Source organism: Chitinophaga varians, assembly GCF_014529945.1.
Classification (GTDB): Bacteria; Bacteroidota; Bacteroidia; order Chitinophagales; family Chitinophagaceae; genus Chitinophaga; species Chitinophaga varians.
This window is the reverse complement of sequence record NZ_JACVFB010000004.1, coordinates 115,344-230,686: the sequence shown is the minus strand read 5'-3', so window position 1 is coordinate 230,686 and position 115,343 is coordinate 115,344. Positions and strand designations below refer to the sequence as shown.

General features: G+C 50.2%; 96 protein-coding genes and 1 tRNA gene (2 of these 97 cut by a window edge). 42 read left to right on the top strand and 55 right to left on the bottom strand.

Annotated elements, in window-relative coordinates:
• Positions 1–268 carry the end of a beta-glucosidase BglX gene (bglX, locus tag ICL55_RS21085; RefSeq protein WP_188101026.1) on the top strand. Its footprint begins 2,003 nt before the window's first position, so the window shows 268 of its 2,271 coding nt (coding positions 2,004–2,271); the start codon falls outside the window, past its left edge; it ends in the stop codon at positions 266–268.
• A 512-nt stretch (positions 269–780) separates the two neighbouring features.
• Here bglX and ICL55_RS21080 read toward each other — a convergent pair.
• A complete protein-coding gene (locus ICL55_RS21080; protein ID WP_343067839.1) occupies positions 781–1,548 on the bottom strand; it encodes an SDR family oxidoreductase in 768 nt (255 codons plus the stop codon).
• Between the two features lie 132 nt (positions 1,549–1,680).
• On the opposite strand from ICL55_RS21080, the gene ICL55_RS21075 reads away from it, so the two are divergent.
• Positions 1,681–2,574, top strand: a complete 894-nt coding sequence (locus ICL55_RS21075) for a helix-turn-helix domain-containing protein (protein WP_188101024.1) — start codon at positions 1,681–1,683, stop codon at positions 2,572–2,574.
• On the opposite strand, the gene ICL55_RS21070 is transcribed toward ICL55_RS21075, so the two are convergent.
• The 5 genes from ICL55_RS21070 to ICL55_RS21050 form a co-directional block, all read right to left on the bottom strand.
• Entirely contained in the window at positions 2,575–3,681 is a 1,107-nt protein-coding gene (locus tag ICL55_RS21070) for a Gfo/Idh/MocA family protein (RefSeq protein ID WP_188101022.1), read from the bottom strand. It lies immediately after the preceding gene.
• Between the two features lie 102 nt (positions 3,682–3,783).
• The gene (locus ICL55_RS21065) at positions 3,784–5,199 is read right to left on the bottom strand and encodes an arylsulfatase (RefSeq protein ID WP_188101020.1); all 1,416 of its coding nucleotides are present in this window, start codon (positions 5,197–5,199) and stop codon (positions 3,784–3,786) included.
• Positions 5,200–5,221: 22 nt separating this feature from the next.
• Entirely contained in the window at positions 5,222–7,000 is a 1,779-nt protein-coding gene (locus ICL55_RS21060; protein ID WP_188101017.1) for a RagB/SusD family nutrient uptake outer membrane protein, read from the bottom strand.
• 18 nt (positions 7,001–7,018) lie between these two features.
• Positions 7,019–10,453: a TonB-dependent receptor gene (locus ICL55_RS21055; protein ID WP_188101015.1), complete on the bottom strand. Its 3,435-nt coding sequence runs from the start codon at positions 10,451–10,453 to the stop codon at positions 7,019–7,021.
• 229 nt (positions 10,454–10,682) lie between these two features.
• On the bottom strand, positions 10,683–11,795 hold the full coding sequence (locus tag ICL55_RS21050; protein WP_188101013.1) for a FecR family protein: 1,113 nt from the start codon (positions 11,793–11,795) through the stop codon (positions 10,683–10,685).
• Positions 11,796–11,947: 152 nt separating this feature from the next.
• Between ICL55_RS21050 and ICL55_RS21045 the strand changes: the two genes are divergently transcribed.
• The gene (locus ICL55_RS21045; protein WP_188101011.1) at positions 11,948–12,937 is read left to right on the top strand and encodes an AAA family ATPase; all 990 of its coding nucleotides are present in this window, start codon (positions 11,948–11,950) and stop codon (positions 12,935–12,937) included.
• Positions 12,937–13,470: a hypothetical protein gene (locus ICL55_RS21040; protein WP_188101009.1), complete on the top strand. Its 534-nt coding sequence runs from the start codon at positions 12,937–12,939 to the stop codon at positions 13,468–13,470. Before ICL55_RS21045 ends, ICL55_RS21040 begins: the two co-directional genes overlap by 1 nt.
• A gap of 36 nt (positions 13,471–13,506) precedes the next feature.
• On the opposite strand, the gene ICL55_RS21035 is transcribed toward ICL55_RS21040, so the two are convergent.
• Together ICL55_RS21035 and ICL55_RS21030 are read right to left on the bottom strand one after the other, a co-directional pair.
• Positions 13,507–14,064 (bottom strand): RNA polymerase sigma-70 factor, encoded by a 558-nt coding sequence (locus ICL55_RS21035; protein WP_188101007.1) that lies wholly within the window; start codon positions 14,062–14,064, stop codon positions 13,507–13,509.
• A gap of 92 nt (positions 14,065–14,156) precedes the next feature.
• A complete protein-coding gene (locus tag ICL55_RS21030; RefSeq protein ID WP_188101005.1) occupies positions 14,157–15,473 on the bottom strand; it encodes a sensor histidine kinase in 1,317 nt (438 codons plus the stop codon).
• 260 nt (positions 15,474–15,733) lie between these two features.
• Here ICL55_RS21030 and ICL55_RS21025 point away from each other — a divergent pair, with 260 nt between their 5' ends.
• From ICL55_RS21025 to ICL55_RS21005, 5 genes are all read left to right on the top strand, one after another.
• The gene (locus ICL55_RS21025; protein ID WP_188101003.1) at positions 15,734–16,621 is read left to right on the top strand and encodes a hypothetical protein; all 888 of its coding nucleotides are present in this window, start codon (positions 15,734–15,736) and stop codon (positions 16,619–16,621) included.
• 51 nt (positions 16,622–16,672) lie between these two features.
• A complete protein-coding gene (locus ICL55_RS21020) occupies positions 16,673–17,527 on the top strand; it encodes an NAD(P)-dependent oxidoreductase (RefSeq protein WP_188101963.1) in 855 nt (284 codons plus the stop codon).
• Positions 17,528–17,588: 61 nt separating this feature from the next.
• Positions 17,589–18,458 (top strand): aminoglycoside phosphotransferase family protein, encoded by an 870-nt coding sequence (locus ICL55_RS21015; protein WP_188101001.1) that lies wholly within the window; start codon positions 17,589–17,591, stop codon positions 18,456–18,458.
• 10 nt (positions 18,459–18,468) lie between these two features.
• Entirely contained in the window at positions 18,469–19,344 is an 876-nt protein-coding gene (locus ICL55_RS21010) for an AraC family transcriptional regulator (protein ID WP_188100999.1), read from the top strand.
• A gap of 56 nt (positions 19,345–19,400) precedes the next feature.
• The gene (locus tag ICL55_RS21005) at positions 19,401–20,090 is read left to right on the top strand and encodes an SIP domain-containing protein (RefSeq protein WP_188100997.1); all 690 of its coding nucleotides are present in this window, start codon (positions 19,401–19,403) and stop codon (positions 20,088–20,090) included.
• A gap of 2 nt (positions 20,091–20,092) precedes the next feature.
• On the opposite strand, the gene ICL55_RS21000 is transcribed toward ICL55_RS21005, so the two are convergent.
• From ICL55_RS21000 to ICL55_RS20990, 3 genes are all read right to left on the bottom strand, one after another.
• Positions 20,093–22,453 (bottom strand): ABC transporter permease, encoded by a 2,361-nt coding sequence (locus ICL55_RS21000; protein WP_188100995.1) that lies wholly within the window; start codon positions 22,451–22,453, stop codon positions 20,093–20,095.
• 141 nt (positions 22,454–22,594) lie between these two features.
• Positions 22,595–23,047: a GNAT family N-acetyltransferase gene (locus tag ICL55_RS20995; RefSeq protein ID WP_188100993.1), complete on the bottom strand. Its 453-nt coding sequence runs from the start codon at positions 23,045–23,047 to the stop codon at positions 22,595–22,597.
• Between the two features lie 48 nt (positions 23,048–23,095).
• Complete coding sequence (locus ICL55_RS20990; RefSeq protein WP_188100991.1) at positions 23,096–23,929, bottom strand: mechanosensitive ion channel family protein; 834 nt, start codon at positions 23,927–23,929, stop codon at positions 23,096–23,098.
• Positions 23,930–24,333: 404 nt separating this feature from the next.
• On the opposite strand from ICL55_RS20990, the gene ICL55_RS20985 reads away from it, so the two are divergent.
• Both ICL55_RS20985 and ICL55_RS20980 read left to right on the top strand, forming a co-directional pair.
• On the top strand, positions 24,334–24,558 hold the full coding sequence (locus ICL55_RS20985) for a hypothetical protein (RefSeq protein ID WP_188100990.1): 225 nt from the start codon (positions 24,334–24,336) through the stop codon (positions 24,556–24,558).
• Between the two features lie 37 nt (positions 24,559–24,595).
• Complete coding sequence (locus ICL55_RS20980) at positions 24,596–24,799, top strand: hypothetical protein (protein ID WP_188100989.1); 204 nt, start codon at positions 24,596–24,598, stop codon at positions 24,797–24,799.
• A gap of 68 nt (positions 24,800–24,867) precedes the next feature.
• Here ICL55_RS20980 and ICL55_RS20975 read toward each other — a convergent pair whose 3' ends face one another.
• The 3 genes from ICL55_RS20975 to ICL55_RS20965 all read right to left on the bottom strand — a co-directional run bounded on the left by ICL55_RS20975 (position 24,868) and on the right by ICL55_RS20965 (position 27,501).
• Positions 24,868–25,611: a metallophosphoesterase family protein gene (locus ICL55_RS20975; protein WP_188100988.1), complete on the bottom strand. Its 744-nt coding sequence runs from the start codon at positions 25,609–25,611 to the stop codon at positions 24,868–24,870.
• A 2-nt stretch (positions 25,612–25,613) separates the two neighbouring features.
• The gene (locus tag ICL55_RS20970; RefSeq protein ID WP_188100987.1) at positions 25,614–26,360 is read right to left on the bottom strand and encodes a nucleotidyltransferase; all 747 of its coding nucleotides are present in this window, start codon (positions 26,358–26,360) and stop codon (positions 25,614–25,616) included.
• Positions 26,361–26,517: 157 nt separating this feature from the next.
• The gene (locus ICL55_RS20965; protein WP_188100986.1) at positions 26,518–27,501 is read right to left on the bottom strand and encodes a GlxA family transcriptional regulator; all 984 of its coding nucleotides are present in this window, start codon (positions 27,499–27,501) and stop codon (positions 26,518–26,520) included.
• Between the two features lie 144 nt (positions 27,502–27,645).
• Between ICL55_RS20965 and ICL55_RS20960 the strand changes: the two genes are divergently transcribed.
• Entirely contained in the window at positions 27,646–27,819 is a 174-nt protein-coding gene (locus tag ICL55_RS20960; RefSeq protein WP_188100985.1) for a hypothetical protein, read from the top strand.
• Positions 27,820–27,834: 15 nt separating this feature from the next.
• Here ICL55_RS20960 and ICL55_RS20955 read toward each other — a convergent pair whose 3' ends face one another.
• Positions 27,835–28,611: a 3-keto-disaccharide hydrolase gene (locus tag ICL55_RS20955; protein ID WP_188100984.1), complete on the bottom strand. Its 777-nt coding sequence runs from the start codon at positions 28,609–28,611 to the stop codon at positions 27,835–27,837.
• A 28-nt stretch (positions 28,612–28,639) separates the two neighbouring features.
• The gene (locus ICL55_RS20950) at positions 28,640–28,939 is read right to left on the bottom strand and encodes a hypothetical protein (protein WP_188100983.1); all 300 of its coding nucleotides are present in this window, start codon (positions 28,937–28,939) and stop codon (positions 28,640–28,642) included.
• Between the two features lie 144 nt (positions 28,940–29,083).
• Here ICL55_RS20950 and ICL55_RS20945 point away from each other — a divergent pair, with 144 nt between their 5' ends.
• Positions 29,084–29,578, top strand: a complete 495-nt coding sequence (locus tag ICL55_RS20945; protein ID WP_188100982.1) for a DinB family protein — start codon at positions 29,084–29,086, stop codon at positions 29,576–29,578.
• On the opposite strand, the gene ICL55_RS20940 is transcribed toward ICL55_RS20945, so the two are convergent.
• Positions 29,579–30,484, bottom strand: coding sequence for a polysaccharide deacetylase family protein (locus ICL55_RS20940; RefSeq protein WP_188100979.1), 906 nt, complete (start codon positions 30,482–30,484; stop codon positions 29,579–29,581).
• 104 nt (positions 30,485–30,588) lie between these two features.
• Between ICL55_RS20940 and ICL55_RS20935 the strand changes: the two genes are divergently transcribed.
• Together ICL55_RS20935 and ICL55_RS20930 are read left to right on the top strand one after the other, a co-directional pair.
• Positions 30,589–31,134, top strand: coding sequence for a DUF2975 domain-containing protein (locus ICL55_RS20935; RefSeq protein ID WP_188100977.1), 546 nt, complete (start codon positions 30,589–30,591; stop codon positions 31,132–31,134).
• Between the two features lie 2 nt (positions 31,135–31,136).
• The gene (locus ICL55_RS20930; protein WP_188100975.1) at positions 31,137–31,352 is read left to right on the top strand and encodes a helix-turn-helix domain-containing protein; all 216 of its coding nucleotides are present in this window, start codon (positions 31,137–31,139) and stop codon (positions 31,350–31,352) included.
• A gap of 32 nt (positions 31,353–31,384) precedes the next feature.
• Here ICL55_RS20930 and ICL55_RS20925 read toward each other — a convergent pair whose 3' ends face one another.
• Genes ICL55_RS20925 through ICL55_RS20915 form a run of 3 tightly spaced genes read right to left on the bottom strand, consistent with a single transcriptional unit; the run spans position 31,385 to position 33,128 of the window.
• Positions 31,385–31,699, bottom strand: coding sequence for a DUF3817 domain-containing protein (locus tag ICL55_RS20925; protein ID WP_188100973.1), 315 nt, complete (start codon positions 31,697–31,699; stop codon positions 31,385–31,387).
• Positions 31,700–31,701: 2 nt separating this feature from the next.
• On the bottom strand, positions 31,702–32,163 hold the full coding sequence (locus ICL55_RS20920; RefSeq protein WP_188100971.1) for a hypothetical protein: 462 nt from the start codon (positions 32,161–32,163) through the stop codon (positions 31,702–31,704).
• 53 nt (positions 32,164–32,216) lie between these two features.
• A complete protein-coding gene (locus ICL55_RS20915; protein WP_188100969.1) occupies positions 32,217–33,128 on the bottom strand; it encodes a helix-turn-helix domain-containing protein in 912 nt (303 codons plus the stop codon).
• Between the two features lie 70 nt (positions 33,129–33,198).
• Here ICL55_RS20915 and ICL55_RS20910 point away from each other — a divergent pair, with 70 nt between their 5' ends.
• On the top strand, positions 33,199–33,654 hold the full coding sequence (locus tag ICL55_RS20910) for a hypothetical protein (RefSeq protein ID WP_188100967.1): 456 nt from the start codon (positions 33,199–33,201) through the stop codon (positions 33,652–33,654).
• Position 33,655: 1 nt separating this feature from the next.
• Here the strand turns inward: ICL55_RS20910 and ICL55_RS20905 are convergent, their stop codons facing one another.
• The 3 genes from ICL55_RS20905 to ICL55_RS20895 form a co-directional block, all read right to left on the bottom strand.
• Positions 33,656–34,228 (bottom strand): NADPH-dependent FMN reductase, encoded by a 573-nt coding sequence (locus ICL55_RS20905; RefSeq protein ID WP_188100965.1) that lies wholly within the window; start codon positions 34,226–34,228, stop codon positions 33,656–33,658.
• A 68-nt stretch (positions 34,229–34,296) separates the two neighbouring features.
• Complete coding sequence (locus tag ICL55_RS20900; RefSeq protein ID WP_188100963.1) at positions 34,297–34,611, bottom strand: hypothetical protein; 315 nt, start codon at positions 34,609–34,611, stop codon at positions 34,297–34,299.
• A 6-nt stretch (positions 34,612–34,617) separates the two neighbouring features.
• Positions 34,618–36,066 carry an alpha-L-fucosidase gene (locus ICL55_RS20895; RefSeq protein ID WP_188100961.1) on the bottom strand — a complete coding sequence of 483 codons (1,449 nt, stop codon included), beginning with the start codon at positions 36,064–36,066 and terminating at the stop codon, positions 34,618–34,620.
• Between the two features lie 117 nt (positions 36,067–36,183).
• Between ICL55_RS20895 and ICL55_RS20890 the strand changes: the two genes are divergently transcribed.
• Positions 36,184–36,714, top strand: coding sequence for an outer membrane beta-barrel protein (locus tag ICL55_RS20890; protein WP_188100959.1), 531 nt, complete (start codon positions 36,184–36,186; stop codon positions 36,712–36,714).
• Between the two features lie 9 nt (positions 36,715–36,723).
• Here ICL55_RS20890 and ICL55_RS20885 read toward each other — a convergent pair whose 3' ends face one another.
• Positions 36,724–38,499 carry an erythromycin esterase family protein gene (locus ICL55_RS20885; RefSeq protein WP_188100956.1) on the bottom strand — a complete coding sequence of 592 codons (1,776 nt, stop codon included), beginning with the start codon at positions 38,497–38,499 and terminating at the stop codon, positions 36,724–36,726.
• Between the two features lie 94 nt (positions 38,500–38,593).
• Complete coding sequence (locus tag ICL55_RS20880) at positions 38,594–40,372, bottom strand: erythromycin esterase family protein (RefSeq protein WP_188100954.1); 1,779 nt, start codon at positions 40,370–40,372, stop codon at positions 38,594–38,596.
• A 178-nt stretch (positions 40,373–40,550) separates the two neighbouring features.
• On the opposite strand from ICL55_RS20880, the gene ICL55_RS20875 reads away from it, so the two are divergent.
• On the top strand, positions 40,551–41,609 hold the full coding sequence (locus ICL55_RS20875) for a mechanosensitive ion channel family protein (protein WP_246496468.1): 1,059 nt from the start codon (positions 40,551–40,553) through the stop codon (positions 41,607–41,609).
• Positions 41,610–41,703: 94 nt separating this feature from the next.
• Here ICL55_RS20875 and ICL55_RS20870 read toward each other — a convergent pair whose 3' ends face one another.
• Positions 41,704–43,200 (bottom strand): aminotransferase-like domain-containing protein, encoded by a 1,497-nt coding sequence (locus ICL55_RS20870; protein ID WP_188100952.1) that lies wholly within the window; start codon positions 43,198–43,200, stop codon positions 41,704–41,706.
• 65 nt (positions 43,201–43,265) lie between these two features.
• Here ICL55_RS20870 and ICL55_RS20865 point away from each other — a divergent pair, with 65 nt between their 5' ends.
• From ICL55_RS20865 to ICL55_RS20850, 4 genes are all read left to right on the top strand, one after another.
• Complete coding sequence (locus ICL55_RS20865) at positions 43,266–43,892, top strand: pyridoxamine 5'-phosphate oxidase family protein (RefSeq protein WP_188100950.1); 627 nt, start codon at positions 43,266–43,268, stop codon at positions 43,890–43,892.
• Between the two features lie 220 nt (positions 43,893–44,112).
• Positions 44,113–45,447 carry a GntP family permease gene (locus ICL55_RS20860; protein WP_188100948.1) on the top strand — a complete coding sequence of 445 codons (1,335 nt, stop codon included), beginning with the start codon at positions 44,113–44,115 and terminating at the stop codon, positions 45,445–45,447.
• A 103-nt stretch (positions 45,448–45,550) separates the two neighbouring features.
• A complete protein-coding gene (locus ICL55_RS20855) occupies positions 45,551–48,088 on the top strand; it encodes a phosphocholine-specific phospholipase C (protein ID WP_188100946.1) in 2,538 nt (845 codons plus the stop codon).
• A gap of 47 nt (positions 48,089–48,135) precedes the next feature.
• Positions 48,136–48,933: a hypothetical protein gene (locus ICL55_RS20850; RefSeq protein ID WP_188100943.1), complete on the top strand. Its 798-nt coding sequence runs from the start codon at positions 48,136–48,138 to the stop codon at positions 48,931–48,933.
• 41 nt (positions 48,934–48,974) lie between these two features.
• On the opposite strand, the gene ICL55_RS20845 is transcribed toward ICL55_RS20850, so the two are convergent.
• The 10 genes from ICL55_RS20845 to ICL55_RS20800 form a co-directional block, all read right to left on the bottom strand.
• Positions 48,975–49,973, bottom strand: a complete 999-nt coding sequence (locus tag ICL55_RS20845) for a Gfo/Idh/MocA family protein (RefSeq protein ID WP_188100941.1) — start codon at positions 49,971–49,973, stop codon at positions 48,975–48,977.
• Between the two features lie 18 nt (positions 49,974–49,991).
• Positions 49,992–51,185, bottom strand: a complete 1,194-nt coding sequence (locus ICL55_RS20840; protein ID WP_188100939.1) for a Gfo/Idh/MocA family protein — start codon at positions 51,183–51,185, stop codon at positions 49,992–49,994.
• 17 nt (positions 51,186–51,202) lie between these two features.
• A complete protein-coding gene (locus ICL55_RS20835) occupies positions 51,203–52,402 on the bottom strand; it encodes a nucleoside permease (RefSeq protein WP_188100937.1) in 1,200 nt (399 codons plus the stop codon).
• A gap of 4 nt (positions 52,403–52,406) precedes the next feature.
• Positions 52,407–55,499 carry a PQQ-dependent sugar dehydrogenase gene (locus tag ICL55_RS20830; RefSeq protein ID WP_188100935.1) on the bottom strand — a complete coding sequence of 1,031 codons (3,093 nt, stop codon included), beginning with the start codon at positions 55,497–55,499 and terminating at the stop codon, positions 52,407–52,409.
• A 195-nt stretch (positions 55,500–55,694) separates the two neighbouring features.
• A complete protein-coding gene (locus tag ICL55_RS20825) occupies positions 55,695–57,287 on the bottom strand; it encodes a RagB/SusD family nutrient uptake outer membrane protein (RefSeq protein WP_188100932.1) in 1,593 nt (530 codons plus the stop codon).
• Positions 57,288–57,305: 18 nt separating this feature from the next.
• Positions 57,306–60,779: a TonB-dependent receptor gene (locus ICL55_RS20820; RefSeq protein WP_188100930.1), complete on the bottom strand. Its 3,474-nt coding sequence runs from the start codon at positions 60,777–60,779 to the stop codon at positions 57,306–57,308.
• 226 nt (positions 60,780–61,005) lie between these two features.
• Positions 61,006–62,028, bottom strand: a complete 1,023-nt coding sequence (locus ICL55_RS20815) for a FecR family protein (protein WP_188100928.1) — start codon at positions 62,026–62,028, stop codon at positions 61,006–61,008.
• A 660-nt stretch (positions 62,029–62,688) separates the two neighbouring features.
• Positions 62,689–62,826 (bottom strand): hypothetical protein, encoded by a 138-nt coding sequence (locus ICL55_RS20810; protein ID WP_188100926.1) that lies wholly within the window; start codon positions 62,824–62,826, stop codon positions 62,689–62,691.
• A gap of 150 nt (positions 62,827–62,976) precedes the next feature.
• Positions 62,977–63,528 carry an RNA polymerase sigma-70 factor gene (locus tag ICL55_RS20805; protein ID WP_188100925.1) on the bottom strand — a complete coding sequence of 184 codons (552 nt, stop codon included), beginning with the start codon at positions 63,526–63,528 and terminating at the stop codon, positions 62,977–62,979.
• Between the two features lie 255 nt (positions 63,529–63,783).
• On the bottom strand, positions 63,784–64,665 hold the full coding sequence (locus ICL55_RS20800) for an MBL fold metallo-hydrolase (protein WP_188100923.1): 882 nt from the start codon (positions 64,663–64,665) through the stop codon (positions 63,784–63,786).
• A 213-nt stretch (positions 64,666–64,878) separates the two neighbouring features.
• On the opposite strand from ICL55_RS20800, the gene ICL55_RS20795 reads away from it, so the two are divergent.
• A complete protein-coding gene (locus ICL55_RS20795) occupies positions 64,879–66,972 on the top strand; it encodes a heavy metal translocating P-type ATPase (RefSeq protein ID WP_188100921.1) in 2,094 nt (697 codons plus the stop codon).
• A 23-nt stretch (positions 66,973–66,995) separates the two neighbouring features.
• Here ICL55_RS20795 and ICL55_RS20790 read toward each other — a convergent pair whose 3' ends face one another.
• The gene (locus ICL55_RS20790) at positions 66,996–67,514 is read right to left on the bottom strand and encodes a DinB family protein (protein ID WP_188100919.1); all 519 of its coding nucleotides are present in this window, start codon (positions 67,512–67,514) and stop codon (positions 66,996–66,998) included.
• A gap of 144 nt (positions 67,515–67,658) precedes the next feature.
• On the opposite strand from ICL55_RS20790, the gene ICL55_RS20785 reads away from it, so the two are divergent.
• Positions 67,659–68,186, top strand: coding sequence for a DinB family protein (locus ICL55_RS20785; RefSeq protein WP_223151534.1), 528 nt, complete (start codon positions 67,659–67,661; stop codon positions 68,184–68,186).
• A gap of 126 nt (positions 68,187–68,312) precedes the next feature.
• Here ICL55_RS20785 and mgtA read toward each other — a convergent pair whose 3' ends face one another.
• Positions 68,313–71,024, bottom strand: coding sequence for a magnesium-translocating P-type ATPase (mgtA, locus tag ICL55_RS20780; protein WP_188100916.1), 2,712 nt, complete (start codon positions 71,022–71,024; stop codon positions 68,313–68,315).
• A gap of 206 nt (positions 71,025–71,230) precedes the next feature.
• On the bottom strand, positions 71,231–71,872 hold the full coding sequence (locus ICL55_RS20775; RefSeq protein WP_188100914.1) for a hypothetical protein: 642 nt from the start codon (positions 71,870–71,872) through the stop codon (positions 71,231–71,233).
• A 126-nt stretch (positions 71,873–71,998) separates the two neighbouring features.
• On the opposite strand from ICL55_RS20775, the gene ICL55_RS20770 reads away from it, so the two are divergent.
• Positions 71,999–72,376, top strand: coding sequence for a winged helix-turn-helix transcriptional regulator (locus tag ICL55_RS20770; RefSeq protein ID WP_188100912.1), 378 nt, complete (start codon positions 71,999–72,001; stop codon positions 72,374–72,376).
• Here the strand turns inward: ICL55_RS20770 and ICL55_RS20765 are convergent.
• The 3 genes from ICL55_RS20765 to ICL55_RS20755 form a co-directional block, all read right to left on the bottom strand.
• On the bottom strand, positions 72,354–74,729 hold the full coding sequence (locus ICL55_RS20765) for an ABC transporter permease (RefSeq protein WP_188100910.1): 2,376 nt from the start codon (positions 74,727–74,729) through the stop codon (positions 72,354–72,356). The two genes, ICL55_RS20770 and ICL55_RS20765, sit on opposite strands and share 23 nt — an antisense overlap.
• Positions 74,730–74,916: 187 nt before the next feature.
• Complete coding sequence (locus tag ICL55_RS20760; RefSeq protein WP_188100908.1) at positions 74,917–75,405, bottom strand: GNAT family N-acetyltransferase; 489 nt, start codon at positions 75,403–75,405, stop codon at positions 74,917–74,919.
• An 83-nt stretch (positions 75,406–75,488) separates the two neighbouring features.
• Complete coding sequence (locus ICL55_RS20755) at positions 75,489–77,903, bottom strand: ABC transporter permease (RefSeq protein ID WP_188100906.1); 2,415 nt, start codon at positions 77,901–77,903, stop codon at positions 75,489–75,491.
• A gap of 127 nt (positions 77,904–78,030) precedes the next feature.
• Between ICL55_RS20755 and ICL55_RS20750 the strand changes: the two genes are divergently transcribed.
• Both ICL55_RS20750 and ICL55_RS20745 read left to right on the top strand, forming a co-directional pair.
• A complete protein-coding gene (locus tag ICL55_RS20750) occupies positions 78,031–78,816 on the top strand; it encodes an AraC family transcriptional regulator (protein ID WP_343067837.1) in 786 nt (261 codons plus the stop codon).
• 129 nt (positions 78,817–78,945) lie between these two features.
• Complete coding sequence (locus ICL55_RS20745; protein WP_188100900.1) at positions 78,946–79,785, top strand: transcriptional repressor TCF25 family protein; 840 nt, start codon at positions 78,946–78,948, stop codon at positions 79,783–79,785.
• Between the two features lie 7 nt (positions 79,786–79,792).
• Here the strand turns inward: ICL55_RS20745 and ICL55_RS20740 are convergent, their stop codons facing one another.
• Positions 79,793–80,392 (bottom strand): DUF4974 domain-containing protein, encoded by a 600-nt coding sequence (locus tag ICL55_RS20740; protein WP_188100897.1) that lies wholly within the window; start codon positions 80,390–80,392, stop codon positions 79,793–79,795.
• Positions 80,393–81,152: 760 nt separating this feature from the next.
• On the opposite strand from ICL55_RS20740, the gene ICL55_RS20735 reads away from it, so the two are divergent.
• From ICL55_RS20735 to bioA, 6 genes are all read left to right on the top strand, one after another.
• On the top strand, positions 81,153–81,824 hold the full coding sequence (locus tag ICL55_RS20735; RefSeq protein WP_188100895.1) for a response regulator transcription factor: 672 nt from the start codon (positions 81,153–81,155) through the stop codon (positions 81,822–81,824).
• 15 nt (positions 81,825–81,839) lie between these two features.
• Complete coding sequence (locus ICL55_RS20730; RefSeq protein WP_188100891.1) at positions 81,840–83,102, top strand: sensor histidine kinase; 1,263 nt, start codon at positions 81,840–81,842, stop codon at positions 83,100–83,102.
• Positions 83,103–83,175: 73 nt separating this feature from the next.
• A complete protein-coding gene (locus tag ICL55_RS20725) occupies positions 83,176–85,158 on the top strand; it encodes a TonB-dependent receptor plug domain-containing protein (protein ID WP_188100888.1) in 1,983 nt (660 codons plus the stop codon).
• A gap of 58 nt (positions 85,159–85,216) precedes the next feature.
• Entirely contained in the window at positions 85,217–87,166 is a 1,950-nt protein-coding gene (locus ICL55_RS20720) for an LTA synthase family protein (protein ID WP_188100885.1), read from the top strand.
• A 176-nt stretch (positions 87,167–87,342) separates the two neighbouring features.
• Positions 87,343–89,841, top strand: a complete 2,499-nt coding sequence (locus tag ICL55_RS20715) for an ATP-binding protein (RefSeq protein ID WP_188100882.1) — start codon at positions 87,343–87,345, stop codon at positions 89,839–89,841.
• Between the two features lie 18 nt (positions 89,842–89,859).
• Positions 89,860–91,146, top strand: coding sequence for an adenosylmethionine--8-amino-7-oxononanoate transaminase (bioA, locus tag ICL55_RS20710; protein ID WP_188100880.1), 1,287 nt, complete (start codon positions 89,860–89,862; stop codon positions 91,144–91,146).
• Positions 91,147–91,287: 141 nt separating this feature from the next.
• On the opposite strand, the gene ICL55_RS20705 is transcribed toward bioA, so the two are convergent.
• The 5 genes from ICL55_RS20705 to sppA form a co-directional block, all read right to left on the bottom strand.
• Positions 91,288–91,782 carry a DUF2911 domain-containing protein gene (locus ICL55_RS20705; protein ID WP_188100878.1) on the bottom strand — a complete coding sequence of 165 codons (495 nt, stop codon included), beginning with the start codon at positions 91,780–91,782 and terminating at the stop codon, positions 91,288–91,290.
• Between the two features lie 161 nt (positions 91,783–91,943).
• Positions 91,944–92,474: an SRPBCC family protein gene (locus ICL55_RS20700; protein ID WP_188100875.1), complete on the bottom strand. Its 531-nt coding sequence runs from the start codon at positions 92,472–92,474 to the stop codon at positions 91,944–91,946.
• Between the two features lie 8 nt (positions 92,475–92,482).
• Positions 92,483–93,016, bottom strand: coding sequence for an SRPBCC family protein (locus ICL55_RS20695; RefSeq protein ID WP_188100873.1), 534 nt, complete (start codon positions 93,014–93,016; stop codon positions 92,483–92,485).
• A 42-nt stretch (positions 93,017–93,058) separates the two neighbouring features.
• Positions 93,059–94,165: an ABC transporter permease gene (locus tag ICL55_RS20690; protein ID WP_188100870.1), complete on the bottom strand. Its 1,107-nt coding sequence runs from the start codon at positions 94,163–94,165 to the stop codon at positions 93,059–93,061.
• Between the two features lie 298 nt (positions 94,166–94,463).
• Positions 94,464–96,215 carry a signal peptide peptidase SppA gene (gene sppA / locus ICL55_RS20685; RefSeq protein ID WP_188100869.1) on the bottom strand — a complete coding sequence of 584 codons (1,752 nt, stop codon included), beginning with the start codon at positions 96,213–96,215 and terminating at the stop codon, positions 94,464–94,466.
• An 85-nt stretch (positions 96,216–96,300) separates the two neighbouring features.
• On the opposite strand from sppA, the gene folK reads away from it, so the two are divergent.
• Positions 96,301–96,795: a 2-amino-4-hydroxy-6-hydroxymethyldihydropteridine diphosphokinase gene (gene folK / locus ICL55_RS20680; protein ID WP_188100866.1), complete on the top strand. Its 495-nt coding sequence runs from the start codon at positions 96,301–96,303 to the stop codon at positions 96,793–96,795.
• 146 nt (positions 96,796–96,941) lie between these two features.
• Positions 96,942–97,571 (top strand): deoxynucleoside kinase, encoded by a 630-nt coding sequence (locus tag ICL55_RS20675; protein ID WP_188100864.1) that lies wholly within the window; start codon positions 96,942–96,944, stop codon positions 97,569–97,571.
• A gap of 5 nt (positions 97,572–97,576) precedes the next feature.
• Here ICL55_RS20675 and ICL55_RS20670 read toward each other — a convergent pair whose 3' ends face one another.
• Positions 97,577–98,812 carry a BaiN/RdsA family NAD(P)/FAD-dependent oxidoreductase gene (locus tag ICL55_RS20670; protein ID WP_188100862.1) on the bottom strand — a complete coding sequence of 412 codons (1,236 nt, stop codon included), beginning with the start codon at positions 98,810–98,812 and terminating at the stop codon, positions 97,577–97,579.
• A 131-nt stretch (positions 98,813–98,943) separates the two neighbouring features.
• On the opposite strand from ICL55_RS20670, the gene ICL55_RS20665 reads away from it, so the two are divergent.
• Complete coding sequence (locus ICL55_RS20665) at positions 98,944–101,388, top strand: MG2 domain-containing protein (protein ID WP_188100859.1); 2,445 nt, start codon at positions 98,944–98,946, stop codon at positions 101,386–101,388.
• Positions 101,389–101,970: 582 nt separating this feature from the next.
• On the opposite strand, the gene ICL55_RS20660 is transcribed toward ICL55_RS20665, so the two are convergent.
• The 3 genes from ICL55_RS20660 to aspA form a co-directional block, all read right to left on the bottom strand.
• Complete coding sequence (locus ICL55_RS20660; protein WP_188100857.1) at positions 101,971–103,134, bottom strand: porin; 1,164 nt, start codon at positions 103,132–103,134, stop codon at positions 101,971–101,973.
• A 39-nt stretch (positions 103,135–103,173) separates the two neighbouring features.
• A complete protein-coding gene (locus ICL55_RS20655) occupies positions 103,174–104,514 on the bottom strand; it encodes an anaerobic C4-dicarboxylate transporter family protein (protein ID WP_188100855.1) in 1,341 nt (446 codons plus the stop codon).
• A 366-nt stretch (positions 104,515–104,880) separates the two neighbouring features.
• Entirely contained in the window at positions 104,881–106,287 is a 1,407-nt protein-coding gene (gene aspA / locus ICL55_RS20650; protein ID WP_188100853.1) for an aspartate ammonia-lyase, read from the bottom strand.
• A gap of 135 nt (positions 106,288–106,422) precedes the next feature.
• Here aspA and ICL55_RS20645 point away from each other — a divergent pair, with 135 nt between their 5' ends.
• A complete protein-coding gene (locus ICL55_RS20645) occupies positions 106,423–107,526 on the top strand; it encodes a lipase family protein (protein WP_188100850.1) in 1,104 nt (367 codons plus the stop codon).
• Here the strand turns inward: ICL55_RS20645 and ICL55_RS20640 are convergent.
• Positions 107,523–108,065, bottom strand: coding sequence for a hypothetical protein (locus tag ICL55_RS20640; RefSeq protein ID WP_188100848.1), 543 nt, complete (start codon positions 108,063–108,065; stop codon positions 107,523–107,525). The genes ICL55_RS20645 and ICL55_RS20640 overlap by 4 nt on opposite strands.
• Positions 108,066–108,259: 194 nt before the next feature.
• Entirely contained in the window at positions 108,260–109,732 is a 1,473-nt protein-coding gene (locus ICL55_RS20635; protein ID WP_188100846.1) for an aminotransferase-like domain-containing protein, read from the bottom strand.
• A gap of 88 nt (positions 109,733–109,820) precedes the next feature.
• Here ICL55_RS20635 and ICL55_RS20630 point away from each other — a divergent pair, with 88 nt between their 5' ends.
• Entirely contained in the window at positions 109,821–110,282 is a 462-nt protein-coding gene (locus ICL55_RS20630) for a carboxymuconolactone decarboxylase family protein (RefSeq protein WP_188100844.1), read from the top strand.
• Complete coding sequence (locus tag ICL55_RS20625) at positions 110,279–110,710, top strand: GNAT family N-acetyltransferase (protein WP_188100841.1); 432 nt, start codon at positions 110,279–110,281, stop codon at positions 110,708–110,710. Before ICL55_RS20630 ends, ICL55_RS20625 begins: the two co-directional genes overlap by 4 nt.
• Positions 110,711–110,867: 157 nt before the next feature.
• On the opposite strand, the gene ICL55_RS20620 is transcribed toward ICL55_RS20625, so the two are convergent.
• Positions 110,868–112,073 (bottom strand): hypothetical protein, encoded by a 1,206-nt coding sequence (locus ICL55_RS20620; RefSeq protein WP_188100839.1) that lies wholly within the window; start codon positions 112,071–112,073, stop codon positions 110,868–110,870.
• Between the two features lie 462 nt (positions 112,074–112,535).
• On the opposite strand from ICL55_RS20620, the gene ICL55_RS20615 reads away from it, so the two are divergent.
• The 3 genes from ICL55_RS20615 to ICL55_RS20605 all read left to right on the top strand — a co-directional run.
• A tRNA-His gene (locus ICL55_RS20615) sits at positions 112,536–112,609 on the top strand.
• A gap of 121 nt (positions 112,610–112,730) precedes the next feature.
• The gene (locus tag ICL55_RS20610) at positions 112,731–113,285 is read left to right on the top strand and encodes a DUF445 domain-containing protein (protein WP_188100837.1); all 555 of its coding nucleotides are present in this window, start codon (positions 112,731–112,733) and stop codon (positions 113,283–113,285) included.
• Positions 113,286–113,496: 211 nt separating this feature from the next.
• A protein-coding gene (locus tag ICL55_RS20605; RefSeq protein ID WP_188100835.1) for a TonB-dependent receptor crosses the window boundary here: on the top strand, positions 113,497–115,343 show its 5' portion. It continues 736 nt past the right edge of the window; 1,847 of the gene's 2,583 nt are visible here — the first part of the coding sequence; it begins with the start codon at positions 113,497–113,499; its stop codon lies beyond the right edge, outside the window.

The following is a 115,343-nucleotide window of genomic DNA, read 5'->3' as shown; positions in this document are numbered from 1 at the left end:
CGGCAAATACACCGGGGAAGAAGTAGTACAGCTCTACCTCACCGACCCCGTAGCCTCCGTTACCCGCTCGGTGCAGGACCTCATCGGTTTCCGCAAGATATCCCTGCAACCCGGCGAAAGCAAGGAAGTCAGCTTCAACATCTCTACCGAGAACCTGAAGTTCTATAACAGCGACCTGCAATACGTCTGGGAACCCGGCGAGTTCATCATCCGCATGGGTACCAATTCTGCGGAGACGAAATCGGCAACGATCACATGGGGAAAATAGTTTCCGTAGCGACAACGTGACGCGACGTTGTTGGGGGGGCGAATTGCCCAGTCCCAGGGCTGAAGCCCTGGGCTAAGATGTTGAGGTCACGAGATCAGGTTACGAGATCAGGTTACGAGATCAGGTTACGAGATCAGGTTACGAGATCAGGTCACGAGATCAGGTCACGAGATCAGGTTACGAGATCAGGTTACGAGATCAGGTCACGAGATCAGGTCACGAGATCCGGTTACGAGATCGGGTCACAAGATCGGGTCACAAGATCAGGTCACAAGATCAAGTCACAAGATCAGGTCACAAGATCAGGTCACAGGATCGGCTCACAAGATCAGGTCACAAAATCAGGTCGAGATCAAAACATCTCCCTGTGATATTATTCGCAGGAAAAGAAAAAAAATCACACAAAAAACAGAAAAAATAAAAACAGCCATGGAGTCGCCTCCATGGCTGTTTCGTTATCATTACTACTGTCCTTCATCAGGAACGTCAGCGGCAATCAAAGCCGATCAGGGTTACAGATGTATACCACCGGATACCTCTATCCGCTGACCATTGATCCAACGACCTTCTTCTGTCAACAGAAAAGCAACCACCCCGCCAATATCCTCCGGCAATCCTACACGCCCCAGTGCTGTGGCGTCTGCAATGGCTTTATTGGTTTCAGGATTATCCCTTACATGACCATGACCGAAATCTGTTTCGATAGCGCCGGGGGCTACTACGTTAGCACCTATACGACGAGGACCCAGCTCCTTGGCCAGATACCTTGTCAACGTATCAATGGCGCTCTTCATGGAACCATAAGCGGAACTGCCAGCATAGGCAAACCGCGCCAGACCGGAGGAGATATTGATAATGCGGCCGCCATCATTCAGCAACGCCAACGCCTGCTGCGTCAGAAAGAAAACACCTTTGTAGTGAATGTTCATCACCGTGTCAAATTCCTCCTCGGTCGTTTCTGCAAACGGTTTATACAGTGCAGTTCCTGCGTTGTTCACCAGAAAATCAAAATGATCTGTATGGAAAGTATCGTCCAACACACCCTTCAGCCGTTGAAAAAAATCCGGAAAACTTTTGATATTGCCAGCGTCCAGTTGAAGCGCTGCGGCTTTACCGCCTTTCTCTTCAATGGCCTTGATCACCGTATCGGCTTCGTCTTTCCGGCTATGATAAGTGATTACCACGTCGATTCCTTTTTCAGCGATACGCAGGGCCATATTTCTTCCCAGTCCACGGCTACCGCCGGTTACCAATGCTATTTTTTTATGAGATGCCATCATTGAAATTTGTTTTTGATATTACAAAGGTAGGTGCGCTATTGTTGCGACTGGTTGTGTGCATCAATCCATTCTTTGCAAAATTCAAATCAGCCCGCTTTTCGTACCTTTGGGTACTACAAATCCGACATCATCATGGATATTAGTACACTGGAAGATTTCTACCGGGAAACAGAAAAACAGCAACCCTCAGATGCCCACAGGGAGATAGGCCACTTTAATGTATTTAATACCGCCGAGGTCAGCAAACAAAGTACGATGCCCTACAACCGGCGCACCTACTACAAAATCAGCCTCATCAGCGGAAAGAACCGTGCTGAATATGCGGACAAGGTCATCCCGGTGGAGAAAAACGCGCTGCTGTTTGCCACCCCACGTATACCCTACAACTGGGTACCGCTGGATGAAGAACAGGGCGGCTGCTTCTGTATTTTTAATGATGAATTCCTCACCCGCATGAAAAGCGGCGTTATACTGGAAGAACTGCCGATCTACCGTCCGGGAGGCGTGCCGGTATTCCAGGTGTCCGATGAAGAGGCCGCCGAAATACTGGCCATCTTCAGAAAAATGCAAAAAGAACTGGCTTCTGATTATTTCTATAAATACGACCTGCTGCGCAACTATGTCATGGAACTCATCCACTACGGCCAGAAACTGCAGCCCGTCAGCATCCTGAACCCATCACACAATGCGGCGGCAAGGGTGTCGTCCCTCTTTATAGAGCTACTGGAACGGCAGTTTCCGGTGACCTCTCCGCAACACAGGGTCGGCCTGCGCACGGCGAAAGACTACGCCGGACAACTGGCGGTACACGTTAATCATCTCAATAAAGTATTAAAGGACCAGACGGGAAAAACCACGACAGAACTGATCAGCAACCGGATACTACAGGAAGCTAAAATCCTGCTGAAACAAACAGACTGGAGCATCTCCGAGATCGCTTACAGCCTCGGCTTTGAAGAACTGGCGCACTTCTCCAATTTCTTCCGCAAACAAACAGCTGTGGCGCCTAATACCTTCAGAGGATAGCTACCCCAGATGCAGGTCTACTTTACGGCCTGTTTTTACCGCCTGATAAATAGCATCAATGATCTGCAGGTCTTTCAGCGCTTCTTCGCCATTGACCGGCACCAGCGGCTGTTTGTCTTCCAGCAGGATGCCTGCCATCTCATCCATCTGCACCGTCTGGTGCGTCTTATGCGGCTGCGTGAGTTCCCCTTTGTGCGTACGTCCGCGGATAGGACCGTAGCCGGTAGAGGGTTGCAGTTCGGCAAAACCCTTCTCCCCATTTAAAAAGAAGCGATCGAGGTTATTCATATTGTAGGTCGACAAACAGGAAGCCACGGTACCATCCGGAAATCCCAGCTGAAACTGTATTGTTTCATCCACGCCCTCTTTAAATTTCACCGGATCAGTTTTTGTCTCCTGCGCGGTCACCCATACGGGGTCCGCCCCCACCATATAACGGGCGCCGTTGAGCGCGTAAATACCGATGTCCATCAGGGAACCACCTCCGGCCAGCGCTTTATTAAGCCGCCACTGCGTAGGGTCGCCTATACGAAAACCACACTGCCCCTGAAAGAACATGATTTTCCCGAACTCGCCATTGTTACGCATACGGATTACCTCCAGCGTTTTGGGTTCAAAATGCATGCGGTATCCTACCAACAGCTGCACTCCAGCCTTCTTACAGGCGGCGATCATTTCCCGGCCTTCTTTGGCATTGAGCGCCATCGGCTTTTCGCAGATCACATGTTTACCGGCAGCAGCGGCCCGTATCACATTGTTGTGGTGCAAAGCATTCGGTGTGGTGACATACACCACATCGATGTCAGGATTATTTTTGATCTGATCAAAAGTATCGTAACTGTAACAGTTCTTTTCGGGGATGCCGTATTTATTTTGCCAGTCTTTTATTTTGGCGGGAGTGCCACTGACAATACCGGTGAGCTTTGCTTTTGTACAGGACTGCATGGCTTCTGCCACACGATTGGCGTAGCCCCCCAATCCCATCAGGGCCACTCTGAGCACCTGCCCCTCGCGGCGCGGCACGGAAGCCAGGCTGGCAAGCGATGATAGCGGAATAGCCATGGTGGCGGCCGCCACCTGTTGCAGAAAATTACGGCGTGTATGCATAAACGGGAATTTTAAACGTAGTTAATACTACAAAAAAATACCCGTTTATGCAAACAGCCAGCCCATGAATGAGCTGGCTGTTTTATCTCTCTGATGATTTTTTTATTGTTTGATCAGCGGGAATACCGGACTTTCGATATGCGCTTCCTGCATATACCCTTCTATTTTTTTGACGATATCAGGGTGAGATGATGCGATATCATGCTTTTCTGTCGGGTCTTTGTCGAGATCATACAACTCCAGCTGCGCGTGGGCATCTTTCGATACACCTTTGCGGAAACCTTTCCATTTCCCCTTCCGTACAGCCTGTGTGCCATTGTCTTCATGAAACTCCCAATAGAGATAAGGATGCTGCGCCTGCTTACCTTTTCCGGTGAGGGTAGGCACCAGGGAAACACCATCGGTGTACGGTGGCTTAGGCGCTCCGACGATATCCGTGAATGTAGGCATCAGGTCCCAGAACGCGCCCATAAAAGTGTTGCGGCTACCGGACTTCACTTTGCCAGGCCATTTCACGATGAAAGGCGTACGGATACCACCTTCATACAGATCACGTTTGAAGCCACGCAGACCGGCCGTGCTGTTGAAAAACACCGGGTCAGCGCCGCCTTCGCGGTGCGCGCCGTTGTCACTGCTAAAAATAACGATGGTATTTTGTGTAAGCCCCAACTGGTCCAGTTTATCGAGGATCTGACCTACATAGGCGTCCAGACGGCTGACCATAGCGGCGTAGGTGGCATGCGGCTTTTCAACGGAAGCGTACCCCGGTACCAACGCGCCCGGGCCGTAATCGTTGCCTTTGTGCGGTTTCTCCGGAAACGCATTTTCATATTGTTTGTAGTACTGATCATCCGGCCCGGATAATTCCGCATGCGGCAGAATGGACGGTACAAACAGGAAGAATGGCTTGCTGCGGTTGTTTTCGATGAAGGCCAGCGTTTGTTGCTGTATTAACTCCGGCGCATATACTTTTTTCTGCTTCAGGTCATTACCTTCCAGATCAATGCGGGTATCGTTGCTCCACAGATGCGTGGGATAATAACGGTGCGACTGCCGCTGACAGTTATATCCGTAAAACACATCGAACCCTTTTTTATCAGGAGCGCCGGAAGTGCCTACCATACCGAGTCCCCACTTACCAAACGCGCCGGTGACGTAGCCGGCCTGTTGCAGCATCTTAGCATAACTCTGCACGGTATCTGCCAACGGTTCCTGGCCTTCAGGCTGTATTTCCTTATTGCCGCGTACGTAAGTGTGGCCGGTATGCTGCCCGGTCAACAACGAGGAACGGGACGGCGCACATACGGACGTACCGGCATAGAAGCGGGTGAACATCATCCCCTGACGGGCCAGCCGGTCGATATTGGGCGTTTTGATTTTCTGCTGGCCATATACGCCCAGATCGCCATACCCCAGATCATCTGCGAGGATAAACACGATGTTCGGACGCTGCTGCGCCTGCATGGACACGCCTGTCAGTAACAAAAATGACAGGAGCGGAAGAACAATTTTTTTCATCATCACGTTCATTTTTTACGGGTTATTTCCATCCCGGGTTCTGCACCAGACCAGGGTTCAGCACCGTTTGATTGGATGGAATCGGATAAAGATAATAATAGTCGGGGAAAGGTGCGGGCGGCACTTTCTCATAGGCGATATATCCTTCTGTAGCGCCGTCCTGAATGGGAATAGGTGCCGTGGCGGATACATCGGCGCCTTTTTTGATCCACCGGCCTAACTTCTGTTGCACGGCATAATCCATTTTCTTCCAGCGGCGCAGGTCATCAAAACGGAAAGACTCACCCATCAGTTCGATGGCTCTTTCACGGCGGATTTCCCAGAGTATAGGCGTCACCGTTGGATCACGGGTAGGATCGTCAGGGATGGCTGCCAGCTGCAATGGCGCTACGCCACCACGCGCACGCAGTTTATTGATCGTCTGCTCCACGATACTCTGATCAAACTCGGCCAGCTCATATTTGGCTTCGGCATAGTTGATCATCACCTCTCCCATCCGGAAGATGGGCGCATCGTTCACGTCCAGGTTTTGTACCATCTGGATTTTATTGCTGAATTTATAGAAACGGTAACCGGTATACGTTACGTTAAAAGGCTGTCCCTGGTTATCATCTACAAAATGCGGCTCCTGACGTACAACAAGCCCCTGCCAGTTGAGCGTAGGCAACGTCTTATTTTTTGGGCCGGAGATAGCGGCCATCACCGGGAAATACTCCTGATCTGCCGGATTAGGGGTAGGCTGCCAGTTCATGCTCGGGTGGTTTACCAGCACTTTAAACGGTGGCGGCACGGTGAAGTATAAACGTTTATCGCGGTTACGGAATTCGGTGTACGGTGATTTATCACCGGCAAAGAGCGGGCTGCTCCAACGTGTCTGTCCGTCGGTCATCAGGTACATGTCAACAGCCTTTTTCGTAAGGTCCCAGCGGCCGGCAGAGTTACGTCCCAGCGATGCGAGTGAATGATACACCTGCGTCTGATCATACTGTTTATATAACAGGATACCCGGCACCCCTGCCAATGATTCGCTGTTGAAATCCAGGTCATAGTTAGGATTCAGGAGTGGGAAGTCTTTCACCAGTTTAGCGGCAGCGTCTGCGCTGGCCCGCAGGTAAGGCAGCGGATCGCCCAGCTGATGATACTTACGCCAGGTGCCTTCCGTCAGCCCAAAGCGGGAGATCAGCGCCCGTACCACATTTACGTTGATGGTGTTGGGACCATCGCCCGCGGGTTTGATATGCGCTTCAGCCCATAATAGCTGATCAAGGATTTTCTGTGTCACCTCCGCACGCGGCGTACGTTTGCCATAGAGCAGGTCTGCATCACCGTCTGACAAAGCTTTTTCTACCCACTGCACATCACCGTATTTATTCACGAGGTTAGCATAACTGTAAGCCCTGAAAAAATATCCCACACTACGCCAGTGATCTTTATCCGAGGTGGAGATAGGCGACTGGTCCAGGTTATCCAGCATGATGTTCACTGCCCGGATCCTCGCATAAGGATCTTTATAATCATCGGATGCAGAAGGGATGGTGATACGCTGCCAGATCCAGTTGGATTCCCCGCTGGGGTTGGCATTCAGAAACAGATCTGCGTCATACTCCTTATTTACACTCGCGGGAGCATAGCCGGGAAACACTTCATAAAACTGCCATGCGTATGCTTTGATATTATCGTATTGTGTAAACGTCGTTTTTTCGGTAAGCTGGTCTTTCGGTTGCAGGTCCAGCCGGCCCTGGCAGCTGTGCAGCAACAAGACTGCGGCAGCAATGGAAACAATATGTTGAATACGGTTCATACTGATTTGTTTTGCTGGTTAGAAATTAACATTAAGACCGAAGCTGTATTTCTTCAGGAAAGGATAGATACCGCCATCGCTCACGATGCTGGCATCGGCTTCCATACCGTCCGGCAGATGATCGAAGGTGAAGAGGTTTTCACCGCTCACGAATACACGAATATTATCGATGAAGATACGTTTCAGCAGGGGCTTCGGCACGGTATATCCCAGCGTAATGTTTTTCACCCGCAGATAAGCGCCATTAGATAAATACTTAGTCTGTACAAAGCGGCTTTTATCTGCATTACCGGCGCCGTCAGGATATCCGCGCGGATAAAAACCATTCGGATTGGCAGGTGTCCAGTAGTCGAGGTTGTGTTTATACATGGTACCAAACTGGTTGAGATAAGGCCAGTACAGCTGGTTACTCAGCCACAGGTCTCTTTTACCAACACCCTGCAGAAAGAAAGAAAAATCGAAATTATTCCAGGAGGCGTTACCGAAAACGCCAAACTGGAAGCGACGTTGCGTGTTACCGATTATCTTACGGTCGCCCGGATCAGCCAATGTATTATTGCCGGTGAAGACCTGACCGTCGCCGTTGAGGTCTTCATAACGGATATCACCGGGATTTTGCGGCACGCCGCGGTATCCCGGTACGCCGGGCAACAGCGTGCCTTTTTGCAGATTAGCGTCCAGCGATCCTTTCTGGAAATCATCTACCGTATAAAAACCATGGGTCACAAAACCCCATATCTCTCCTATCTGCTGTCCGGTGTAGAAGTTGTCCAGCTGACCATTTGCATTGATGGTCAACAAGCCGGCAGGATTGTTATACCGCGTAATAAAAGCGCGGCTGTCCGACAGGTTGAAGCCGATGGAATAACTAACAGCACGTATTTTATCCTTCCAGGACATTTGCAGTTCCCAGCCTTTGGATTCCAGGTCAGCGACGTTCTGCAAAGGCGCAGGAGCGCCCAGAATAGCCGGCAGTTCAGCGCCTGGCGCCAGCATATTGAGGGTGCTGCGACGGAACCAGTCGAACGACGTATTCAGGCGGTCGCGGAACAAACTGATGTCGGTACCGAAATCCAGCGTACGCACCGTTTCCCACGTAAAGTCGGAGCTCACCAGCGCAGGCATGCCCAGCGATACATAACGGATATTCGTCGAAGGGTCTGTCCAGGAAGCGTTGTACGGCTCCATGCCCGGAATATAGGGGTAATAGTTAGGGACCCGGTTACCATTTTTATCTCTTCTAAACACCACCTGATTGCCGATTTCACCGAAGGAGCCGCGCAGTTTCCATTGCGACAACACAGGGCTGAGTGGCTTCATAAAAGCTTCTTCGCTGACATTCCATCCGGCAGATACAGAGGGGAAGAAACCAAAACGATGCCCCGGCGCAAATCGGCTGGAGCCATCGAAACGGCCGTTTATTTCAACGAGGTATTTGTTTTTATAGTCGTAGTTGATACGGCCGAAGTAACCGGAAATAGCGTATTCACCGAAGCCGTCGCCGCCTGCGATGGTGCCTGTGGAAGTAGACAGCGAAGGCACCTGCGGGCTCAGGATGTCCAGTCTGTTGATATTAAAATTCTCCTGTTTGCTGATTTCCTGGTTGGTGCCTATCAGCACCGTAGCATGGTGCTGGCCCAAAGCTCTGGTATAGCTGGCGTAGAGATTTACCGCCTGGTACACCGTCTGATCGTTGGCGCGGGTATAGCGGGTATTGTTGTTCAGGAACTGGCGATCGTAAGTAGCAGCGTTGATATATTCATTTTTGCCTCTTATCTGGCGGTCGTCCTGATTTTTTTTGTTGTACGTATATTCTCCGGTGATTTTTAAGCCATTGAGCGGATTGTATTCCAATTTACCAAACAGGCGCAGATCGTCACCAAAAGTAGTGTTCACCGGTTCTGTTCTTACCACGTTGTTCGGTGTGTTATAGGGCAATACATCTCCGTTGGGAGCGGTACCATAACCGGTAGGTATATACGAACTGTAGGTGATGGCATTGTAGAACAGGCTGTTGAAATCCGCCGGCGTAGTGCGGTTGCTGTTTTTGTAGAACAGGTTGACGCTGGCATAGAGGTTTTTAGTCAGCTCCGTACCGAGGAAAGCGTTGAAGTTATAGCGCGTGTACTTGTCTTTGTTGGTGACGAGGATACCATCTTCGCCGGTATGACCGCCAGACACGCGGAACGTTGTTTTTTCAGAACCGCCGCCGAAGGAGAAGTTATGCATCTGCTCAAAGCCGCGGGTGAACAGTTCTCCGTAGAGGTCCGTTTCGGCGAGCGGATATTTGAGTCCATTCACCGTCGTATAGCCGTCGGGGTATGTAGACGGATTTTGCTGATAATCTTCCAGCAGTTTCAGCCAGGTATTTACGTTCTGGCCCGTCCAGTAGGAATTGGTGCCAAAATCTTTCAGCGCGCGCACCAGCTCGAGGGGACTGGCTTTCTTAGGCAGTGTGGTAGGTGAACTGAAAGTAAAGTTGTTGGAATAATTGAAGCGAACGGGTTGGTTTTTCTTTCCTTTTTTAGTAGTGACCAGTATTACGCCAAAAGCGGCGCGGGCACCATAGATAGAGGCAGCTGCCGCATCTTTGAGCACGGTGATATTGTCAATGTCTTTCGGGTTCACATCATCGATGTCCATCGGCACGTTATCTACCAGTACCAGCGGCTCGCCGCCGTTGATGGAAGTATAGCCACGGATATTGATGGCAGTGGAAGTACCGGGTTGTCCGGAGCCATAGGTGATCTGTAACCCCGGGACAGCGCCCTGCAAGGCCTGTGAGGCGGAGCTGACGGGCCTGTCGCCCAGCACTTCGTCCATTTTCACGGAGCTGACAGCGCCGGTGAGATTGGCTTTTTTCTGCGAGCCGTAACCGACTACCACCACTTCGTTCATGGCAGAAAGGTCCTCCTGCAGCACGATGTTCATATTGGCGTTGGCTTTGATCTCCTGTTGGGCATACCCAATAAAACGAACAACCAGTACAGAGGAGGTACCCTGTACGTTGAGGGAAAACGCACCCTGGCCGTCGGTGATAGTGCCGTTGGTAGTGCCTTTTTCGAGGATGCTGACACCTGGCAGCGGCTCTCCTTTATCGTTGGTCACCTTTCCTTTGACCGGCATTTTTACGATCACCGGCATGGCAACGGGATAGGATGTTTTGTTGCCAATCAGGATGATTTTCCCCTCCACCCGGTATGACAGGGGTTGATGATACAGTACGGTAGCCATCACCTCATCGATAGAGGCATCTTTGACGCGTATACTGACCGGAGCGGCTTTCTCCAGTATTTCCGTGCTGAACAGCACTTCATAGCCTGTCTGTCGCCTGATTTCGGCGAACACTGTTTTCAGGGAAGCTTTTTCCAGTTGCAGGGTTACCTGCTGCGAAAATGCAGCAGCGGATACCTGAAGGAAAGCGACCGTCATCAACAGAAACGTCAGCTTCATAACATTTAAAAATTTTGTTAGGTACTGGTGACGGGGGATCCTGGTGGTGGGACAAAACACCCCCTTGTATGGATTTCTGAAATTCATACATTTGCTTGGTTAGGTGAAAGAATAGTTTACTGAATACGCGTTTGGTAACTGTTTTACCTTATCTCTGACCGGTCATGTTGGCGCATGGCCGGTCTTTTTTTTGGTTGACGAAAAATTGTTTCCTCCTTGTTTTTACTTTTTAATGTCTGACACGGATGATATTATTGTTCACGTTGAATTTTACGCCGCCGGTGAATTCCAGCATCTCCAAAGCTTTTGACAACGGCACGTTCCGTGGAATGACGCCGTTGTAATGCATATTGGGCACGCTTTTCAGATCTGCTTCCACATCATACCAGCGGCACAGCTGCTGCAATACTTCTGTGAGATACGTATCATTAAAAATAAAATACCCGTTCTTCCAGGCTACCGCGGCATTGGCATCTGCCGGTGCTTTGGACAGGGCGCCCTGGTGGTAAAGGCTGGCCTGCTCTCCGGGACGTAAGATGAGCCCGTTGCGGCCGGCGCTGACCCTTACGCGGCCTTCCAACAATGTTGTTTGTGTGCATGCATTCTCTTCATATGCATTTACATTAAAGTGCGTTCCCAGTACTTCCACCTGTTGCGATGGCGTATGTACAATGAAAGGCTGGCGGGCATTGCCGGCAATTTCAAAATAGGCCTCCCCTGTCAGTTCCACCGTCCGGGTGCTGCCGGTGAAAGTAGCCGGATAACGCAGCGAAGACGCCGCGTTGAGCCATACTTTACTGCCGTCCTGTAATACCACGCGATATTGTCCGCCGCGCGGGGTAGCAATTTCATGAAACCCGCTGCCGGCGCCGGTAGCCTCGTAGACGATCTCTCCACTGTCGCTCCGGTATACCCGTAGTCCTGCCTGCCGCGCTAGCGCTTCATCATCAGCCGTTCCCAGCGTGATCTTTTTACCATTGGCCAGTGTGAGCACGGCTTTATCCGTACCGGCAGGGATGTCTTGCTGTACGGCCGTCGCCAGCGCCGATCTGGTAGCATGCCGTTCCGGCTTCAGGTACATCACCAGCGCGATGAGACCTGTCAGCATCGCCGCTGCGGCATACCAGTAACGTACGATGCGGCGTGATTTCCGCCGACCGGTACGCTGATGAATGGCTGCCAGCATATGCTGCTCCACACCACCGGTATGGGGAGGAGGCAGGGTGCTTTCCCCTGTTTTCTCCGCCGCGTCACAATACCGGAGATAGGAGGCCATTTCCTCGTCGGTGGCAGTGCCATCGCTGATTTTCTCCAATAAACGCTGTAGTGATTCCTGTTCCATAAAGGACGTTCCTGTATAGTAGGCACCTGAATGGAGGGGATCCCCCAAAGGGGTTGGAAATTTTTTTTTGAGGCCGATGATTACAGGGTATTTCGGGCATTTTCTATGACTCAAAGCAAGTCTGCGAACAAAAAAAAGTTTACTTTTATCTTATGATGTCGAATTCAATCAATTATCTATCTATAACCAATTTTAAGTCTATTCGGAATCTTGAACTTTCAGGGTTCAAGCGAATTAATTTATTCATCGGCCGCCCCAATGTAGGAAAGTCTAATATCATTGAAGCGCTGTCATTATTTGCGACCCCGTATTTAATGGAAAACAAGTCAAAGAAATTAAATACTTTGATCCGATTGGAAAATGAACTCGAACTGTTCTATAATGGTAATGGTGAAAGTGACGCGGTGATAAATACCAATAAAGGAAGCGTCAGGATGGGCTATGATCCTAAAGTAGGCTTGAAAATCCGGGTGGATTTTTCCGATGACAATTCTCTTTTCAGAGTTGACGAGAAGTTAACCGTCAAAGGGGTAAGGAGAAATGTCAACTTTAAACCGCCAGTCAAAAGATACATTTACAAAGCTGACGTTGTCTATGAAAAAGGACATGCAAAATATCTGATCCCTCCTTTTGGCTCGAATCTGCTTTCCATCATCGAACAATATGGAGAACTTAAGGACCAGGTCACAACATTGTTCAGAGAATATGGGCTTGACATCGCTTTTGATAAAAGCAGCCAGACTATTAAAGTTATCCAATCCAAGGATAAAGATGGTATGTTTCTGATACCATATAACTCAATTGCGGATACACTACAGCGAATCATCTTTTTCAAAGCGGCCATCGCGTCAAACGATGAAAGTGTTCTACTATTCGAAGAGCCAGAGGCCCATTCATTTCCACCATATATGACGTTGCTTACTCAGGAAATGATTCATAAAACTGACAATCAATATTTCATTGCCACTCACAGTCCATTCATACTCAACGATTTATTAGAGAACGGTCGAAACGAGCTATCCGTTTTTGTTGTTCACTATGAAAATTATGAGACAAAAATCAAACAGCTATCCGATCAGGACCTACATGATGTATTCCAAAATGGTGTAGATCTATTTACTAATAGTGAAAGCTTTATTTGATGGACATAGCAGTTATTCCGGAATGTTTCGTGGATACAAATTTGATTGAAACATTGGTACCTCCTGTAAGTCGATACAATCATCAGAAAGGTTGTGGGACAGTTGCAAAAGTGATGAAAGAAAATTTCTCAAATCGTTTTGCACTTGGCATTATAGATAAGGACAAATATGAGATAGACTATTTAAAAGAGTTCTCGGTAATCTGTCAAACAGGCTCCTTAATACTCCATAGGCACCTCAATACCACCCGACATCATTATATCATTCAAATTTATCCAGCTATGGAACGTTTTATCCTGGATAGTGCTGCCGCTGTAAATATTTCCTTATCTAATTTTGGCTTACCTGAAGAGCTGCAGCAGCTAAAGAAAGTATCAAAATCAGTTAACACCAAAAAAGACGAACGGTTTAAGCAACTATTCAGAGAGCTACACCAGGCAGGTGCAGATAATATTATACGACTGGCTAATTGGATTAACTACCTGAAGGATAATATGTACCAGGCAGATGTGAATGTCCTCCAGGCAATGTAACACCTGGTAATTTTTGTCGTTCCTCTCAACCCAGGCTTACATCAACAAACTCATACTCCCCAGCCTCACACGCAATTTCTTCAGCGCTATTGTCAGTTGATTTTCCACGGTCTTCTCTGAAATCCCTAACTGACGGGCTATTTCACGGTTAGATAAATGTTCCTGGCGGCTCAACTGGAACACTTCTCTGCAACGATCGGGCAGTTCGGCGGTAAAGCTGGCGATCACGGCTTTCAGCTCTTTCAGTTCCAGCGCCTGTTCGTGGGAGCCTTCTTCACGCGCCAGCAGGATGGATGCTGCGGCAAAGGCGGCACGTACTTTTTGTCGGCGGAAATAGTTCGCTACTTTATAACGGACGGCCATGAGGAGATAGCCCCGGAGGGTGGTCAGTACCAGGTGGTCGCGGTTTTCCCAGAACCACACGAATACGTCCTGTACAATGTCCATGGCGGGAGCTTCATCCTGTAGCAGGTAATAGGCACTGTGGTAGAGGCTGTGCCAGTGTCGGCGGTAAATTTCATCAAACGCAGCTTCATTGCCCGACTTCATGAAGTCAAGCAGTTCACTGTCCTCGTATACGTAGTAAGCGGGCATTGGTTTGGTTGATGAAAATGTTTAGCCTTGAAAACAAAGCTATGAAAATATTTCATCAAACCCAGTATCATGCAAAGTTGGAGGAGTGGTATTTATGCCCACCACTCCTCTTCTATTTCTTCGGGGGTCTTTACCTCTCCTGCGGGCAATGTTAACCGGAAGGTGGTGCCTTTTCCCGGTGCGCTTTCCACGTCTATTTCGCCATTGTTCTGTCGGATAAATTCGGCGCACAGCACCAGGCCAATCCCGGAGCCGCGCTCGCCGGCGGTGCCATAGCTGGGTTTATAGCCGAAAGAGAACAGCGTTTCCTGCCGTTCGCGGTCCATGCCTACACCCTGATCGCTCACGCTCAGGCATACATTTTTATCGCCGGAGGAAGCGCTGATGGTAATCGTTCCTTCCTGGTGACTGAATTTAATGGCGTTGCTGATCAGGTTACGTAACACGATCATCAGCTGATTGGTGTCTACATATACCGGCGTATGGTCATCTACAGATAGATCCAGCTTCAATCCTTTCTGACGGATGTTCGGTTCAAATGTGCTGAGCGCATCCTTGACAAGGGGCGCCAGCAGTACATCTGACGGCTCGGTATGAAGACCTTTCATTTGTCCGGCTGTCCAGCGCAGGAGGTTATTGAGTGTTTCGCCCAGCTGCGATACTTTCAGGTGCAGCTCCACGGCTGCCGACTTCATATCAGCCTCGCTGTAGTGGTTATTGCTGAACATCCGCAGCAAACCTTCCAGGGTGGCCAGCGGACTACGGATATCGTGTGCGATGATGGAAAACAGTTTCACTTTATCACGGTTCAGCATATCCAGCGCTTTGCGCTGATCTTCCGTCTGCTCCTGGTATTCGGTATGTACGCTTTTAAAATAAATCAGGGCGATGACCACCATGCCCAGCGCTATCACCAGGTTGGCCAGTACCCTGCCGGAAGGTACCAGTGGCTTCAGGTCCCATATCACCGGGGCGTAGTATACCACCGCGATCACAGATATGATCAATACCGAAAGGAAACCTAATAACCATTTATTATCATAAATAAGATAGATGAGCACCAGTATAAGAATGAGGTAAAACTCCACGCCATTTCGGAAAAAGAACCCGGAAATGCCATACAGCAGCAAGGCGAATACAAGGACTGCGGCCCGCGCCTCCAGATAACGCCGTTTTTTATTCAGGTACAGGATCAGCACATCTGCCAGGGTATGGATAAAGTTCACCAGCGCCAGCAAAGGACGATGCTGTACCAGGTTAAGGACACAGAAATATAAGGTCAGTACAACTCCGGGAATAGCTACGATGTTCATCAACTTAGTCCTTCTCGTTTCAATGAAAGACAAGCCGGGATGTATTCCTGTGTTAACCACAGCGTTCCAGTAGTGTGCGATTTTCCTAAAGATCATGGTATGATTATATCTCAAAAGGAGTCGCAAAAATAATTCATGGCTGCCAAAGATTTAGGGGAGTTTTCCCGTTTTTATCTTCTCCTAAAAGCATAGGAATAATGAAATATATAAATTTAATTAATTCGTATTTAAAATACAGGGCATATATGAAGATGATAAATGCAACCGCGGCCGTCCAAACCTGATACCTGCAAAGCGTGAGAAACAACATTTTTTCGGCAGGAAATAATTTAAATTGCTCATGAATACGTTTTCCTATGTTACAACATTATGAGGCAGGCGATTACGTTAATACCTGTGAAACATATAGCAGGAGCGCGTTGATAGGCAATGAAAAGCCCTGGCAGGCGCCGAAGCCCGCGAACTCATCCTGTAATCACTTCTTTCGTACATTAGCATCCATAAACCTGTTTACCATGAATATCCCGGGAAAAGAATACCCGTTTTTTCACGATATGATCATCCGCTGGTTTCAGGGAACACTGACCACCCGGGAACTGATTACCCACCTGGAAGAAGAACTGGAGCCGGAACCCTATGAAGCAGGATTCACCGACCCCGTGTCGCTTTTTGAAACAGCGCTGGAAAACCACCAGTCGGACTACTTCTTCGAGTGGCAGGACTATAAACAATACGCCCGGGACACTGCGCCTACCGTATCAGGACTGGTACATCAGCTGGAAGAGCTGCTGGCCGGCAGGCAGCCGCTCAACGAATTCATGGAATGGGCCACCTGGCATAATATGGACGGCGGAGAAACTACCGGTGGCGTTTTTGAAAACACCAACATCGAATATTTCTGCCTGATATTTTTACCACTGCATTATCAACAGCTGGACACTGCTTTCTATGAGAAAGCCGGCAGTATCATTGCCCGTAGTAATGATATTACCTATGGCGCATTTGTCATCGCCCTGCATCTGCTGCTGGAAAAAGAATACAAAAGCCTGTACTATTTTCTGACGGATTATATAGAAGGACATAAAACAGACGCGGAACTAAATCAATACCTTGAAAAGAAGTTCAACCACAAGTTGCCCGCTTTCCGATATAATATCCACACGTTTCCCTACCTCAACGAACTGCATGCTGCGCGGGAGAACAAAAACAGTACTGCTGCCTTCATGCAGCTGATGACGTTGTAGATACCAAAGCATATTCTCACTCTTTCCTACCTTTGCCAAAAATTCAACATGATGGTAGCATTTTTAGGTATGGGCCTGCTGGGATCCAACTTTGTCAGGGCAATGATTGGTAAAGGGCTGCAGGTACAGGTATGGAACCGCACCGCCTCCCGTGCGCAAGCAATGGAAGCATACGGCGCCAAAGCATTTGAAAATGCGGCAGATGCCGTAAAGGGAGCAGACAGGATTTATCTTACCCTGAAAGATGATGCGTCTGTAGATGAAGTATTAGCCGCCGCCAGTGCCGGACTAAAGCCCGGCGCCATTATTATAGATCATACCACCACCTCTGCCGAAGGCGCCGCACAACGCACCCGGGCATGGAAAGAACGTGGCTTTGTTTATCAGCATGCGCCTGTGTTCATGGGTCCTGCCAATGCACTGGAAGGTACCGGTAACATCCTCGTTTCAGGCGATCAGGAACTGATTAGCCGGTTGGAACCGGAGCTGGCACCATTCACCGGCAAAGTGCTCAACTTCGGCCCTGAGCCAGGAAAAGCCGCCGCCATTAAATTGATGGGCAACCTGTTCCTGGTGACCTTCACTGCAGGCCTCTCTGATATGCTGTCGCTCTGCAAAGCGCTCAACATAAAGCAGGATGAAGTATATGCGTTGTTCAACGCCTGGAACCCTGGCGCACAGGTAGTGCCGAGGCTCAAACGCCTGACCGCCGGCACATACAACGAGCCATCCTGGGAACTGAACATGTCCCGCAAAGACACCCAGCTGTTCATCAACGCTGCCGCTGAAAACGGAACACATCTCGCAGTGATCCCGGCCATCGCGGAAGAAATGGACCGCTGGATCGCCAAAGGCCACGGCAGCGAAGACTGGACCGTCATCGCGAAAGATAATATCCCGGCATAACACCGGCTGTCCCTCCGCCAGCCGGAGGGACTTTTTTTTAACAACGATCTCCTTTCAACCGATGTCCAAACATCACCACACCGCCCCCGTGCAGGAATGGAGAACAGCAGCTGCTTTCAGGGCCGGTGATCAACAACGGAAACATTATTTGCTGCAATGGCAACTGGAACCTGACGGTAAGCCATTCAAAACCTACGCCTGCTGGCTCCAACCGGTTATCTACCAGCAACAACCTGCCATGCTGAAAATAGCCCTCGAAGCGGAAGAACAACGCGGCGGACTATTGATGGCCTACTGGAACGGTACCGGCGCTGCCCGGGTGTTTCAGCAGGACGGCCCCGCTCTGTTGCTCGAACGCATCAACAGCACGCCGGTACTGGCAGCCATGGCACACAACGGCCACGATGCCACCGCCAGCCGTATTATCTGCGAAGTGGCCGATCTGCTCCATGCTCCGCGTAATACCCCGCCACCGGCTCAACTGGTACCGCTGGAGAAATGGTTTGAAGCACTGCCCCCGGCAGCAGATCAGTACGGCGGTATCCTGGGAGATGCTAATCTGATTGCACACGATCTGCTTCGTCATCAACAGGAAACAGGCATCCTGCATGGCGATCTTCATCATGGCAACGTGCTGGACGGCGGCCCCAGAGGATGGCTCGCCATCGACCCGAAAGGATTGCTGGGCGACCGGGGCTATGATTACGCCAACATCTTCTGTAATCCTGATCAGGAAATTTCCGGTGCACCAGGACGGCTCGCGGAACAGGTAGCGGTAGTCAGCACAGCGGCCCGTATAGAACCTTCCCGGCTGCTGCGGTGGATCATCGCCTACGGCGGTCTCTCCGCCGCCTGGAGCCTCAGCGCCGGTGAAGACGCTACCATCGCCCTCCGAACGGCCGAAACAGCCTATGCGCTCCTGTCATCCTAAATAAAATACTATGCCCGGCAAACAACAAAAGAAACAACAGGTACCGCTCCATAAAGCCGATTTCGGTAACGGGATCGAGATAAAATACACCCAGATACAACCCGGTACACTCGACACCCTGGAACCACACCGCGATGACTACTTCGTCTTTTTCCTTCAGGACAGCGGCAGCATGGAGCTCATGATCGACTTTGCGCTCCATCGCCCCACCGGCAAGGGCATCGGATTCGTCGCACCCGGACAGGTACATCACTATACCGATAACGGCACCGCGCAGGGCTGGTTTCTCGCCGTAGACATTCCGTTGGTGCAGGACACCTGGCGCAACATCCTGGAAAACGCCAAAGGCCAACAGCAATGCATCCCGATGGATGATATCAGCGCTTTCGCCCAATGCCTGCAACTGGTATTGCAGTACGACCAGCAATCCAACAGCGATCCACTGCAACGGAAAGTGCTGCACTCCCTGATCGACGCCTACATCGGCATGGTGGCCTCCGCCTTCCTGCAAGCCAACAACAACAGCCAGCAGCAGACAGACCGCGCTGCTATCATCACCCGGCAGTTCAAAGAACTGGTGAAGGAACATTTTCTGACACTAAAAGGCCCCGCTGCCTATGCCGACAGAATGAACCTCTCCCTTTCCTATCTCAACGAAGTGGTGAAAGGACATACCGGTTTCCCCGTCAGCCACTGGATACAGCAGGAGTCCTTACTGGAAGCCAAACGCCTGCTTTACTACACAGACCTTACCACCAAAGAGATTGCTTTCCGCACCGGCTTTGAAGATCACACCTATTTCACCCGTGTATTCCGTAAGCTCACAGGTGAGACGCCACTGACGTTTCGGGCCAGATACCGCGATTTGTCCAATCTTTCCCTTTGATTGTCTATTTCCCCGGCACCGATTCGTTCGTTGTTTTGCATGATAAATAAATGCACATGGAAACAACTACTTTACGTCAACGCCGCATGGGGTTCCTCGAGAAAACCATTAACCGGCAAGGATCTGTGCTGGACGTTCGTCATTGGGAACCAGCCGGCTTTTGCGAAATAGACCTTCACCTGCCAGGTGTGAACATGCACAACTGGCAATCACCACCACATATCAAATGCCGCGTGGCGCCTTATCACTATCGCGACTATACGCCGGCACGCTGGAATGTGACCCTCCGCACCTGCACGCTTTTCATCGACACGCATCACGCAGGCCCCGGGGCTGAATGGGCGCAAAGCCTCATCCCTGGCGACATTCTTCACTATATCGGTGTAGACGGCACGCGCCAGAAAATAGTACAGGGCTCTCATCTCGTGATGCTCGGCGATCAAAGTGCGATTGGACATTTCAACGGGCTGCAGCAGCTGGCCGCTTCCCACAATTGGATATCAGGCATGATAGTGATACCGGAAGAAGCACACCGCCACCAGTTTGCACAAATATTCCCTGAACTGCCGCTCGATACACTACCGAATGCAGATGCACTGCTCACACAACTGGAACAGCAGGTGTTGCATCCGTCATGGCAATACTACCTCGTGGGCAACTCCCATCTGGTGGTGGCAGCCAGAAAATTATTAAAGGCAAAAGGATGTTCCGGCGACCACATACAGGCGCAGGGATTCTGGAAATAAGGTTATTCTGTTCTCAGACTCCTGACAGGATTGGCCATGGCGGCCCTTATCGACTGAAAGCTGATCGTAAACAACGCTATGAGTAATGCTATGACCCCGGAGAAAAGGAAGACGGTCCAGCTGAGCGGAATACGGTAAGCAAATTCGTTCAGCCACCGGCTCATAGCCCACCACGATACCGGTAAGGCAATCAGGTTAGCGATCAGTATCAACCGGATAAAATCCCAGGTAAGCAAACGGACAATACCGCTCACGCCGGCCCCCAATACTTTCCGGACACCAATTTCGCGGGTACGCACCTGCGCCGTGTAAGCGGTTAATCCCAGCAAACCAAGGCAGGACACAAAGATGGCGATACCGGCAAACACGTTAAACAACGAACCCGTACGGCCGTCGGCCCGATAAATATCGTCAAATGTTTCATCCATGAAATGATATTCAAACGGTATCTCCGAACTGTATTGTTCCCAAATCTTCTTTAATGCAGCAATGGCCACCGGCGCATCATGCCCTCCGGTCTTCATCAGGAATAAATCACTGCGCTCCGGCTGATAGTACAGCACCACCGGGTCTATCTTCACCCTGAGCGACGCAAAATGAAAATCTTTGATAACGCCGACAATAGTACCTTCCCGTTTCCATAGCCTGAAACGCTGACCCACCGGGTTCTTCAGCCCCATTTCCCTGACAGCCGTTTCATTCAGGATATAGTGAACAGAATCTGCCGGTGTACCGGAGAAGTTGTCGCCCGCCAACAGCTGCATTTTGAAGAAAGGAATAAAATCTTTCTCCACGCTGAGCGGATATACCATAACTGTCTCACCCTTCTTTTTGCCTTCCCACTGATTATCGCCCGACTGTACGCCCAGCATGGCGATATTGCCGGAAGCCCTCACCATGCTCCTGATCTCCGGTTCGCGTAACATCCGTTCCCGGATAGCATCATAGTGGGCATTGCCCTGCGGCATCTGGCACATCAGCACATGCTCCTTATCATAACCCGGATTTTGTGTCCGCATAAAATGCAACTGCTGCCCAATGATCAGCGTGCCCGTAATAAGCCCGATAGAAATAGCGAACTGTCCTGTCACCAATATCCGGCGGAAAGTAACATTCCGCACACCCGTTACCAACACGCCTTTGAGTGCCTTCAACGGTTCAAAGGATGACAACATCAATGCGGGATAGATGCTGGACACCGCCAGGGTGGCCAGTCCGGTAATCCCTACCAGCATCCACAGACGGCCGCTCATATAATCGATGACCAGTTCCTTGCCGGACAGGCGGTTAAACAGCGGCAACAACGAGCCTGCCAGCACCAGGGCCAGCAGCAGCGACAACAGGAAAAGGAAGGCTGTTTCAAGCACAAACTGCATGAACAGCTGACGTTTGGCTGCTCCGATGATTTTACGCACGCTCACTTCCTTAGCCCTCAGCACCGCCCTCGCGGTGGAGAGATTGACGTAGTTGATCGCAGAAATAGCCAGTATCAGCACAGCAATGATGGTGAAGATCCGCACCGTCTGCATCCCATCGTCTTCGCCATCTGCATTGTACAAATGCATACTGACCAGCGGTTGCAGCAGGTATTCGATATCGGTATCTTCCGGCTTATGCTCCAGGTGTATATTGCGCAGCTGATTGGCCAGCGCAGCGGTTTTAGCGCCAGGCTGTAAAAAAAGATACGTCTGGAAATTATACTCATCCCACTCCTGGTCAGCATATTTTCCCTTACCAGCCAGGAACAGCTCGTTCAGTAACTGCATGGGAAAGAACAGCTCCCCCTGTATGGAAGAATTTTTCGGAAAGTCCCGAATAACGCCACTGACAGTGAAACTGCTTTTGTCATTGGCCACAATCACCTTTCCGAGTGGCGATGCATCACCGAAATATTTACGCGCGGCTTTTTCCGTCATCACTACAGCATGCGGATCCGTAAAGGGCTGAGCGGGATTACCCTGAACCAGGGGAAAATCAAACAGGGTGAAGAGCGTAGTATCTGCAAAGAAAGCCTTGTTAGCGGGAAACAGCTGGTTGTTATACCGGAAAGAAGAATACACGTAATTATCAGCGATGCGCACCACGCCTTTTACTTCCGGCAGCCGGGCCTGTGCATTCAACCCAATGGGCGCATTGGTGACGGTCCATATATGGCGACTAACACCAGTGCCCACTCTGTTCTCGAGGCGATACAACTGATCTTTCCGCTGATGAAAGCGGTCGAAGCTGCGTTCATCCTGTACCCACAACAAAATCAGCAAACCAATCGCCAGTCCTATAGTCAGGCCCGCAACGTTAATCAGGGAGTAAAATTTATTTTTGATCAGGTTGCGCCACGTAGTAAGGAAGTAACTTTTAAACATGATACCGGGTTTTAGACAGACGCCTTCCGGCTGCATATCCAACGCCAATCTTATGCATCCATATCAATCAATATACTATAAATATTTTTTTATTTAAACTGTTCGATTTTGAAACACGTTTGTTCATTTCTGTGATGGATATCAGAGATCTTTTTCGAGCATGATCATGTGTTTGCATTGTATGCCGTTTTCATAGATCGGCGTTGCGTAGTGTTGCAGGAAGAAGTCTTTACGGATGGCGGTGATGTCGAAACCGCTGCGCTGGTAGAGGTACAATTGCGCCACGCTGGAATTACCGGTACCGATCACCAGTGTCCTGAAACCCAATACCCTGGCTTTTATGGCGGCATCGGCGAGTAGCTGTTTGCCCAGGCCTCTCCCTTGCCAGGATTCGTGCACGGCGATATTTTTCACTTCCGCTTTGTTATCTTCCAAAGGCGTCAGCACGTACACGCCTACACGTAAATCGCCCATCAGCGCCACGTACACATGGGAGTGTTGGATGTAGGTATCAATCATCTCTCTGGAAGGATCGGCCAGCAGCAACAGATCATAGGGAAGAGCGTCCTGCGGCGCCAGCAGTTGAATCGTCATATTTTCGGCAGTGGGCATCATGCCGGGAAGATACATAAAAAGCCGGCATCAGCGTAAGCCGGCCTTCTTCAATGCTCCCGTTACCTGTACAATCAGTTCATGCACCGCATCTTCAAAGGTCCCCTCCTGTTCATTATTCACCCAGCAACAGAGCAATGCTTTTACATTCCCACCGTCGATACTGTCGAAGCGCACCGTGCGTGGTTGGTTGGTCAGCACCGACTTATTTTGCCGTACGATGTCCAACATTATTTTTTCCGCCTCCGGCAGACGCTCGCTGACGGGCAGGGTGAAAGTGAGGGTGATACGTCGCAGCGGCGTCAGGGAATGATTGATGATCGGCTTCTGAAAAATTTCCTTGTTGGGTATCATCACATGTAATCCATCTGCCGTAATCATGGTGGTGGAGCGCAATTGAATGTTATTGACAGTGCCGGTGAAGCCGTTGGTTTCAATGGTATGCCCTACAGCAAAGGGTTTACGGAAGGTGATAAAAATACCGGAGATAAAATTGGCCGTGAGGTCCTGAAAGGCAAAGCCCAACGCCAGGCCAATGATGCCGGCACCGGCCAGCAGGGAGGTCACGGCTTTATCCAGGCGTAATACGTTCAGGGAGATAAAAAGTCCCATCAATAACAACAGCAAATAAACCGTACTGGCCACCAGTCCGGAAATAGCGGCTGTTTCCGTCATCTTCCATACCAGTCGCCAGGCCAGGCGCCGCAGCAGCCGGGCAAATAGCCAGAACAGCACCAGCACTATTATGGCCACCACCAGATTGGGTAACATTTTCATGGCTGCGATGCTCCACCTGTACAGCTTGTCGAAAATCAGGTCCTGATAACCGGTCCACTCCCCGGCTAATATCTTTGAATAATACATGACAATCTTCCATGCAAATTTCGGACACAGGTATATAGCTGCCTAATACAAGGCTGTAGCCGGTTTTCACCGTGGAACAACCTACCCAAATCATGAAAAAACCGGGATAGGAATACCCCGGTTTATCATTAACCTACAACTGTTATAAAAGATAATCTTTTGTCAAAAAGGTTTACAGTAGCCACGGCAGCGGCGGTTTAGCGCCACAAATACATAATATGCTTTATGTTTTTACAGTTCATGCTGATATGCTACCGAAGGTTGCGTCTGTTACGGCAAAAGTAAGTCAACCGGCAGTCCCGGGCATTGCACATTTCCCTGCTTTTATTGTATAAAACAAAGAAAATGATCAGTGGTCGGCGGCATGGTTTTTAGATTACATAGGTGGAGAAAACAGCTCAAGTATGAACCATTTCTCGTTAGAAGGAGAACATGTAAAGATAGACTATAGTAATCCGGCACTCCCTCCTGCCGCCAGAAATTTTATGCCTGATGTATATCGCGATGGGCCTGAATATTTCTGCGTACTGGGTGCAGGATGCGATGCTGTCATCCTCGGAGTCGGCGATAGCGCCGATGAGGCTATCAATGCATGGGAACAGGCCTACCATGAAAAGGCAGGCCGATAGCGTACCGGTTTTATTTTTCATCCGCAAATCTCTTTTTATGCCAGCAACAGAAAAAACAACCGGCTCTGACCGTAGCAATGAGCACAAAAAGGTTACAGATGAAAACACGCTGCAGCCGCATGATCCGCATAGCAAAGAGCGGATAACGCAACAAAAAAGAGCAGAAGAGGATATACCGGAACAGACACCTATCGACGATGAAGAACTGGCGGGAGACGAACCGCTGAACGAAGACCTGTAACCGATGAAGATGAAATTTTACAAGGGACCGCCCCAAAGCGGTCCCTTCGTATATACGGCAGCGTTACCTCAGCTGATCTCGTACATAAAGAACGGATGTTGATAGCCGGCATCCAGCAGTATCGGTTTGGCTACATTGAAGATCTTCACCTTACCCAGATGGCCTTCCAGCCGGCCATGGTGCGCATGCCCGTGGAAGGCCGCATTTACCTGATGGCGGGTAAGCGGTTCGGCCAGCCGCGACGAGCCCAGAAAAGGATAGATCACCTCCGGCTCCCCGGCAATTGTTTCCGATACAGGCGAATAATGCAACACCGCCACTTTCTTCATACCCGGATGTTCTTTTTCTATTTTGGCCAGCGCCCGGTCCAGGTGCAGCGCTTCATCTACTGACTCCTGTACGAAAGCTTTCATGGCATTCTCTCCGAACATTGACAGCATATGGCCGTCAAAGCCGCCGCCAAAGCCCTTCACACCGGCAAAGCCGATATCATGTACCACAATGGCTTCCCCATCGAGGATATGCACATGGGCAATGCCCTGAATAATATTACGGATAATTTTCTGGCGCCCCTTTTCGCAGTCGTGATTGCCCAATACCCCGATGACCGGGATATTGCAGACTTTCAGTTCGTCGTACAACACGGCAGCTTCCGATTCATCGCCGGTATCGGTAAGATCGCCGCACAACAGCAGGATATCCGCATTGGCAGATATCTCCCGGAAACAATCGGTCCACTTCCCTTTGTCCTCCACCGTCACGTGCAGGTCTGCCACGGCAGCAATGCGGACAGGATGTTTGGTATCGGTCATGACTATACGGTTTTAATTGTATAAGCTTTATAATCCCATATTTTAACGTCGATTTCGTACTGGGTCTGGTCTATAAAAGGGCCGCGGCAGACTTTTTCTACGGCCCGCGGCAACTCGTACTGCTGGCGGGCCCGGTCCATCAGCTCATCAAACAGCCAGCGCGGAATGATGTCCGGATAATCTGCCGGATATACGAACTGAAATATCAACAGTTGCGCCAGCAGCAGATGCCAGTGCTGATCGAGCCGGAAAAGCAGCCGTTTCCAGTCGAACGGCTTATGCCGAAGCAGGATATGGTTGATATCCGCTCCGTCGAAGCGTTCGCGGTTTTGCACATATATCTTGCACCATACCAGCTCTTCCGGCGCCATCAGCTTCACCGGCACCCCTTCAAAGGTAGTCGTCACGGTATGCTGGTACCAGCTATCATCTACCCGGCAGATGTTATTTACCGTATCAAAAATGATATCCAGAAAAAAGTCTCCCTTATACACTTTCGCGAGCCAGCGTACGTCGGTAAGTTCTACCCGATAGCCGGGCTGTGCGGAAAAATATTGCAGAATTTTAGGGTACTCTGTCCATTTGCAGAAAATGTCCAGGTCTTTGGTATCACGGTAGATACCGGTATAATAGAACATGGCAAAAGCGCCGCCGAGCATGTAATCGGCACTGCTGTTATTCAGGTGATGAAGTGCTTCCTGATAAAAAGCATGGGCTTCCCTGTTGGATTCGTCGGGACACGTTTTCATATCACTGTTTTATACAGTGACAGAATAAAAAACTATGCCTGTCCCTGATAAGGCAAAGGCAGTACAAATTCTTTCCGGATGGGCAGTAAAATACCCATCCGGGTTAAGACTGAATGAGGAAGAAAAGCAACAAAAAGGCAGACAGCCGTCCCTGAGGTTAGCTGGCGATGGCTTGTCTGTTGTATTTATTACGGTACTCCTGCGGAGAGAGGCCCGTGATTTTCTTGAAGGTAGTACGGAATGCTTTGGTGTCGGTGTATCCTACTTTATACATGACTTCACTCACGTTTTCAGAACCTCTTTCCAGGCTGTTTTTGGCGGCTTCTATTTTTACGCGCTGCATGTATTCCACGGCGGTATTGGAGGTCGCCTTTTTAAAACGTCTTTCCAGGTTTCGGCGACTGAGGGAGAACATGGTCGCCAGCTGGTCCACGGTGATTCTTTCGGAGAAATTATTTTCGATGTATTCCTGGGCTTTACGGATAGGTTCATCATCATGACCTTTCTGGCCTTCAAAGATGATGAAGGGTGATTGGTTGCTGCGTTCAAATTCAATTTCGAACATCTTGGAACAGAGGATAGCCAGTTCTTTACCGGCATATTTCTCTACCAGGTAGATGATCAGGTTGTAGAAAGAGGCTGCCCCGCCGCTGGAATAGATACCGCCTTCGTCTGTGATGATTTTCTCAGAGACGAGCTGCACGTCCGGGAACATCTTCCGGAAATGATTGGCGGCAAACCAGTGGGTGGAGCATTTTTTTCCGTCCAGCAGTCCGGTGGATGCCAGCAGAAATGCGCCCACACATAGGCTGGCCACTTCGGCGCCCTTATGGTGCTGTTTTACAATCCAGGGGAAAAACTCCTGATTCTGGCTGATCACCTGGTGCATGTCGCCATTCACAGCAGGGATAACAATCAGGTCTGTCTGACTGACTTCATCCAGTGTGAGATCAGGTGTTACAGCAAAAAGACGGTGGTAGGTTTCTGGATCCCGTGCAAGCCCCACCAGCTGCACTTTAAATAAAGGGGATCTGCCCGATGCGGCCAGAAAGTCATTGACCTTGTTAAACACTGTAAATGAGCCTTCGATGCAAGATAGGGCTACATCACCTTTGGGGACGAGGATGGATATGTGTTTCATGTACCAAATATAAAAAAAACCAATGTCGTAAACAACCTCCTTTTTTGTCGGAATGGAGGCCCTTTGATATAAAAATACGACAGTAAGTTTGTATTCAGCAAATATCACATTTATGAGAGAAATATTACGCCGGAGGGATAACGTATGCATACAGGACGAATCGCTTTCATCATGAACTACCGGATCACAAAAATAGTAGGGAAAGTATTGACTGCTTATAGACGCGGGCAGGACGACCCGTTGTTTGACTGGCTGGTGGAAGACATACAGCTCCTGTTGCGGGAGATGATTTTTGCTGCCCATCTGATACTCAAATGAGCAGCAAAAAAAGAATTATAATTCGCGGACCCAGATATTGCGGAAGCTCAGCGGCTCGCTCTTATCACCGTGGGCCTGCAGCTTAATAGGGCTGGGACCATGTGCCTGACGGTAGGCTGCGGCGCCGATATATTGCGTAGGCCCCTTTAATTCCACATTGTTTTGTACCAACACCCCGTTAAACAGGACGGTCACCCTGGCCGGACTTACCAGTTTACCATCGCTGCCAAATACAGGCGCTGTCCAGATCACATCATAGGCCTGCCATTCACCCGGCTTGTTAGTAGGGTTGGCCAGCGGCACAAATTGTTTGTAGATGCTTCCTGCCATACCGTTTGTATAGGTCTTATTGTTGTAGGAGTCCAGTACCTGCAGCTCATAACCTGCATCGCCTTTGCCGATGGAAGCCAGGAACACGCCACTGTTGCCCCTGCCCTGACCAGTACCGGTAATGTTGGCCGGCACCCGCCATTCGATATGCAACTGATAGTTGGAGAATGATTTTTTGGTTTCAATATTACCTACCTGCTTGTTAACAGTCAGGATGCCTTTGGATACATTCCATTTAGCAGGCGTATTTCTGTCGTCTGCCATTACCCATTGGTCAAGGTTAGATCCATCAAACAGGACGATCGCATCAGAAGGAGCGTCGCCGCATTTTTTGCCTGGTTTCACTTCCGGTGGCACCGGCGTGTATACCTCTGTGTCTTCCGGTTTAGCTTTCTGGTCCTGCGCCTGGGCTACAAAACATCCGCCGGCTAAGAGGGCGGTCAGTATGATTTTTCCTTTCATAAATATTTTTATTGAGTTAGGTAGATGATCACTTTTTGCCGGCAGTCAGCATTTGATGAACGAGCTGCTGCCATTCTGATTCCAGTCCTACGGCGGGACTTTTCTCTCCTGCCCTGCGGTACCAGTAGTCTGCATTCCACTGATCGCCTTCTACACGATGCAGGTATGCATGAATATGTGCAGCATCGCGGTCCGGCAGGTCCTGGACCAGTTCATGTGCATGGTCCCAGTCACCTTTGCCTGCATACCACAATGCCTGCAAATATACTGTCAGCCCATCAGGGGGCCGGGCAGCATTCATGGCAGTCATAAATGTTTGTAAATCCATGGTGAGTTTGTTTTACGTGGAATTTGTTTTCACGCACAAGATAGCTATTAAAATGCATTGTCGCAATGCACCCTGCGAAAAGTCATAGTTACACCCCTTCAGGGTGGTGAATGCAGCGTAAGTTTGTGTCAAAATTCACATGTTATGCGACAAGCACTCATCAATGAAGTAACCGCCACCGGCAACGAACTGCTGGAAACAGTGTCATCCTTTTCCGAAGCGCAAATGAATGTTAGTCCGTTTGAAGGCAGTTGGACGCCCGGACAGGTAGCTGAACATATCTATAAGGCCTCCGATTGCGGTATTGTATATGGCAACACAGCCCTCACCGATCGCCAGCCGGATGAACAGCTGCCTGCCATCCGCGATCTGTTTCTCAACTTCAACGCCAAATACCCGTCGCCGGAGATGGTGCTGCCCACACAGGAACACCATGAGAAAGAAGCATTGTTACAAGGCCTGCGGCAGCGATGGGACAACCTCCTCAGCGCGGCCCAAACCGTTCAACTGGAAGATACCTGCCTCGATTTTGTCGTATACGGCTTCGGCCCCTTCACCCGCTACGAATGGATCCAGTTTATCAACACCCACACACAACGGCATATCCATCAACTGAAAAATATCAAAGCAAAATTGTAACTACTTAAACGCCGCCAGTTCCTGATCCGGCTCCGGGCTGTTTCGCAGGTGGGATTTCCGTATAGCCGCATCCGGTATCCAGCGAAACAGCCAGGAAAAACCATATGGGCGGTGATCATACAGTGGTGTGTCATAGACCTTGTCCTGCATGGCCTGCTGTAGCGATACACACTGATAGCCACGCTGCTGCAAGGCTTTCACCAGCGTAGTGTAATAGTCCGCGTTCAACTGATTCACATGACAGAGATATACCTGTGGAATATCGCGCCCGCATACTTCGCGGGCCAGTTTCTCAAAATAATCAAACGAAAACAACGTATACCGGATATACGCTTCTCCAATCCCTTTCGCTTTGTTGGGGTCCTTTTTCTTTAATGCTTCCTGATAGGATTGTTCAAACAGATAATCACTGCTCTCCACGGTGAACGGAACAGCGGTATACCCTTTCTGTTGCAGGTATCCTATTCGCTCCGCCTGCGCCACACTATCCTTCCCCATAGCGTTGTACGGAAAACGGAAATACGGCACCGGCTTGTCTTTCGCCACCGCTTTGATGATATAATCATTGATCATCACCTCCATCTTAAAACTGTCGATAGGCAGCTCTGCACAGTTGGGATGATTCAGCGTATGGCTGCCCAATGTTACCAGCGGATGGTCCGCCCATTTTTTTAACAGCTGTTGATGATCGGGCGCAATGCAGTGCGCGCCGTTGATGAAGATGCTCACGGGCGTGCGTAACGCCGTGATTTGCTGCAGCAGTTTTTCGTTGGTGGCTTTACGTTGGGCCGCGGTGTAGTACGCCGGCAAAGCCATGACAGGTGCGTCGTCGAGGGTAATGGCCACCTGCCGTTGGGCAAAGGAGAATAATGGCAATAGTAATATAGCAGATAATAAACGTTTCATAGAAAGGAAGATAAAAAAATATTTTAGTCAAATTTCAATAAATATTTATCGAAATTCAATAAATATTTTTATATTCGTATCACGAACCTCTAAAATCCGTCACTATGAAAGTTAACACCAATCAGGTACTGAAAGTACTGTATATCCTTTCATGGATAATATTCGTGGGCATATGCGTTGAGGCCGGCGGTTACCTTACCAATGCGGTCTTCGCCATTGTCAATCCAACGATCGTCAAATATCTGTGGCATGAAGTGGACCTGTCAGCACTTTTAAAGCATAGCCCGGAACATTTTTTTACGTTGGTATTAACGATGAGTATTGTTGCCATATTAAAAGCCTATTTATTTTATCTCATCATTGCCATATTGTCTACCAAAAAACTGAACCTCTCGCAACCGTTTAGCAAGGAAGTGGGACGTTTTATTGCCAGGCTGTCCTATGTACCGTTTATGATAGGGCTGTTCTCCTGGTGCGGCGCGAAGTTCACGGCATGGCTGGTGCAGCAGGGCGTCCCCATGCCTGACGTGCAGTATTTACGTTTAGGCGGCGCCGATGTATGGCTGTTTATGAGCGTCACTCTTTTTGTGATTGCGCAGATTTTTAGGAGAGGAATTGAACTGCAAACCGAACACGAATTAACCGTATAGCCATGGCAATTATCGTAAATCTGGATGTAATGATGGCCAAACGCAAAATGTCTTTAAACGAACTATCAGAAAAAGTTGGTCTCACGCTGGCTAACCTCTCCATCCTGAAAACAGGCAAGGCGAAGGCGGTACGTTTTAGCACGCTGGATGCTATCTGCAAGGCGCTGGACTGCCAGCCGGCAGACATTCTGGAGTATCGTGATGAGGAAGAAGCATAACAGCCTGCCTTAAAAAAAACAGGCTGTTATTTTCAGGGCCGCTCTTTCATTTTAGCAAGAATATTCCGGTCTACATAAAAGGTCCCGAACGGGATCATGCAGGCCACCAATACCTTCCACGTGGTGGTACGAAAAGCCCACTTATAGGCAATGCCCACGGTGATGGTATTCACAACGAAAAACACAAAGAGCAATCCGTGTACCGGCCCGATCGCCTTTACCAGCGATGGATCATTGCCGAAATATTTCAACGGCACGGCTATACCGACAAGCAACAACAGGGAGATACCTTCCAGCAAGCCTATCAGCCGTAGCCTGCCCAATGGTGTGGTGAAAAATTTGTTCATAACTAAAACATACGGATATATGGCCGGTGGGCCAGTGGTGAAAAAGGCCAGGGTATGGCCATCATAATCAGTAACAATGCCGGCACAAACCAGATGGTCATGGTGCGAAACCGCCGCAGGTCTGTCTCCTGCCGTTTGGCCGCCGCACTACCGATGGTAAGCAGTATCACCGCCACTGTCATCAGCAGCACATGTATCCATCCGAAAAAACGGAATTCAAAAGGCAGCGTTGCTTTCACATGCGAGCGGAAATAAGCGATCAGCGGACTCTGGAAATACAGCACATAACCTATCAGCAGCTGCACATGCGCCATGGTGGCCGTCAGATGCCGCACCAGGTTATCGTGACGGGTAAAAGGCCGGCGGCCCGCCCATCCGGCTATTCCTCTGCCGATGGCATACAACAGGGAGATCAGCAACGCCCAGCGGGTTGCACTGTGCAAAAACAAAAACGAAGCATACATACTGCAAAATTGAAGCAGAATACAGTGCTTCGCTAGGACAGAAAAGTCTTGTTTCAGGATTTTTCAATCCTGTTCCGGAAAGTGGTCGGCGTAACCCCTTCATATTTTTTAAAGAGCCGGGTAAAATAAGAAGCATCTTCAATGCCTACGGTGAGCGCTATCTCGCCAACAGGCATCTCCTGTTGGGATAACAATATTTTGGCTTCCCGCACCGTGGCTTCATCGATCCAGCGGGTAGGCGATTTGCCGGTCACCTGTTTGACAATTTTATTGAGATGATTGGGAGAAATATGTAACTGTGCCGCCAGATCGGCCACCTGCCGCCATCGTGGCACACCGGTAAAGAGAAGGTCCTGGAAACGGTTGGCCAACTGAAGCGCCGCCGATCGCTCCGGCCTTTGCAAAGGTTGATACACCGTATTGATTTCGCTCAGCAGGGCTATCAGATAAGATGGAATGATATCCGGCCGTTGAATGCCTTGTTGCCGGTACTCATGATACAACCGCAACAGCAATTGCAGGATAAAACCGGCCGTTTGCCCGTCGGGCCGCACGACAGGATTTCCCCAGGCCCGCAGGCATGCAAAATCTGTCCCCAACCTACTGCTCCCAAATTTGCCCATCAACATATCATCATGAAAAACGCACAGATAACCCGTGTTGTCATCACCTTCGCTGAAAGAAAATATTTGTTCCGCCGCCACAAACACCAGCTCATTCGCATAGATCTCACAGGGTTCACTGCCTACCCTGATCACGGCCTTTCCTGTTGTCAGAAACAGGCAGGAATGCATGGTGGACCTGGTAGCGGGCACCCCTCCTTTCAGATGCCGGTACATGTCTTCCACCTTCAGGATAAAAAATTTTTCCCTGCCTCCTTTAAAAATTTCCTGCCTGTCCATTCCCGGCATATACGCCGCTGTAAAGGCTGCAGGGTCAGACAGGCTATTGATTTTTTCAGGCATGGTCCAACGGGTATTAATTTATTTACATACTTTAGTACCCAGGTAGACGTTTATATACCAGACATATTTTATGAAGAAGTATTTTATTTACCTGATGCCTGTATGCATGACCATGGCCTGTGCTGACCGAAATAACCAACAAGGGAAAACCGACACCACCACAGCTACTGTCAATACCGCACCGCCTGCCACGACAACAGAGGAGGCAAAAGCCAACGCCGACGGCATTCCCGGCGCTACGCCCCCCTGGGCAGATTCATTGATCATGGCTTATGCAAAAGAGACCAGCAATGAATTGATCAAATATGCGGTGAAAGACAGTTCATTCACCTGGATACTGGACAACACAGAGAAAACAGATTCGGCGGAGTACATGATTATCCATCTCGGCCACCATGTGGAAGAGGAAGACCATTCCAACCCCCGGTTTGTCACCGATGGATGGTTATATATCAATACCGCAACAAGAAAGCTTTACGAATATGATGTGCCGGCAGACACGCTGATCCCCTGGCACAGAAAATAATTTAACGCAGTGATGGTGGGGGAAGCAGCTCCTGCGGTTCTTCCTTCACCACTGCTATCAACGCAAGCAGTAGCCCCTTCACTTTTTCCAGCGTAGCCGCATCGGTAATAACCCCATCCTGATTCAGCTTCGTTTTCACCGCGGAAATCACCAGCTGCGCATCGGTGGCAATTTTTGATTCAATGATCAATAAGGTACCCAGCAGGGATGCATGGGCTTTCACGCCGGAGGTGCCCGCAGTGATCAGCGCTACCGGCTTTTTAGAGAACTCCATGGAAGAAACGATCCAGTCGATCGCATTTTTCAGCGTACCGGGCACGCCAATGGCATATTCGGGGCTGCAGATCAACACCGCATCAGCGGCGCGCAGGCGCTCCCGGAAAGCAGTTACTTCCGCCGGTGGCTGATCATTATCAAGATCGGGATTAAAATGCGGAATGGTGGTTAACCCATCAAACAGCTGCACATCGGCCACATCGGCCGCTAAGGCGGCCATAGCCTGTATCAGCTGATGGTTGGATGATTGCTGCCGGGTGCTGCCGGAAATAGCGAGTAACTGGATTTTCTGTGACATGCTGACGGTCCTTTTTTACCGCCTAAAAATACGAAACCCCGGCTGCAATCAACCGGGGTTTCAATTTTTTATTCCTTCTGCTTCAGATGCTGCATCGCCGCGATGATATCCAGCATGAGCGGTTCACTGGCGAATACGTCATGCATCCAGCCGTCGATAGACTCGAAGAGGTAATACTGCCCTATACGGTACAAACGGGAATAACCGTCTACATCGGCCAGCTGCCGCATCAGCGCTATTTTCCGGCCGTTTGTGGCCTGTGGCAACGCCAACGGATATAGGCGACGAACATCGTCTTCTGTCCAGCCTTCTCCCAGCATAGACAACAATGAGGGTGCGTCCAGCAGCCCGGCCTCGCGGAGGCAATCTCCTTCAAAGTTCATGAGCGCTTATTTTATCTTCACTACAAAAAGTTGGGGAGGAACATCTCCCGGGCGAAGCCCCGATAAATCAATCACATAGTCCTTTCCCTCCTGCTGCCCTTTGATTGATTTGTTGCAACCCAGAATACTACAGGAAACATTCTTAGGAGCGGTATAGTCACGGATGCGCAGTTGTTGTTCAAAACGTGGCACTATGCAATATAAGGCATCTTTCGCGGTAGTAAAAAACATTTCTATGTGCGCATGTGCGGCAGAAGGTTGCACCATCGCGGAGATATTATAACCAGACATATAGCTGGCGTCCTTCACTTCCGGCCGTTTGCCGCTGCTCCACTGACGGGTATCTTTCCAGGGTTTGGTTTCATAAATAGCTTCACCGTTTATCTGCAGCCAGGCGCCCATATCCAGCAGGCGCTGTTGCATGATCACCGGAATACGGCCATCAGCGGTAGGCCCAATATCGAGCAACAGATTCCCGCCACGGGACACGATATCCGTCAGCAATAACAACAGATCGTTGCTTTTTTTATAATCGTCTGCCGTCTCCATCCGGTTGTACCCGTACGACTGCCCGATGCCCTGGCTCTCTTCCCATACCACGCCCGGCTGCATCCCGCTGCCATACTCCGAGGTGAGATAAGTGGCGCCGTTGTTTTTGCCACGGGTATTACTGCCCCAGCGGTCATCTACGGCTACTTCATCTTTCACGGGTGATTCATTGTACAGCCACGCCAGCAGTTCCGTACTGTGCCATGCGGTATCTGACATCTCCCATTCCCCATCAGAAAAAATAACAGATGGTTTGTAACGGGTCACCAGATCTTTGAACTGTGGCATCATCACTTCTTTTACATAACGCTGCCTGTCTGATTTATATAACGGATTAAACCATTCATACAGGGAATAATAATATCCCATCCGCAAACCCGCCTTGCGCACCGCCGCTGTCAGGTCACCCAGCAAATCACGTTTAGGCGTACCTGTTACCGCATTCCAGGGACGCCCCCAGGAAGCATCGGCCTGTTTATTATCCCACAAACAATATCCTTCGTGATGTTTGGAGGTGAGCACTACATAGCGGGCGCCGGAGCGTTTGAAGACATCGGCCCACTGCGCCGGATCAAAGAGTGACGCATTAAATTGTTTTTCCAGTTGCTGATAGGGTACATCATGGCCATACTGCCGGTCGTGAAATGCCTGCACTTTAGCATGGCTACCTTCTTTGGTGCCATCGAGGTTGTACCAGTACCATTCAGAATACCCGCCGGGGCCCACCACTGCAAAGGACGGCACTGCATATACGCCCCAGTGGATAAAGATGCCGAACTTGGCTTCATTAAACCACGCAGGAATACCCCGTTTGTTAAGCGAGTTCCAGTCGGCCGTATATTTTTGCGCAAAAAGTGTGGAAAAACTGCACAGCAACAATGCCATGCCTGATAACATTTTCTTCATTAATAATGGAATTTTAGCAGTAACGTGAAATCTCTCCCTTACCGTCACTAAATATATAAACCACAGCGGCCAATTCCAAATCTGTAACATTTGCGCATTCCGGGTCGTTATAGCTGCATGAAGAAAATAATATCCCTGTTGTCCCTTTCACTACTGACGATAGCTGCCCCTGCCCAGAAAAAATTCACCGTCAGCATAGGACCATCAGCATCCATTTCCACCCTGCGCGCATTAGATGCTAAAGGTATCGGCGGATTTGTGACAGGAGCATATCATTTTCATCCTACATTCGCTGTGACAGCAACGGTAGGCTATGAACACTTCTCCACAGATTTTTACGATCCCTGGGCTCATGTGAATATCACCACTTTTAATCTCGTGCCGGTGATGGCAGGCATGCGTTATTATCCCTGGCCGTTCCTTTATGGCGGAGTGAGTACAGGCATCGCGATCAAAGGCAGCGAACATATGCGCAGCCGCCTGGCGATTGCTCCCGCAGCCGGTTATCTGCTTCCTGTAGGCAAAGGCAAAATAGATATGGGGCTACAGCTCACCGGCATCCCACAGGGCATGGGCATACCTGAACAAAATGTACTGGAAAAAGGCGGCTACAGCTACCTTTCCCTGCGTGTAGGATATAACTGGTAACCGCAACGCCTAATTGCCGTATCGTATTTCACTGGCGGTGGTGTTCTCGATATAAATAATGGCGTCATAGATATCCGACAGTACACCGCCTTCAAACTGCGTGTTACAATTGTCTGGCGTCAATGCACCGATGCTGCGTAAACGGGCGCTGTTCAACAACCACGAGGCGCGTTCATCTTGTAGGCTCTCCTTGCGGATATCAAGGATAAAATTACCAATACCGGTGGCCTGCGCATAACGCTCGAACGACCGTGATATGGGCGCACACAGGGTATTATCCCGTTGCAGTCCCTTCCCTTTCTTCACGGCCGTGTACTGTCCATTGGCGGTACCGAAACCAACAACCACCATCTTCTTTTTAAATGTTTTGTCCAGGTGGCCTCCCATAGAAGCAGCTCTTCTGCCCACGTGGCCATCATGCGCCCATAACACCAGCTTCTGATCAGGATATTGCGCTGCGATCCATGCTACATTTTCTGCCATGGATTCATCGCGGATAAGGCGACCGTAACGGAACTCCCCATACATTTTCAAATACTGTTGCAATACCACCAAATAACGGGTCTGCCAGGCCCATACGCTATCTCCCGCCAATTGCGCATATTGTTTCCGGTTGTTTTTAAGCAGATCACCGATCTCGTTCAGCCAGCCGGCCAGCCGTTCTTTGTCCTCACCGGGGATCGGATGATCGAAGGTAACACGCTTGTACCTATTGCAATACAGTACCACGGAATCCATTACCGGCTTCAGTTCAGGCGCATACTGCGTAGCAAACTGCGAAAGGTTATCACAGGCGCCCCGCGTGAACTGCATATCAAAACCCACAAACTGCACCATCTTATCCGGATGCGCGATATTATAGGTCCGCATCCATTTGGCCATCTCCAATACCTCTTTGGTGTTCCATGTCCAAAAATACATGGCGTCGAGGCCTTTCTCCGCACTGCCTTTGCCATGCAACACATAGTCATTCATGATATTGGTCTCCGGCAGATTGGCTTCTATCGCAAAGATGCGGAAACCCATTTCCGTCACCAGAAATTCCAGCAAACGATGTTTCATCCGAAACACTTCACTGGAGCCGTGGGTGCATTCGCCCAACGCTACTATCCGTGCATTACCCACCAATAGTTTCAGGCCTTGCAGGTCCTTGCTGCCATGACCGGCATCCACGGCCTTCAACGGCATAGCATGGGCTTTCAGCCAGCGCTGTCTATCAGTTTTGGCAGCAACATCTTCTTCCGGTATCAGCTGTATATCCTTTCCATCTACGGAAAGCGAAAGACTGTCCATCCACATTTTTCCTTTTCCGGTGAGCAGCCCTCCTAACATAACATTCGTGGCCGACTTTTCCAGTTTCAGTTCTATCTCGTAAGGTGTCCAGGGTGTAGTACCTTTAATACCACGATTGCTCATATTATCAAAAGCGCTCGTCCCATCCACCCGCATCCATAACCCGGCATAGCCGCCCTCTACGGCTTCTGTCCGTATATGCCCGCGCAGCTTCAGGGTTTTTCCATCAAAACCTGCCGGTATCGCATACATGACTATGCTGGGGGTTGTCTCCCCGATACTATCTTTCGTTAACAGAATGGCATATTTCCCGGCATACACCGTGGTACTATCCAGCAATGTGTGGTTGACATTTGGTCTGACGGCGAAGGTCGACCATCCCACCGGCAGCGCCGACAGCGAATCCGTTTGTTCCATATCCAGATTATAGCGCTGTTGGGCGAACAATACAACAGGGATAAATTGCAGCAGTAATAACAGGACTTTTTTCATATAGGAATAGCATATCTTGGTTGTACTAAGTTAAACGGTCATTTATCAAAAAAATTTTCACAAGCTGATTCGTTTCTGCATAGCCGGTGATCATTTATTTTCCCCGGGGCGTTAACAGGTTACTGGCAGTAGTATGTTCAAGATAAATGATCATATCGTATACTTCCGGTAACAAAACATATTCAAATTGTGCATAGTCATCGCGTGCCAGCGCACCGATATTACGTAAACGGGCTTTTTGCAACAACCAGCCGGCGCGGTCCTCTTGCAGTTGTTCCCGACGAATATCCAGTATAAAATCGCCCATGCCGCTGGCCTGTGCATAAGCTTCAAAAGAATGTAATACCGGTGTGCATAGCAGGTTATCGCGGCGAAGCCCGGCACCATTCTTAATAGCTGTATATTGACCTTCTGCGGCGCCGAAGCCAATAACCAGCATGTCTTTCCCGAAGACTTTATCAAGATAGCCACCCATCCCCTGCCGACTTCTTCCCACATGCCCACTGTGTGCCCACAATACCATCTTCCGGGCGGGATACTGTCTGGTAAGCCACACCACATTCTCCGCCATACACTTATCACGGAACTCATACCCGCCACGAAAAATCGAGAGCGATTGAAGATATTGTTGCAATACCACCAAATTGTATTCCTGCCACCTCACGATACTGTCACCTGCCTGTTGTTGATATCGTTTTCGTTCCTTATCAAAAATGCCAGCTATCTTATCCAATGGCTTTTTCATTTGTGCATTTTCGTCTTTACTAAGCGGATGAGTATATCTTGCTTTATACTTTTCAACGTACAACGCAACGGTATCTATCAGCGGTTTCAGTTCCGGCGCGTATTGTGAGGCAAATTGTAAGAGGTTGTTACAGGCTCCTTTACCGAACTGCATATCAACACCGGCAAACTGCACCATATCATGGGGATGAGCCATGTTATAAGCTCGTATCCACTGCACCATCTCCAGTACCTCCCGGGTGTTCCATATCCAGAAGTTCATCGCTTTCAGCGCCGTTTCAGGGGTACCTTTACCATACAACACATATTCATTCACCACATTGGTCTCCGGTAGGTTGGCTTCCATCGTAAAAATCCGGAAGCCCATTTCTGTCACCAGAAACTCCAGCAGCCGGTGTTTCATGCGAAACACCTCACTGGTGCCGTGCGTACATTCTCCTAATGCCACGATCCTTGCATCACCAATCAGTAATCTCAGACGTTGCAAATCTTCACTGCCATGGCCCGCATCCACCGTCTTTAAGGGCATTGCATGGACCTTTAACCAGTTGAGCGCCACATCGCTCATAACTGTGCGCGGTGCAGGAATCAATTGCACGTTTTTTCCATCCACCAACAAAGAGAGGCTGTCCATCCACATTTTCCCTTTTCCGGTTAATGAACCGCCCAGGACAAGCTGCGTGACTGTCTTATCCAGTTGCAGGGTGATTTCATAAGCTGCCCAGGGCGTGGTACCTTCGATATTACGGTGACGCATATTTTTAGAGGCATGGGCCCCGTCTGTTCTCATCCATAAACCACCCCAACCGCCTGTTATCCCCTCCGTCCGGACATACCCCCGCAGTACGATCTCCTTACCTGAAAAATCCACCGGTATCGTGTAGGCAACCCCGACTGCTGTCTTTGCCTCAGCGCTGTCTTTTGTCAGCCGTATGGAATACCGCCCGGAATAAACGGTCGTGCTGTCCGTGGAGGCATTGCAGTCATTTTCCGGTTTGCGTGTAAAGCCCTGCCAGTAAGCAGGCCAGCCGGTCAGCGAATCGATTTTTTCCATGTCAAGATTATATCGCTGTTGTGCCCATACCAGGGACGAGACAAGCAGCAACATGAATGACAGGATTTTTTTCATGTTAAAAACGATTTCACCAAAAATAACAGTTGACATCACAAAAATTCTTCAATTGTCATTCTTTTAACTCACAGGATAATTTGATTCTAACATTATTTTAATGTTTACACGCCCCTGCGGCACCGTTTTTGTGCCCTGCGCGCCTATGTGGAATGATATATTAGAAAAAACGGACCATTTGCCCAACATCATATGGGACCTGATGTTGGTGGGCATTTCAGTAATTGCAGGATGGCTGATTAAATTTCTGCTTTCCCGGTTCCTGCGCAGAACAACATCGAAAGAGGGAGATTTTTCACTGATACACAGCTCACTGCTTCATCTGGGAAAAGCTTTTAATTATTTCCTGCCACTGCTCATCCTCAATATGCTGATGCCGCTGATGCGGATACCTCCCAAAGATGAGCCCCTGTTGAGCCGTGTGGTGGAAATCGCACTCACGCTCTCCTTTGCGGCACTGGTGATTGGCGCCATCAAGGTATCAGAAGATTATGTGTATCACACTTACGATCTGAAGAAAACCAATAACCTGAAAGAGCGGAAGATCCGCACCCAGCTGCAATTTATACGTAAACTGGCCATCTCCATCGTATTGATACTGACAGCGTGTGCCATCCTGCTGAGCTTCGATAGTCTGCGCAAAGTAGGTGCAGGCCTGCTCACCGGCGTGGGTGTCAGTGGTATCATCATTGGTTTTGCCGCGCAGAAATCACTGGGCAATCTGTTAGCCGGATTTCAGATCGCCTTTACACAGCCTATCCGTATCGATGATGTGCTCGTTGTGGAAGGCGAGTGGGGACGTGTGGAAGAAATTACCCTCACCTACGTAGTACTTAATATCTGGGACCAGCGCAGGCTGATACTGCCGATCAATTATTTTATAGAGAAGCCCTTCCAGAACTGGACCCGCACCAGCTCTGAAATACTGGGAACAGCTTTCTTTTATCTCGATTACGCCACGCCGGTAGATAAAATCCGGGCCGAGTTCAATCGCCTGCTACAGGCGTCTCCCTTGTGGGACAGACGCGCCAGCGCATTACAGGTAACGAACACGACTGAACGAACCATTGAAGTCAGAACGCTGATGAGCGCTGCTACTTCCGGCAATGCTTTTGACCTGCGTTGTTATATGCGGGAAGAACTCGTGAAGTTCGTCCGTGAAAATTATCCTGAATGTCTGCCTAAAACAAGGGCTATCGTGGAGGATTCCGTTCTCGCAAAGGCGCAAAGATTATAGCATAAATTAAGAGCGCAAAGACTGGGAGATTATATTATAGATCATATTTGGCTGGGATATAAAAACATAATCTTCGCTCCTTTGCGCGCTTAATCTATTTCAAAAACCTTTGCGAGCTTTGCGTGATAACCTTTCGCAAGATACCCACCGCCTGTTCCAGCTCCGATGGCGTCATTGATGCGAAACCGAGCCGCGTATGATTCAATTTAACGCCAGGCACATCAAAGGTGTGGCCATCATAGAAATAAAGGCCTTGTTGCAGCGCTTTCTCTGCCAGTGCTTTCAGATTAATGCGGGGATCGAAGCCGGTCCATACCGCCATGCCTCCTACCGGTACCTGAAAGTCCACGTCCCTGCCCAGTTCGGAGCGCAGCAGCTCACAGAAAAAGTCTCTGCGCTCCCGGTACAAACGCAGGGATTTGCGCAGGTGCCGGTGAATCACGCCGCTGTGCAACAGCTCCGCAAACGCATTCTCCAGCATCAGATCACCCTGACGGTCTACAATACGCCGCAGCTTGGCCAGATAGTTAATGACATTTTCAGAACCTACCAGATAACCCACCCGAAATGCCGGGGAGATGGCTTTGGTAAACGATCCGCCATACAATACCATGCCGGCCTTGTCTGCGCTGGCCAATGGCGCCAGCGGCTTGCTCAGATAGTGGAAATCATAATCGTAATCATCTTCAAAAATGATGAACCCATATTTTTCGGATAGCCGTAACAGTTGTAAACGCCTGTCGGTCCGCAGTACCACGGTGGTGGGATAATGGTGGTGCGGCGTCACATACACCATGCGTACTTTTTGCTGCTGGCAGAGGCGTTCCAATGCATCGGTGTCCATACCATATTCATCTACCGGCACGGTATGCAGATGAGCGCCGGCCTGTTTAAAATTAGCTGCGGCGCCGGCCCACGACATGCTGGCGCTCACCACATGGTCCCCTTTGCTCACCAGTCCGGTGGCCACCAGAAAAAAGCCCATAATGGTCCCTCTGACGATCAGGATATTCTCTGCGGTAGTGTTGAGGCCGCGGGTTTCATTGAGGTATTCGGAGAGCTCCTGCCGCAGGCGGGAAGCGCCGGTGGTATCCCCGTATCCCAGTCGCACATAAGGATTGCCATGCAGCAGCTGTCCGCGGTAATTACGCGTCAGCTCTTCCAGTGGTGCAAGGCGGGCATCCGGGAAACCGTCATCCAGGTGCAGATGGCTGGTGGCCTTCATCACCGGGCGATTGAGATGTTCCGGTACGGTAAAAGAGAAACCGGCCGTCCGTTGCGGGTTGAAAGTGGCCTCCTGCCGATCGGTCAGCGTTTGTAATTCTGTTTTAGGGAGATGACGGGCCACGAAGGTACCGCTGCCGGTATGGCTCTCCAGCCAGCCCTGGGCCAATAGCTCGTCGTAGGCGCGTACCACCGTTTTGCGGTGCAACTGCAGTTTCTCTGCCATTTCGCGGCTGCTGGGCAGCCGCTGACCGGCATGCAAGGGGCCGGTCCGGATCAATCCCATCAACTGATTGGCCAGCTGTAGGTACACTGGCTGCTTGTCTTCCCGGTCTAACTGTAACAAGGAGAAAATTGGACTACTCATTATATCTGAATCGGATGATAACACCGAGCCAATAAAGGTACAACTTTGTGAAAAATTACAACGACATGCAACCTATTCCTCCACATCTCACCCCCAGCCGCTATCCCAAAAGGGCTACCTACGACCGGGATGCTATCAACGCCATCCTGGACGAAGCGCTCGTTTGTACCATCAGCTTTACGCTTGACAATAAACCGTTTGCCATTCCAACCGGCTTTGTACGCCATGAGGACAAAATATATATCCACGGTTCCGTGGGCAGCCATTTCATCCGCGAAATAGAGAAAGGGCTACCGGTATGTATTTCCGTCACCCTGCTGGACGCCATCGTGGTAGCCAAATCAGCGTTCAACCATTCTGTTAACTACCGTTCGGTCATCCTGTTCGGTACCCCCGAAAAAATTGAAGACCTGACACAGAAAATAGAAGCCTTCCGGTGGCTCACCGAAAAATTTGTCCCCAACAGCTGGGACTATCTGCGGCCCATCCGGGAAAATGAAGTCCGGAAAACCACCGTGCTGGCTTTCTCGCTGAATGAAGCTTCCGCCAAAGTACGCACCGGCATGACCGGCGACGATGAAGATAAAGACCTGCCGATCTGGTCCGGCATGATCCCGCTGGAAACCAGGCGACTGGCGCCGGTGACAGAGGATGTAAGCGAAGGGATAGCTGTGCCTCCACATTTGTTGTAATAGCACACCTCCTGATTCCCCTGCTAACGAAGATCAAAGCAACAAAACGAAAGAAAACAAGTCAGGACAATACGACAGATGAGTGATGATCAACAGCACTGATCTTCGCTGTCAGGGGAATCAATCGTAGCCCCGGGTTTCAGCCCGGGGTTCATTATATATTTGCGGGATGCGGATATAATAGATATCTTGTAAGATATCAGAACTATCACTGCCGCCCATGAACAATATCTCGCTATTGCAGAGTATCAGCGGGCTGCTGGCTGGTATCGCACTGATTGTGATATTAACCGCACGCTACCGCATACACGCATTTTTCGCTTTGCTGCTCGCTGGTTTACTCGCCGGCCTCATTTTCCAGCTACCGCTGACGGATATACTCACTACCATTAAAACCGGGTTCGGACAGATCATTGGTTCACTGGGACTGCTCATTATCCTGGGCACCACACTCGGACTTATCCTCGAACATACCGGCAGCACCACGGTGCTGGCTGCCTATGTGTTACGGCAAACCGGCACGGGCCGCGCGCCGCTGGCACTGAATATCATCGGCTATCTGGTAGGCATGCCTATCTTCTGCGACTCCGGGTTTATTGTGCTCAGCGGCCTGAACAAAGCGCTGGCATGGCGATCCGGCGTATCGATGGTGATCATGGCTTCTTCGCTGGCCACCGGTCTGTATGCCGTACATTGTATGATGCCGCCCCATCCTGGTATCACCGCCGCTACCGGCGTTATGCAGGCCGATGTGGGCAAGGTGATGTTATTCGGTTTACTCATTGCGCTGCCCGCATCCTTCTGCGGATATGCGTGGTCGTTATATGCCGGCCGACGCCTGCCTATCATAGCGCCCGCTGCCATGGAAACCGACGCCACGACCGGGTTACAGCCTTCCGTATGGATGTCTGTGCTGCCGATCGCCGTACCGATCCTGCTCATTGCCCTGCGCTCGTTTTTCACGCTGGAACAAAATGCTCCTTCAGTGCCACTGCAAATACTCAATCTGGCCGGCACCCCGGAGATCGCCATCACCATGGGGATCGCGCTGGCACTGCTGGGGTTACGCAAAGGTCAGGGTGACGGCTTCAGAAAAATATTACAGGAAGGCGCGGAAAAAGCAGCGGGCATCCTCGTGATCATCGGCGGTGGCGGCGCTTTTGGCGCGATCCTCGCCAAAGCCGGCATCGGTGCGCATATCGCCAACAACCCGGCTATAACGGGCACGGGCATACTATTACCCTTCCTCGTGACGGCTATCCTTAAAACCGCACAAGGCTCTTCCACCGTAGCGATCATCACGGCGGCCTCTATCATTCATCCGTTGCTTCCGGCACTGGGCTTACATACACCCGATGGCGCCCTCCTCTGTGTACTGGCCATGGGCGCCGGTTCCATGATAGTATCACATACCAACGATGCCTACTTCTGGGTCATCTCCCGCTTCTCCGGACTGGAAGTAAAAGACATGCTTCGCGTATATACCATGGCCACGCTGGTCATGGGCATAGTGGCCATGTGCTGCGTATTCCTGCTTTCGCGGGTGTTGTTATGATATTATAAAAGATGGATGAGTGGTTACCAGATAATTAAAAATGATGACTATTTTTCGCCCTGACACAAACTAAACCAGGCCACACTTTTAAACGATTCCACTCATGGACACTCGCAGGGAATTCCTGAAGAAATCTTTATTGCTTTCCGGCGCTGCCGGCTTTTCCACCATCATGCCGGCATCCATCCAACGTGCGCTCGCGATTGACCCAACGCCCGGCAGCACCTGGCTCGATGCTGAACACATCGTGATACTCATGCAGGAGAACCGCTCCTTTGACCACTGCTTCGGCACGCTGCAGGGCGTCAGAGGTTTTCGTGACCCACGTGCTATCCCGCTGCCCGACCTGAAACCGGTATGGTTCCAGACCGATGAAAAAGGAGATACCTATGCCCCTTTCCGGCTGGACATCAAAGACACAAAGATCACGTGGATGGGCTCCTTGCCGCATTCCCGCGCCAGTCAGGTAGATGCGTACAACGAAGGCAAACACGATCAATGGCTGCTGGCCAAAAAACCGGGCAACAAACAATATGCGCACATGCCGCTCACCATGGGCTATTTCACGCGGGAAGACCTCCCCTTCAACTACGCCATGGCAGACGCTTTCACCATATGCGACCAACACTTCTGTTCGGGCATGACCAGCACCACGCCCAACCGCTCCTTCTTCTGGACAGGCAAAATCAACAGCGAAGAAAACGGTCGCACCAAACAAAATATCCGCAACGACGACTTCAGCTACGGCAAACACACCTGGAAAACATTCCCGGAACTACTGTCTGAAAACAATATCTCCTGGAAATTCTATCAGAACGATCTGAGCTGCGGCGGCGGCTTCAAAGGCGAAGAACGCGCATGGCTGGCCAACTTCGGCTGTAACCTCCTCGAATTCTTTGAAGCATACCACGTGAAATTCTCTTCGCGCTACATCCAAACCCTGCTCAAACAGGTGGAAACACTGCCGGAAGAAATCAACAAACTACAGGAGGCCTCCCCTTCTTCCGATGAGGCAGCGCAGAAAATACGCACCGACATCGCGAAGAAACAGGAAGTGCTGGACAACGCCACCAAGGAACTGGCCAAATGGAACAAAGAAAGTTTTGAGCAATTGTCTGCGCCGCAAAAACAGCTGTACTACAGCGCCTTTGTGATCAACAGCGGCGATCCCAACTTCCGCAGCGTCACTACCTTCCAATACGCTGATGGCGGACAGGAACGCAAGGTCACGGTCCCCGCAGGCGATATCCTGCACCAGTTCCGCCAGGATGTGCGCGAAGGCAAACTCCCCACCGTGTCCTGGCTCAGCGGCCCGCAGAATTTCTCCGACCACCCCAGCGCTCCCTGGTACGGCGCCTGGTATGTTTCAGAGATCATGGATATCCTGACCGGCAATCCGGAAGTATGGAAGAAAACCATTTTCATCGTTACCTATGATGAAAATGACGGCTACTACGACCACGTGCCGCCTTTCTCCATCCCTGATGCGAACAAACCCGACACCGGCAAAGTGTCTGCCGGCATTGACACGGAAGTGGAACATGTGAGACTGGAAAATGAACTGGCACAGGGCATACACAAAAAACAAGCCCGTGAAGCACCTGTAGGACTGGGTTTCCGCGTGCCGCTGCTCATCGCCTCACCATGGAGCCGTGGCGGCAAAGTATGTTCCCAGGTGTTCGATCATACCTCTACACTGCAGTTCCTCGAAACCTTCGTGAACCGTAAGTACCATAAGCAGGTACATCTCGATAATATCAGTCAGTGGAGACGCACGATCTGCGGCGATCTGACCGCTGCCTTCAGCACTTTCGTGCCTAAAAAAGAAAAACTGCCTTTCCTGCAAAAGGAGAAATTCGTACAGGACATCTACAACGCGCAATTCAAAACAATACCCGCCGGTTTCCGGAAACTGACAGCCGACGCCATCCAACAGGTCACCGGCAACGCTACACCGGCCCATCTGCTGGCGCCACAGGAAAAAGGCGTGCGCCCCTCTCCTGCACTGCCTTATGAGCTGTACGCCGAAATCGACTGTCAACCTGGCTCCCGCCAGGTACAAGCCTCTTTCGCTGCAGACAATAAAGTATTCGGCGCCGCTGCCGCAGGCTCCCCCTTTACCGTCCTCGCACCGGTGACTTACAAAGACGACAAAGGCAATACGGACAAATGCCGCAACTGGTCCTTCGCCGTAAAAGCCGGCGATCAGCTCCGCTACGATTGGCCGTTGAGCGCGTTTGAGAACAACCGCTACCATCTTCAGCTGCACGGACCGAACGGCTTCTTCCGGGAAGCCACCGGCAATGCGGAAGGTCCTGCCATCAAAACTACGTGTACGTATGAACGAAATAAATCTACCCAAAAACTCACAGGCAATGTATTGCTTTCCCTGTCCAACAGCGGTAGTACGGCCCTGAACATCACCATCCGGGACAACGCCTATGGTAACAACACCATTACCCGTACAGTAGCCAAAGACCAGTCCGCACAAATCGCCCTGCCGCTGCAATCCAGCCACGGATGGTACGATTTCACGGTGCTGGCAGACGGCCATGCCTCATACGCCCGGAGATACGCCGGCCGCGTGGAAACAGGCCAGGAAAGCATCACTGATCCGTATATGGGAAAAATTTCAGGATAATTTATGGAATCCGGGCTGTTGGTGGCATCCTGCTTTAAAAAACATTCATGAAGTTTTGTTTTTCAATGCTCTCCATCCTCTTCAGTCTCTTTTCCTGCGGCCAGCAGCCCGGTTCCTCCTTACCCCCTCTCGCCCGCTACGATTCTCTCGGCACGGGCATCCTCCAACTCAGTTTCACAGAGAAAGTTCCGTTGTATGCCCATGCCGGCGACAAAAAACCTTTCGACACGCTCGTGATCAGACAAAAGAAAGATGGCAGCTATGCCTTCCTGACGAACGTACTTAAAAATCGTTTCGCCCCTTACCGTTTTTTTGAAGGAGATACCTATGAAGCAGGACGCCGGCACATCAACATGGGGCTGGTACATTTTTCGCCAGAGCTACAGTTCCGCGTAGTGGAAGCTACGAAAACATACTTCCGGGTGGTGATCAACGAAAAAGAAAAACTCACCTGCTTTATTCACTTACAGCCTGGCTACGCCCTATATAACACGATGGTGCAAAGGGACCTTCACAACAGTATTCCCTATAACGATAAACCAACAACTACCTATAACCCTCACTGGTACCTGTATGAAACCTGGGGAAATTTATTGCAACGGGCAGCTATTGTGCATGTAAAACCAGACATGCCGCTTTTTGAAGCGCCTGGCAGCAAACGGATCCCTTTCCCCAAACGGGAAGACAACTGCGATGATTGTTTTAAAGTGGGAGAAGTACGGGGAGACTGGGCACAGCTGATAGACCGGGAAGACTATAACCGTAAGAAGAAATCTTATGGCTGGGTTAAGTTTCATAACGGTCAAACGATGAACGTCAGCTATGTGGAATTCCTCTACGAGTAAAAACCCCGAAGCAGGCATGACACCCGCCCCGGGGCAGGACGCTACACATTCATCATTACAGGAGCGCCTTTTCTCTTTTTGCTGGCATCGGCAGCTTCCATGAAGGCCATCATCTCGATGGTCTCCTGCGGATCTACCGGCACGATACCGGTCTGGAAGAACGAAGTGATCTGCAGTACCAACGGTTGGTACGAACTGAAATCACCGATGGGCATAATGGCTTTTTCACCGAAAGCATGACCACCAAAGCCATACGGGCCTTTGATCACGCCGCGCAGCGTACCGATACGGCCATCGGCCCATACGCCGGTTACCTGGTCCATATCTTCAGAAGTGGTGCGGGTAACCTTACGGCAGCCGGTACCCATCAGGGCAAACAACATCTCCACACCATGGATGCCATACCAGAAAAGATCAGGGTGCGTTTTCTCCGTGGGCGATGGCGTGTACACGTCAGCCCCGGCCACTTTGCCGATCTTGCCTTGTTTCACCTGCTGGATGCTGTCAATAAAACGTAATGCGGAAGAAGAGAACACAGGCACCTTATATTTTTCGGCTGCCTTAAAAATAGCCTTGGTATCTGCCAGGGAAGCGGCGATCGGCTTATCAATAAAAACCCTTTTGCCGGCTTTAAATACGGGAAGCGCCTGCTCCAGGTGTACACGGCCATCATTGGACTCCAGCATCACCACGTCTACCTTTTCCAATAACGCCGCAATGGAATCCACGATCTCCACGCCCAGCTCTTTTACTTTGGCGAGGTTACCGGGCACCATCTCCAGGCTGGAAGCGATGTCTTTACTGCCCTGTGGATAGGCGGCCACCACTTTGAATCCGTGGTAGGCAGGATCTGCATTCGGGGCATTCAGCATTTTGCTGAACTCCACACTGTGCGAGGTGTCCAGCCCGATGATGCCCACCCTTTTTCCTGCTTCAGCAGGCGTACCGGCAAACAGGGAGCCGGCCCGGCCTACCAGACCGAGCCCAACACCCGTTATTGCCGCTGTTCTGAGAAATCTCCTGCGATCGTATGCGGTCATAATTTTTTATTTGGATGATTAACGGGTCACTTCAATGATCTTCCCGCTCTGTTTTTCTTTTAATATCAGTTTCGTACTGCCGAAATGTGTTTTCTCTTCTTTGATCAGATAATGCTTGTCATCATAATCCACCAAAGAAGCGCCTTTGTCCACCCCTTCGCGGCCACGCCATATGTCCAGTTTCACCGGCTCCCACTGCTTGCTGGCAGCGCTCCTGTAAGCCGCATCCAGCACGGCGTTTACCACATAGCCGTCATAAAAGGATTCACGCGGCGCCTTGTTTTGTTCCATGGCGTTAAACATATCGGTGAACATATGATTGTACCCCAGGTCATTCAATTCATCCCCTACGGGAAACAACCAGCCCGTGTTACTCTCTGCTTTCTCTGCCACATACTCCGCGCCTTTCCCGGTGGTGAACATGTCAAAGCCGGTACGCAGGAAGTTGTTGAGCCAGATGGTGCCTTCGGTGCCCATCACCTCATCACGCAGGTCAAGGCCGCCGCGGAAAGTCCAGCTTACCTCAAACTGGCCAATAGCGCCGTTTTCATACTTCACCAGTCCGATGGCATGGTCTTCCGCATCAATCGGTTTCACCTGCGTATCTGCCCAGCACATCACCTCTACCGGCTTAATGTCCTTACCAATAAAGCTGCGGGCGATTTCCACACAATGACAGCCCAGGTCCAGGATACAGCCGCCGCCAGCCTGTTCTTTGTCCCAGAACCATTCGCTGTGCGGACCGGGATGTGTTTCCCTGGACTTGGCCCAGAGTATGCGGCCCAACGCACCGTCCTGCACACTTTGCAGCGCCTTGGAGAATTTAGGCGTATATACCAGGTCTTCCATATAACCGTGGAAGATACCTGCTGCCTCTACGGCCTCCAGCATCCTTTTGGCTTCTTCTGCATTACGGCCCAGCGGCTTGGTACAGATCACGGCTTTCTTTGCTTTACAGCAAGCCATCACGGCTGCTTCATGCAGATTATTGGGCAATGCGACACATACCACATCTACTTCCGGATGATTGATCGCTTCTTCCATCACGGTAGTCCAGTGTGGTGTCTGATAGTCGGCAGCAAACTTCTGCGCACTCTCTTCCCGGCGGGAATAAATGCTGACGATCCTGTCTTTACTGCGCTGGCTGTGGATGGAATCGGCATAAAACCGGCCGATAAAACCGCTGCCCAGCATGGCAATTTTTCTTCCCATATACAAATGTTTTATTGTTATATTTTTTGTTGATCATCTTCCCGAAATAAAAAAACAAACAACAGCAGGAACACACCGGTAATACCCGCCGGTACCAGCCAGATAGCCTGCCAGTCGTACACCGGGCCGGCCGCACTCACATCACTAAACCGTCGCGCTACAAACCCCGACACATAAGAACCCACGAGCATGCCAATGCCATAGGTGGCGAGCGTAATCAATCCCTGCGCAGCATTCTTCACCGCCTCCCCGGCTTTCCGGTCGGTATAAATCTGTCCGGTCACGAAAAAGAAATCATAACACATGCCATGCAGCACGATACCGCCATACAGCATCCAGGAACCGGCGCCACTGTCGCCATAAGCAAACAACACATAACGCAGTATCCAGCAGGCCATGCCCAGCACCAGCATCCGTTTTACGCCCATGCGAACAAACAGCAACGGCATCAGCAACAGGAACAGAAACTCGGAAACCTGTCCCAGCGTCATTTTGCCGGCCGCATTGGTCATACCGCTGTCGTTTAGAAAAGCATTCGTAAAACTGTAATAAAACGCCAACGGAATACACACGGCAATAGCGGTGATAAAAAACAGCCAGTAGGCACGGCTTTTAAACAGTACCAGCGCGTCCAGTCCCAACACATCAGACAACTGCACTTTCTTTTTCACCGGTGGCGTATTGGGTAGAAAAAAGCTATAGATGCCCAGCAACAGCGAACTGGCGGCGGCGATATGAAAAGTGACCGCGGTAGTTTCTACCCCGGCGAATCCTATCAGCAGCCCGGCAACGATCCATCCTACGGTACCGAATACACGCACCGATGGAAATTCCCTTCCGGCATCGGTCATCTGCCGGAAGGAGATAGCATTGGCCAGCGACATGGTGGGCATATATAACAGTGTATACAGTAATATCAGCCACCAGAAACTACCGAAATCCTGTACGCCGCCGGTCAGATAAAGGATGACCGCCCCCGCCAGATGCAATACACCCAGCACTTTCTGCGCCGCAAAAAAACGGTCCGCTATCAGCCCCACAAAAAACGGGGAGATAATGGCCGCGATGGAGAGATTAGCGTAGGCTGCCCCCACCTGCACCGCATCTGCTTTCAACGCGGTGATCAGGTACGTGCCCATAGTGACATACCAGGCGCCCCAGGTAAAGTACTCCAATAGCATCAGGACGGACAGCCGCAGCCGTACGGAAAGGGACATACAATTAGTTATTATTGGAGAAATTGATCCAATCCATGTTAAAAAGATACCCGTCTTTACCATCTGTACTTTTGAACACGAAGTACAGGTCATGCTGACCGGTGACAGGTTGTATCGCTGCAGACACCGGCTTCCAACCGGCTGTTGGCCCGGCCGCTGCTGCATTACCGGCTTTCACCAGCGCTTTGCCTGCCAGCGGTCCGTCCGGCTTGTCCAGATGCACTTCCACGATACCGCCCATTCCCTGCTCCTGTACATTGAACTGCATGCTTTTCACACCGTCCATATACAGACGGTTGAACCGCATATAGCTGTTGTTGCGTGCTGCGGTATAAGCCAATCCTGCTGTGGTGATCGTGATCAGGTTTACATTGCCTTCGTCAAAATCTTCTGCCTGCACCCTGGGGTTTCTCAACAGGAGGAAATCCCTGCTGGTAATCGGCGCTATGTTGTTGGCGCCCTTGTCTGTGTAAGTAGCCATCAGCAGATAACCACCTTCGGTACCTTTCCCCACATGCGCTTTGAAAGACTGCACGCCCTGCATCGGCAACGTGCCCTGCACACTGCTGAGAGACAGGATGTAATGCACGATCTCTTTGGCATCCTCAGTAGACATGTCCGGATGGGCAGACATGGTGCGGTTACCCCAGCTACCACTGCCGCCGGCAATAATCTTGGCGGCCAGTTTGTGCACATTCGTTTCATTGTCCGGATAACGTTTCGCCACTTCCTGAAGGCTCGGGCCTATGGACGTGGTGTTTTCTGTATGGCACGACTTACAATCCAGCGACCAGAATAACTGATGTCCTTTGGCGAATTTCGTATTGCCCACACCGTTATTAGCGAGTACCAGTGCGAAATCTTTTCCCATCGGGAGATAATCAAACGTGATCTTAATCTTTCTGCTGTCGGGGCTTCCATCTTCCGGGTCAGTGATCATCACTTTGTAATCCAGCACAGCATTGTCCCAATAGAAGCTCTTATTGGCCGATGTCATGATCCTGACGTCCGGTGGTGTATTGCCCACTTTGATATCCACGGAAGAAGTGCCTTTACCACCATGATCGTCGGACACGGTCAGGTCTACCTTGTACACGCCCGGCTGTTGGAAAGTATGTTCCACCTGCTCTCCGGCGAGTTGTTTATCGCCGATCTTCCAGGTATACGTGAGCTTATCGCCTTTATCATAGTCCATGGAGCCGGCAGCGGAGAGCTTCACCGTCAGCGGCGCGCCGCCGTACAACTGGCTGCTGCGTATATTCGCCACCGGTTGACGGTTGCCTTCCGAATACGTGATCCGCACCAGTTTCGCATTGGAGTTTTTGGAGAACCAGTTGGTGCCATACTCCAGCATGTAGATGCTGCCATCGGGGGCCAACTTCATATCTGTAGGCGCTGCAAAATCGATGTTCTCCAGGAAAGGCTCCATCCGCAGGTAATTGCCGGCGGAGTCCAGCGTCACGGCCATAATCCAGTGCCGCATCCATTCGTAGATAAAGAGTTTGCCGTCGTAATAATCAGACAGTTTATATGGTGCGTTCTTAAACTGATCGCTGTAGAATACCGGTCCGGCCATGGCAGTCTCCCCGCCTTTGCCCACCATCGGAAACACGGGCGAGGCCGCATCGCCGTACCATATCAGGGCTGGTTGTGCAGGCGGCAGTTCTTTGATACCCGTATTATGTGGTGAATTATTAACAGGGCGCAACGGGTCTTTACCCGGGCGTTCCTTCATGGTAGCGTAATCCAGCAGAGGATAGGCTTCGTTGTTACCATTGAAGTACGGCCACCCGAAGAAGCCGGGCTGCCTGGCCTGATTGATTTCATCGAAGCTTAACGTGCTGCCTTCGGCAGAAGGTACTTTGGTGTCTGGCCCTACATCGCCCCAGTAGACAAATGCATTTTTCATATCTACAGAGAAGCGGTAAGGGTTGCGGCATCCCATCACATAAATTTCCGGGCGGCCTTTGGAACCATCTTTCGGGAAAAGGTTCCCTTCCGGAATAGTGTATGTTCCGTCCGGCTCGGGTTTAATACGTAATATCTTTCCACGCAAATCTCTGCTGTTGGCGGAACTGGCCTGATCATCCGACAGCTCGCGGCCCGGCCTTTCATCTACCGGCGTATAGCCATGGGTTTCTTCCGCATTGGTATTATCACCAATGGACAAGTACAACAGGTCCTTCGGCCCAAAGAAAAGATACCCCGCAGAGTGGCAACAGTAGCGGCGTTGCGTGGGCACTTCCATCAACACTTTTTCGGAAGACATGTCCAGCGTATCGCCATGCAGTTCGAGGCGCACCAGCTTATTATACCATTTTTCGCCAGCGGGCGCGTAATAAAAATATACCCAGTGATTTTTTTCATAGTGAGGGTCCAGCGCCACGCCCAGCAAGCCGTCTTCAATACCGCTGAACACATCGAAACGGCCGATGGTCCTGGTTTGCCGCTGACGGGCATCATAGAGTTTCACGGCCCCTTTGCGCTCCACGAACAGCACGTTGCCACCCGGCAGGATGGCCATCTCCATCGGTTCATCCAGGCCATGGTCCAGTACCGTATAGGTGTAACGGTTAGTGTCCGGTGGCGCGATGGTCAGCGACTTGCTATAGTCCGGCCAGGCATTGTTGCCTACCAGATAGCGGATAGCGGGTTGTATGGTTGCAGCCGTAGCTGTAGCAGGCACAATATACAGGCGGCCTTTGTCCTGTTCCAGCTGTTTACCTTCCGGCAGCGTGTTCCACTCGCGCAACCAGGGCCATCCCTGTTTAACGGCAGCGCTGTCCTTCACCGCCAGGATACCGCCACCGCCAGCTTCTGCATAACGTTTCAGGGCGGGGATATCGCGATAATTCAAACTATCTGTCAGGGAAAAAGGTACACATACCGTGCTAAAGCCTTTCAGGGAGTCATCCTGAAAATACTGCCTGTCGCCGGTCAGTACTATTTGCCAGCCTTCTTTTTGTCCTGCCTCCTGTAGTTGCTTCACCCAGGAGCTTTCTGTGTTTTTAGTGTAACATAGGATACGGGTAACAGAACGCTTGGCCCCACATGCCGTAAGCAATGTGAGCAACACAGGCAACCATAATTTTTTCATTTCTTTCAATTAAAGAGTTCACTTATTCAATGACGAATGACGAATGACAAATGACGAATTGGGGAGCTGTTTACTGTAATAGTCCATTATTTGCCCTTGTAGATATTTTCTTAACTATCCTGAAAGTCCATTACAATCCGTGATTCATAGTCCTTCCCAATTCGTCATTCGTCATTCGTAATTCGTAATTAGTAATTAGTATCCGGGGTTTTGTTTGATACCACCGCCGGTCCGGTCTATTTCCTGTTGTGGTATCGGGAAGAGGTATTTGTTGCCGGAAGCGGGCGCTCTGAAGGCGCTGCCTTTTCCGTTGGAATAAGGTTTGGTGGAATAGTCTTTCATGGTGGTCACGTAACTGTTCCAGCGTAGCAGATCGAACACGCGGCCGTATTCACAGCCCAGTTCTACGCGGCGTTCATGCCGCAGGGCTTTACGCAGATCGTCTCCGGCTGTTACCGGCGGCAGCGGCGTAGCGGAGATCACACGTTTGCGCGACACTGCTTCCACATCGGTATGGGAGGAGTTGCTGGCGCGGCTGCGGACCATATTGATATAATTGGCCGCATCCTGTTTGCTGCCACCACTTTCAATCAAAGCCTCCGCGTACATCAGCAGCACGTCGGCATAGCGTACCAGGTGCATGGTCCAGGCATCGTTGCCCCATCCTTGTCCACGGCGGTTGGCGGGCAGGAACACTTTGCGGTTATGATGGCCCGTATTGGGATAGGAAGAGAAGTCCAGCGTTTCTCCGCCGGGGAACACATCTCCCTGATCGAGGACAGTAAAGAGGATACGCGGATCGCCGGGCTCGTATTCATCCACCAGCGACTGCGTAGGACAGTCGAAGCCCCATCCGCCTACGTTACGCGGCGAGCAGTAGATAGGCAGCGTGGTACCGTAGATAAAAGCTGCCGGGTCGTCGCCGAAGATAATCGGGAATACGGCTTCCGGGCTTTTGTAGCCATCTTTCAGGAACAGCGCCTGGTATTGCGGGTCCAGCGTATAAGCATTGGCGTCGATCACTTTCTTAGCAGCATCGCGGGCTTTAGCGTAGAGCGTTTTATCGTCTTCCGCGAAGAAGAGATAAGCCCGGGCCTGCACCGCCCATGCAGCTTCTTTAGTTACCCGCCCCAGCTCTGTGGCTGCCAGCTCGCTGCGGGAAGGCAGCGCCGCGTCATTACCTGCCGCTTCCAGCTCACTGGTGATAAACTGAAACACTTCATTGGAAGCCGCCCGCACAATTTTGTTGCGGTCTTCCAGCTGCAGCGTTTTGGTGAGCAGCGGCACGCCACCGAATACACGCACCAGATCGAGGTAATAGTAGGCACGCAGGAAACGTATCTCTGCGAGGTAACGGTTCCTTGTTTTATCATCAAGGGGATTGCCTTTGTCATCCAGCAGTTTAGCTGCCGGCAAGCGCTCCAGCGCCACGTTGCAGTTACCGATGCCTTTGTAGCAGGCAGCCCACAAACCATTGAGCGTTTCGTTGGTAGCCAGCGCACGGCCCCAGCCCAGGTCCACCACAAACGGCCGGTCGTTAGCGTCGGAACCGCCTTTGTCACTTTCGTCGGTAGCCATATTGCCCAGTTCCGCGATCGCTGCCTGGTATCCCCAGAACTCATAAAATCCAAGGTAACAGTTCACAACTGTCTTGAAACCGGCGCCCGGCGAATTGTAAAAGTTTTCATCGGTTTGTTTTCCCAGCGGCGGCCTGTTCAGATAGTCCTTTGAACAGGAAACGGTCAACAAAACCATCAACAACGGTAAAGTATATACGATCTTTTTCATTACAGACAGTGTTAAGGATTAAAATTTAGCGTTCACGCCTACCATAAAAGTGCGGGCCTGCGGGAAATATCCCTGATCAATACCGATCAGGCGCGGGTCTGCGTTACCCATCTCAGGGTCCAGACCGCTGTAGTTGGTGAAGGTGAGCAGGTTCTGCGCTCCTACGTATAACCGCAACTGTGGTATACGGGCTCTTTGCAGCCATTTCTCCGGGAAGTTGTAGCCCAGCTGTATATTTTTCAACCGCAGGTAGGAACCGTCTTCCACGAAATAGTTAGACACACTGCTGTTGAGCGCGGAATTGGAAGAGATGCGGAAATACTTGTTGGTAGAGCCGGGACCATTCCAGGATTTCTCCAGGAAGCCCTGCGGCGCGTTGTACCAGCCGGTACCCGACTCCGTATCATAACGCAGGATGTTCATCACGTCATTACCTTGTGAACCCTGCCAGAACATGCCCAGGTCAAAACGTTTATAGTTCAGGTTGATATTCAGGCCATAGACGAAATCGGGCCACGGGTTGCCGATCATGGTACGGTCAGCCGCATCCAGCTTACCATCCGGACCACGCACAATATTGCCATTGGCATCTACGCCATTGATATCTTTGAAGCGGATATCGCCCGGGCGGGAACTGAGGCGCTGTGGGCTTTTATCCACTTCATCCTGTGTCTGGAAAATACCGTCTGTCAGCCAACCGAAATAGTAACCTACCGGCTTACCTACTTCTGTTTTACTGATGGTTTCGCCCAGGTGAGCGGTCGTATAGATCGGTTCTCCGCCGCCCATGCTCAGCACTTCGTTGCGGAACGTGGACACGTTGAGACGTACATTATAAGAGAAATCGCCAAAGTGATGACTGTGGCCCAGTGACACCTCCCAGCCTTTGTTGACCATACTGCCGGCATTGGTCCAGAAGTCTCCCGCAGGGTAACCCATGGTAGATGGTATCGGTACCACAACCAGCATGTTGGTCACTTTTTTATTGAAGTAATCCACTGTCAGGTCCAGCAAGCCATCCCACAGCGTCAGGTCCAGCGCGAGGTCTGTTTGTTTAGACGTCTCCCATTGCAGGCTGGGATTGGCCATGGTCTTACGTTCTGCGCCGAGGTAGCCGGTGCTGGCGTCACCAAACAAATAGCGGAAGTAGGTATTGCCGTAAGTAGACAGATACAATCCACTCGTATTCACATATTGGTTGCCGATAGCGCCGTAACTGGCCCTCAGCTTACCACTGGTCAGCCATGGCAGGTTAGCATTTTTGATGAAGTTCTCCTCAGAGAAACGCCAGGCAGCAGAAGCTGACGGGAAGGTGCCCCACCGGTAGCCTTCACCGAAGTTGGAGCTGCCATCCCGGCGTACATTAGCGGCCAGAATATAACGGTCAGCATACACGTAGTTGATGCGGCCAAAGAACGACTGCAATGCGCTGGAATAGGTATAGCCGGAAGCGCCGGGGTTCATCGTGGCCGCATCGATGATACGCATATCAGGCTCGTTGTTCACGATGTTCTGTTTGGAAGCAGCGTACGACAATCCTTTCGTCAACTCAGCGGAGATACCAGCCAGCGCGGTGATATGGTGCTTGCCAAAGGTCTTATCGAAGTTGAGCGTGTTCTCCCATACAAAATAATTGCTCCAGGAAGAGCTGTTGCTAACTGTATTATAGGTAGCATAATCAAAGGAATTGAGGAAGTAGGCCGGTGTAAATCCTTTCGAGATGCCGCGTCCCAGGTCCATTCCAAAATTGCTGCGGAAAGTGAGCGGATCGATGATCTTCACATCCAGCGCTGCGCCGCCTTTGATGGCAATGCCCTCCCATACGCTCTGCTGCATGCGCTCCACCTGTGCTACCGGATTCGGTTTGTTGGTAAAGAGGATACCGGCATATTGCGAATAGGGGTTATTGGCCTCGTAGCCGGTCATGATACGCTGATAGAAATCAGGCACGCTCTTCAGGTTGTTGCGATACACCGGTGTGATCGGATCAGCTGCCATGGCGCTGAAGATCGTACCGGAGAAAGGATTGTTCTCATCCACATTACGGCGGTTTTCATAGATCAGGCCGAAATTGGTGGTCAGTTTTACGCGGGTGCTGATATCTGCGGTCACGTTGGTACGCCAGGAAAGGCGCTCATAGTCGGAGCCTTTCACGATGCCCTGTTGTTTCATATAACCGGCGCTGGAAGCGTATACCAGGTTTTTACCGGCACCGCTCACGCCTACGTTATAACTCTGTACGGGCGCGTTCTGCTGAATGATCTCTTTCCACCAGTCGGTACCGTTAGGGCCGGAGTTATCGTTCACGAACTTCAGTACCTGCGCTACTTTCTCCGGTGTATTGATATCGGTGGGCAGCGGAGCACCGTCTGCGCTGTACGCCTGTGTTTTATATTTGATGAAATCGGCCGCGTTGAGCATATGCGGGCGTTTCCAGGCCGACTGCCAGCCGGTGTAGGTATCCAGTGTCACATGCATTTTGGTATCATTGCGGCTGCCTTTGCGGGTAGTGATGATCACCACCCCGTTGGAGCCTCTGGAACCATAGATAGCGGCGGTGGAGGCATCTTTGAGGATGTCCATGGCTTCAATATCGTTGGGGTTCAGCCAGCCAATGTCTGTCTGCGGCAGGCCATCTACGATATACAGCGGAGTGTTACTGCCACTGATAGATCCGATACCACGGATACGGACTACCGGTGCAGATCCGGGGCTGCCGCTGCTTTGAGAAACGGTTACGCCGCTCACCTTGCCTTGTAAGGCTTCCGCCGCGTTGCGCACCGGCACGTTACGCAGATCTTTACTGTTCACCGAGCTGATAGCGCCGGTCACATCTTTTTTACGTTGGGTACCGTAGCCGATCACCACTACTTCATTGAGGCCGCTGGTGGATTCTTTCAGGATGATGTTCATCAGTTGTTCACCAGCAGTCACCGGTAGTTCCTGTGAGATAAAGCCCATATAGCTGACCACCAGTATGGCGCCTGGTTCGGCTTGCAGCGAGAAGTGTCCTTCCGCATCTGTTACCGCACCCTGGCTGCCGCCTTTTACTTTTACGGATACACCTACCAGGGGAGTGCCTTTCTCATCGGCCACTTTGCCGGTAACCCTGCCTGCCCGCTGTTCTGATTTGGGGGAGATGACCACCAGGTTATTGTCGACAATACGGAAAGCCAGCGCGGAGCTATCGAGCATCCGCCGCATAATTTCCGACAGCGGCGCATCTTTCACCTGCAGGTCTATTTTACCCAGCTGCCGGATGGCCGTATAGTTATAAAAAAAACGATAGTCGCTTTCCTGCTGGATCTTCGCGAAGATCTTGTCTGCGTCAGCCTTCACAAAAGTGAGCGTGAATTTTTCCTGCGAAAAGACGGTTGCTGAAGCGTGTAAACAGGACAATAACACCACAACAAAACATAACTTCATCATGAGGAGTAGTTTGACTGTCTGGCTGAGCGCATAGGAAGCCCCTCCAAATCTGCTTTTTTTCATAGATTTGTTTTAGAAAGGTTTGTAAAGAAGGGTGTAAGTGAAGTTTCTCAGGCTGACTTACCCCTGTTCATACACATAAGCCTTTTGGGGAAGAGCAGACCTCTTCCCTTTTCTTTTATGGACGAAGCTTATCTCATCCCTCATACATGTTTTCAGGTAATGCGTGCGTTTAACCGTGTGTTCATTACAGGTGATTTTTGAGTTGATAAAATGTTGCTATGATGTTCTATCTGGACAGGTAAACCTGTTGCTGTACTATTCTGTAGTGGAATCCTGTGGTCATCTGCAACAGTCGCAGCGCCTTGTTGATATCTTCCTTTTCAAATACGCCGCTGAGTATTTCTTTCTGCAGTGTTTCGTCTTCAAAAACTATATTGACATTGAATTGTCGTTCCATTTTGCGGGCTACCTCCGCGAAGGTCTCATTCATGAACGCCAGCTTCTGGTTGCACCAGGCCGTTTCCATCACCAGCGCGGGATCTTTGCTGCTGGCCAGTTCCTGCACCCGGAAGTTGACATGTTGTATACTATCACGCGCCGACACCACTGTAGCAGCATCGAGTGATAACACCAGTTTCTCGCGGGGCAGCAGCACTACTTTTTTCTCCGGACTATTACGCATCATCACCTGAACTTTTCCCGTGATGACCGCCACCTCTGCTTTCTGGTCGTCGCCATAGGCTTTTATGTTAAAGGAAGTGCCCAATACCTGAATGGCGAGGTTGTCCGAATGAACAATAAAAGGTTTGTTATCATCTTTGGCCACATCAAAAAATACTTCGCCGGCAACCGTTACATCTCTGCTTTTGCCGGCAAAGCGGGCATCATAGCTAATCTGACTGCCAGCGTTGATCCATACCTGCGTACCATCCGGCAGCAACGCTTTGATAGTGCTGCCCATCGGCGCACTGATCTGTTGCAACGCCAGCGCCGCCGGTTGCTTTTTACGGCCCAGCCACCACATGCCTGCTCCCACAGTTGCCAGCAATACTGCCGCCGCGGCCCACCAGTAAGGACGTCTGGAAACAGTCATCGGGGCTGGTGCTTGCAGCATCTCTTCCATCTTCTCCCAGCCACCAGCCACCACAGCGACTTCCGGGACCGGCGCCGACACGGTGTCCAGCACGCTTTCCATGAAACGGTAGTCAGGGTTCTCTGCCAGCAACTGCTCCAGCTCTTCCAGCTCCTCCCTGCCTGCGGCCTTGCCGGCTTTCCGTGCCATCAGCTCCAGTATTCTTTCTGCTTTCATTGAATGGTTAGATAGTATTACCTGCGAAAAGGACACAGATAAAAAGCAGATTCCCTAAAAGAGAAAAAAAAATTTATCCCAGGGCTGAAACCCTGGCAACATGGAGTTAAATTTCTTCCGTTAAATTCATTATTAGATCCACGATTCGATTTCCCAGGGCTGAAGCCCTGTGCTACGATGTTATTCAGGCTCTTTCTAATGATAAGTTCTTTCGTTTATGCTTAATAGCGATAGCTCAGAAATACTATGATTGAGCACACATCAATAATAACAGCCGGCAACTGGATTGAAGCATCATTAGCAATGTCTTACATTTAAAATTGATATGCTAAGACTGTAGCTTACAATACTGCTCCGCCTAAATAACAACAGCTGCCATCCGAAAGAAATTGAACAATAATCTTAGCCCGGGGCTTCAGCCCTGGGAACCCGGGGGTCATTCGCAAAAATCCGGGAACGTGGGAAATGTGGAAAAAGGAGCGCTCTGGAATGCGGGAGACGTGGAGACGCAGGAAACATGGAAACATGGAGACATAGAGACGCGGCGGCGAGAATGTGAGAACGCAGGAACAGCAGCAAATAATCAACCCGAAATACTGCCCAAAAAACAGGCCGACCCAAAGGCCGGCCCATCGTTGTTCGTTGTTGTTTTTTTTCGGTTTATACGAGACCGGTGGTGGTGCACCAGAATGTATTTGGAGGAATAGTTGCTTTCTCGGCTTTCTGCTGGCCGGGATCATTCAATTTTACAATTCTGAGTTTGGAAACGTCGAGTTTCTTTTTGGTTTTCTTTTTCATAACAAATTGGTTTAACGCGAAAAACATGGCGCCTACTCTTTTCTGAAGGTTTTCAGCTTTCCCTTATCCAGACAACAATGCAGGTTTTTAGTGTGGCAGCAAAATCGAATAAGCAACAATTTACAAAACGGGTGTGAGAAAATACCGCAGTCAGACAGTTGTATGTTGCAGGAAGGGTTGAAGCGAAGCCGACAGTTTTTTGAGGGCGATCATGAGTTGCGCATCTACCGTTTTGGGAGAAATGTTGAGTATGCCGGCTACTTCTTTATAAGACAGCCCGTCTTCTTTTATCAGTTTGAAGATCATTCTGCATTTGGGTGGCAACTGGCGGATGGCTGCTGCGATGGCGTCCTGCAGCTCATGCGTGAGGAGTAGCTGCTCAGCGCCGGCACAAAAACGGACCTGTGGCGCCTGAACGTTGTCCAGGTCCGCCTCCTCGAAGATGGTGGCTGCTCTCAACTGGTTCAGCGCCGTATGTTTCACCGCCACATAAAGATATACTTTGATGTTGTCTATCTCGTGCAGCGTATGGCGCCGCTGCCACAGCTTCACAAATACGTCGTTCACAGCTTCCTCCGCTGGCTGATGTTGCTTCAGGAATGCAAAGGCAAACTGATAAAGCGGAAACATCTGCTGCTGATAAAAAGCTTTAAAGGCCAGTTGGTCATCGTGAAATTGTATGCGGTAAAGCAGCTCCTTCATATTTCATCGTGCGTAAGCACAATATAAAAATAATTTAATAAACTAGGGTAGTTTTTAAATTATTTTTTTAAATAAAAAAGGATGAGCGGTTGAGGATGACGGGCTAAAACGAATTATCTGTACACGGGTGTATTTATAGTGGCGACGGCAGGATGTTGACAAGGTATCATCGGGCGTACATCAACAGGTAGTAACCAGCGCTCAACGGCGTCCTTTCATTCCGCACGGCTCACCGTCACGCCATGAGGTATCAGCCTACCGGTTGACCGGCTGGCCTTTTAATATATCCCTGACCGTTTGTCCCGGCAATACCCGGAACACGGGGATGTTCAAAGCATAACGTTCGCATAGCTGCCGGATACTTTGATCTATCTGCTCATGTGTATACCGCGATGAAAAATGCCCCAGCACGAGCTGTTGCACCCGGGTGGCGCTGACCATCTCTATCACCTCTTCGAGGCGGCTGTGCAGGTTCTTATAGGAGGGATGCTCAATCACTTCATCACCCCCGAGGAAAGTAGCTTCATGAATCAATATCTCTGCATCCTGCCAGGTTTCCGGACTGGCCACCGGCGTGTCTCCGGAATAACTGAGGATGTTACGGCGTACCTCTATCGTGGTTTTTTCCTTTCCCTGCTCCGCGCCTATCTTTCGTATATCCTCCTGCGTTAGTCCTGCCAGTTCAGGGCGCAACTTACGCCGTGTTTGCATGATCTTATAACCCAGGCTACGGACCACGCCCGGGGCGGCACGCACATGCTCATTGCGCAACGGCACCACCAGTATATCCTCTTTGATACGGATTTCATCGTCCGGTGCTACTGGCATCCATACGGTCCCTGACACATGCGGGTCAAATCTTTTGGAAAAAGCTTCCAGCGCGGGGTACGAACCTCCGTCTCTCGGGTAACAGATAACCGGGAAACCATCCCGCGCATTCAGTTGATTGAGTTGTAATAGTCCGGCCAGATGGTCTCTGTCGGCATGGGAAAGAAATACATGACTGATTTTTCTGCTTTTCTGCAACAAAGTGGCACTTACGCCGTCTCCCGCGTCCAGCAGGATGCCCAGCTCTTCTACAAAATACCAGGTCGAAAACAGGGCCGTGGAATAGCCGGTGATCGTTAACGCTTTCATAGTCCAAAGCTACGGATATTAACGCCTCCTTTTTGCAACGACGGTGTAAAAATAGAATGGGCGGGCATTGCGGGAATTCTTAATTTTGTGACATGCGGATAAGAGCTACTATCATACCGCATACCCTGATGATATTCCAATAACAAAACATCATTGACACTGCCTGTACGTTATGACGTGCAACAGCATTTTTGTGCCCATAAAAGCGTTATCATGAAAGAAAATATGACCGCAACGCCTCCTTCTCCCAAACCGGCCCACGCCTGCAACGGCGGCCATGAACATAAGCCCGGAGAAAAACATGACCACAATCATGACCATGATCACGGTCACGCCCATACGATGATGATATTCGGTAAAAACACTGAACTATATTTCAGCCTGCTGTGTGGCGCCACACTGGCTATCGCCTGGATACTCGGACGTACGCTCGTTGCCGCGGGAACAATGCCGGAAGGCGGACTGTTGCCCATCCTGATAGCTTCTTACATTTTTGGTGGCTTCTACACCGCTAAAGAAGCGATCGAAACGATCTCCAAAGGCGGTTTTGAAATCGACTTTCTGATGCTGGTAGCTGCTGCCGGCGCTGCTATTCTGGGTAAATGGGAAGAAGGCGCCCTGCTGTTGTTCCTCTTCAGCCTCGGCCACTCGCTGGAACATTACGCCATGGAAAAAGCCCGTAAATCCATCACGGCACTGGCAGACCTGGCGCCTAAAACGGCACTGCTCAAAACCAACGGCGGCACCAAAGAAGTAGAGACCTCCGGGCTGAAAGCCGGCGACATCATCGTGGTAAGGCCCAACACCAAGATATCTGCTGATGGCATCGTGGTGGCCGGCACCAGCAGTGTAGACCAGGCGCCTATCACCGGCGAAAGTGTTCCGGTAGATAAAATGCCGGTGGAAGATCCTGCTAACGCACTGCAACAGGTTAAAGATTTAAATGCCCGCTATAAAGTATTTTCCGGTTCCATCAATGGCAACGGCTCCCTCGAAATCATGGTGAGCCAGCCTGCCAGCGACTCTACTATTTCCCGGCTGGTGAAAATGGTGAATGAAGCGCAATCCCAGAAATCACCTACGCAGCAGTTCACCGACCGCTTCCAGCGCATCTTCGTGCCGGCAGTGCTGATACTGGTGCTCCTGTTATGCTTCGCTTTCCTCGTGCTCGACGAGCCCTTCAGCGCCAGCTTCTACCGCGCTATGTCTGTACTGGTGGCCGCCAGTCCCTGTGCGCTGGCGATCTCCACCCCGAGTGCAGTACTCAGCGGTGTGGCCAGGGCTGCCCGCATGGGCGTGCTCATCAAAGGCGGCCGGCCGCTGGAAGACCTGGGCAACCTCACCGCGGTAGCTTTCGATAAAACAGGTACGCTCACGGAAGGCAAGCCACGGTTGACCAACGTCATACCCATGAACGGCAACAGCGAAACGGACCTGTTGCAGGCAGCCGTGGCCGTGGAAGCACTCAGCGATCACCCACTGGCAAAGGCAATTGTCCGCGATGGTAAAACCAAACTCGGCGACACCTCCTTCCCGGAAGCACAACAACTGGAAGCAGTACTGGGCAAAGGTATCAAAGCTACCTGGCAGGGCGCTCCCGTATACATCGGCAACCTCGCCCTCTTTGAATCACTCGATGAATACCGCCCTGCTGCGGAACTGACCACACAGGTACAGGAACTGGAACGTGGCGGTCATACGACCATGGTGGTGCGAAAAGGGACCGTTTACGCCGGTATTATTGCGGTGATGGACACTCCACGCCCCGAAGCGGCAGAAGTGCTTAAAACGCTTAAAAGCGCAGGAATAAAGCGTATGATCATGCTCACCGGCGACAATCAGCAGGTGGCGGATGCGGTAGCCCGGCAAATCGGCCTGACCGACGCCTGGGGAAATCTGCTGCCGGAACAGAAAGTGGAAGCCATCCAAAAACTGGCCCGTGATGAACATAAAGTCGCCATGGTAGGCGACGGCGTCAACGACGCACCGGCGATGGCCAACAGCACCGTCGGCATCGCGATGGGCGCGGCAGGTTCGGACGTGGCCCTCGAAACGGCAGATATCGCGCTTATGGGCGACAAACTTACCCTCCTGCCCTTCGCCATCGGCCTGAGCAGAACAGCCAGCAAAATCATCAAACAAAACCTCTGGATGAGCCTCGGCATGGTAGCCATCCTCATCCCCCTTACCATCACCGGCATCGCCTCCATCGGCCCGGCGGTAATGGCCCACGAAGGCTCTACACTGGTAGTGGTGTTCAACGGACTGCGACTTCTCGCCTACAATAAAAAAATCCCGGGAAAATAACCCGGGATTTTTTCTATCCTGCTTCACGGATAATGCTTACGCAGAAAAGTCGCCACCACCGTCAGGTGGTGATTGTCATGTTCGGCAATAAAATACAGCATGTCCGCCAGCGACAGCACCTGTCCCAACCGCGGATGCATCGCCTTTCTCTCCAGATCTGCCGGCGAAAAATGCTCTACCTGCTTGAGGAAATTATCCCGCACCTGCCGAAAATGATAAACCAGGTCATTGATCGGATATTGATTGTGATGGGCTGCCACGGTGACTTTATTTTCAGGGTCAGCCGGTGTCAGGTCACGGCCCGCCAGCAGGTCTTCCAGCCGCTTATCGTGTAGCAGCTCGATGTCTGAAAGATGACCAATATGCTCTTTCACCGACCACTTGTCATTTTCGTGGATCTCCATGATGTCCTCCGGCACCCGCACCGTCGCCTCTTCCAGCCGGGGCGCTGTACAGCGCAACCGCTCCATGAAAAAAGGAATGTAGTCGACCGTATGTCCAAACTGAAAGCGGCGATCAGACCATTTCAATAATTCCGTCATAATAAAAAGCCTCCTATAACTGTAACGCCCTGTAAACGGAATTGTTGCTCGTTTTTCCGCTCATACATTTCCACTTGCGCATACCACTCGAAGCAGCTACCTTCATCTTATTAATTCATCCCCCAAATCAATTACAACAGCGTTATGAGAAAGCTACTCTCCTTATGGATGGTACTGGTGTCCGTTCAGGTATTCGGACAAACGGCCACGCCTACCCTGAAATCTGTTTTACTGACACAACTCCGCAGCACACACAACAAGGCCGACTGGTTCGTGCCAGCCAACACTGCCGTGGCAGGCCTTACGGCCGAACAGGCCAACTGGAAAGATGGCAGCGGCAACCATTCTGTAGGGCAACTGGTACAACACCTCGTTTTCTGGAACGAACGGCAGCTCAACAAATTCCTCGGAAAAGAAGTCAAAGACTTCAATGGCGACAACAACGAAACGTTTGCCAGCGTAGACCAGGCAAGCTGGGAAACAGCCGTAAAAAAACTGGACGAGATACTCACCGGACTGGAAACATTCGTGGAAAAAGCAGACGAGAAAACACTCGCTGCCGCCGCAGGAAACATCGCCAATATCTCAGCACACAATGCCTATCATACCGGACAGATCATCTTCGTCCGCAAGGAACAGGGATCCTGGAACTCCGCAAACGGCGTGAAATAAATTACGAACTACAAATTGCGAATTACGAATTGAGGGTCCGCTTATAGAGAGGTTACTTAGTACCTTTCTCAAAAAGGAAACCCTCAATTCGTAATTCGTCATTCATCATTCGTAATTTCTATTGGGCTAGAGCCAGCTGTGAAAACGCCGGATGAACCAGTTTTTAATTAATTGGGTTAACACACAATAGCTTGCCAGGATAGCGAACAGGAAAGGAAAATACGGAACAGGCAGCGGCTGCATTTTTAACGCTGCCGCCAGCGGACTGAATGGCAACAAAATACCAATGGCCATCACCAGCGTGGTTAACGCCAGCACCGGCGCGGTGGCCCAGCTCTGGATAAACGGCACTTTACGCGTACGGATCATATGCACGATCAGCGTTTGTGATAACAGCCCCTCTATAAACCAGCCACTCTGGAAAAATGCCTGATGCTCCGGTGTATTGGCTTTGAAGAAGAAAAACAACAGCGCAAATGTCAGGTAGTCGAAAATAGAACTGATAGGCCCGATGAAAAACATAAACCGTGCGATCCCGGAAGCATCCCACTTCTTCGGTTCTTCCAGATATGCTTTGTCCATCCGGTCCCAGGGAATGGCTATCTGGGAAATATCATACAGCAGATTCTGCACCAGCAACTGAATAGGCAACATGGGCAGGAAAGGCAGAAAAGCACTCGCGCCCAACATGCTGAACATATTACCAAAATTGCTGCTGGCGGTCATCTTGATATATTTGATGATGTTACCAAACGTACGCCTGCCGTAGATAACGCCTTTCCGCAATACCATCAGGTCTTTTTCCAGCAAGATGATATCGGCACTTTCCTTGGCTATATCCGTTGCGGTATCTACAGAGATACCCACGTCCGCTTCGCGCAATGCGGCCGCATCGTTGATACCGTCGCCCATAAAACCAACGGTATGTCCCTTCTGTTGCAATACTTTCACCACACGGGTTTTCTGTAGCGGACTGAGTTTGGCAAAAATGCTGATATTGTCGATTTCCTTTGTCAACTCAGCATCGCTGATATTATCCAAATCCGGCCCCAGCAAGATATTGTTGACTGGTATCCCTACGTCCCGGCAGATCTTTTTGGTAACGATCTCATTGTCGCCGGTCAGTACTTTCAGGGTAATGCCCAGCTGCTGCAACGCTTCAATAGACGGTTGGGCTGAAGGTTTGGCCGGGTCCAGAAAACCAATGAAGCCGGTCAGTGTCATGTTGTTTTCATCCGCCACGCCGTAGGTAAGTGCACGGTTGTCGAACTCCTTAATGGCGACCAGTAATACCCGTAGCCCTTCTTCATTGAGCTTGCGGGAAATGCGAAGGATATGGTTACGCATACCTTCGTCCAGGGCCATCACGTTATCATTTTCGGAGTGCAGTTCTTTGTCTTCTCCGGGGTTAAAAGCATGTGAACAAAGGGCCAGCATCTCTTCCACAGCACCTTTACAGATGAGCAGGTGCTTACCATTACGCTGCTGCAATATCACGGACATACGGCGGCGCTGGAAATCAAATGGTATTTCATCTATCTTGGTGAAACGGTGGCCTGCCTGAATATGCTCATGTACTTCCACATGTTCCAGCACTGCCTGGTCCAGCAGGTTTCTCAGCCCTGTCTGATAGTAACTATTGAGATAGGCCCATTTGAGCACTTCTTCATCATCCTGTCCCAATACGTTCAGGTGCCTTTCCAACACTATTTTGTCGATGGTGAGTGTTCCGGTTTTATCGGTACACAGAATATCCATGGCGCCGATATTCTGGATGGCATTCAGCCTTTTCACGATCACTTTACGTTTGCTCATGCTCAACGCACCTTTGGCCAGGTTGGCGGTAACGATCATGGGCAACATTTCCGGGGTAAGTCCCACGGCAACGGCTATAGCAAAAAGCAATGCTGAGATCCAGTCGTGTTTTACCAGTCCGTTGATCACGAAGATCAGCGGCACCATCACCAGCATAAAGCGGATAAGCAACCAGCTCACACTGTTCACGCCTTTATCGAAACTGGTTTCCGCCCGTTTGCTGGTCAGGGTTTTACTGAAAGAGCCAAAGTAAGTCTGGTCACCGGTGTTGATGGCGATGGCGGTAGCTGCGCCACTCACCACGTTGGTGCCCAGATAACAAATATTCTCCAGTTCAAAAGGGACACGGCGCTCCGCGTCTGCGATGCTGAATTCCTGTTTCTCCACCGGCAGCGCTTCACCGGTAAGCATCGCCTGGCTTACAAACAGGTCTTTGGATTGCAGCACGCGACAATCTGCCGGTATCATGTCACCGGCAGACAACAGAAAAATATCTCCGGGCACAATCTGCTGAATAGGTATTTCCTGTGCCCCTTCCGGGTTACGCAGCACCATGGCAGTGGTTTTCACCATGCCTTTAAGTTTTTCTGCAGCACGATTGCTACGGAATTCCTGCCAGAAGCGGAGTACGGAGCTAAGGACTACCATCACGCCTACCACGGTGACGGTTTTATAGTCCTGCTCTCCCGGGGCCGCCAGCCATACGTCCATGATGAAGGAGATAATGGCAATCACGGCCAGCACACCGATAAATGGGTTGATGAACGCCTGTAATAATTGTTTGTACCAGGCAGGGGCTTTTTTATGGGTGATCTCGTTGAGACCAAACAACCTGCGTTTGGTCTGTACCTGGTTTTCTGTCAGACCGCCTTCCTGGCTGTCCAACAGGGTCATCGTGCCGGCCCTGTCGCTCCGCGCTACATGGCGGAGCTTTTTGGCTGCCAGTACATTAAATCCGTCTGCTGTTACCTGTTGGGTAAAGGGTATGTGCCGCCTGATGCTGCCTGCTGCTGTTCTGATCATGACTGTAGAATAATTTAATGGTCAGCCGGGGGCGGTTTCTTATCAGGAAGAAAATAGGGCACCCTGGCTTACATTACCGGTATGTCCGGGTCCTGCGTCCATAGTGATAAAAGGTTTGTTGACAGGACAAAAATACTACAGCCTGCGCTGGCAGGCTGTTAGAGGGGCTTTAGAAAAATATTAGAAATTCATTAGAGCGGCAGCAATTATTTTCTGACCAGCTTGGTCACCTGATCGAGGTTGTAGTTGACTGCTGTAGGCACACCTTCTTCCATGGTAGTTTTAGCATAGAGGATGTGTGACTTTAATACCAGCGTATCTCCTTTCCAGCTTATTTTGGCGGCCATCTCTTGTCCGGGCAGCGGGCCCTCTACGCCGGGAAAGGAAACGCTGGCAGCCTGGCTGTACAGCGAGTCATTAGCCCGCAGTTCGTATCCCGCAGTGCTTGCAGAAGCCGGCATCGTAACACCCCATGGTAGTTCCTGTGATGCCACGAGCACTCCATTAACGTAGGTGGCACTCTTCACTTTTGAATCCACGGTATAACTGAGATCTTTGGATGTCATCGTCCGCTCATCAAAAGTAACGGTGCCTTTGTTGCCGGTGCTGATATAGTCAATGTCGAGCAGCCCTTTAAAAGAACTCCCATCCTCATCCGTAAATGATGTGACCGACTGCCCCTTTAATTCCACGCCGGCAAATTTCCATGTACCTATCAACTTATTCGTTGGGTTAGTGCCTGGCGGGTTTACAGTGGGGTCCGGATCGGGACCGGCCATCTCGTCTTTGGAACAGGAGGCAAACAGGAGCATAGCAGATGCTAACAGGAATAGATAGGTACGGGTCATTGGAGTATTGTTTGAGCAAATAATACGCAAATTTAATACATATTATGAATACCCCATATTATCGGTAAAAATCTTATCAACCGGCAGATAGCTTATTTTTGTACCTGTCTCTCAATAACAACTACCATGAAACCATATATCAACCGGTACCCGGAATGTGACTATAAAGGAAGAACAAGAGCCCTGAACGATGCGATGGAGCTCCTTCAGGGCAAATGGAAAGTACTGATCATTGCAGTGCTCTGCTGCCGCGGACAGAAACGTTTCTCCGAACTGCAACAGGAAGTGGAAGGCATCAGCGCCAAAATGCTGACACGGGAACTGCAGGCACTGGAACTTAACCTGCTGGTGAGCCGCACCGTTTGCTCCACCAAACCGGTGACGGTGCGGTACGAAATCACTCCCTACGGAAAAACACTGGAGAAGATTGTTTTCCAGCTGATGGACTGGGGCCAGGAACACCGCCGCCATATTATGGCGTCTACTCAGCCTGTAAACTCCTGACCGGGTTCTGTGTGGCCGTTTTGATGGCCTGGTAACCGATCGTTACCAGCGCGATCAGCACAGCTATACCGCCGGCCAGGATAAACACCCACCAGTGAATAGCGGTACGATACGAGAACTGGTCCAGCCAACGCGCCATGATTCCCCATGACAGCGGAAACGCGATCACCGCTGATAACAACACCAGCTTCAGGAACTCCATGGACAATAACCGGGCGATGCCCGCCACGCTGGCGCCCAGCACCTTGCGGATGCCGATCTCTTTGGTCCTTCGCTCCGCCGTATACGCCGCAAGGCCAAATAATCCCAGACACGAAATAATGATGGCCAATGAAGCAAATACGCGCGACAACCGGCCTATCAGCTGCTCACTGCTGAACATGGCATTGAACTGTTCATCTACAAAACGGAAAGCAAACGGATAACCGGGATTGTCTTTCGACATCACCTGTTCAATACTCTTCACCGCCTGTTCCGGATCAGCGTTGGCAGCCACACGGATATACATCACCCGGGGACCATTGTCCCGCTTGAAGAACGCTACCGGGTCCGGCTTGCCATACATGTCTCCATATACATAGTCTTTGACGATCCCTACAATGCGATAGGGATAATAGTTCACTTCTCCTTCGTCCGGTATCAGCAGGTTTCTGCCAATATTGCCCTCAGCACCCATTATCCGGGAAAGCGATTCGGTGATCACTACGCTGAAACTGTCTACTGTGGCCCCGGGCAGGAAGTCGCGCCCCTCTTTCAGCTCCATGCCGGAAGTAGCGAAAAACGCCGGTGTCACACTCCTGTTGGAGATCAGGATGCCCTTGTCCGACGAGCCGGCCCAGCGGAAGGCGTTGGTATTATTGCCGCCTTCAATGGTCACATGGTCAGACATTGCCGCATTCTCTATCAGGCCCGTATTCAGGAGGTCCTGGCGGATGGCCGCAAAGTCATGCCCCATTCTGCCGGTAACATTCATTTCCAACAGCTTGTCTTTGTTATATCCCAGCTTCCTGCTCTTCACATGTTCTATTTGCTGATATATGATGATAGTGGAGATGATTAATACGATAGACACCGTAAACTGCACCGTTACCAGTCCTTTGCGGATAAAAGCGGCACTGCCGCCGGGCATTTTGATCCCTTTCAGCACCGCTACCGGATTAAAGGACGACAGATACAGAGAGGGATAACTGCCCGCCACCAGTCCGGTTACCGCCGCAATCGCCAGCAATGCTGCCCAATGCGAAGGATGTTGCAACCCCAACACCATCTCTTTGCCGACCATGGCGTTGAATGCCGGCAACAACAGGCTGATGATCACCACAGCCAGCAACGTGGCCACGAAAGACATCATCATGGCCTCACCGATAAACTGCACGATCAGCCTACCTTTACCGGCCCCCAGGACCTTGCGTACCCCTACTTCTTTGGAACGTTTCTCACTACGCGCGGTGGCCAGGTTCATAAAATTGATACAAGCTATAAAAATGATGATCCAGCCGATGATGGTAAACAGCCGCACATAACCGATACGTCCGCCGGCCGGCTTACCATCAACAAAGTCGCCGCGCAAACGCCAGTCATTCATCGAAAACAGAAAAGGAGTGGTAACAGCCCTGCTGAATTTTGCTTTTACATAGGCCGCCAGCTGCCGGTTGAATGCTGCCACATCTGTTCCGGGTACCATTTCCACGAAATTATTGACTGCATTGGCATCCCATGATGTCAACCATTTGTTTTGATTAAAATAAGTCTGGAAAGGAGCGAGCCATTCAAACCTCAGCGTGGAATTCTGCGGCAGATCTTTCAGGACGCCCGTCACCATGTACTCCTGCTTGTTGTCCATCTTCAGCATCTTACCCGTGACGTTGGTGGTCTGCCCGAAAAATTTGCGTGCAGTCCTTTCCGTTATAACGAGGGAATAAGGCTGTGAGAAAGCGGTACGAACATCTCCTTCCACAAAAGGAAAGGTAAACATGCTGAACAAACTGCTGTCTGCATACATCCCCGATGCGTAGTAAGCGGTGCTGCCATTGTTGAACATCGCTGACACCGGCTCCTCTGTTGTCCGGCAGATATTCGCCACTCCCGGGAATTCTGCTTTGATCGCAGGCCCCATCAAAGCGGGCGTAGACCAGAAAGTGCGTTTGTAACCATCGTACTGCCAATGTTGCAAAACGACATACAACCGGTCTTTCTTTTCATGCATACTGTTGTATTGCACTTCATCTTCCACCCATAGGAAGATAATACCGGCACAGGCAATGCCCGTCATCAACCCGAAAATATTCAGGAAGCTGTATACTTTGTTCTTCCATAAACTGCGGACAGCGGTCCGGATGTAGTTGGTAATCATGATGACAGATTTTCCAATCGGATGCCAACAATAAATGTATTAATATCCAACAATATACATATCGCACATTGTTAAAAATGTCCGCTTTTGATACAGGTTTTGTTCAATTGCGGATAGCGCATAAACAATACCGGCCAGCCTGTGGTGCGAAATGCCCAGGCTGGCCGGTATTATCTTGATATCATGATCATTGTGCGAGATAAGTAGGATCATCTCTCAAATCCATCCGCATCTCGATCAGGTGTTTTTTGAATCCGGCTTTCTCGTAGGCCCTTACAGCAGCATCATTATCAGCGTAAACGTCCAGGCGCATTTCCAGTATATCATGTAAATAGGCCCATTCTTTCAGAAAGGCGAGGATTTTTCCGTTGATGCCCTGACCACGATAGGCCGGATCTACATACAGAAAACCTACATACGCCTGCTTATCATGTTTAAGATAAGGCCTGGTAGCAGGCTCGATACGGCAGTATCCGGAAGCGACGAGCTGTGTGCCTGCTACGGCCACCGCCACCTCCACATTATCGGCTTCTATCATTTTGGCCACGTCGTAGTAGCTAATGGCGCCATCCTGCAACGTGGGATCATAGGGCCTTTCTGCCGTAATAATGCCCTGCTCAAAAGTAAGCAGCAAGGGCAGGTCTTCCTTTACCGCCTTTCTTATCGTGATTTCCATATGTACCGATTGGATTTTTGTTAACAGATAAACATTCACTTTATAGCGATAGTAAATGTCGGATTTTATCTGTTTCAACCCAACTATTCAGATCGTAAACTGTGCGCCGGATTCACCAGCGCAGCACGGATACTTTGGAAGCTCACCGTCAGGAAAGCGATCAGCAGCACCAATACAAAAGGAATGGCAAACAGCCACCAGTACAGCGTTGTCCGGAAAGCGTAACCGTTCAGCCATTGTGTAACGCTGAACCACGCTATCGGCGTTGCGATCCCGAAAGCGATCACGATCAGTATAGCGAATTCACGGTACAACAGTTGTACAATCTCCGATACGGAAGCGCCCAGTATTTTACGGATACTGATCTCCTTGGTCCGTTGCACAATAGTGAAGGAAGCCAGGCCGAACAATCCAAGGCATGCCACCAGAATGGCCAGTGTGGTAAAGATGCCGAACACTTTTCCAAAGCGCTGGTCTGCTTTGTATTGCTCGTCAAAATGTTCGTCCAGGAAAAAATATTCAAAGGGGTTGGAAGGGAAAAAAGTATTCCAGTTCCGTTGCACTGTAGCAATGGTAGTATTGACATTGTCCGGTGATATGCCTACAGAAATATATCCTTTCACGTCAGCACGCAGCCGAAGAATCAGCGGCTCATAAGCATCATGTAAAGATTGTTGATGGAAATCCTCCACCACGCCGGCAATCCTTAACGTGTCTCCCCAAAAGAAAACGAGCTTGCCGATCGCGGCGTCAGGACGATCAAAGCCCAGCCTGCGGATACCGGTCCTGTTGAATACCACGGCACCTTCTGCCCCGTCCATGCCAAAGTCGCGGTCGAAATTACGGCCGGCGATCAGCTTCAGATGATAAGCAGGCACAAAATCATAGTCCACGAAAATGGCGCGGAACTGTTTGCCTTCATTTCTGTTCTGCTCAATCAGGCGTATACCACCGGCATTGACAATCGAAGCTTCGCCTGGTACAATCGAAGATACCGTTACGCTATGGACAGCTGTTTCGCGCATCAACTGTTCCTTGAATGCCTGTTGTTGCTGCATTAGAGTGGAATCAGTGTAGATGATCGGTGGTTTTACCACCAGTGTCTGCGCAATATTAATGCCCAGCTGCTGCGAACGCATAAACTGTATCTGTTTAAAAACGGTAAGCATGCCCACCAGCAAAAACAGGGAAGCGGCAAACTGCACCACCACCAATGCTTTACGCAGCGTGCTGCCCTGGCGGGACGAAATAGCCTTGCCTTTCAGCACCACCACCGGTTTGAAACGGGAAAGCACAAACGCCGGATACATGCCCGACAGGAAAGATCCAACGATAAACAGGACACTTAATACCGTCCAGAAAAGGCGGTCATACAACAGCGAAAAAGATAACTGTTGCCCTGTCACACTATTAAAAAGCGGAATGGAAAATACGACGAGGAACAGCGCCATCACTACTGCCATCCCGTTCAGCATCACAGATTCAATCATGAACTGGGCCACCAGCTGAGATCTGCGAGAACCCACCGCTTTGCGCACGCCTACTTCTACCGCCCTGTTAATAGCCCGGGCCGTAGCGAGATTGATATAGTTGATCCAGGCAATGCCAATAATAAACAGCGCGATACCCATCAACAGATATACCGTGTTGCCCTGTCCGTTAGTCTCCGTTTCCATCATCAGATGGGAATAGAGATGAATATCCTTTAACGGCTGGAGAAAATATTTTGTCGTAAACTCTTTGGGCACATCGTCGTAATATTTAGCCACCAGCGCCGGGAACTTGGCTTCCAGCTTTTCCGGTACTGCTCCCGGGCGAAGCAGCAGGTAGGTCAGACAGCCATCCCACTGCCACCCTGATTCGGGATCATCCGGCTTCACCATATCCAGGAAGGTAGCGTAAGAGTACAGCGCTTCTGCTTTCAGGTGCGTATTGGAAGGCATGTCTTTGTATACGCCTGTTACCTTAAAAATACGGCGATGGTTTTGGCGGACTATTTTACCCACCGGATCTTCCTGCCCAAACAATTTATGGGCGATGCTCTCGGAAAGCACGACCGTATTGGGCTCTGTGAGTGCTGTTGCAGGATCCCCACTGATCAGCGGCGTGGTAAATACGGAGAAATAGGCACTGCTGGCACAATAAAGCTCTCCCACCTTTACGCTTCGCTGTTCGTTGCCCAGCATCACCGCTTCCTGTTTCACCAGTTTTACATAGGCATCTATCTCCGGAAAAGCATCCTTAAAATGATTGCCCACCGCATAGGCGCCGGCGGCCCAACTGGTAGTTAACTGTCCTTTTTCATAACGCTCCTGCCGTACGCGGTAAATACGGTCCGCTTTTTCATGCGATGTCTCATAACTCAGTTCAAACGACACGTATTGCAGGATCAACAGGGAAGCGGCGATACCAATCGCCAGCCCCATAATATTAATGGCAGAAAACACCTTGTTGCGGCTGATATTCCGCCAGGCTATTTTGATATAGTTTTTCAGCATATGAAGAAAAATTGGCACCGGTCACCTTACAATAAATCTGCCACCCGTAGATGGCCTTTCCAGACGGGACGTCGCGCCGTTGCGTCTCTCCCGGGCTGTGTCATTACCGCACACCACTTGTCCGATAATGAACGTTTCTTTTTACCTTTACCCTATGTACCGGCAATATAAACCACATCCGCTATTGGAACCATACATAGATGCCTACTGGACCGTTACTTCGGCAACAGGTTCCGCGGCCGTAGGCCGTATACTGCCCGATGGCTGTGTGGATATTATCTGCAACCTGGGCGATGCGGCGATCAGTGATGCCGGTACTGCGCAACAACAGTGGCTCGGCTCTGAAAAAGCATACCTGGTGGGCACCATGACCCGCTACTCGGATTCGTGTCAACCGGGCATGACACGCATGATCGGCATTCGCTTTAAGCCTGCTGCTTTTAACTCCTTCTTCCGGTTGCCCTTACAGGATACGGCCGATGAATGTATCGAGTTCGGACAGGAGCTGGTACCGTTGCTCCTGCAGGCGGGCGATCATTTTATTCCCGTACTGGACCAATACTTCCTGGAACGCAATACCCATGGCTCCCGCGATATGTTGCCCGTAGTAGATACTATCTACCAACATCGGGGATGCATCAAAATCGGCGACCTCGCCCGGGCTCATTTCCTCACGCCCCGGCAGCTGGAACGCCAATTCCTCAAACATACCGGCATCAGCCCTAAAGCATTTGCCAATATCGTGCGCTACCAGACCGTCCACCAGCACATCCGCAAAAATCCCGATAGCAGCCTCTTGCAGATAGCCTTCGACTATGGCTACTACGATCACTCCCACCTCACCAACGAAATCCGCAAATATACTGGTAAAGCGCCTTCCAGCATCATGGAGAAAGCCGCCTCCGGGAAATAACCCGGCAGATGAAAAGCAGGTGACAAAAAAAATCTTAAAATAATTGCCCGCGTTTAGAAGTGGTTAACAATTGCCAACTTGATAAGCTGTATTCTTGCAACATGGTTAATCGCTAAAAAAATGGATGATATGCCTGGGCAACCGTATTTCACTAAAGAAGACGACACATGGGTGTTTCATCAGCCAGCTGTACTGGTAGCCTATCACAGCGAACTGCTGCACGCGATGGACATCATGGACACGAGGCCGCTGGCCGCGGAGAGAGTATTCCGTAAAATCATCCTGGCTTGTGGCAACAGCCATATCGATGCATTGCTGTCGCTGGCAGTGGTCCTGAACAGGACCGGCCGTCACATAGAGGGGAATGCCCTCATGCACAGGGCACACCTGTTCTGTATAGAAGCGCTGCCCGCGGATTTCCGGCCGGGCACCGATCATGTTTATTGGTGCATGCTGGAAAACCGGCCTTTTCTGCGCGCGCTCCACGCGGTCATTCCGGAGTATATCAAAGAAAAGCATTACGAACGGGCGCTGGACAAAATCAACTTCCTGTTGAAGATCAACCCACAGGATGATACCCACGCAGCCGCCCTCCTGCCGGTATGTTACATGCATCTTGGCCGGTATGAAGCCTATATCAACTGGTATCAGCAGCAACCCGCCGGCAACCGTACATTAGAGAACACATTTTTTTCTTTTCTGGCCTTCTATAAGCTGGGACTGACCACGCAGGCCAAAGAACGGTTCCTCGAAGCACAACAGGCCTGGCCTCATATGGCAGCAGAGCTGCTGAAGTCCAGCCATCAGTTTCCCACAGATGAGTTCACGGAATATCAGGCGCAGATACCGCCCGGTAGCAGACAGGAAGCTTTTGTATGTTGGCTCGCTTCCAGAGAATTATGGCAAAGGGAAAAAGGATTGAAAAAATTCATCCGCTCCGTTACGGGAGCGCCCGCAGGCCTTCCCTGATGTCCGGCTATTGTGAAGAACGGATATGTAACGTAGTACCCTTGAAATAATAATCCACCGCACTGCTGTATTTCACTACGTTCATAAAGGCATCGAGCGACTGACAAGGGTCCATGCATCCGGTAAAGCGGCGACCAGACATCTCCGGCTCATCAAAAATTACCTTGATCGCAAAGCGTTTGTCAATCATTCCCCTGATATCGTTCAGCGACGCATTGTGAAAAGTATAAACCCCGTCTTTGCGTTTCACGCCGTTCAACTGCACATACAGCGGGTCATGAAACACGCCCGCAGCCGTTCTTTCATTAAAAGCCAGCTGACGGATCACCTCTTTTTCATGCCGCTTTTGCCACCAGCCACTCCAACAGAGTCCCGCCAGAATAATACTGACGCATATGCCGGGTATCTTGTAATTAACCGATTTAGCTTTATCATCCTGCAGCAGTTCATCCTCTACGGCTAACCATCCCGCGCCGGCATCCGTTACATCCTTTTTCGGATCTATCTTACCTTCTTTCATCAAACGCCGGTATTCACGGGCTACCCGCCGGGCATTGGGTACCTGGTCCATCAGGTCAAACAGCTCTTTGGTTTCTTTGTTGCTCAATGTCATGTGTTTTTGAGTATCAAAACATCAGTGGTATCCCATACGGATACCGATTTTCATCAGGTATAGTATAAAAAGCCGACAATACAGGCCAGCCGGTATACGGCTTAAGCCCCGTAAACATTATACGGTAAGTTCACAATAAGGGTTGTCATGGTAAGGGTATCTTCTTCGTCATACATTCATCCTACAATCCCGGTTACTATTCCGGGACATCAAATGCTACGCTATCGCTTATCGTTGTGATTTCATTACTTGTTCGTTCGTACTTATTTGCTGTCAGCACGTTGTCCGCTGCATGTTTCCTTCATTTTACCCTGCAGCTCAGGGCTTCTGCACTTAATTTCCGTACATCATTGAGATATCTGTGTAGATATAAACGATAAAAAATACCATCCGGATTTACACGATGATAAACATGATAATTACCTGATTTATCCGGTGCACGATTTTTCCCGGCCATAGGTCTTATTAGCATTGCATATCGATGATATCATATATCCATCCTACCATATGTCAGTTATGCAGGGCCATCTCAACTTATCAGGTGATCGGTAAAAAGTGCCATCAAATATAAACATATTACACTTTATAAATTAATTATATTCAAAATAAACACAAAACATATACCGTCCTTTTCACCCGTATATTCCGGGGCCCTTAGCCCTGGGTACAGGTTTGCTTTAGAATTAATCCCTACTTTTGCTGCACCTGCCTGCGACAGGCTACCACAGTTATTTTCCAACAGTTATTTTACAGAATGAAAGTGCTGATCATAGAAGATGAACCGTCCTTACGTAACAGTATCCGTGAATACCTGGAGCACCAGGGCTTCGTCTGCGAAGTGGCCGCAGATTTCCGGGAGGCGATCGATAAAGTGACCGACTATGAATACGACTGCATCGTGGCAGACATTGGCCTGCCTTTCGGCAGCGGCCTCGATGTAATCCGCGAACTGAAGTCGCTCAAATCCAAAGCCGGCATCATCATCATCTCCGCAAAGGACTCCCTGGAAGATAAACTCAGCGGCCTGGAGCTCGGCGCCGATGACTACCTGACAAAGCCGTTCCACCTATCGGAACTGAATGCACGCATCAATGCATTGCTGCGCCGCAAAAATTTCGACGGCAATACCAGCATCAGCTTCTTTGAAATCACGGTCATCCCCGCATCCAAAACAGTACTCGTACATGATAAGTCCATCACCCTAACCGGCAAAGAATACCAGCTGCTGGTCTATTTCATCGCCAATCAACACCGGGTAGTCACCAAATCAGCACTGGCCGGACATCTCTGGGGCGACGCCTACGACCAGGCCGGCTCGTACGATTTCATCTACACCCATATCAAAAACCTCCGCAAAAAAATGATGGAAGCCGGCGGAGAAGACTATATCAAAACCGTATACGGTACCGGATACCGTTTCGGCTAAACTGACATACGCCGCATGAAACTGCTCACTAAAACCACTTTATACTTTATCATCATCATGCTGCCCGTGTTCGGGGCCGGCGCCTTCTTCCTGTTTCATAAATTCAATAAAGAAATTAAACATGAAACAGATGAAGAGCTGGCCAACGATCAGCTGCAATGGCTACGTTATCTTGATACCGCCAGCATCGACAATCCCATCTTCCGGTTCCGGACCCAGGAGTTCCAGCTGATCCCCACCGACCAACCGGTACAACGGAAATTTAAACTCAAAGGCGTCACCCTCTATCAGGAAACAGAAGACGCGCAAGCGCCCTTCCGCGAGTTGTCGCAGGTGATCAGCATCCATGGAAAACACTATCAGATGATACTGCGTAAATCCATGATCGAAAAAGATGACCTGCTGAAAAACATTATCTATGTGATGCTGCTCGCCTTCGGCGGACTGCTCGTTTTTGTGGTCCTCTCCAACTGGTTCATCAGCCGTAACGTATGGCGTCCTTTCTATCGCACGCTGGATAAAATCAGGCATCTACAGCTCAATAAAATGGAAGCAAGGCGTTTTGCCTCCACCCCTACTCATGAATTTAATCAGCTCAACGAAGCGCTGAACCAGATGACTGACCGCATCCATCAGGACTACATCAATATGAAAGAACTGACAGAAGATGCTGCCCATGAAATGCAAACACCACTCGCCATTGCCCAGAGCAAACTGGAACTGCTGCTACAGGATGAAAACCTCTCAGAAGACCAGCTGAAAAATATCGGCCAAACCAGCGAAGAGCTGCAACGCCTCTCCCGGCTCAATCATAACCTGCTGCTGCTCGCCAAAATAGAAAACCAGCAGTACCCCGTTACGGAACAACCGGACCTGCATCTGGTCCTCATTCAATACCTCTCCCTGTTTGAAGAACTCATCCGGGAAAAAGAACTGACCGTAGCCACCAACCTGGTAGCCTCCGCCCCATGGCCCCTGCACCCGGCACTGGCAGACATCCTGGTCAGCAACCTGCTGGGTAACGCTATTAAGTACAACTACCCCACCGGTCGTATCCATATCACCCTCACGGAAAAAACATTTACCATCTCCAATACCAGCAACCTGCCGGAAATACCGGCTGCCAACGTATTCCAGCGGTTCAGGAAAAGCAACCAGGGGTATTCCAATTCCAACGGACTGGGGCTGGCCATCGTTAAAAAAATAGGAGAAACCTATCATATTCAGATCACCTATCAGTATCTCAACGGCCTGCATATTTTTACCGCCTCCTGCTAGTACAGATTTGCACCAGATTGTATTTCTTTCTTTGTGATGTAAAAAAACATCCATCACCAAAGTTTATACATTCATGCGACCGTTTATTGTAACAGGAGCCCTTTGTATCGCCATGTTGTCTGCCACTGCGCAGCAACGTGTAACCGCTCCCGTTAAAGACACCGTTCACAGAGACACTATCAGCAAAGTAGCTGATCTTAATGAAGTCATTATCTCTTCTACCCGTAATAACAGCCGCATTGCAGACCTGCCGATGAAAGTGGAAATACTGGGCCGCGAAGAAATGATAGAAGAAGGCGGTATCAAACCCGGCAACGTTACCAGTATCCTCGGCGATCTCTCTGTGATACATATCCAGAACACCTCCGCCGTCAGCGGCAACAATGCCATCCGTATGCAGGGCCTGGACGGTAAATACACCCAGCTGCTGCGCGACGGTATGCCGGTATATGAAGGCCTCAGCGGTAACTTCGGCGTACTGGCCATTCCACCGCTCGACCTGAAACAGATAGAAATCATCAAAGGCTCCGTGTCTACACTGTATGGCGGCGGCGCCATCGCCGGCATGATCAACTTCGTGGCCAAAACGCCGGGCGCCAAACCGGAACTGACAATCCTCGCCAACCGCAGCACGCTGAAAGAAACCAACGGCAACGTCTGGTATTCCCAACGGTATGGTAAAACCGGACTGACCCTCTTCGCCGGCGTTACTACCCAAAATCCGGTAGATGTAAATGACGATGGTTTCAGCGATGTGCCCCGCGTACGGCAATACCTCCTTCACCCCCGCTTCTTCTGGTACCCTAACGCCAACACCACGCTCGTGGCGGGTTATACCGGCACCATCGAAAAGAGGGAAGGCGGTGATATGCAGGTGCTCAACCATCATGCTGACAATCTGCACAGCTATACCGAGAGCAACAACAGCGAACGCCATAGCGCAGATGTGCAGTTCACCCGCAAAAATCTGGGTGGCGGTACCCTCACCGTGAAAGGCGTGGGTAGTTTCTTCCATCTGGAAAACATCGCCGGCAACTTCCCGCTGAACGGCCGGCAAACCAATACTTATCTGGAAGCGGCGTATAACAAAAAAAGCGGTCGTCATGACTGGGTAGTAGGCCTCAACAACACCGGCGAAGTATATCGTCGCGCTAATGGCGACAGCACCCTGCTGGGCAACTATACCTACAACACTATGGGCGCCTTTGTGCAGGACGGCTACCATTTCTCCGATAAAGTAATGGCCGAAGCCGGTCTCCGTGCCGATTACCACAATGTCTTCGGCTGGTACGTGCTGCCACGCCTCGCGTTCGTATACAAACCCGTGGAAGACCTCAGCCTGCGCCTCAGTGGTGGTACCGGTTACAAATCACCCGCCATCTTCTCTGCACAAACACAGACCATCGGTTATCGTAACCTGTTGCCGCTGGCTGCCGGCCTCAAATCAGAAAGAAGTGAAGGCCTCAACTTCGATGGCAACTACCACACGACGCTTGGTAAAGTAGACGTCACCCTTAACCAGGCGTTCTATTACACCCATATCAAAGATCCTATCCTGCCGGTAAGCAGTGCCACCGATCCTACCAGGGTAATGCTGGCCAATCAGCCATATGCTGTCAACAGCCTGGGTACCGATACCTATGTCAGGATGGAACTCGACCATCTGGAGCTGTACCTCGGCTACAACCACACCGTATCAAAATATACCGACGCTCCCTCCACCAGAGTAGCTTTTGCACCACAGGACAAGTTCGCCGCCACACTCGCCTATGAGATAGAAGAGCAATGGCGCTTCGGTATTGAAAACAGCTGGATAGGCAACCAGTATCTGGAAAACAACCAGAAAGCGCCCAACTACTGGTTCTGGGCAGCCATGGTGTCCCGTAAACTCGGGGAACATGTAACGCTGGTGCTCAACTGTGAAAACGTGTTCGACGCCCGTCAGGGAAAACACATGCCGCTGTTCACCGGCCCTGTCAACAACCCTCAGTTTGCGCAGTTGTGGGGCCCTATAGACGGCCGTACCATCAACCTGTCGGTTAAATTCGACCTGTAACAATTTCTGCTTTTTCTTTCGGGGAACGGCGTACCTTTGCGGCCACATTTATACAGCAATGAAATCTGCAAAAAATCGGTACGCCGTTCTTTTCGGCTTTGCCGGCCTATTCCTGGTCCTGTCGTTTTTAGTACGCACCGCGTTGTTAATCTGGGCTTTCCCGCAAGCCGGCCTTTCTTTCAGTGGCATCCTTTCTGTTTATGCAAAAGGTTTTGTATTCGATGCAGGCGTAGCCCTCTTCTTTACCATCGCTTACGCCCTGTATCTGTTGGTGCTGCCACAACGGCTTAACAACACCGTTTTCAACCGTGTTTTCACCTATACCGGTTTTTTCCTCGCTTTGATGATCGTGATCTTTTCGTTCTTCGCTGAGTTTACCTTCTGGGGTGAGTATGCCGGGCGGTTCGACTTTATTGCGGTAGATTACCTCATCTACACCTATGAAGTGATCAGCAACATTAACCAGTCATATCCGCTGCCATTGCTCATTGGCGGCGTATTGCTGGCCACAGCGCTGCTCACCTGGTGGTGCAGCCGCCGGGGCATGTTCCGCAACAGTTTCCAGTCACGCACCCCCTTCTCTAAAAGGATACTGATTTTCGCCCTGCTGCTGGGAGGGGTGCTCGCACACGCATTTCTGATCAGCAATACCTGGGCAGAAAAAAGTAAAAACCGTTATCAGCAGGAGCTCTCCAAAGCAGGCGTGTACTCTTTTATCTCCGCCTATCTCAACAATGAACTGGCTTACGATAAATACTACCTGCTGGAAGACGATGATAAAGCTTTCACTACCATCCGCCAACAGCTGCAATCTCCCGATGCGCAGTACCTGGAAAACGGTCGTAGTATCTATCGTAACATTACCGATACCCTGGCAGCGATAAAGCCCAACGTCATCATGATCACCATCGAGAGCTTCAGCGCCGATTTCATGACCCGCTTCGGTAACAAAGAACATATTACGCCGGTACTGGACAGTATCGCACAAAACGGAATACTCTTTACCAATATGTACGCCACCGGCACCCGCACAGTAAGAGGCATGGAAGCGCTCACCCTCGCGGTACCACCTACGCCAGGGCAAAGCATCGTTCGTCGCCGCAACAACGAAAACCTCTTCTCTGCCGCTTCTATCTTCCGGAAAAGCGGTTATGAAGCCACCTTCTTTTATGGCGGTGACGGATACTTTGATAACATGAACAAATTCTTCGGTAATAACGGCTACGATATCACCGACCGCCTGCGCCATCGCCTGGTAGATGATAAGCTGGCCTCCAAACGCACCAATATCCCCGATAGCGCGGTGCAGTTTGAAAATGCCTGGGGCGTTTGTGATGAAGACATCTACAAGGCAGCCATCAAAAGCGCAGATGAAAAGTATGCCGCCGGCAAACCTTTCTACGATTTTATCATGACCACCTCTAACCACCGCCCCTTTACCTATCCCGGTGGTAAAATTGATATCCCTTCAGGCACCAGCCGCGAAGGCGCTGTTAAATACACCGACTACGCTATCGGCCAGTTCCTGAAAGCCATCCAGGACAAGCCCTGGTATAAAAACACGGTTATCATTCTGGTGGCTGATCACTGCGCCAGCAGTGCCGGCAAAAACGAGATAGAGATCAGCAAGTATCATATCCCCTGTATTTTCTTCAACGTACCTGACACCGCGCCACAGGAAATACCGGTGATGTGCTCCCAGATCGATATCTATCCCACGCTGCTGAAAATGTTGCACTGGTCTTACCAAACCAACTTCTATGGTAAAAATGTGCTCGACAGCAGCTATCAGCCGCGCGCCATGGTAAGCACCTACCAGAAACTGGCTTACCTCGAAACAGGTAAAATGGTGATTCTCAGCCCGCAACAAAAAGCCCAGTGTTTCTCCTGGAGCCCGGCCAAAAATGAAGAGCAGCCGATACCAATGGACAACACACTGCTGTCGCATAGCGTCGCCCATTACCAAACCGCCTACTCGTTGTTTAAAAACAATGGCATGCGGAAATAATAAGATACTTATCTGATGTTTTTTTGTATATTTAAGGAGGGGATTGCCTGAGGCAATCCCCTCTCCTGTTCCATAACCGTTCGCCAGCCTGAGAAGCCTTTTTCATAATAAATTGCATGCAGCCTTTGCCAGGTGCATGCCATGAATGTGCCCAAACCCTCTAAACCTGATAGCGCATGCTGGTGAATCCCTTTTCTGGCAATAGTTCCAGGAGCCTGCCACTAGAAGATGGTATCGATGACCATACCGGTTTTCCCCAACAGAAAGCACTCGATATCATTGCTGCCCTGCATACCAGCTTCGCAGACAACAAACCCGCACAGGTATGTCAGGCATTGTTGCTTGAACTGATCAACCTTACCGGCAGTGAAGGCGGTTTTATGGGCGCCATGGAAAAAGATTATTTTCACGATTCCTATCTGGAAGTACAGGCCATCATCAATATTCACTGGCACAATAACGTAGAGCAATACTTCGGTGCCCGCCTGGAACGCGGACAACATTTTACCAATATGGATTCCCTCTTCGGTAAAGTGTTACAGGAAGGAGAACCGGTGCTCAGCAACCATCCGGATAAAGACGAACCTCTTCATCCTGCTATATTCCAGGCTTTCCTCGGTATTCCCATCTGCCACCATGGCGAAACTATCGGTATGATAGGATTGGTCAACAAACCCGGCGGATACCACCCGGCCATCATCTCGCTGCTGCAACCTATTGCGCTGACATACGGCGCCTTGTTGCACACCTATCGTACCCAATGTAGCCGCGAAAGCCTTGAAATGACCAACCAGCAGCTGGTCACCGAACTGCATGCCTTTACTTCTTCCCTGGATGATATTGTTTTTGAGCTCGATGAAACACTGGTGTTCACCCGTGTCTGGTGTAATCAACAGCACCTGTTGTTTTTCCCGGAAGAAGAAATATTGGGCAAATGCATGATAGACTTTGTGGGAGAACATGCCAACGCTTTTCTGCAGCTGACGGATACGCTCCTTCGGACCGGCGATCCGCAGTATTATGAATATGCCGACATCCGTCAGGACATGCCTTACTGGTACGCGGTGAAAATGCGCCTCATGCCGGCCAGCGACAGCTCTCCCCGCCGCGTGCTGATGTTTGTGCAAAACATCACCCAACGCAAAAGAAGTGAACTGGAGCTGCGGCAGGTCAATGCAGACTACGCCCGGAACATCCAGATACTCGACATCACCCAACAGATGGCGCTGATCGGTGGCTGGGAATTCAGCCTCGTCACCGGACAGGTGTTCTGGACCAAACAGGTATACACATTGCGCGAGCTGCCGGAAAACTTTACCGCTGTCTACAATGATCTGGTATTCTATCATCCGGAAGACAGGCACCTGCTGGAGGAAGCACAGATACAACTACTACGCCATCATCAGCCTTATTGTATTGACCTGCGGCATATTTCCGCCAAAGGCACCGTCAAATGGGTACGCACCACTGGTATACCTGTGTTCCATCACGAAAAGGTGAATGCCTTCCGTGGTATCATCATGGATATTGACAGGCAGAAAAAAGCAGAGATAGATCTGGAAAATGCCGCCAGAAGCAGGAGTGAATTTCTGTCCGTCATGAGCCACGAAATACGCACACCACTCAATGCCATCATCGGTATTTCCGGCGCCCTGCAGGACCAGCCCGGCGCATTGCATCCGGAGCTGTTACAAAACCTGCATTTTTCCGCCAATCATCTGCTGGGACTTGTCAACGATATCCTCGACCTCAGTAAAATAGAAGCCGGAAAAGTAGTACTGGAATATATCCCCTTCGATCTGCATGATCTGATACACGGCATTACCGGTAACTATCAGCCATTGGCCGCCGCCAAAGGGTTACAACTATATACCCGCATCGATGCCGGTGTGCCGCACCAGGTACAGGGAGATCCCGTACGGCTCGGGCAAATTTTCAATAATCTCGTCAACAACGCGGTGAAATTCACCAACGAAGGATATATCAGCGTAGAGCTGCTACCGGAAAAGTCGGACAGCCAGCATGTGACCATCTGCTTTAAAGTAACGGACACGGGTATCGGTATACAGCCTGAATTACTGGACCGTATTTTTGACACCTTTGTACAGGGAGATTCCGCCACTACCCGGGAGTACGGCGGCACGGGCCTCGGTTTGTCCATCACGCGCAAACTGGTGGAGCTGATGGGTAGTCCTATCTCCGTAGAGAGCCAGCCACAACATGGCACCACTTTCCGGTTCTCTCTTACCCTCGCACTTCCCGGTACCCATAGCGAACCCGTTTCGGTTGTTTCCATTGACCCCGCCAATCTGCTGACCGGTATGCGGATGCTTATCGTGGAAGACAACAAAATCAACCGGCAGGTGATGCAGCTGCAACTCAATAAAACCGGCGCCGCGGTAACGCTGGCGGTCAATGGGAAAGAAGCCGTGGCCAGAATGCAGGAACAGACTTTCGATGGCGTCATGCTTGACCTCCACATGCCTGAAATGAACGGCTATGAAACAATTCCGTGGATACGCCGCCTGCTGCCCAATGCCTTCATCATCGTGCTCACGGCCGATATCATGCCGGACGCCACAGAGCAACTCCGGCTGCTGGACGTGAAAGAAATGCTTCCCAAACCTTATAAGGCAGAAGACCTGTACCGGGTACTCCACAGGTATAAAAAATGAATTACCTACATTTGCCCCATGTCAACAGCTAAAGGAAACCTGTCTGCCAGAGATCTCGAAGTGATCTGGCACCCATATACCCAGATGCAGACCGCTCCTGCTCCTATCGGTATTGTTCGTGGCGAAGGCGCCTGTTTGTATGATGAAGAGGGTAACGCCTATATAGATGCCACCTCCAGCTGGTGGGTAAATATTCACGGGCATGCACATCCGCATATCGCGCAACAGCTGGCAGCGCAGGCGTTGCAGCTACAGCATTGTATCTTTGCCGGCTATACCCATCCCCCGGCGGTCAATTTAGCAGAACGGCTGCTACAGCTGTTGCCCGCCAACCAGCGCCGCGTGTTCTACTCCGACAACGGTTCTACCGCCGTGGAAGTAGCCATCAAAATGGCGCTGCAATACTGGGATAACAAAGGACAACGCAGAAATAAAATCATTGCTTTTAAAAACGCCTATCACGGCGATACCTTCGGCGCCATGAGCGTCAGTGGCCGCAGCGTGTTCACCCGTGTGTTCGATGATTTTCTTTTTGAAGTGCATTTTCTGGATGTACCGACACCGGACAATATAGACAGTATCATGGCTTCCATAGCCGCGCAGCAGCCCGAACAGATAGCAGCCTTTATCTTTGAGCCGCTGCTGCAGGGCTCCGGTGGTATGGTGATGTATGATATCGCGGGGTTTGAACAGCTGCTGCAATATTGCCGGCAACAACACATACTGCTGATCGCCGATGAAGTGATGACCGGCTTCGGCAGGACCGGGAAAAATTTCGCCATGGAATACATGCAGACCGCTCCGGATATGATATGTCTCTCCAAAGGGCTTACCGGCGGCAGCATGGCGCTGGGCATCACCACTTGCACCAGCGATATCTACGAGGCTTTTCTCTCCAACGATAAGCTGAAAACACTGTTCCACGGGCATTCCTTTACGGCCAATCCGCTGGCATGCACCGTGGCCCTCGCCAGCCTCGACCTCTTTGTGGACCCGGCCTGCGCGCTCAACCGTCAACGGATACACGAAAATCATCAGCGGTTCATCAGCGAGCTGCAACAGATAAGCGCCGTTAAAAATCCCCGCCTCTTAGGAACGATCCTGGCGTTTGAACTGGTCACAGATAACGCCGACGGATATACGAACCAGCTGGCGGATCATCTTCACCGCTTCTTCCGGGCCAAACGCGTCATGCTGCGGCCATTGGGCAATACACTCTATATCCTGCCACCCTACTGTATTACAGACGAACAGCTGGCAACGGTATATGGTAGCGTACGTGAACTGTTCACGCAAAGGCGCTAAGCAGCAAAGTCGCTAAGAACAAGATATAAGAAAACAAAGAAAGCAAAGGAGGGAGATCAAATGCTGATCTCCCTCCTTTGCTTTCTTGTAATTCTTAAAAAATAATTCTTTGCGTCTTTGCTGCTTAGCGCCTTTGCGTGATTATTTCACCGGTACAGATACTTTAGTATCATCCCATTCAAATACCACAGCGTTGCCAGGCAGGGTGAAAGTCAGTTTTTCCACCGGTGCTTTCAGCGTTTCGCGGGGTACTTTTACAGACACCACGTCTTCGCCTTTATTTTTGTCGTAATCGTAAGCGCCCCATTGACCCAGTTTACCATTCAGGATAACGGTCCATGTTTTGGCGTCGGGGATGCTGAAGAAAGTGTAGGTACCCGCTTTTACTGGTTTACCACCAAATACCACGTCTTTTTTGAAAGTGATTTCGGTAGCTTCATCAGCGCCGGTACGCCATACTTTTCCAAAAGGTTCCAGGGTGCCGAAAATCACTCTTCCTTTTTTGGAAGGCTGACCATACACCACCTTAATGTCTTTATTTTCTACGTTTACATGTGGGCTCTTTCTTGCTTTCTCCTGAGCAAAACCGAGTGTGGTGGCCATACAGAAAAAAGCAGCCAATAAAAGGTGTTTCATTGCAGATGTAGTTTTTTGTGTTGAGGAATGAGGTAATGACAACAATTTAAAACTATTCAGCTGCTCCACCTTTAATTATTGGATAAATGGCAAAATATTCATTTAGTCATTTACTCATTTACTCATTTCCAAAATGATAAAATGAATAAATGAATAAATGATCACGGGTGCTCGCAGAGGCGACTCAGACGGGTAAGCCCGTCCGCCATGGCCGGGCCATAGATGCGGTCGGCCAGGAAACCCCGAAGTTTCCACCAGGGAGCGAGCCCCAGTTTTATTTCCATGTGCCAAAAGATGGCCGTGCCTTTACCATCAAAGCTCGGTTTCAGTTCAATTCCTCCTTTTACAGGATGCATATTTTTGATGTCCAGCGTATAATGCACGCCTTTGTCAACTTCGCTGTCAATAATAGTGACTTTGCCGCTGTTGAGTTGCCCTTCCCAGGAATAGCTGGCGCCGGTACCGGCGGTTTGTGCAGAAAATACCAGTTGAGCGGTGGTATCAGGACGGCTCCAGGGGTTCCAGTTTTCCCAGGCTTTGAGGTCATTGATCTGCGCGTACACAGAATCGATAGGTGCCTGGATCACCCCGGTACGTTCTACCACGGCGGTAGAGGGAAACATCAGCGACAACAGAAACACAAAAATGCCCAGTACAACGATGCTGATGCCTAACAATTTAAAAAGACGCATAATGCTGATTAATTACGAACTACTAATCGTTTTATTCCTTCCAGTCCTTTTTCAAAGTCCTGGCCTACCCATTTATCCATCATGAGTCCCATTACTTTACGCAGCGGATGCTGGCCCATGTTGCAGGTCATGCTCCAGCTGACGAGCGTGCCTTCCCCTACCGGGTCCAGCCGGAAAGTGCCTTTGGCGATACCCATGCGCATAAAATCGGTGTCTGTGGCGATATATTGTTCCGGCCGGGATTCCGTAATGGTCATATGCCCGGTGCCGATGTTGCGGTTATGGCTCTTCCAGCTGTAGCTGGCGCCGGCGCCGCTGTCTTTTTCCCCATAGGTAATGGATATGTCCGGGTCCTGCTCTTTCCAGGGCGACCATAGCTCCCAGTTGCGGACTACGTTAATTAACGGGAAGATCCTGTCTGCCGGCGCAGCAATCATGAGCGAACGCTCCACTTTGACCACAGGGGGAAGAAACAAGCTGAATATGAAAAGCCCCAATACCAGGACGATCAACGCCCCCAGAAGAATAAAAAAGGCCTGCATGTAGCTGATTTTAGGTAAGCCAAAGCTAACAAAAAAACCCAGCTACTCCCAACGGAATACTTTAACGGCTACCGCATACACTACAACTCCCCAAAGGGTTAATATAGCGATGTCCCAGCCCACATGCCACAGATGTTGCCCCTCAAAGGCCACTTTACGCAGTGCATCAATGAGATAGGTCAGCGGCATCACCTTGCAGACAGGCTGCAGCCAGGCAGGGAATGAGTCGATCGGGAAAAAAGTACCCGCCAGCAGGAACTGCGGCAGTGTCACAATATTAGCCAGCGGCGGAATCGTGCTTTCGTTTTTAGCGATGCTGCTCACCACAAAGCCGAAGCCCATGAACACCAGCAGCCCGAAAACAGACAGTACCAGCATCTCCATAAAAGTGACCCATCCGTGTACCAGCGTGAAACCAAAAGCAAAATGCCCCAGCCCGATAATCACCACAGAGCTGATCAACTGGAAGATCATACGGCTAAAAGCCTCTGCCAGTACAATATAGGTACGTTTGATCGGGGTAGCGAAAAAACGTTTCAATACAAGTGTTTGCCTTAAACTATAGAACAGGAAAGCGGTGCCAAATACAGCGGCGCTCATAAGCGCAAAACCCAGCTGGCCCGGTAGTATAAAGTCGATGGTCTTGAAAACACGGCCGGGAATCTCTTCGGTGGTGATTGTGGCTACCGAGGCACGAGGATAAATATGATCATCGATACGTGCTGTCACTTCCTTCAGCACAGACGTCAGAATGGCTTTTTTGTTGGCGTCGGACGCGGTAGACGTTTTGATGTTTATCAGAAAATGAGGCAGACTATCCGCCCCCTGTTGGGGTATGATATTCAGGATAGCGGTGATACGGCCTTTCTTCAGGTCGTCTTCCATCTCTGCCGCAGGCTGGTCGGTCACCAGTTTCAGCGTTTTCACCTTAGACAATCCTTCATAAAACCGGCTGTTAATATCCGTATGCCTGTCAACGCCCACTTTCACGGATACACTGCCTCCGCCAATAAATCCGAATACAAGAATGAACACAAGCGGGAATCCCAGGCTAAAAACCACCGCAGAAGGGCTTCTGAAAATACCTCTTAAACTTCCTTTTGTTATAGCCAGCATGGCCCTCCATTGGCTGTACTTCACTCCATTCATCTGAGTCTCGTTTGTTAAAAATCCCGTAAAACTACTCAAAAAAATAACGCTCTTCCTGATTTTTCACGCTTCAACACGTTTAATCTGACAGGGAAACCTATTTTTTGAGCATTTTTTGATTCATTTCAACCCTTTTTTATCGTTTTTTGATGATTTTTTGCTGTTTTTAATCGCTTTTGATGTTTTTGGAGGAGATGACCCGTCGATTTTTAAGTGGATTTTAATATCGATCTCTAAAAATAAAAAGGGGGATGAACAATGCTTGTTCATCCCCCTGGTTTATCAAAATTTGACAGTCTTAAAATCTGTAGCTGAATGGCAGTTTAGCCTGTACGTCGCCCGGTATGTGCTGAATCGCTTTCAGCTGCTGGTACAGGTCATAGTTCACGCCCATTTCCCTTTTCACCATAGTGGTCTGGACTTCTCCCCCTACATTTTTCAGTAAGCGGGACAGTTTATCTTTGATTTCAGGATACTCTACCATTCTGTATTCTGACACTTTAGCCAGACGGGCAGCGCAGTTCAGGGCTTCATTCAGGCCACCGATGCGGTCCACCAGGCCGAGGCGCAGCGCGTCTGTACCGCTCCACACGCGGCCCTGCGCGATGCTGTCTACCACGGCAGGATTCAGTTTGCGGCCGGCAACCACCCTGGATTTAAACGAAGCATAGATGCTGTCTACCCCATCCTGGATAAAACGTTTTTCCACCTCGTTCAGCGGACGGGACATCGTGCCCAAATCAGCGTACGGCGCGGTTTTAACACCGTCGAAGGTCACGCCCAGCTTGTTTTTGAAGAAGTTCTCCATATTAAACATAACACCGAAAACACCGATGGAACCGGTCAGGGTGTTCGGTTGCGCAAAGATGGTATCGGCCATGCAGGAGATATAATATCCGCCGGAAGCGGCATAATCACCCATCGACACCACCACCGGCTTCACCTTTTTAGCCAGTGACAGCTCACGCCAGATCACTTCTGAGGCCAGCGCACTGCCACCGCCGGAGTTCACCCGGAAAACGATCGCCTTTACTCTTTTGTCTTCTCTTGCTTTACGGATATCGTGGATATAACTTTCGCTGGCGATAACATTCTGTTTATCTGCCTCTCCGCTGATAATATCGCCTTGTGCATAAATCACGGCTATTTTGTTATCACCCCCGCCATTGGTCAGCGTCACGGCACTGTTGTATTTCAGGAAAGGTACCAGGTTGAGGTCTTCCTCTGTTTTAATACCGGTTTTACTTTTCAGTTCACCCACAACTTCATCATCATATTTAAGACCGTCTACCAGCTTATATTTCAGCGCGTCTGACGCCTCCCGGATCAGGTTCCCGTTAGCATAACCATGCAGCGTAGCTGTATCCAGCTGACGGGCTTTACCGATGCCGCTGAGGAAGTTGCCATACAACTCTCCCAGGAACTGGTTGGTCTGTATCCGGTTAGCCTCTGTCATCTGTGATTCGCGGAGGGGTTCGGTGGCGCTTTTGAATTTACCACAGTAGAAAATTTCAGGTTGTATGTCCAGTTTCTCCAATGTACCTTTTAAAAATGTCAGCTGGGTGGAAAAGCCACCGAAGTCAATACCACCTTTGGGATTCAGGTATACCTTGTCGGCCGCGCTGGCCAGGTAATAGCCCTGCTGTGTCATCACTTCACCATAGGCATATACAAATTTACCTGACTTGCGGAAGCGCAGGATAGCGTTGCGCAGCTCTTCCGTGCCGGCGAAGCCATTACCATTACCATCCACTTTCAGATAAATCCCTTTAATGTTGTCATCTGTGGCAGCATGCTGGATAAGCCTTACCGCCTGAAACAGACCGGGAATTTCGGAAGATTCATCTCCCATAAAAGCAGCTACGGGGTTTACAATTTTCTGCTCATGAAAAGCCTGGCTGGTCTGCAGGGTGAGCACGCCATTGGGGGAAACCGTCACAGGCTCACGGGAAATGGCTTTCCCGATAATAGCCAGCAGCACAATAAAGCATAGGCCGGTAAAGACAATAAATGCCAGAAGGGCTGCAAGGAAAGTTTTAAAGAAACGCATACGTTTTAGTTAAATGAAAGGGAAATGGAAAGATACATTTTTTCAAAAATACGGAATATGGCTACTTTTGGGCCTCAGAATATACATGAATACAGCAATATTACTTATAGGTGGCAACCTGGGCGACCGTGTAGCCAACCTGCAAAACGCAATCGGGCACATCGCCGCAACAGCCGGAGAGGTGATTAAAACCTCCGCCCTATACCAGACCGCCCCGTGGGGGTCCGTAGACCAGCCTGATTATCTCAACCAGGGCGTTGAAATACAAACCAATATGGATGCACTAACGTTGTTGCATACACTGTTGGATATCGAACGCCGGATCGGCCGTATCCGTCAGGAAAAATGGGGCGCCAGGGTCATTGATATTGACCTGATCTTTTTTAATGACGAGGTGATCTCCCTTCCGGAGCTGAAACTGCCACATCCCCGGATGCACCTGCGCCAGTTTGTGCTTGTGCCACTGACAGAAATCGTTCCCGACTACCTGCATCCCGTACTGCACAAAACCGTAAGGCAGCTGCAACAGGAATGCCCGGATGACCTGAGCGCTGTTAAACTTAGCACGCAAAGCCACTAAGCAGCAAAGGCGCAAAGAAAAACTTTTCACCCTTTGCTCCCAACAGGGCGAGCTAAACTATTCTCTATCTTTGCTGCGTGCAGCTAAACTAATCTTATCTTTGCGCCTTTGCTGCTTAGCGGCTCTGCGGGCAAAAAATCTAATCCATGCACTATAAATTCATTACCATAGAAGGCAACATCGGCGCCGGCAAGACCACCCTGGCCAATATGCTGGCCAAACACTTTTCTGCTAAACTGATACTGGAAGAGTTTGCCGATAACCCCTTCCTTCCTCTCTTCTACGAACGCCCGCAGCAATATGCTTTTCCGCTGGAACTGTTTTTCATGGCGGAAAGATATAAGCAACTGAAAGACATGTTGCAAACAAAGGACCTCTTCTCCGATGTGGTGATCTCCGACTATCTGTTTATCAAAAGCCTGCTGTTTGCTAAAATCAATCTGCCTGAAGAAGAATATTCCCTCTATCAGAAACTCTTCGACATCATCAATCCGCAACTGGTACAACCCGAGCTGCTGATATTCCTCAATGCGCCCGTTATCAAGCTGCAGGAAAACATCAAACACCGGAACCGCTCCTACGAACAGCAGATACCTGACGAATACCTGCTCAATGTACACGATATGTACATGCAGTATATCAAACAACACCCTGTCCGCACCCTCGTTATCGACACTACCAAAGTGGATTTCCTGCGGCAGCCGGAAGACTTCAAAAGCCTGCTGGCGGCGCTGGACAAAGAGTACGAGCCTGGGATGCACTACCTTAAACTGTAACGGGATTATAGTCTCGACATCACCGCGCTGGCAGCGATAAACCCGCTGGTCCAGGCATGCTGGAAGTTAAATCCGCCAGTGATACCATCTACGTCCATCACTTCACCGGCAAAAAAGAGGTTGGGGACCAACCGGCTTTCCATGGTGGCGGGATCTATTTCGCTCAACGTGATACCGCCGCAGGTAACAAACTCCTCTTTGAAGGTGGTTTTTCCTTTTACCGGAAACTCCATGCTGACCAGCATTTTCATGAACCTGTTCTGGTCTTTCGCCGGTACGTCTGCCCAGCGCATTTCTTCGGAGATGCCCGCCTGTAGCAGGAGAAATTGCCACAGCCGCTGTGGCAGGCCGAATGGGTTCTTATGGTGTATTTTCTGCTTGCCGAGGTGCTGGCGCCATGATGGCCATTCTTCCCGCAATGAATTTTCGTTGTAGTCAGGCAGCCAGTTCACTACCGCCGTGAAGGTATATTGCAGCGATTGCAGCTCACGGGCGCCCCAGGCAGACAAGCGCAGTATCGCGGGACCGCTCATGCCCCAGTGGGTGATCAATAGCGGGCCGGTTTCCTGTAGTTTGGTACCGGCAATTTTCACATGTGCCGTAGAAGCCACTCCCATCAGAGATGTAATGGGATTTCCCGGCATATTGAAAGTAAACAGTGAGGGAGCAGGTGGTACAATAGTATGCCCTGTTTTCTCCAGCCAGCCAAATTTGCCGGTCTGTGCATACCCACCGGCAGCCACGCATACATAATCTGCCGTCAGCGACCGGCCGTCCTGCAACTGTAGCTGCCAGCGTCCGTCAGCGCTCTTTTCCAGTGCCGTCACCTCCTTGTTCGTTTCCACCTTCACATGGTACTTGTCTGCTTCCCGCAACAAACAATCGATGATCGTCTGCGAATTGTCCGTGACCGGGAACATACGTCCGTCGGCTTCTGCTTTCAGCTTCACCCCTCGTTCTGCATACCATTCAATGGTATCGGTCACAAAAAAGCGGGAGAACGCCTTCTTTACGAAATGTTGCCCGCGGGGATAACGTTTAGTCATATACGTAATATCAGGGGCATTGTGGGTCACATTACACCTTCCGCCGCCGCTGACTTTTACCTTGGATAACAGTTTACCGGTTTTTTCCAGCAACACCACCTCCAGGGAGGGGCATAAGCGGGCCGCATTGACCGCACAAAAAAAACCGGCCGCACCGCCGCCGGTCACCACTAATCTTTTCCGGATTGCACTCATTAAAATCTTGTTAAAACCAAAGCTTGAAGACGCAATAATAACAAACCTGCCGTAATCTTACCGTTTATTCTTTCGTAAGTTTATATTTGTCCTATTATTTATATCCATTATTTCGGCTCAAAATACAGTTCATGCAAGTGCACAATACCAAAACGAGACGTCGCCTGAAGTGGATGGTCCCCGCTACCCTGCTGGCCGGAGTTATGGGCGCCGTGGCGGTGATGCCGCCACCTGCCGACTGGTCAGATCATCTGGTTCAGGCTTTACAACAATACAACACCCGCTATCCGCAGGAGAAAGTGTTCCTGCATCTGGACAAAGACTACTATGCCGCCGGAGAAACCATCTGGTTCAAAGGATATGTCACCCTCCAGGGCCTCCCCTCCACACAGGCTACCAATCTGTATGTGGAGCTGCTCGACAAGAATAATAACATCGTTCAGAAGAAACTGTTTGCCGTTTTCAATGCCGGCGCACCCGGTAATTTTGAACTGCCCGAAGCACAGAAACCCGGCGTATACCAGCTGAGAGCTTATACCGCCTGGATGCTCAACTTCGACCCGGCCTTCACTTACACCCGTACCATCGAGGTATTTGATCCGGCTAAAAAGGGCGGCCCCGCTGCCGACAGTACCGCTGCCGACTTCTCTGTACAGTTCTTCCCTGAAGGAGGGAACCTCATTGCAGGCCAGGCTAACACCGTGGCTTTCAAGGCTATTGACAACAACGGTTACCCCATAGAGGTAACCGGTACCATAAAAGATCCGAAAAACACCGCCATCAAATCCATACACGACGGGATGGGCACCTTCGAGATCACACCTGCCGCCGGTTCCGACGCTTTTCAGGCCGTCGTGAAAAGCGCCAAAGGACAAAGCAAAACCTTTACGTTGCCGGCTGTTCAAACCAACGGCGCGTCCCTGAAGGTCTTCAATAAAGGCGCCCGCATTTTCTATCAGGCTGTTCCGGCTAATATGGGCGATACCGCCACCAATAAGCTGGTCGTCATCGCACAGATGGGCCAGCAGCTGGTCTACAAGGCCCTCCTCGATGTATCGGAAGGCCGCATCAGTGGCTTCATCCCGGCTGATAAACTGCCCAGCGGCATTCTTCAGATAACACTGTTCGGCAACAACGGCACGCCGCTCGCAGAGCGACTGGCCTTCGTTCGCAACAACGACCGTATGGAGATGGACGTACTGGAATCTGACGTAGCCCGCGAGCCCCGCAAGAAAAGCACTTTTGTGCTGCGCCTCCCCGATACGCTGCAATCCAATATCTCCGTGGCTGTTACCGATGCCGATGCCGTGCCGGTTGATAAAAATGCCGCCGATATCGTGTCTACCCTCCTGCTGACTTCCGACATCAAAGGATATGTATACAATCCCAACTGGTACTTCAAGGATACCAATCCCGCTACCCTGCAGGCCCTGGATCTCGTGATGCTCACCAACGGATGGCGCAGATTTAGCTGGGAAAAGATTGCGAAAAACGAATTCCCGGAAGTCCGTTACCCTTATGAACAGGGCGTTACCGTAAAAGGTATCACCACCGGCGTTAACGGCAGACCCATCGTAGGCGGCAAACTGGACATGATCATCAAACTGCCGGTAGACAGCTCTTCTATGTTCGCCTCTGCGCCTGTCGATGAAAAAGGCCAGTTCAACATCGCCAACATGGTATTCCCTGACACCGCTTATATCTACTATCAGGGCAGCGACGCCAAGAAAAGCAAAGACGTAAACGTGAAGTTTGATATCCACTTCTTTGACCGCGCCACACAGGTAAAAATACCTTACCCGCTGCGGGTACCACCGGCCATCGACAACAATTCACTGAAGCTGTTCCTCGCCACTGCTGCTGAAAGCAACAAAGTGAATCGTGCCATCAATAATAAAACGGTATATCTGCAGGAAGTGAATGTAAATGCGAAAAAAATCAAACCGGAGGAAACCACCGAAAAACGGTACACTTCCGGTATGTTCTCCGGCGGCGATGGGTATAGTTTTGACCTCACCAAAGAGAATCCTACCGCCTACAATATCTTCCAGTATCTCCAGTCCAAAGTGGCCGGCTTACAGATCACCGGTGACCTCAGCAATCCGAGCCTCTCCTGGCGCGGTGGCAAACCAGGCTTGTATCTCAACGAAATGCAGACCGACATCAGCATGCTGAGCACCCTGTCTATCAATGATGTGGCGCTGATCAAAGTTTTCCGTCCTCCATTCATGGGCGGCTTCGGCGGCGCTAACGGCGCTATCGCGGTATATACCAAAAAAGGTGGCGACAATCCGCCCGCTAACGACCCGTCTATCAAAGGTTTCCAGCTGTACAAAAAAGCAGGTTATGCTATCGTGAAAACTTTCTATTCACCGGACTACTCCGTAAAAAAAGAGGTGCATGCCCTGCCCGACAAACGCCTGACCCTCTACTGGAATCCCAATGTTGCGGTAGACACATTGACACATACCGCCAAGGTGGAATTCTATAACAACGACTTCTCCAAACGTTTCCGCGTAGTGGTACAGGGTATCACCGATGAAGGAACGGTGGGTAAGCTGGAACAGGAATTCTAATCACGATAAAGAAATTTTCATCAAAACAAACGGGGCTGACCTAATGGGTTAGCCCCGTTTGTTTTGATCGTTCATAATCCCAGGGCTAAAGCCCTGGGCTATGTTGTTGTTCAAATCCGTAAGGATTAAAGGAGTTGTAATGGAAGAAAGGGGTGCAATGGAGATAAAAGAGGCAATAGAGATAATAAGAAGCAACGGGAATGATAGGGAGTAAAAGGCAAGATGAGGAATGATATGAAATGAAGAGAATGATATGAAATGATGGAGAATGATATGAAATGAGGAGAATGATATGAAATGAGGAGAATGATATAAAATGATGGAGGCAATGGGAAGATGGCAGAAGCAACAGAAATAATATCCATAACGGCAACAATTACCGATGCCACAAGAATACAACAACATTTACTCTAGACTATAACCCTGTAAAAACCAAGCACGGAAACACAACTCCCTATCCCATAATGAACCTCAACTATTAACGAACCTGAACAACAACATAGCCCAGGGCTTTAGCCCTGGGAACACGAATGGCGAACAAGGAACGTGAACACAAAACATGAACGCGCCACACACCATTCATCACAACACCAACAGCGGCGTAATGAACCCTATGGAAAACCGGTAGGTATCGTCATTCACCAGGCCAAATTTCGTTTGTGCATAGTCGGTATAGCGATATACCCTGCCGACCATATTCAGAAAGATTTTCAGGTCATATTTATCGAAGGGATATACTTCGATGGCTGGCACATAGCCCCAGGCGGTGCGTAGTTTTTTGTCTTTGTTGGGATCGGGGTTCCCATTCCAAAAGGCAAAATCCACGAATCCGGTGGCGGTCAGGTGTACAATTTTGCTCAGGCGCACATCGGCGCGCAGCCAGTGGCTCATGTAGGTGACGCCTTGTGCTGCTTTCATGTTGGGTATCCAGTTGGAGACGAGGAATTTGCGGTCCAGGTTTTCCATGCTGAGTTTAAAATCGTAATCCAGTTTAAAGTTGGGAAGTATCAGGGAGTTGCCCAGGGCGATATAGTTCATGTACTGGTGGGTAGCTTCTTTGAAAATGCTGTAAGACCAGATGGTGGTCACTTTTCCGTCGAACAATCGGCCGCGCCAGTTGATCACCGCCGCAAAGGGGAATTTGCTTTCATAAATGCCGGGGATGGAGTCATATAGTTCTTTAAAGGTTTTGGTGCGGCTGTTGAGCAGCTGCAGGGTGAATTCGTGGTTGTTGTTAGGGAGATATCCCACGCCGGCGCCGGACAGGAAGTTGTCTGAATTCTCGATGATGTCTGAATATTCGTAGATCTGTATGGGGTTATCATCAAATTCCACTCCCCCCCAATCGGCGCACAGTTTACCGGCATATATTTTCCAGTGTTCGCTGGGGTCGAAGCGTAGATAGGCCAGGTCTGTGGAGCGGCTGAGGTTATCTACGGACTGGGTTTCGGGGTCGCGGGTGTAGCGGTCCCGGAAGCGGAAGTAGAGTTTATCGAGCACCTTGCCTTTTATCTCCAGCCGGAACTGTTCATTAACAAAGCGGGAGCCGGTATAGGTGCCTTTGTCAAACTCGTTGCGGAAAGCGTAGCGCATGTTGGCGATGATGTCCACGTTGTTTAACAGGGGAGCTTTGCTGATGGGGATGAGGGGTTTATAGAGCGTATCTTTCTTCGATTCCTGGTGCTGTGCTATTGCAGCAAGCGGAAACAACATCATGCAGGCTACCAGCCAATTGCGGATATGCATAAAGGTTAAATTTGGGAGTTAAAGAAAAAATATGGTCGTCTATAACAGGATGCCGGCCAGAAAGAACCCGGCGGCAACGGATACGGCTACACTGACAATCCCGGGAATCATAAAGCTGTGGTTGACCAGGTATTTCCCGATATGGGTACTACCGGTGCGGTCAAAGTTAATGGCCGCCAGCAGTGTCGGATAACCTGGCAGTACGAAGTCCCCGTTAACAGCAGGAAACATGGCTACCATATGTGCCGGCAGGATGCCGAGGGACATTCCCAGCGGCATGAGGGCCTTGGTGGTAGCTGCCTGACTAAAAAGTAAAATGCTCAGTATGAATAGCGCAATGGCGAATGTCCAGGGGGCTGCCCGGACCATATTGCCCAATGTGCTCTCAATAACACCGGTATTGGTTTGCATGAAGGTGGCGCTCATCCATACCACCCCAAAGATAGATACCACGGCCTGTGCACCGGAATTAAACAGGCTGGCTTTGGCCACAGCGGCGGCCGAGGTACGGCAAAACAGCATCATGGCAGCAGCAGCGGCCAGCATCACCAGCTCTATCACCGCAGCCATTTTAATATGCCCGGTAGCATCTACCGCCATATTACTCTTCCCTTCCCCGAAGGATGGCAGCATATCGGGGAAAGCGCCCACCAGCACTATCAGCAATACCGCCAACCCAAAGATCAGCACCGACACTTTGGCGCCCGGTAACAGCGGTGCTTTGCTCTCCTGCACATCTGCCGCTATCAGGGCCGCAAACTCCGGGTCTTTCATCTTTTCCAGGAATACCGGGTCTTTCTCCAGCTCTTTGCCTTTCTTCCAGCATACCACTACACCGGCCAGCGTACCCAGGATGGTGGCGGGTATACATACCCGCAGAATATCGAGCAGCTCGATTTTTCCACTGAGGATAGTGAGCAACGCAGCCGTGGCAGCAGAAATAGGGCTAGCTGTAATGGCCAGATGCGACGAGATCACCGAAATACTCAACGCCCGCTCCGGCCTTATTTTTTTCTTGGTAGATACTTCCGCAATAATAGGTAACAGCGAGTAAGTAATATGTGCTGTACCGGCAAAAAGGGTAAAGAAATAAGTGACCAATGGTCCCAGTAAAACAATCAGGGAAGGCTTACTACGCAATATCTTCTCCGCCAGCCGCACCAGGTAGTCCATGCCACCGGCGGCCTGCAAAGTGGCAGCGGTAGTTACTACCGCCAGAATGATCAGCATCACATCTATCGGCGGATCAGCCGGCCGCATGCGGAAAATAAAGATATACACCGCTAATGCCACCATACCCATCACCCCAAGACCAATGCCTTTCATACGGGCTCCCACCAGGATAGCGGTGAGTAATATTGCGAACTCTAACCAGATCATATAAAATAATATGTGCTGCTGAAGATAATCAATATCGATAGAAAATTATAGCATATAACTGTACACTATTTCACCGCCTTTCTACACCAAGTGTTATAATGAATGAAATAATGATGGTTATGGCTATTCCCTACAATGGTTACTACGGTTACTACGGTTATTACAGTTACTACGGTTATCCTGGTTATCCTGGTTATCCTGGTTACATAGCCGGTGCCACACCCGGGTGTAGCACCAGCCTTATCATTGGCCCTGTTCCAGGGCACATCTGCTAATTGATCTGTCTTGTTCTACACTATTCGCACAAATCTTCGAAATATCACAGTCAAACTCATTTTATTCAAAAAAATCGGTCGTCACCAACGGTTAACGGTTGATGAACTGTGGTCTGATCATGTTATCGAACGTAAAAATCTCGTCCCATTTCTCCTGGGTGATCAGTTGCTTCTCTTTCACGGCGATATCATGCACCGACTTACCGGTTTCCAGCGCCTCACGGGCTATGCTGGCGGATTTCTCATACCCCAGTATCGGATTCAGCTGCGTTACAATGCCAATGCTGTTCATCACCATCTGCTTGGTATGTTCTGCGTTGGCAGTAATGCCAAGAATACATTTCTCACGCAGGGTACGGCAGGCATTGCCCATATAAGTGATTGCAGTAAACAACGCGAAAGAAATCACCGGTTCCATCACGTTCAGCTGCAGCTGACCCGCTTCGGCTGCCATGGTCACGGTCAGGTCGGCACCGATCACATAATACGCGGTCTGGTTCACCACCTCGGGTATCACCGGATTTACCTTGCCCGGCATAATGGAAGATCCCGGCTGCATCGGCGGCAGGTTGATTTCGTTGAGGCCTGCCCGTGGTCCGGACGACAACAAACGCAGGTCATTACATATCTTAGACACCTTCACGGCTGTACGTTTCAGTACACCGGAAAGCTGCACATACGCCCCGGTATCATTCGTGGCCTCAATCAGGTTCTCCGCCAACTTCAGGTCCAGCCCGGTTACTTCACACAGGTACTGGGTCACCAGCTCCGCATACCCCTCGGGCGCATTCACGCGGGTACCAATAGCGGTAGCCCCCATATTGATTTCGGCAATCAGCCGCTTGCTGCTGTCTACCCGGGAAAGCTCCTCTTTCAGGTTGATCGCAAATGCATGGAACTCATCGCCCAAACTCATTGGCACAGCGTCCTGCAACTGGGTACGGCCCATTTTCAACACGTTCTGGAACTCACCTCCCTTGGTATCAAAAGCATCGGCCAGCTTACCCAGCTCTTCTTTATAAGCAGTCAGCTTCAGGATAAGGGCTATACGAAAAGCAGTAGGATAAGCGTCGTTGGTGGACTGAGAGCAGTTCACATGGTTGTTGGGATGGCAGAATTCGTACTCCCCTTTCTGTTTGCCCATCATCTCCAGCGCCACATTGGCAATCACCTCATTGGCGTTCATATTCACGGACGTACCGGCACCACCCTGTATCAGATCACTCAAAAATTGATTGTCAAACTCCCCGTTGATCACACGGTCACTGGCCTTGATAATATATTCTGCAATATTTTTGTCCAGCACTCCCAGGTCCCGATTGGCCATAGCAGCAGCCTTTTTCACATAACCCAGGCTCTTTACAAAGATGGGCTCCACTTTCAGCGGAATACCGGTGATATGAAAATTCTCCAACGCGCGAAGGGTCTGAATGCCATAATACACATCCTGTGGTATTTCTTTCTCCCCCAGGAAATCATGTTCTATTCTCTTGGACATAAATTTTAATTTAGGGCCGGAAGTTAAACGCTTTTAGAACAACATAATACTCATAATTGTTGTAGTTTCATCTAAAGAATTTTCATTACACTGTTGTTCTATTCGTAAATCATAATTGGCAATTCGTAAATTCTCATGATGTTTCGCATTTCACTGGTTTCTTTTCTATTTTTATTTTTTACAGGAAATGTCCTCTATGCTCAACAGCTGGCCCCACATTTCAATCCCCGGGAATACCATGATCTGCTGGACCTCAGCTCCCTGCAACGGGATACCTCGCTGGACCAGAGCAATGCCAAAGCACCTGAAAATTTCCGTATCGTATACCGTTCCCCGGAAGTAGGGCTTAAGAACCGATGGGACCTCTGGATCAACCGCAGCCGGGGCCTTGGCGTGATCTCTATCAGAGGCACTAACGGTACCGCCACCTCCTGGATGGAAAATTTCTACGCGGGCATGATCAGCGCCAAAGGCACACTGCAACTGAATGACAGTACCACCTTTACCTATAAACTGGCGGAAGATGACAAAGCTTTTGTGCACGCCGGCTGGCTGCTGGGCTTTGCTGCTATGGCGCCAGACATGGTGCAGCAAATCAAACACTACTACCAGGAAGGCATACACGAATTTATCATCTTCGGACATAGCCAGGGCGGCGCTATCGCTTTTCTGGCGCGCTCCTACTTTCAATACCTCGACGCCATACCGAAAGACATCGTCTTCAAAACCTATTGCAGCGCGGCTCCCAAACCGGGCAACCTGTTCTATGCATACGACTTTGATTACATCACCCGGGACGGATGGGGAATAAGGATCGTGAACGGGCGCGACTGGGTACCGGAAACACCTTTTTCCATACAGCGAACAACAGATTTTAATACGATCAACCCTTTCGCCAATATCAAAAAAGCCCTCCGGCAACAGAAATTTCCGGTCCGCGTGGCCCTCTCCTATATGTACGGCCGCCTCAACCGGCCCACCAGGAGGGCCAGTCGCCGCTATCAGCGGATACTGGGCAAAATGGTATATGGCCGCGTAAAAAAAGTAATGCCGGAGTATAACCGGCCTGTCTTTGTCAACAGCCACAATTATACCCCGGCAGGTACGCCGGTCATCTTATATCCGGTAAAAGGATACGATGAAAAATTTCCTTTCGATGGTAAAAATATCTTTGTGCATCACTCTATGGATGCCTACCGCTGGCTTCTCAACCACATTTACAACACCGGCCAGCATTAATCATTGCCCGACTTTTCTCCGGTAAACCAATGCTCTTTTTCTTTAAACAACACGTTGAAAGTAGTGAGCGATCCGTAAATACGGGTGATATACTGTTGCAGATTGATCTTCTCTTCGTCGGTCAGCACTTTGTGGCTGTTAATATTCTGCTCCAGCACACGCAAACGATCACGCAGCATCACGATCTTATGAAAAAACGTTTCGATCGGCAGCTCCTTGGCCTTCAGGGAAGTGTCGCCCGGTTGCAGCACCATGGTACCGTTCTTCCAGCGATCACCCAATGGCACCACTTCTGTAACACCACCCCATAAACGAAGGATCTTCAGTAAAGATATTTCCACGTCCGATGCCGTTTCCACTTCGGCTGTCTGGTTCTCAGCCACCAGTACTTCAAACAGCGGATCTGTTTTGTCGATCATTTTGATCCCGTGGTCCATAAAAGTGACCCGGTACTGCGCATACTTAACGCCTACGATAACGCCCGGACCAAAATGTGCGTGCTGTACTCTTGATCCCACGCCCAGTGTCAGTTCTTCCATGTGCTGATATTTTTTTGTATCAAACTTACTATTTTCACGCAAAGGCGCAAAGCAGCAAAGCAGCAAAGAATAATATAAGCGAGCAGAGAAAGCAAAGGAGCGGAGATCATATTTTGATCTCCGCTCCTTTGCTTTCTTATAATTCTTATTTGATTCTTTGCTGCTTTGCTGCTTTGCGCCTTTGCGTGACGGCGTTACTCCTTTGTGAGCACTTTTTCAAGGATGCCCACCGCTTTCGTCAGCTCCCGGTTATTCAGCGAGGCAAATCCAAAACGGATACCGTTCATAGGCTTCGTACCATACCCGTACTGTTCGCCGTTGTTCATACTCAACCCCATAGTGCCTGCTTTTGCGGCCACCTTCGCCAGCGGGTAACGTTTGTGAAACCTAAGCCAGGTAGCCATGCCGCCGGTGGGTTCCGTAAACTGTACCCTGTCGCCCAGGCGGCTTTGCAGCAGTTGAGAGAGGTGGTCCCGTCGCTCATGATACAGCTTATTCGATTTCTTCAGGTGCCTGTCGACGGTGCCATCCGCTAACAGGGCTGCCAGCGTTTCTTCTGACAGATTATCGCCCTGGAGGTCCATCAGTCTGCGCAGCCGGGCCATTTCTTCGAGGAACGGGGCTGGCGCCACGAGGAAGCCGCTGCGGATGGAAAGCCCCAACAGCTTGGTGAAGGAACCGATGTAGATCACATTGCCGCCATGATCTCCGGCCGCCAGCGGCAATATAGGCGCGGAGCTATAGTGGTAATCATAATCGTAGTCATCTTCCAGCACCACCAACCGGTGCGTACGGATAATATCCAGCAGCCGCATTCTGCGTTCTGCGCTCAAGGTAACCGTAGTAGGATGATGATGGTGCGGTATCACATATAACATCTTCACTTTGTGGGTGCGGCAAAGTTGCCCTACGGCTTCCACGTCGATGCCTTCCTCATCTACCGGCACACGCAGCAGACGGGCACCCAGTTGCTCAAAACACAGGTCGGCAAAAAAATAATCAGGGCTTCCCACGATCACATAATCTCCTTTTTTCAGGAGCATGGCAGCGGTGAGATAGATGGCCATCTGCGCGCCACGCGTAGTCATGAGGTTGTCTGTCGACAGGGTAAGCCCACGCGTGTGGGTCAGATAACGGACCAGTTGCTGCCGCAGGTGCTGGCTTCCCATCGACGAACCATAGGTGAGCCGCTGATGGTAGCGGGGCCGGCGGATCAGGGCCCGGCTCTCTCTCATCCACGCTTCCAGCGGTGCTTCCCGCATATCCGCAAAGCCATCGTTGATAATCAGCTGACCGGCTGGCGCCAGGTCGTGCCGGGAAGTAACGACAAAAGGAATGCTGTTGAAAGAAAACGTAGGTCCGTTACCGTAAGGAGACACCGGCGCCTGAAAAGAGCGGGGTTTAATATCCGGCAGGTTGGTAGCCACCATCATGCCTTTCCGGGGAATGGCCGTGGCCCAGTCCTGGCTCACCAGCTCATCATAAGCCGCCACAATGGTTTTCCGGTGCAGCCCCAGCTGTAACGCCAGTACGCGACTGCCCGGCAACAACAGCCCCGGCTTCAGCACGCCCTCCCGTATGAGACTGGCGAAGCGGTTGGCGATCTGCTGATATACCGGCTGCCGGGCTTCCCGGTCAATCGTGATCAATGTTTTATATGGTAGCATCTGGACTATCTATCGATTTAAATCTGGACTACATAAATAGTCCAGGCAAAACTAATTTTACCTCATCAATTATGCAAAAACAATCGTGATGAAAGAGAGATTTTTTATGCAGGAGGTACAGCCTGAAGCCTTCAAAGCGATGCTGGTGATGGACAAGTATACCACCACCACCAATATTTCCCCGCTGCACCGGGAATTGATCAAAGTAAGGGCCTCCCAGCTGAATGGCTGCGCCTATTGCCTCGACAAACATGCTGCCGATGCGCGTAAGCTCGGAGAAACAGACCAGCGCCTGCTGCTGCTCAGCGCCTGGCGGGAATCGCCACAGTTCACCGAAGAAGAAAGCATCATCCTGGCGATGACGGAAGAAGTGACGTTTATCAGCCAGCAGGGCCTGACGGCGGAGACTTACAACAAAGCGCTCGCCTGCTTCGGCCTGGAAACTACCGCCCAGCTGCTGATGCACATTATCTGTATTAACGCCTGGAACCGTATCGGTATCGCCACGCATCGCATACCAGGCCAACATTATCCAACCACTACCAAATGAGAATTGTAAAAACAGCGGCTACCGACGCCGAAATACAGGCCTGCAGCGAAGTAATCCTTACATTGCGGCCACATATATTACCTGAAAGGCTGTTGCCACAGATACGGGAAATGCAACAGGAAGGTTATCATCTTCTCTACCTGCCGGCAGATGAAGATCCCTCCAAAGTAGCCGCCATTGCCGGCTACCGGCACAAACACAATCTCCATACCGGCCGCTTTATCTATATCGATGACCTGGCCACGCATCCATTATTCCGTGCCCAGGGTTATGCCTCCCTGTTGCTGTATCATATCCGGGAAATTGCGCGGGAAGAAGGACTGACCGTTGTACAACTGGATTCGGGGCACAACCTGTGGCCCGCCCATCGTTTGTATCATGAACAGGGATTTTATATTTCTGCCCATCATTTCACCCAAATTATTTAGCTATTGGGGTATTGGGTTATTTATTCATTTATGGGGCCCACTCAATATCAAAATACCAAAATATCAAAATAACCAAATGTCCAAATGTCCAAATGTCCAAATAAAAAAGCAGCGAAGACAGGTGTCTTCGCTGCTTAAAAACATCACAACAAAAAAACTATTCCTTTACCTTGTTCAGGAAAAATGATAGCTTGAACAATAGTTCATCCGATAGGCCTGCTCTCAGTTTAGCCTCATCGTCAGTGATACCCAGGCGGCGCAGCCGCTGATAGTAGACGTAAGAACCGCCGATGAGCTCCAGGCATTCTTGTATTTTACGTTGCACCTCAGCCTCTTTGGTGCGTTTTTCATATTCTTTTTTAGTCAGTATTTTATCCACGAAGTAGAAGTTGTCTTTGTCTTCCACCCATTTATTGCCTTCGCGATGTTGTGGCTTATATACTTCAAGGTAACAATTATCCAGCTTTAAAACATCACCAAATTCTGCCCGTATATCAATCACCGTTGGTTTTTCCGCAGCGGGGTTAGCCAACCGCTTTTTGATGTGGTTGCTGATTTCCACGCCCAACTCATCACTGCTCATGAGGATCTGGTTCAGTTCGGAAAATTCCAGGCCGATCGTAATACGGGTATATCCCCTGCCGCTTTTGATCTTACCAAAAAGGCTGGGGGTCGTATGTTCATCAAAGATGATGTCTTCCACCTGTACTTTGGTGATGGTTTTATAATCGGGCTTATAGCCTTCTTCTGCCGGTGTGGGGCGTTTGTTCACTAACCGCGCCGTTTCCTGACGGCGGCTGTGCTGGATGTAATCATCGATGAAACGCAGCTCATGTTTTTTCAGCTTGGCGTACAACTCATGGTGAGAGTAGTTGTGCGTCTTGCTCAACAAAGCCAGATCATTCCAGCTATGAAAATGCTGCATTTTCTTCAGCTCCTCCAGAACATCTGATGCTGCCATGTTACGGCGGTAGTACAATTCTCCAATCAGAAAGAGGGCGTACTCCTGCGGCGGATAACCCAGTTCAGGTAATACGTCGTAAGGGCTGCGCTTCTGGTCACGTGCCTGTTCCAGCAGGTCTACGTCTGACATCACCGGGGCCAGCAGGTATTTACGGGCTGCCGACCGCAATTTCTTGCTCACATAATCCAACAGCTGGTCACTCACCTGGCTGTGATGTACAAAGTCATGCAGAATCTGTACAAAGCGGCGCGATGTCGGTAATCCAAACTGTGTGAGAATATCATTTTCCAGGTCCAGCACCTCCTCTTTCGCAGGCTCCTCTTTGCCAGGTTTTACCTTCTGCTCCATCTGCTGGTAACGCTGATAATACTCCTGTAACTTCAATTTAAGCTGATCCATAATATATATACTATTAATTATTAAACTAATTCACGTTTGATAGCCTGTTTCAGGGAGAATTGTCATTTTTTCATCGTTTTGTCACTTGGGCTAACATATCTTTCCCTGGTGGTCATAGAATCACCTGAAATCAGGACATTCTGTGAGGCCATCAACCAAACATTCTGCTGACTTTCAACAACTTAATAAAATGGGAATTATAATGGGAAGTGCGCAAAGATACGGGTTTTAATACAGTGCGCAAAGCCTCAAAACGCCTTCTGGCGCGGATTACATTAGTATATAATAACAAGCATCAGAGGGATAAAATGTACCGCTATGATTATCATATCACTCCCTGTTTTTTCGTGATATATAACTTTCTGAAAAATTTTTTTGAAAAGTATTTGGAATTTAAAAAAGGTTTGTGTTATCTTTGCACTCCCAACAACGAAAGAAACACACGTTGGACGGGCAGAAACGGTGGTTGTAGCTCAGTTGGTTAGAGCATCAGATTGTGGTTCTGAGGGTCGGGGGTTCGAGACCCCTCATCCACCCGAAAATGAAAAAGGCTTCTTACACAGAAGCCTTTTTTCGTTTTACCCTATTTCATTTTTGATTCAGAAATTCAGTCAGGGGAAAGTATCTTCGCAACATTGTAAATAACATTCCGATTCAATGATTTATCTGATTCCCATTATAACCGCCCTGCTTGGCTGGATCATTCATCACCTGGCAGCACACACGCTCTTTACGCGCATCCTTCCGGCACGTCAACAAGCACTGGCTCAGCAACTGGGCGCTTTCGCCGGTCAACAGTTATCTTTCAGTACTATCAAATCCAAACTGACAGATCCGGAAAAAATAAAAAATATCATCCCGCTGGTAGAAGCTCACCTCGATACATTTCTTCGCGAGAAACTACCGAAAGCAATGCCGGTACTCTCCATGTTCATCGGAGACAGCATCGTGAACCAGATCAAATCACACCTCGTGGCAGAACTGGACACCCTGTTTCCTGTGATGATCAACCAGTATCTCGACAACGTGGAAAAAGACCTGAACATCGAAAAGATGGTGGCCGAAAAAATAGCCGGCATCTCTGCGGAACAATTACAACAAATCAGCCAGCAGCTGCTGGGCAATGAAATCAAAAAATTCAAACTGCTGGGCGCTTTTACCGGTTTTATTTCCGGTCTTATCGCGGTCATACTCCTTCACTTTTTTATATAACGAATGAACAGTGCGGGCGCTGAAATACGGGCCCGTACTGTTAATTACTGTTAACCGTCCCCCTTTGTTAACTACTGTTAAGACCTTTTACCGGTCTTTTTTTCTACTTCCTGCGGGAAAAATTCCATTCATCACAATATCTGACCATTCACCACTACCCACCGATACATTTGCTGAAATCTGACAAACAGTGCGGATAAAAAACAGCAGGATGAAAAAACTGTACATCGTACTCGCCGGCATTTTAATGTGGCAGGTACAGTCCTACGCGCAGGCGCCGGCCAACGGCAGACCAGCGGCCGCTCAAGCCGGACAGGGCGCAAAAACAAGACCGGACATGCCTCAGATAGGCAGACTTTACGGGAAACTGATAGATGCTTCCAACGGGAAACCTATTCCCTACGCTTCCGTTGCGTTGCTGCGGCAACGTGACTCTTCCGTGGTAACAGGTATGCTCACCAAACCCAATGGAGAATTTAATCTGGAAAGCCTTCCCTTCGGCCCTTTCATCGTACGTATCAACTTCATGGGCTACACCGGCCTGCAGAAAAAAGTGGTCATCAACCCACAAACAACGGAACAGGACCTGGGCAACATCAAAATGCAGCCCAACGTAAAAACCCTGCAAGGCGTGGAAGTAACCGGCCAGAAAAGCGCTTTCACCATGGGCATCGATAAAAAGGTGTTCAACGTGGAACGCAACCTGACCAGCGTTGGTGGTACCGCTACAGATGTATTGAAAAATATCCCTTCCGTCAACGTGGACCTGGATGGCAACGTCAGCGTACGCAACGCGGCCCCCAATATCTTTGTCGATGGCAAACCCTCTACGCTCACCCTCGATCAGATACCCGCTGACGCTATTGAAAGCGTGGAACTCATCACCAATCCTTCTGCACGGTATGATGCGGAAGGCATGTCCGGTATCCTCAACATCATCCTGAAGAAAAACCGGAAAGCCGGCTTCAACGGCTCTGTACAGGCAGGTATCGGCACCGGCAACAAATACAACGGCGGCGGCAATATCAATATCCGGCAGGGTAAATTCAACGTGTTCGCCAACTATAATATCAACGCCAACAGAAGCTGGGGCGAGGGTACCACCTCCCGCAGCAATTATAAAAGCGGCGGCGCGGCAGACACCAGCTTCCTCCTGCAGAACAGCAACAGCGTCAGCAAACCGCTGTTCCAGTTTGGACGCTTCGGCGCCGATTACCAAATCGATAACCGCAACACCCTCTCGCTATCGCAGAACATTGTGGCTGGTGACTTCAAAAACAATGAAGACCTCCTCAGCACGTTCTCCAATGGCCATCATGGCATCACCGGCCTTAGCGACCGTAAAAACAACAACCAGTTCAATTTCCGCAACTACACCACAGCATTGGGGTTCAAGCATACGTACGCTAAACCCAACAAAGAATGGACCGCGGACTTCAACTACAACAGAAGTTCTAATAACCGCGATGGCGACTATATCACACAGGCCATGAACCCGCAGGGCGTACCCATCGGGCAGGCACTGACCCAAACCAATACCACCGCCGGTAAAACAACTTTCGTCACCATTCAGACAGATTATACCAACCCGGTAGGCAAAAACGGTAAACTGGAAGCCGGCGCAAAAGTCACGCTGCGCGATTATACCAGCGATTATCAGGTATTCGATAAAGACACCGTCAGTGATAACTTTATACCGAACGCCATGCTCTCTACCGCCTACAAATACAACGAAGAGATTTATGCCGGCTACGCGAATTTCTCCAATACCATGGGCAACTTCGGTTATCAGGCCGGTCTGCGTGTAGAACAGTATGTATACGCCGGAGAAAATAAGGGAATCCATTACAAACCCACCAAAGCGGTGCCAGGCTTCTTCCCGAGCGTATATCTCTCGCAGAAACTCAAACATGAACAGGAATTACAGCTCAACTATTCCCGTCGGGTAAACAGGCCGAACTTCTTCCAGCTGATACCCTACCGTGATTACAGCGATCCGCAGAACCAGCGGGAAGGTAATCCCAACCTGAAGCCGGAATACATCAACAGCCTGGAGTT

Bases quoted from the DNA above. Each gene is read 5' to 3' on its own strand.
- ICL55_RS20965 (WP_188100986.1), bottom strand. From the start codon at position 27,501: ATGAAACACATATCCATCCTCGTCCCCAAAGGTGATGTAGCCCTATCT.
- ICL55_RS20865 (WP_188100950.1), top strand. From the start codon at position 43,266: ATGCAACCTATTCCTCCACATCTCACCCCCAGCCGCTATCCCAAAAGG.
- ICL55_RS20940 (WP_188100979.1), bottom strand. From the start codon at position 30,484: ATGAAACGTTTATTATCTGCTATATTACTATTGCCATTATTCTCCTTT.
- ICL55_RS20830 (WP_188100935.1), bottom strand. From the start codon at position 55,499: ATGAAAAAATTATGGTTGCCTGTGTTGCTCACATTGCTTACGGCATGT.
- ICL55_RS20765 (WP_188100910.1), bottom strand. From the start codon at position 74,729: ATGATTACCAACTACATCCGGACCGCTGTCCGCAGTTTATGGAAGAAC.
- ICL55_RS20990 (WP_188100991.1), bottom strand. From the start codon at position 23,929: ATGTATTATTCAAAGATATTAGCCGGGGAGTGGACCGGTTATCAGGAC.
- ICL55_RS20895 (WP_188100961.1), bottom strand. From the start codon at position 36,066: ATGAAGAAAATGTTATCAGGCATGGCATTGTTGCTGTGCAGTTTTTCC.
- ICL55_RS20625 (WP_188100841.1), top strand. From the start codon at position 110,279: ATGAGAATTGTAAAAACAGCGGCTACCGACGCCGAAATACAGGCCTGC.
- ICL55_RS20805 (WP_188100925.1), bottom strand. From the start codon at position 63,528: ATGAAGGAGCTGCTTTACCGCATACAATTTCACGATGACCAACTGGCC.
- ICL55_RS21015 (WP_188101001.1), top strand. From the start codon at position 17,589: ATGTCCAAACATCACCACACCGCCCCCGTGCAGGAATGGAGAACAGCA.
- ICL55_RS20655 (WP_188100855.1), bottom strand. From the start codon at position 104,514: ATGATCTGGTTAGAGTTCGCAATATTACTCACCGCTATCCTGGTGGGA.
- bioA (WP_188100880.1), top strand. From the start codon at position 89,860: ATGTCAACAGCTAAAGGAAACCTGTCTGCCAGAGATCTCGAAGTGATC.
- ICL55_RS20935 (WP_188100977.1), top strand. From the start codon at position 30,589: ATGAAAGTTAACACCAATCAGGTACTGAAAGTACTGTATATCCTTTCA.
- ICL55_RS20635 (WP_188100846.1), bottom strand. From the start codon at position 109,732: ATGCTACCATATAAAACATTGATCACGATTGACCGGGAAGCCCGGCAG.
- ICL55_RS20975 (WP_188100988.1), bottom strand. From the start codon at position 25,611: ATGACCGATACCAAACATCCTGTCCGCATTGCTGCCGTGGCAGACCTG.
- ICL55_RS20820 (WP_188100930.1), bottom strand. From the start codon at position 60,779: ATGAAAAAAAGCAGATTTGGAGGGGCTTCCTATGCGCTCAGCCAGACA.
- ICL55_RS20885 (WP_188100956.1), bottom strand. From the start codon at position 38,499: ATGAAAAAAGTCCTGTTATTACTGCTGCAATTTATCCCTGTTGTATTG.
- ICL55_RS20675 (WP_188100864.1), top strand. From the start codon at position 96,942: ATGCACTATAAATTCATTACCATAGAAGGCAACATCGGCGCCGGCAAG.
- ICL55_RS20660 (WP_188100857.1), bottom strand. From the start codon at position 103,134: ATGCATATCCGCAATTGGCTGGTAGCCTGCATGATGTTGTTTCCGCTT.
- ICL55_RS20785 (WP_223151534.1), top strand. From the start codon at position 67,659: ATGAGAAAGCTACTCTCCTTATGGATGGTACTGGTGTCCGTTCAGGTA.
- ICL55_RS21075 (WP_188101024.1), top strand. From the start codon at position 1,681: ATGGATATTAGTACACTGGAAGATTTCTACCGGGAAACAGAAAAACAG.
- ICL55_RS20755 (WP_188100906.1), bottom strand. From the start codon at position 77,903: ATGCTGAAAAACTATATCAAAATAGCCTGGCGGAATATCAGCCGCAAC.
- ICL55_RS20845 (WP_188100941.1), bottom strand. From the start codon at position 49,973: ATGACCGCATACGATCGCAGGAGATTTCTCAGAACAGCGGCAATAACG.
- ICL55_RS20665 (WP_188100859.1), top strand. From the start codon at position 98,944: ATGCAAGTGCACAATACCAAAACGAGACGTCGCCTGAAGTGGATGGTC.
- ICL55_RS20980 (WP_188100989.1), top strand. From the start codon at position 24,596: ATGCCAGCAACAGAAAAAACAACCGGCTCTGACCGTAGCAATGAGCAC.
- ICL55_RS20950 (WP_188100983.1), bottom strand. From the start codon at position 28,939: ATGGATTTACAAACATTTATGACTGCCATGAATGCTGCCCGGCCCCCT.
- ICL55_RS21035 (WP_188101007.1), bottom strand. From the start codon at position 14,064: ATGCCCGCTTACTACGTATACGAGGACAGTGAACTGCTTGACTTCATG.
- ICL55_RS21060 (WP_188101017.1), bottom strand. From the start codon at position 7,000: ATGAACCGTATTCAACATATTGTTTCCATTGCTGCCGCAGTCTTGTTG.
- ICL55_RS20640 (WP_188100848.1), bottom strand. From the start codon at position 108,065: ATGGAAGAACTGACACTGGGCGTGGGATCAAGAGTACAGCACGCACAT.
- ICL55_RS20790 (WP_188100919.1), bottom strand. From the start codon at position 67,514: ATGACGGAATTATTGAAATGGTCTGATCGCCGCTTTCAGTTTGGACAT.
- ICL55_RS21020 (WP_188101963.1), top strand. From the start codon at position 16,673: ATGGTAGCATTTTTAGGTATGGGCCTGCTGGGATCCAACTTTGTCAGG.
- ICL55_RS20815 (WP_188100928.1), bottom strand. From the start codon at position 62,028: ATGAAAGCAGAAAGAATACTGGAGCTGATGGCACGGAAAGCCGGCAAG.
- mgtA (WP_188100916.1), bottom strand. From the start codon at position 71,024: ATGATCAGAACAGCAGCAGGCAGCATCAGGCGGCACATACCCTTTACC.
- ICL55_RS21045 (WP_188101011.1), top strand. From the start codon at position 11,948: ATGATGTCGAATTCAATCAATTATCTATCTATAACCAATTTTAAGTCT.
- ICL55_RS21065 (WP_188101020.1), bottom strand. From the start codon at position 5,199: ATGAAAAAAATTGTTCTTCCGCTCCTGTCATTTTTGTTACTGACAGGC.
- ICL55_RS20855 (WP_188100946.1), top strand. From the start codon at position 45,551: ATGGACACTCGCAGGGAATTCCTGAAGAAATCTTTATTGCTTTCCGGC.
- ICL55_RS20760 (WP_188100908.1), bottom strand. From the start codon at position 75,405: ATGGAAATCACGATAAGAAAGGCGGTAAAGGAAGACCTGCCCTTGCTG.
- ICL55_RS20610 (WP_188100837.1), top strand. From the start codon at position 112,731: ATGATTTATCTGATTCCCATTATAACCGCCCTGCTTGGCTGGATCATT.
- ICL55_RS21010 (WP_188100999.1), top strand. From the start codon at position 18,469: ATGCCCGGCAAACAACAAAAGAAACAACAGGTACCGCTCCATAAAGCC.
- ICL55_RS21040 (WP_188101009.1), top strand. From the start codon at position 12,937: ATGGACATAGCAGTTATTCCGGAATGTTTCGTGGATACAAATTTGATT.
- ICL55_RS20705 (WP_188100878.1), bottom strand. From the start codon at position 91,782: ATGAAACACCTTTTATTGGCTGCTTTTTTCTGTATGGCCACCACACTC.
- folK (WP_188100866.1), top strand. From the start codon at position 96,301: ATGAATACAGCAATATTACTTATAGGTGGCAACCTGGGCGACCGTGTA.
- ICL55_RS20745 (WP_188100900.1), top strand. From the start codon at position 78,946: ATGCCTGGGCAACCGTATTTCACTAAAGAAGACGACACATGGGTGTTT.
- ICL55_RS20735 (WP_188100895.1), top strand. From the start codon at position 81,153: ATGAAAGTGCTGATCATAGAAGATGAACCGTCCTTACGTAACAGTATC.
- ICL55_RS20800 (WP_188100923.1), bottom strand. From the start codon at position 64,665: ATGAAAGCGTTAACGATCACCGGCTATTCCACGGCCCTGTTTTCGACC.
- ICL55_RS20670 (WP_188100862.1), bottom strand. From the start codon at position 98,812: ATGAGTGCAATCCGGAAAAGATTAGTGGTGACCGGCGGCGGTGCGGCC.
- ICL55_RS21025 (WP_188101003.1), top strand. From the start codon at position 15,734: ATGTTACAACATTATGAGGCAGGCGATTACGTTAATACCTGTGAAACA.
- ICL55_RS21055 (WP_188101015.1), bottom strand. From the start codon at position 10,453: ATGAAGCTGACGTTTCTGTTGATGACGGTCGCTTTCCTTCAGGTATCC.
- ICL55_RS20900 (WP_188100963.1), bottom strand. From the start codon at position 34,611: ATGAACTTTGAAGGAGATTGCCTCCGCGAGGCCGGGCTGCTGGACGCA.
- ICL55_RS21030 (WP_188101005.1), bottom strand. From the start codon at position 15,473: ATGATCTTTAGGAAAATCGCACACTACTGGAACGCTGTGGTTAACACA.
- ICL55_RS20945 (WP_188100982.1), top strand. From the start codon at position 29,084: ATGCGACAAGCACTCATCAATGAAGTAACCGCCACCGGCAACGAACTG.
- ICL55_RS20880 (WP_188100954.1), bottom strand. From the start codon at position 40,372: ATGAAAAAAATCCTGTCATTCATGTTGCTGCTTGTCTCGTCCCTGGTA.
- ICL55_RS20690 (WP_188100870.1), bottom strand. From the start codon at position 94,165: ATGAATGGAGTGAAGTACAGCCAATGGAGGGCCATGCTGGCTATAACA.
- ICL55_RS20715 (WP_188100882.1), top strand. From the start codon at position 87,343: ATGCTGGTGAATCCCTTTTCTGGCAATAGTTCCAGGAGCCTGCCACTA.
- aspA (WP_188100853.1), bottom strand. From the start codon at position 106,287: ATGTCCAAGAGAATAGAACATGATTTCCTGGGGGAGAAAGAAATACCA.
- ICL55_RS21080 (WP_343067839.1), bottom strand. From the start codon at position 1,548: ATGATGGCATCTCATAAAAAAATAGCATTGGTAACCGGCGGTAGCCGT.
- ICL55_RS20825 (WP_188100932.1), bottom strand. From the start codon at position 57,287: ATGAAAAAGATCGTATATACTTTACCGTTGTTGATGGTTTTGTTGACC.
- ICL55_RS20995 (WP_188100993.1), bottom strand. From the start codon at position 23,047: ATGACGATTCAACTGCTGGCGCCGCAGGACGCTCTTCCCTATGATCTG.
- ICL55_RS20700 (WP_188100875.1), bottom strand. From the start codon at position 92,474: ATGCGTCTTTTTAAATTGTTAGGCATCAGCATCGTTGTACTGGGCATT.
- ICL55_RS20750 (WP_343067837.1), top strand. From the start codon at position 78,031: ATGAACGTTTCTTTTTACCTTTACCCTATGTACCGGCAATATAAACCA.
- ICL55_RS20840 (WP_188100939.1), bottom strand. From the start codon at position 51,185: ATGGGAAGAAAAATTGCCATGCTGGGCAGCGGTTTTATCGGCCGGTTT.
- ICL55_RS20920 (WP_188100971.1), bottom strand. From the start codon at position 32,163: ATGTATGCTTCGTTTTTGTTTTTGCACAGTGCAACCCGCTGGGCGTTG.
- ICL55_RS20970 (WP_188100987.1), bottom strand. From the start codon at position 26,360: ATGAAAACGTGTCCCGACGAATCCAACAGGGAAGCCCATGCTTTTTAT.
- ICL55_RS20630 (WP_188100844.1), top strand. From the start codon at position 109,821: ATGAAAGAGAGATTTTTTATGCAGGAGGTACAGCCTGAAGCCTTCAAA.
- ICL55_RS20730 (WP_188100891.1), top strand. From the start codon at position 81,840: ATGAAACTGCTCACTAAAACCACTTTATACTTTATCATCATCATGCTG.
- ICL55_RS20720 (WP_188100885.1), top strand. From the start codon at position 85,217: ATGAAATCTGCAAAAAATCGGTACGCCGTTCTTTTCGGCTTTGCCGGC.
- ICL55_RS20795 (WP_188100921.1), top strand. From the start codon at position 64,879: ATGAAAGAAAATATGACCGCAACGCCTCCTTCTCCCAAACCGGCCCAC.
- ICL55_RS20695 (WP_188100873.1), bottom strand. From the start codon at position 93,016: ATGCAGGCCTTTTTTATTCTTCTGGGGGCGTTGATCGTCCTGGTATTG.
- ICL55_RS20810 (WP_188100926.1), bottom strand. From the start codon at position 62,826: ATGAAAAAGAAAACCAAAAAGAAACTCGACGTTTCCAAACTCAGAATT.
- ICL55_RS20725 (WP_188100888.1), top strand. From the start codon at position 83,176: ATGCGACCGTTTATTGTAACAGGAGCCCTTTGTATCGCCATGTTGTCT.
- ICL55_RS20915 (WP_188100969.1), bottom strand. From the start codon at position 33,128: ATGCCTGAAAAAATCAATAGCCTGTCTGACCCTGCAGCCTTTACAGCG.
- ICL55_RS20870 (WP_188100952.1), bottom strand. From the start codon at position 43,200: ATGAGTAGTCCAATTTTCTCCTTGTTACAGTTAGACCGGGAAGACAAG.
- ICL55_RS20960 (WP_188100985.1), top strand. From the start codon at position 27,646: ATGCATACAGGACGAATCGCTTTCATCATGAACTACCGGATCACAAAA.
- ICL55_RS20860 (WP_188100948.1), top strand. From the start codon at position 44,113: ATGAACAATATCTCGCTATTGCAGAGTATCAGCGGGCTGCTGGCTGGT.
- ICL55_RS21005 (WP_188100997.1), top strand. From the start codon at position 19,401: ATGGAAACAACTACTTTACGTCAACGCCGCATGGGGTTCCTCGAGAAA.
- ICL55_RS20910 (WP_188100967.1), top strand. From the start codon at position 33,199: ATGAAGAAGTATTTTATTTACCTGATGCCTGTATGCATGACCATGGCC.
- ICL55_RS20850 (WP_188100943.1), top strand. From the start codon at position 48,136: ATGAAGTTTTGTTTTTCAATGCTCTCCATCCTCTTCAGTCTCTTTTCC.
- ICL55_RS20905 (WP_188100965.1), bottom strand. From the start codon at position 34,228: ATGTCACAGAAAATCCAGTTACTCGCTATTTCCGGCAGCACCCGGCAG.
- ICL55_RS20955 (WP_188100984.1), bottom strand. From the start codon at position 28,611: ATGAAAGGAAAAATCATACTGACCGCCCTCTTAGCCGGCGGATGTTTT.
- ICL55_RS20890 (WP_188100959.1), top strand. From the start codon at position 36,184: ATGAAGAAAATAATATCCCTGTTGTCCCTTTCACTACTGACGATAGCT.
- ICL55_RS20930 (WP_188100975.1), top strand. From the start codon at position 31,137: ATGGCAATTATCGTAAATCTGGATGTAATGATGGCCAAACGCAAAATG.
- ICL55_RS20835 (WP_188100937.1), bottom strand. From the start codon at position 52,402: ATGTCCCTTTCCGTACGGCTGCGGCTGTCCGTCCTGATGCTATTGGAG.
- ICL55_RS20770 (WP_188100912.1), top strand. From the start codon at position 71,999: ATGAAACCATATATCAACCGGTACCCGGAATGTGACTATAAAGGAAGA.
- ICL55_RS20925 (WP_188100973.1), bottom strand. From the start codon at position 31,699: ATGAACAAATTTTTCACCACACCATTGGGCAGGCTACGGCTGATAGGC.
- ICL55_RS20620 (WP_188100839.1), bottom strand. From the start codon at position 112,073: ATGGATCAGCTTAAATTGAAGTTACAGGAGTATTATCAGCGTTACCAG.
- ICL55_RS21000 (WP_188100995.1), bottom strand. From the start codon at position 22,453: ATGTTTAAAAGTTACTTCCTTACTACGTGGCGCAACCTGATCAAAAAT.
- ICL55_RS20775 (WP_188100914.1), bottom strand. From the start codon at position 71,872: ATGACCCGTACCTATCTATTCCTGTTAGCATCTGCTATGCTCCTGTTT.
- ICL55_RS21050 (WP_188101013.1), bottom strand. From the start codon at position 11,795: ATGGAACAGGAATCACTACAGCGTTTATTGGAGAAAATCAGCGATGGC.
- ICL55_RS20645 (WP_188100850.1), top strand. From the start codon at position 106,423: ATGATGTTTCGCATTTCACTGGTTTCTTTTCTATTTTTATTTTTTACA.
- sppA (WP_188100869.1), bottom strand. From the start codon at position 96,215: ATGCGTTTCTTTAAAACTTTCCTTGCAGCCCTTCTGGCATTTATTGTC.
- ICL55_RS21070 (WP_188101022.1), bottom strand. From the start codon at position 3,681: ATGCATACACGCCGTAATTTTCTGCAACAGGTGGCGGCCGCCACCATG.
- ICL55_RS20985 (WP_188100990.1), top strand. From the start codon at position 24,334: ATGAACCATTTCTCGTTAGAAGGAGAACATGTAAAGATAGACTATAGT.